This is a genomic window from Photobacterium frigidiphilum (assembly GCF_003025615.1).
In the GTDB taxonomy this organism is placed as follows: domain Bacteria; phylum Pseudomonadota; class Gammaproteobacteria; order Enterobacterales; family Vibrionaceae; genus Photobacterium; species Photobacterium frigidiphilum.
This window is the reverse complement of record NZ_PYMJ01000001.1, coordinates 1-115,343: the sequence shown is the minus strand read 5'-3', so window position 1 is coordinate 115,343 and position 115,343 is coordinate 1. Positions and strand designations below refer to the sequence as shown.

The 115,343-nt window shown below is 41.3% G+C and carries 100 protein-coding genes (1 of these 100 running past the window's edge); 60 read left to right on the top strand and 40 right to left on the bottom strand.

The window, feature by feature from the left end; translation table 11 throughout:
• From C9J12_RS00510 to serS, 4 genes are all read left to right on the top strand, one after another.
• Positions 1-1,316 carry the end of a DNA translocase FtsK 4TM domain-containing protein gene (locus C9J12_RS00510; RefSeq protein WP_107240930.1) on the top strand. Its footprint begins 2,086 nt before the window's first position, so the window shows 1,316 of its 3,402 coding nt (coding positions 2,087-3,402); its start codon lies off the left edge, out of view; the stop codon is at positions 1,314-1,316.
• A gap of 65 nt (positions 1,317-1,381) precedes the next feature.
• A complete protein-coding gene (gene lolA, locus C9J12_RS00505; protein WP_107240929.1) occupies positions 1,382-1,999 on the top strand; it encodes an outer membrane lipoprotein chaperone LolA in 618 nt (205 codons plus the stop codon).
• A 175-nt stretch (positions 2,000-2,174) separates the two neighbouring features.
• Positions 2,175-3,461 (top strand): replication-associated recombination protein A, encoded by a 1,287-nt coding sequence (locus C9J12_RS00500; protein WP_322348853.1) that lies wholly within the window; start codon positions 2,175-2,177, stop codon positions 3,459-3,461.
• A 125-nt stretch (positions 3,462-3,586) separates the two neighbouring features.
• Positions 3,587-4,879 carry a serine--tRNA ligase gene (gene serS / locus C9J12_RS00495; protein ID WP_107240927.1) on the top strand — a complete coding sequence of 431 codons (1,293 nt, stop codon included), beginning with the start codon at positions 3,587-3,589 and terminating at the stop codon, positions 4,877-4,879.
• An 83-nt stretch (positions 4,880-4,962) separates the two neighbouring features.
• Here the strand turns inward: serS and C9J12_RS00490 are convergent, their stop codons facing one another.
• From C9J12_RS00490 to metG, 3 genes are all read right to left on the bottom strand, one after another.
• Positions 4,963-5,832, bottom strand: coding sequence for a hypothetical protein (locus tag C9J12_RS00490; protein ID WP_107240926.1), 870 nt, complete (start codon positions 5,830-5,832; stop codon positions 4,963-4,965).
• Positions 5,833-6,093: 261 nt separating this feature from the next.
• Positions 6,094-7,407 (bottom strand): dicarboxylate/amino acid:cation symporter, encoded by a 1,314-nt coding sequence (locus C9J12_RS00485; RefSeq protein ID WP_107240925.1) that lies wholly within the window; start codon positions 7,405-7,407, stop codon positions 6,094-6,096.
• Between the two features lie 578 nt (positions 7,408-7,985).
• Positions 7,986-10,028 (bottom strand): methionine--tRNA ligase, encoded by a 2,043-nt coding sequence (gene metG / locus C9J12_RS00480; protein WP_107240924.1) that lies wholly within the window; start codon positions 10,026-10,028, stop codon positions 7,986-7,988.
• A 278-nt stretch (positions 10,029-10,306) separates the two neighbouring features.
• Between metG and apbC the strand changes: the two genes are divergently transcribed.
• From apbC to yhjD, 4 genes are all read left to right on the top strand, one after another.
• Complete coding sequence (apbC, locus tag C9J12_RS00475) at positions 10,307-11,383, top strand: iron-sulfur cluster carrier protein ApbC (RefSeq protein WP_107241206.1); 1,077 nt, start codon at positions 10,307-10,309, stop codon at positions 11,381-11,383.
• Between the two features lie 163 nt (positions 11,384-11,546).
• Positions 11,547-12,191, top strand: a complete 645-nt coding sequence (udk, locus tag C9J12_RS00470) for a uridine kinase (protein ID WP_107241205.1) — start codon at positions 11,547-11,549, stop codon at positions 12,189-12,191.
• Between the two features lie 306 nt (positions 12,192-12,497).
• Positions 12,498-14,651, top strand: a complete 2,154-nt coding sequence (locus tag C9J12_RS00465) for an AsmA family protein (RefSeq protein ID WP_107240923.1) — start codon at positions 12,498-12,500, stop codon at positions 14,649-14,651.
• A gap of 272 nt (positions 14,652-14,923) precedes the next feature.
• The gene (gene yhjD / locus C9J12_RS00460) at positions 14,924-15,844 is read left to right on the top strand and encodes an inner membrane protein YhjD (RefSeq protein ID WP_107241204.1); all 921 of its coding nucleotides are present in this window, start codon (positions 14,924-14,926) and stop codon (positions 15,842-15,844) included.
• A gap of 81 nt (positions 15,845-15,925) precedes the next feature.
• On the opposite strand, the gene C9J12_RS00455 is transcribed toward yhjD, so the two are convergent.
• Positions 15,926-16,384 carry a CBS domain-containing protein gene (locus tag C9J12_RS00455; RefSeq protein ID WP_107240922.1) on the bottom strand — a complete coding sequence of 153 codons (459 nt, stop codon included), beginning with the start codon at positions 16,382-16,384 and terminating at the stop codon, positions 15,926-15,928.
• A 204-nt stretch (positions 16,385-16,588) separates the two neighbouring features.
• A complete protein-coding gene (locus tag C9J12_RS00450; RefSeq protein WP_107240921.1) occupies positions 16,589-16,912 on the bottom strand; it encodes a hypothetical protein in 324 nt (107 codons plus the stop codon).
• Between the two features lie 279 nt (positions 16,913-17,191).
• Here C9J12_RS00450 and C9J12_RS00445 point away from each other — a divergent pair, with 279 nt between their 5' ends.
• Complete coding sequence (locus C9J12_RS00445) at positions 17,192-18,232, top strand: metal-dependent hydrolase (protein WP_107240920.1); 1,041 nt, start codon at positions 17,192-17,194, stop codon at positions 18,230-18,232.
• A gap of 363 nt (positions 18,233-18,595) precedes the next feature.
• Positions 18,596-19,921: an anaerobic C4-dicarboxylate transporter gene (locus tag C9J12_RS00440; protein ID WP_107240919.1), complete on the top strand. Its 1,326-nt coding sequence runs from the start codon at positions 18,596-18,598 to the stop codon at positions 19,919-19,921.
• A gap of 110 nt (positions 19,922-20,031) precedes the next feature.
• Here C9J12_RS00440 and C9J12_RS00435 read toward each other — a convergent pair whose 3' ends face one another.
• The 4 genes from C9J12_RS00435 to cobT form a co-directional block, all read right to left on the bottom strand.
• Positions 20,032-20,466 carry a phosphate-starvation-inducible protein PsiE gene (locus C9J12_RS00435; protein ID WP_107240918.1) on the bottom strand — a complete coding sequence of 145 codons (435 nt, stop codon included), beginning with the start codon at positions 20,464-20,466 and terminating at the stop codon, positions 20,032-20,034.
• A gap of 173 nt (positions 20,467-20,639) precedes the next feature.
• Entirely contained in the window at positions 20,640-21,245 is a 606-nt protein-coding gene (cobO, locus tag C9J12_RS00430; protein WP_107240917.1) for a cob(I)yrinic acid a,c-diamide adenosyltransferase, read from the bottom strand.
• A gap of 35 nt (positions 21,246-21,280) precedes the next feature.
• On the bottom strand, positions 21,281-22,117 hold the full coding sequence (locus C9J12_RS00425) for an adenosylcobinamide-GDP ribazoletransferase (RefSeq protein ID WP_107240916.1): 837 nt from the start codon (positions 22,115-22,117) through the stop codon (positions 21,281-21,283).
• Entirely contained in the window at positions 22,114-23,142 is a 1,029-nt protein-coding gene (gene cobT / locus C9J12_RS00420; RefSeq protein ID WP_107240915.1) for a nicotinate-nucleotide--dimethylbenzimidazole phosphoribosyltransferase, read from the bottom strand. The genes C9J12_RS00425 and cobT overlap by 4 nt, the downstream gene beginning before the upstream one ends.
• A 227-nt stretch (positions 23,143-23,369) precedes the next feature.
• Here cobT and C9J12_RS00410 point away from each other — a divergent pair, with 227 nt between their 5' ends.
• Positions 23,370-24,068 carry a DUF3313 domain-containing protein gene (locus tag C9J12_RS00410; protein ID WP_107240913.1) on the top strand — a complete coding sequence of 233 codons (699 nt, stop codon included), beginning with the start codon at positions 23,370-23,372 and terminating at the stop codon, positions 24,066-24,068.
• Positions 24,049-24,291, top strand: a complete 243-nt coding sequence (locus C9J12_RS30935) for a hypothetical protein (protein ID WP_193944628.1) — start codon at positions 24,049-24,051, stop codon at positions 24,289-24,291. Before C9J12_RS00410 ends, C9J12_RS30935 begins: the two co-directional genes overlap by 20 nt.
• A gap of 17 nt (positions 24,292-24,308) precedes the next feature.
• Here C9J12_RS30935 and C9J12_RS00400 read toward each other — a convergent pair whose 3' ends face one another.
• Together C9J12_RS00400 and rne are read right to left on the bottom strand one after the other, a co-directional pair.
• Entirely contained in the window at positions 24,309-25,868 is a 1,560-nt protein-coding gene (locus tag C9J12_RS00400; protein WP_107240912.1) for a SulP family inorganic anion transporter, read from the bottom strand.
• Positions 25,869-26,101: 233 nt separating this feature from the next.
• Entirely contained in the window at positions 26,102-29,410 is a 3,309-nt protein-coding gene (rne, locus tag C9J12_RS00395; RefSeq protein WP_107240911.1) for a ribonuclease E, read from the bottom strand.
• A gap of 439 nt (positions 29,411-29,849) precedes the next feature.
• Here rne and rluC point away from each other — a divergent pair, with 439 nt between their 5' ends.
• Together rluC and C9J12_RS00385 are read left to right on the top strand one after the other, a co-directional pair.
• Entirely contained in the window at positions 29,850-30,794 is a 945-nt protein-coding gene (gene rluC / locus C9J12_RS00390; RefSeq protein WP_107241203.1) for a 23S rRNA pseudouridine(955/2504/2580) synthase RluC, read from the top strand.
• Positions 30,795-30,861: 67 nt separating this feature from the next.
• Entirely contained in the window at positions 30,862-31,527 is a 666-nt protein-coding gene (locus tag C9J12_RS00385) for an HAD family hydrolase (RefSeq protein WP_107240910.1), read from the top strand.
• A gap of 133 nt (positions 31,528-31,660) precedes the next feature.
• On the opposite strand, the gene C9J12_RS00380 is transcribed toward C9J12_RS00385, so the two are convergent.
• The gene (locus C9J12_RS00380) at positions 31,661-32,242 is read right to left on the bottom strand and encodes a Maf family protein (RefSeq protein ID WP_107240909.1); all 582 of its coding nucleotides are present in this window, start codon (positions 32,240-32,242) and stop codon (positions 31,661-31,663) included.
• 364 nt (positions 32,243-32,606) lie between these two features.
• On the opposite strand from C9J12_RS00380, the gene yceD reads away from it, so the two are divergent.
• The 14 genes from yceD (at position 32,607) to ptsG (ending at position 45,100) form a co-directional block, all read left to right on the top strand.
• Positions 32,607-33,122, top strand: a complete 516-nt coding sequence (yceD, locus tag C9J12_RS00375) for a 23S rRNA accumulation protein YceD (RefSeq protein WP_107240908.1) — start codon at positions 32,607-32,609, stop codon at positions 33,120-33,122.
• 25 nt (positions 33,123-33,147) lie between these two features.
• Positions 33,148-33,318, top strand: coding sequence for a 50S ribosomal protein L32 (gene rpmF, locus C9J12_RS00370; RefSeq protein ID WP_006231206.1), 171 nt, complete (start codon positions 33,148-33,150; stop codon positions 33,316-33,318).
• A 9-nt stretch (positions 33,319-33,327) separates the two neighbouring features.
• Positions 33,328-34,353, top strand: a complete 1,026-nt coding sequence (gene plsX / locus C9J12_RS00365) for a phosphate acyltransferase PlsX (RefSeq protein ID WP_107240907.1) — start codon at positions 33,328-33,330, stop codon at positions 34,351-34,353.
• Positions 34,354-34,358: 5 nt separating this feature from the next.
• On the top strand, positions 34,359-35,315 hold the full coding sequence (locus C9J12_RS00360) for a beta-ketoacyl-ACP synthase III (RefSeq protein ID WP_107240906.1): 957 nt from the start codon (positions 34,359-34,361) through the stop codon (positions 35,313-35,315).
• 154 nt (positions 35,316-35,469) lie between these two features.
• Positions 35,470-36,393 carry an ACP S-malonyltransferase gene (gene fabD / locus C9J12_RS00355; RefSeq protein ID WP_107240905.1) on the top strand — a complete coding sequence of 308 codons (924 nt, stop codon included), beginning with the start codon at positions 35,470-35,472 and terminating at the stop codon, positions 36,391-36,393.
• Positions 36,394-36,416: 23 nt separating this feature from the next.
• On the top strand, positions 36,417-37,151 hold the full coding sequence (gene fabG / locus C9J12_RS00350) for a 3-oxoacyl-ACP reductase FabG (protein ID WP_107240904.1): 735 nt from the start codon (positions 36,417-36,419) through the stop codon (positions 37,149-37,151).
• A gap of 159 nt (positions 37,152-37,310) precedes the next feature.
• On the top strand, positions 37,311-37,547 hold the full coding sequence (acpP, locus tag C9J12_RS00345; RefSeq protein ID WP_011217937.1) for an acyl carrier protein: 237 nt from the start codon (positions 37,311-37,313) through the stop codon (positions 37,545-37,547).
• 83 nt (positions 37,548-37,630) lie between these two features.
• Positions 37,631-38,872 (top strand): beta-ketoacyl-ACP synthase II, encoded by a 1,242-nt coding sequence (fabF, locus tag C9J12_RS00340; RefSeq protein WP_107240903.1) that lies wholly within the window; start codon positions 37,631-37,633, stop codon positions 38,870-38,872.
• A gap of 142 nt (positions 38,873-39,014) precedes the next feature.
• A complete protein-coding gene (pabC, locus tag C9J12_RS00335; protein WP_107240902.1) occupies positions 39,015-39,824 on the top strand; it encodes an aminodeoxychorismate lyase in 810 nt (269 codons plus the stop codon).
• On the top strand, positions 39,818-40,831 hold the full coding sequence (mltG, locus tag C9J12_RS00330) for an endolytic transglycosylase MltG (RefSeq protein WP_107240901.1): 1,014 nt from the start codon (positions 39,818-39,820) through the stop codon (positions 40,829-40,831). Before pabC ends, mltG begins: the two co-directional genes overlap by 7 nt.
• Positions 40,831-41,460, top strand: a complete 630-nt coding sequence (tmk, locus tag C9J12_RS00325) for a dTMP kinase (protein WP_107240900.1) — start codon at positions 40,831-40,833, stop codon at positions 41,458-41,460. The genes mltG and tmk overlap by 1 nt, the downstream gene beginning before the upstream one ends.
• The gene (gene holB, locus C9J12_RS00320; protein ID WP_107240899.1) at positions 41,461-42,438 is read left to right on the top strand and encodes a DNA polymerase III subunit delta'; all 978 of its coding nucleotides are present in this window, start codon (positions 41,461-41,463) and stop codon (positions 42,436-42,438) included.
• Positions 42,428-43,204 carry a TatD family hydrolase gene (locus tag C9J12_RS00315; protein WP_107240898.1) on the top strand — a complete coding sequence of 259 codons (777 nt, stop codon included), beginning with the start codon at positions 42,428-42,430 and terminating at the stop codon, positions 43,202-43,204. The genes holB and C9J12_RS00315 overlap by 11 nt, the downstream gene beginning before the upstream one ends.
• 459 nt (positions 43,205-43,663) lie before the next feature.
• Positions 43,664-45,100: a PTS glucose transporter subunit IIBC gene (gene ptsG / locus C9J12_RS00310; protein WP_107240897.1), complete on the top strand. Its 1,437-nt coding sequence runs from the start codon at positions 43,664-43,666 to the stop codon at positions 45,098-45,100.
• A gap of 487 nt (positions 45,101-45,587) precedes the next feature.
• Here the strand turns inward: ptsG and C9J12_RS00305 are convergent, their stop codons facing one another.
• The 3 genes from C9J12_RS00305 to C9J12_RS00295 form a co-directional block, all read right to left on the bottom strand.
• Complete coding sequence (locus C9J12_RS00305) at positions 45,588-46,487, bottom strand: lysine exporter LysO family protein (RefSeq protein ID WP_107240896.1); 900 nt, start codon at positions 46,485-46,487, stop codon at positions 45,588-45,590.
• A gap of 150 nt (positions 46,488-46,637) precedes the next feature.
• Positions 46,638-47,561, bottom strand: a complete 924-nt coding sequence (locus C9J12_RS00300) for an HDOD domain-containing protein (RefSeq protein WP_107241202.1) — start codon at positions 47,559-47,561, stop codon at positions 46,638-46,640.
• A 140-nt stretch (positions 47,562-47,701) separates the two neighbouring features.
• Positions 47,702-48,286: an LON peptidase substrate-binding domain-containing protein gene (locus tag C9J12_RS00295; RefSeq protein WP_107240895.1), complete on the bottom strand. Its 585-nt coding sequence runs from the start codon at positions 48,284-48,286 to the stop codon at positions 47,702-47,704.
• A 291-nt stretch (positions 48,287-48,577) separates the two neighbouring features.
• Between C9J12_RS00295 and C9J12_RS00290 the strand changes: the two genes are divergently transcribed.
• Both C9J12_RS00290 and dsdC read left to right on the top strand, forming a co-directional pair.
• Complete coding sequence (locus C9J12_RS00290; RefSeq protein ID WP_107240894.1) at positions 48,578-49,165, top strand: TfoX/Sxy family DNA transformation protein; 588 nt, start codon at positions 48,578-48,580, stop codon at positions 49,163-49,165.
• Between the two features lie 96 nt (positions 49,166-49,261).
• On the top strand, positions 49,262-50,176 hold the full coding sequence (gene dsdC / locus C9J12_RS00285; RefSeq protein WP_107240893.1) for a DNA-binding transcriptional regulator DsdC: 915 nt from the start codon (positions 49,262-49,264) through the stop codon (positions 50,174-50,176).
• 132 nt (positions 50,177-50,308) lie between these two features.
• Here the strand turns inward: dsdC and C9J12_RS00280 are convergent, their stop codons facing one another.
• The 4 genes from C9J12_RS00280 to C9J12_RS00265 all read right to left on the bottom strand — a co-directional run bounded on the left by C9J12_RS00280 (position 50,309) and on the right by C9J12_RS00265 (position 54,780).
• A complete protein-coding gene (locus tag C9J12_RS00280) occupies positions 50,309-50,851 on the bottom strand; it encodes a hypothetical protein (protein ID WP_107240892.1) in 543 nt (180 codons plus the stop codon).
• A gap of 363 nt (positions 50,852-51,214) precedes the next feature.
• On the bottom strand, positions 51,215-52,210 hold the full coding sequence (locus C9J12_RS00275) for a 2-hydroxyacid dehydrogenase (RefSeq protein ID WP_107240891.1): 996 nt from the start codon (positions 52,208-52,210) through the stop codon (positions 51,215-51,217).
• A gap of 124 nt (positions 52,211-52,334) precedes the next feature.
• On the bottom strand, positions 52,335-52,835 hold the full coding sequence (locus C9J12_RS00270) for a response regulator (RefSeq protein ID WP_107240890.1): 501 nt from the start codon (positions 52,833-52,835) through the stop codon (positions 52,335-52,337).
• A gap of 10 nt (positions 52,836-52,845) precedes the next feature.
• Positions 52,846-54,780 (bottom strand): ATP-binding protein, encoded by a 1,935-nt coding sequence (locus C9J12_RS00265; protein ID WP_107240889.1) that lies wholly within the window; start codon positions 54,778-54,780, stop codon positions 52,846-52,848.
• Between the two features lie 186 nt (positions 54,781-54,966).
• Here C9J12_RS00265 and C9J12_RS00260 point away from each other — a divergent pair, with 186 nt between their 5' ends.
• From C9J12_RS00260 to udp, 8 genes are all read left to right on the top strand, one after another.
• Positions 54,967-56,277, top strand: a complete 1,311-nt coding sequence (locus C9J12_RS00260) for a DUF945 family protein (protein WP_107240888.1) — start codon at positions 54,967-54,969, stop codon at positions 56,275-56,277.
• 276 nt (positions 56,278-56,553) lie between these two features.
• Complete coding sequence (locus C9J12_RS00255; protein ID WP_107240887.1) at positions 56,554-56,970, top strand: CBS domain-containing protein; 417 nt, start codon at positions 56,554-56,556, stop codon at positions 56,968-56,970.
• Positions 56,971-57,170: 200 nt separating this feature from the next.
• Positions 57,171-58,577: an MATE family efflux transporter gene (locus C9J12_RS00250; protein ID WP_227876251.1), complete on the top strand. Its 1,407-nt coding sequence runs from the start codon at positions 57,171-57,173 to the stop codon at positions 58,575-58,577.
• A gap of 530 nt (positions 58,578-59,107) precedes the next feature.
• A complete protein-coding gene (locus tag C9J12_RS00245) occupies positions 59,108-60,523 on the top strand; it encodes an SLC13 family permease (RefSeq protein ID WP_107240885.1) in 1,416 nt (471 codons plus the stop codon).
• 23 nt (positions 60,524-60,546) lie between these two features.
• On the top strand, positions 60,547-61,872 hold the full coding sequence (locus C9J12_RS00240; RefSeq protein WP_107240884.1) for an ATP-binding protein: 1,326 nt from the start codon (positions 60,547-60,549) through the stop codon (positions 61,870-61,872).
• Positions 61,873-61,882: 10 nt separating this feature from the next.
• Positions 61,883-62,356: a response regulator gene (locus C9J12_RS00235; protein ID WP_041393988.1), complete on the top strand. Its 474-nt coding sequence runs from the start codon at positions 61,883-61,885 to the stop codon at positions 62,354-62,356.
• Between the two features lie 163 nt (positions 62,357-62,519).
• Complete coding sequence (locus tag C9J12_RS00230; protein ID WP_107240883.1) at positions 62,520-65,006, top strand: zinc/cadmium/mercury/lead-transporting ATPase; 2,487 nt, start codon at positions 62,520-62,522, stop codon at positions 65,004-65,006.
• Between the two features lie 393 nt (positions 65,007-65,399).
• The gene (gene udp / locus C9J12_RS00225; RefSeq protein WP_107240882.1) at positions 65,400-66,167 is read left to right on the top strand and encodes a uridine phosphorylase; all 768 of its coding nucleotides are present in this window, start codon (positions 65,400-65,402) and stop codon (positions 66,165-66,167) included.
• Between the two features lie 190 nt (positions 66,168-66,357).
• On the opposite strand, the gene C9J12_RS00220 is transcribed toward udp, so the two are convergent.
• On the bottom strand, positions 66,358-67,530 hold the full coding sequence (locus C9J12_RS00220; RefSeq protein WP_107240881.1) for a Card1-like endonuclease domain-containing protein: 1,173 nt from the start codon (positions 67,528-67,530) through the stop codon (positions 66,358-66,360).
• Positions 67,531-68,033: 503 nt separating this feature from the next.
• Between C9J12_RS00220 and treR the strand changes: the two genes are divergently transcribed.
• From treR to treC, 3 genes are all read left to right on the top strand, one after another.
• Positions 68,034-68,984 (top strand): trehalose operon repressor TreR, encoded by a 951-nt coding sequence (gene treR, locus C9J12_RS00210; RefSeq protein WP_107240880.1) that lies wholly within the window; start codon positions 68,034-68,036, stop codon positions 68,982-68,984.
• 235 nt (positions 68,985-69,219) lie between these two features.
• Positions 69,220-70,662 carry a PTS trehalose transporter subunit IIBC gene (treB, locus tag C9J12_RS00205; RefSeq protein ID WP_227876238.1) on the top strand — a complete coding sequence of 481 codons (1,443 nt, stop codon included), beginning with the start codon at positions 69,220-69,222 and terminating at the stop codon, positions 70,660-70,662.
• Positions 70,663-70,749: 87 nt separating this feature from the next.
• Positions 70,750-72,429: an alpha,alpha-phosphotrehalase gene (treC, locus tag C9J12_RS00200; RefSeq protein ID WP_170111698.1), complete on the top strand. Its 1,680-nt coding sequence runs from the start codon at positions 70,750-70,752 to the stop codon at positions 72,427-72,429.
• A gap of 130 nt (positions 72,430-72,559) precedes the next feature.
• Here treC and C9J12_RS00195 read toward each other — a convergent pair whose 3' ends face one another.
• The 3 genes from C9J12_RS00195 to yccS form a co-directional block, all read right to left on the bottom strand.
• Positions 72,560-73,207 carry a LysE family translocator gene (locus C9J12_RS00195; RefSeq protein ID WP_107240877.1) on the bottom strand — a complete coding sequence of 216 codons (648 nt, stop codon included), beginning with the start codon at positions 73,205-73,207 and terminating at the stop codon, positions 72,560-72,562.
• A gap of 345 nt (positions 73,208-73,552) precedes the next feature.
• A complete protein-coding gene (locus C9J12_RS00190) occupies positions 73,553-74,017 on the bottom strand; it encodes a DUF302 domain-containing protein (RefSeq protein ID WP_193944627.1) in 465 nt (154 codons plus the stop codon).
• Positions 74,018-74,269: 252 nt separating this feature from the next.
• Positions 74,270-76,450 (bottom strand): YccS family putative transporter, encoded by a 2,181-nt coding sequence (yccS, locus tag C9J12_RS00185; RefSeq protein WP_107240876.1) that lies wholly within the window; start codon positions 76,448-76,450, stop codon positions 74,270-74,272.
• 340 nt (positions 76,451-76,790) lie between these two features.
• Here yccS and helD point away from each other — a divergent pair, with 340 nt between their 5' ends.
• A complete protein-coding gene (helD, locus tag C9J12_RS00180) occupies positions 76,791-78,875 on the top strand; it encodes a DNA helicase IV (RefSeq protein WP_107240875.1) in 2,085 nt (694 codons plus the stop codon).
• Positions 78,876-78,955: 80 nt separating this feature from the next.
• On the opposite strand, the gene C9J12_RS00175 is transcribed toward helD, so the two are convergent.
• The 3 genes from C9J12_RS00175 to torT all read right to left on the bottom strand — a co-directional run bounded on the left by C9J12_RS00175 (position 78,956) and on the right by torT (position 81,857).
• Positions 78,956-79,936, bottom strand: a complete 981-nt coding sequence (locus C9J12_RS00175; RefSeq protein WP_107240874.1) for a zinc-binding dehydrogenase — start codon at positions 79,934-79,936, stop codon at positions 78,956-78,958.
• 237 nt (positions 79,937-80,173) lie between these two features.
• Positions 80,174-80,632, bottom strand: a complete 459-nt coding sequence (locus C9J12_RS00170) for a methylglyoxal synthase (protein WP_107240873.1) — start codon at positions 80,630-80,632, stop codon at positions 80,174-80,176.
• A 142-nt stretch (positions 80,633-80,774) separates the two neighbouring features.
• On the bottom strand, positions 80,775-81,857 hold the full coding sequence (gene torT / locus C9J12_RS00165; RefSeq protein ID WP_170111691.1) for a TMAO reductase system periplasmic protein TorT: 1,083 nt from the start codon (positions 81,855-81,857) through the stop codon (positions 80,775-80,777).
• A gap of 93 nt (positions 81,858-81,950) precedes the next feature.
• Between torT and torS the strand changes: the two genes are divergently transcribed.
• Both torS and C9J12_RS00155 read left to right on the top strand, forming a co-directional pair.
• A complete protein-coding gene (gene torS, locus C9J12_RS00160; protein ID WP_107240872.1) occupies positions 81,951-84,905 on the top strand; it encodes a TMAO reductase system sensor histidine kinase/response regulator TorS in 2,955 nt (984 codons plus the stop codon).
• Positions 84,906-85,424: 519 nt separating this feature from the next.
• The gene (locus tag C9J12_RS00155) at positions 85,425-86,897 is read left to right on the top strand and encodes a C69 family dipeptidase (protein ID WP_107240871.1); all 1,473 of its coding nucleotides are present in this window, start codon (positions 85,425-85,427) and stop codon (positions 86,895-86,897) included.
• A 69-nt stretch (positions 86,898-86,966) separates the two neighbouring features.
• Here the strand turns inward: C9J12_RS00155 and fusA are convergent, their stop codons facing one another.
• Both fusA and C9J12_RS00145 read right to left on the bottom strand, forming a co-directional pair.
• Entirely contained in the window at positions 86,967-89,054 is a 2,088-nt protein-coding gene (gene fusA, locus C9J12_RS00150) for an elongation factor G (RefSeq protein WP_107240870.1), read from the bottom strand.
• A gap of 471 nt (positions 89,055-89,525) precedes the next feature.
• Positions 89,526-90,383 (bottom strand): PA4780 family RIO1-like protein kinase, encoded by an 858-nt coding sequence (locus tag C9J12_RS00145; protein ID WP_107241199.1) that lies wholly within the window; start codon positions 90,381-90,383, stop codon positions 89,526-89,528.
• 126 nt (positions 90,384-90,509) lie between these two features.
• On the opposite strand from C9J12_RS00145, the gene C9J12_RS00140 reads away from it, so the two are divergent.
• Both C9J12_RS00140 and C9J12_RS00135 read left to right on the top strand, forming a co-directional pair.
• Positions 90,510-90,959: an RNA-binding S4 domain-containing protein gene (locus C9J12_RS00140; protein ID WP_107240869.1), complete on the top strand. Its 450-nt coding sequence runs from the start codon at positions 90,510-90,512 to the stop codon at positions 90,957-90,959.
• A 42-nt stretch (positions 90,960-91,001) separates the two neighbouring features.
• Positions 91,002-91,910 carry a M15 family metallopeptidase gene (locus C9J12_RS00135; RefSeq protein ID WP_107240868.1) on the top strand — a complete coding sequence of 303 codons (909 nt, stop codon included), beginning with the start codon at positions 91,002-91,004 and terminating at the stop codon, positions 91,908-91,910.
• Between the two features lie 41 nt (positions 91,911-91,951).
• On the opposite strand, the gene C9J12_RS00130 is transcribed toward C9J12_RS00135, so the two are convergent.
• Both C9J12_RS00130 and C9J12_RS00125 read right to left on the bottom strand, forming a co-directional pair.
• Positions 91,952-92,179 carry a hypothetical protein gene (locus tag C9J12_RS00130; RefSeq protein WP_107240867.1) on the bottom strand — a complete coding sequence of 76 codons (228 nt, stop codon included), beginning with the start codon at positions 92,177-92,179 and terminating at the stop codon, positions 91,952-91,954.
• A gap of 149 nt (positions 92,180-92,328) precedes the next feature.
• On the bottom strand, positions 92,329-92,733 hold the full coding sequence (locus tag C9J12_RS00125; RefSeq protein WP_107240866.1) for a helix-turn-helix domain-containing protein: 405 nt from the start codon (positions 92,731-92,733) through the stop codon (positions 92,329-92,331).
• Between the two features lie 94 nt (positions 92,734-92,827).
• Here C9J12_RS00125 and C9J12_RS00120 point away from each other — a divergent pair, with 94 nt between their 5' ends.
• Complete coding sequence (locus C9J12_RS00120; protein ID WP_107240865.1) at positions 92,828-93,736, top strand: aldo/keto reductase; 909 nt, start codon at positions 92,828-92,830, stop codon at positions 93,734-93,736.
• Positions 93,737-93,855: 119 nt separating this feature from the next.
• Here the strand turns inward: C9J12_RS00120 and C9J12_RS00115 are convergent, their stop codons facing one another.
• Together C9J12_RS00115 and C9J12_RS00110 are read right to left on the bottom strand one after the other, a co-directional pair.
• Positions 93,856-95,169, bottom strand: coding sequence for a rhodanese-like domain-containing protein (locus C9J12_RS00115; RefSeq protein ID WP_107240864.1), 1,314 nt, complete (start codon positions 95,167-95,169; stop codon positions 93,856-93,858).
• An 84-nt stretch (positions 95,170-95,253) separates the two neighbouring features.
• On the bottom strand, positions 95,254-96,165 hold the full coding sequence (locus tag C9J12_RS00110) for a LysR family transcriptional regulator (protein ID WP_227876237.1): 912 nt from the start codon (positions 96,163-96,165) through the stop codon (positions 95,254-95,256).
• 144 nt (positions 96,166-96,309) lie between these two features.
• On the opposite strand from C9J12_RS00110, the gene C9J12_RS00105 reads away from it, so the two are divergent.
• Entirely contained in the window at positions 96,310-96,696 is a 387-nt protein-coding gene (locus tag C9J12_RS00105) for a nuclear transport factor 2 family protein (RefSeq protein ID WP_107240862.1), read from the top strand.
• 148 nt (positions 96,697-96,844) lie between these two features.
• Here the strand turns inward: C9J12_RS00105 and C9J12_RS00100 are convergent, their stop codons facing one another.
• Complete coding sequence (locus C9J12_RS00100) at positions 96,845-97,069, bottom strand: hypothetical protein (RefSeq protein ID WP_107240861.1); 225 nt, start codon at positions 97,067-97,069, stop codon at positions 96,845-96,847.
• Positions 97,070-97,417: 348 nt separating this feature from the next.
• Here C9J12_RS00100 and C9J12_RS00095 point away from each other — a divergent pair, with 348 nt between their 5' ends.
• Positions 97,418-98,890: an META domain-containing protein gene (locus tag C9J12_RS00095; protein WP_107240860.1), complete on the top strand. Its 1,473-nt coding sequence runs from the start codon at positions 97,418-97,420 to the stop codon at positions 98,888-98,890.
• 105 nt (positions 98,891-98,995) lie between these two features.
• Here the strand turns inward: C9J12_RS00095 and C9J12_RS30570 are convergent, their stop codons facing one another.
• Both C9J12_RS30570 and mobB read right to left on the bottom strand, forming a co-directional pair.
• The gene (locus C9J12_RS30570; protein WP_170111690.1) at positions 98,996-99,160 is read right to left on the bottom strand and encodes a hypothetical protein; all 165 of its coding nucleotides are present in this window, start codon (positions 99,158-99,160) and stop codon (positions 98,996-98,998) included.
• A 171-nt stretch (positions 99,161-99,331) separates the two neighbouring features.
• Positions 99,332-100,363: a molybdopterin-guanine dinucleotide biosynthesis protein B gene (mobB, locus tag C9J12_RS31560; protein ID WP_107240859.1), complete on the bottom strand. Its 1,032-nt coding sequence runs from the start codon at positions 100,361-100,363 to the stop codon at positions 99,332-99,334.
• Positions 100,364-100,671: 308 nt separating this feature from the next.
• Between mobB and C9J12_RS00085 the strand changes: the two genes are divergently transcribed.
• The 5 genes from C9J12_RS00085 (at position 100,672) to C9J12_RS00065 (ending at position 105,881) form a co-directional block, all read left to right on the top strand.
• Positions 100,672-101,157, top strand: a complete 486-nt coding sequence (locus tag C9J12_RS00085; protein WP_107240858.1) for a hypothetical protein — start codon at positions 100,672-100,674, stop codon at positions 101,155-101,157.
• 166 nt (positions 101,158-101,323) lie between these two features.
• Positions 101,324-102,397, top strand: coding sequence for an endonuclease/exonuclease/phosphatase family protein (locus C9J12_RS00080; protein ID WP_193944632.1), 1,074 nt, complete (start codon positions 101,324-101,326; stop codon positions 102,395-102,397).
• A 104-nt stretch (positions 102,398-102,501) separates the two neighbouring features.
• Positions 102,502-103,629 (top strand): bifunctional 2-methylcitrate synthase/citrate synthase, encoded by a 1,128-nt coding sequence (prpC, locus tag C9J12_RS00075; protein ID WP_107240856.1) that lies wholly within the window; start codon positions 102,502-102,504, stop codon positions 103,627-103,629.
• A 39-nt stretch (positions 103,630-103,668) separates the two neighbouring features.
• Positions 103,669-104,295 carry an alpha-ketoglutarate-dependent dioxygenase AlkB family protein gene (locus C9J12_RS00070; RefSeq protein WP_107240855.1) on the top strand — a complete coding sequence of 209 codons (627 nt, stop codon included), beginning with the start codon at positions 103,669-103,671 and terminating at the stop codon, positions 104,293-104,295.
• Between the two features lie 446 nt (positions 104,296-104,741).
• The gene (locus C9J12_RS00065; RefSeq protein WP_107240854.1) at positions 104,742-105,881 is read left to right on the top strand and encodes a DUF3541 domain-containing protein; all 1,140 of its coding nucleotides are present in this window, start codon (positions 104,742-104,744) and stop codon (positions 105,879-105,881) included.
• 138 nt (positions 105,882-106,019) lie between these two features.
• Here C9J12_RS00065 and C9J12_RS00060 read toward each other — a convergent pair whose 3' ends face one another.
• The 3 genes from C9J12_RS00060 to amrB form a co-directional block, all read right to left on the bottom strand.
• Positions 106,020-106,487: a hypothetical protein gene (locus C9J12_RS00060; RefSeq protein WP_107240853.1), complete on the bottom strand. Its 468-nt coding sequence runs from the start codon at positions 106,485-106,487 to the stop codon at positions 106,020-106,022.
• A gap of 171 nt (positions 106,488-106,658) precedes the next feature.
• Positions 106,659-107,267 (bottom strand): AmmeMemoRadiSam system protein A, encoded by a 609-nt coding sequence (gene amrA / locus C9J12_RS00055; protein ID WP_107240852.1) that lies wholly within the window; start codon positions 107,265-107,267, stop codon positions 106,659-106,661.
• A complete protein-coding gene (gene amrB, locus C9J12_RS00050; RefSeq protein ID WP_107240851.1) occupies positions 107,236-108,024 on the bottom strand; it encodes an AmmeMemoRadiSam system protein B in 789 nt (262 codons plus the stop codon). Before amrB ends, amrA begins: the two co-directional genes overlap by 32 nt.
• Positions 108,025-108,110: 86 nt before the next feature.
• On the opposite strand from amrB, the gene amrS reads away from it, so the two are divergent.
• Both amrS and C9J12_RS00040 read left to right on the top strand, forming a co-directional pair.
• Complete coding sequence (gene amrS / locus C9J12_RS00045) at positions 108,111-109,190, top strand: AmmeMemoRadiSam system radical SAM enzyme (RefSeq protein WP_107240850.1); 1,080 nt, start codon at positions 108,111-108,113, stop codon at positions 109,188-109,190.
• A 106-nt stretch (positions 109,191-109,296) separates the two neighbouring features.
• Positions 109,297-109,605 carry a glutaredoxin domain-containing protein gene (locus C9J12_RS00040; RefSeq protein WP_107240849.1) on the top strand — a complete coding sequence of 103 codons (309 nt, stop codon included), beginning with the start codon at positions 109,297-109,299 and terminating at the stop codon, positions 109,603-109,605.
• Positions 109,606-109,909: 304 nt separating this feature from the next.
• Here the strand turns inward: C9J12_RS00040 and C9J12_RS00030 are convergent, their stop codons facing one another.
• Positions 109,910-111,832, bottom strand: coding sequence for a methyl-accepting chemotaxis protein (locus C9J12_RS00030; protein ID WP_107240848.1), 1,923 nt, complete (start codon positions 111,830-111,832; stop codon positions 109,910-109,912).
• A 392-nt stretch (positions 111,833-112,224) separates the two neighbouring features.
• A complete protein-coding gene (locus C9J12_RS00025; protein ID WP_227876236.1) occupies positions 112,225-112,521 on the bottom strand; it encodes a hypothetical protein in 297 nt (98 codons plus the stop codon).
• Here C9J12_RS00025 and C9J12_RS31555 point away from each other — a divergent pair.
• The 4 genes from C9J12_RS31555 (at position 112,509) to C9J12_RS00010 (ending at position 115,129) form a co-directional block, all read left to right on the top strand.
• The gene (locus tag C9J12_RS31555) at positions 112,509-112,733 is read left to right on the top strand and encodes a glycosyltransferase family protein (protein WP_407675665.1); all 225 of its coding nucleotides are present in this window, start codon (positions 112,509-112,511) and stop codon (positions 112,731-112,733) included. The two genes, C9J12_RS00025 and C9J12_RS31555, sit on opposite strands and share 13 nt — an antisense overlap.
• Before the next feature lie 465 nt (positions 112,734-113,198).
• On the top strand, positions 113,199-113,870 hold the full coding sequence (locus C9J12_RS00020) for an MOSC domain-containing protein (protein WP_107240847.1): 672 nt from the start codon (positions 113,199-113,201) through the stop codon (positions 113,868-113,870).
• A gap of 161 nt (positions 113,871-114,031) precedes the next feature.
• Positions 114,032-114,712 (top strand): TPR domain-containing protein, encoded by a 681-nt coding sequence (locus C9J12_RS00015; protein WP_107240846.1) that lies wholly within the window; start codon positions 114,032-114,034, stop codon positions 114,710-114,712.
• Positions 114,713-114,922: 210 nt separating this feature from the next.
• Positions 114,923-115,129, top strand: a complete 207-nt coding sequence (locus C9J12_RS00010) for a hypothetical protein (RefSeq protein ID WP_107240845.1) — start codon at positions 114,923-114,925, stop codon at positions 115,127-115,129.
• Positions 115,130-115,343 lie beyond the last annotated feature (214 nt).

Here is a 115,343-nt window from a genome sequence, read left to right as displayed (position 1 = left end):
TTGCTCCTGGCGTAAAAGTAAGCCGTATTTCAGGCTTAGCCAAAGATTTGGCGCGTGCTTTATCTGCAATCGCAGTGCGTGTGGTTGAGGTGATTCCTGGTAAACCTTATGTTGGTTTGGAATTACCCAATCGAAATCGTGAAACAGTTTATATGTCTGAAGTAGTTGCTAGCGAACGCTTTCAAAATATGAACAGTGCACTGCCTGTTGTTTTAGGTAACGATATTGCTGGCGAAGCGGTTGTTGCAGATTTAAGTAAGATGCCACACTTATTAGTGGCTGGTACGACAGGTTCTGGTAAGTCTGTTGGTGTTAACGTAATGATTCTGAGCTTGCTGTACAAATGTACGCCAGAAGAGTGTCGTTTTATTATGATTGACCCGAAAATGTTGGAACTTTCAATTTACGAAGGCATTCCGCACCTATTAACCGAAGTTGTCACCGACATGAAAGATGCAGGTAATGCGTTACGTTGGTGTGTAGGTGAAATGGAACGACGTTATAAGTTGATGGCAGCTGTTGGAGTGCGAAACTTATCGGGTTATAACGCTAAATTGAAAGAAGCCGCTGATGCTGGTTTCCCAATTTATGATCCATTGTGGAAACCTGGCGATAGCATGGCAGAGCATGCGCCACTGTTAGAAAAGATGCCAAGTATTGTTGTTATTGTCGATGAGTTTGCTGATTTGATGATGGTTGTTGGTAAAAAGGTTGAAGAACTGATTGCACGTTTGGCTCAAAAAGCCCGTGCCGCAGGTATTCACCTTATCCTGGCCACTCAGCGTCCATCTGTTGATGTTATTACAGGTTTAATTAAAGCTAACATTCCTACACGTATGGCATTTACAGTATCAACCAAAACTGACTCCCGTACGATTCTGGATCAGGGGGGTGCTGAATCGCTATTGGGCATGGGTGATATGTTGTATTTACCATCAGGTCAAAGTCATACTATTCGTGTGCACGGTGCATTTGCATCAGATGATGATGTACATAACGTTGTGAACGATTGGAAAGCGAGAGGGAAACCTCAGTACATCGAAAGTATTTTAAGTGCAGATCAAGGTTCTGAAGGATTACTGCCAGGAGAAGCAGCATCTGGTGATGAAGATTTAGATCAGCTATTTGATGATGTTGCAGCATTTGTGACCGAGACTCGTCGCGGTTCGGTATCCGGTGTTCAGCGTAAATTTAAAATTGGCTATAACCGAGCTGCTCGAATTGTCGAGCAACTTCAAGCACACGGTATTGTAAGTGCTCCTGGTCATAATGGTAATCGTGAGGTATTAGCACCGCCTCCGCCACCAAGAGACTAACTATTAATGATGTTATGTTGAGGGTATCAATCTCAACATAATGAAGATGCGAATAGGGTGTAAAAATGATTAAAAAAGCAATGATAGGCCTGTTTTTGGTTGCACCATTGGTATTGTCTTCTGCTGCATGGGCAAACCCACAGCAAGAGTTAAGCTCTCGTTTGAGTTTAGTGAATGCATTCAGTGCCAATTTTGACCAGAAAGTTGTTAGCCCTGAAGGTGATGTGCTGGTAGAAGGAAAAGGGGACGTAACAATTAAACGTCCTAATTTATTCCGCTGGAACACAGTCACACCTGATGAAAATTTACTGGTTTCTGATGGTAAAACGTTGTGGTACTACAGCCCCTTTATCGAACAAGTTACCGCAATGTGGTTGAAAGATGCCACGGAGCAAACACCGTTTGTATTGTTAACCCGTAATAGCGCGAGTGATTGGGCGAATTATAACGTGGCTCAAACGTCAGATACCTTTACGTTAACACCGAAAGATACGACATCGACGATGGGTAAGTTTGTTGTTACCGTTGCAAAATCGGGCGAAGTACGTAGTTTTTCTGTTGTAGAGCAAGATGGTCAGCGTAGCAATTTCAAATTCCGTCAGTTCAGCAAGCAAGTGCCAAAAGCGAATTTATTTACTTTTACGCCTCCGAAAGGTGTAGAGCTTGATGATCAACGAAATTGATAAAAACGTCGAAAAATAAGAACGCTGAACGTTAGTATTTTCTTTATCTCGGCATAGAAAACACTATTTAAACTAGGTGGCATTTAATGCCACCTTTTCTGTCTTTAAGGGAGTGGTTATTTTGAGTAACTTCAGTCTTGATTTTTCATCTGATTTCCGCCCGCTAGCGGCAAGAATGCGACCTCGTACTGTTGAAGAGTACATTGGTCAGCAACATATCCTCGGTGAAGGTAAACCATTACGACGTGCCTTAGAAGCGGGTCACCTGCATTCGATGATTCTTTGGGGGCCACCGGGTACAGGTAAAACAACATTAGCCGAAGTGGCAGCTAATTATGCGAATGCAGAAGTTGAGCGTGTATCTGCAGTCACTTCAGGCGTTAAAGATATTCGTATTGCTATCGATAAAGCCCGTGAAAATAAAATGGCAGGGCGTCGTACGATTTTATTTGTAGATGAGGTGCATCGCTTTAATAAAAGCCAGCAAGATGCTTTTCTGCCACATATTGAAGATGGCACGGTTACTTTTATTGGTGCCACGACAGAGAATCCGTCGTTTGAGCTTAATAACGCACTGTTGTCGCGTGCCCGTGTTTATAAGCTGAAGTCATTAGAAACAGCTGAAGTGTTAGCGGTTGTTGAGCAAGCACTCAGGGATAGTTCACGTGGTATATCTGATTCAAATCTTGAATTTGTTGATGATGTAAAAGAACGTCTTTCCGAACTGGTATGTGGTGATGCCCGTATGTCACTCAATTATCTTGAACAGTTAATTGATATGGCAGAAGAAAATAAAGAAGGCATTAAGCAAATCACGTTAGAGCTTCTTGCTGAAGTGGCAGGCGAGAAAATAGGGCGCTTTGATAATAAAGGCGATCTTTGGTACGACATGATTTCAGCAGTGCATAAATCAATTCGAGGCTCTAACCCAGATGGTGCTTTGTACTGGTTTGCACGTATGCTGCAAGCAGGCTGTGATCCGCTCTATATTGTGCGACGACTATTAGCGATTGCCTCTGAAGATATCGGTAATGCCGATCCTCGTGCAATGCAGGTTGCGGTATCAGCATGGGATTGCTTTACGCGTATCGGGGCATACGAAGGGGAGCGTGCCATTGCTCAGGCGATTGTATATCTTGCCTGTGCCCCTAAAAGTAATGCGGTTTATGTGGCGTTTGCAAAAGCAAAACAAGATGCTGCTCATCACCCTGACTATGAAGTACCGCCTCATTTGCGTAATGCCCCAACCAAATTAATGAAAGAATTGGGTTATGGTGCTGAATATCGTTATGCACATGATGAGCCAGGTGCATATGCTGCGGGTGAGAACTATTTCCCTCCAGAATTGAAAGATACACGTTACTATGAACCATCAAATCGTGGCTTAGAAACCAAAATTGCCGAAAAATTGGATTATCTTGCTTCATTAGATGCTAAAAGCACATTAAAGCGCTACCAATAATAAGGCTTTTTGGGTATCGTTAAGCAATTGGCGTCAGAGTTCCTGACGTACCGAAATTTAAGATTATTTTGGCAATAACTGCTTAAATAACGAGCACTTCAGAATATTAAGAGCACAGGATTAGCATGCTAGATTCTAAATTACTTCGAACTGAGCTGGATGAAACAGCTGCAAAACTCGCGCGTCGTGGTTTTACCCTTGACGTTGAAAATTTACGTCTTCTTGAAGAAAAACGTAAGTCCCTTCAGATGATGACTGAAGATCTTCAAGCACAGCGTAACGCGCGATCGAAGTCGATTGGTCAAGCGAAAGCACAAGGCAACCACGAAGAAGCTGAAAAAATTCTAGCTGAAGTCGCAAACCTAGGTAGTGATCTAGACGATGCGAAAAAAGCGTTGGCAGAACTTCTTGATGAGCTTCAAAGCATCACTATGATGGTACCAAACCTTCCGGATGATTCTGTACCTGCTGGTAACGATGAAGACGAGAACGTTGAAATTTCACGTTGGGGTGAGCCAAAAGCTTACGATTTTGAAGTGAAAGATCACGTTGATCTTGGTGAAATGGCTGGTGGTCTTGATTTCGCGAGTGCCGTGAAGATTTCAGGTTCACGTTTTATCGTGATGAAAGGTCAATTCGCGCGTCTACACCGTGCAATCGCTCAGTTCATGCTAGATCTTCATACAGAAGAACATGGCTACACTGAAATGTACGTACCTTACCTAGTTAACTCTGACAGCTTATTTGGTACTGGTCAGCTTCCTAAGTTTGGTGAAGATTTGTTCCATACTAAGCCTGCGACTGAAGAAGGCGTTGGTATGTCACTTATACCAACGGCAGAAGTACCTGTAACGAACATGGTTCGCGATACGATTACAGATGAAGCCGATCTTCCATTGAAGATGACGGCTCACACACCGTGTTTCCGTTCTGAAGCGGGTTCGTACGGTCGTGATACTCGCGGTCTTATTCGTATGCACCAATTCGACAAAGTTGAATTAGTTCAGATCACCAAGCCTGAAGATTCAATGGCAGCACTAGAAGAACTAACGGGTCATGCCGAGAAGGTACTTCAGCTACTAGAACTCCCTTACCGTAAAGTGATTCTTTGTACGGGTGATATGGGCTTTGGCGCCGCGAAAACATACGACTTAGAAGTATGGGTTCCAGCTCAAAACACCTACCGTGAAATCTCTTCATGTTCAAACATGCAAGACTTCCAAGCACGCCGTATGCAAGCACGCTTCCGTCGTAAAGGTGAGAAGAAGCCAGAGCTTGTTCACACACTTAACGGTTCAGGCCTTGCGGTTGGTCGTACAATGGTTGCTATCATGGAAAATGGTCAGCAAGCAGATGGTCGCATTGAAATCCCTGTAGTACTTCGTAAGTACATGCAAGGTGCAACGCATATCGGTTAATCTTTTTAGAGGTTAGCGAGAAAGAAGAAACCCAGCTAAGGCTGGGTTTTTTTATATGTGCAATATAATTAATGGACTTGGTATTAGTTCGAAATAGAATACAAGTTGGATGTTTTCTGAAAAGCCACTACATTGCTGCTAGTGTGCTGAAGTTCAGGAAAACGAACAGAAATATCAGTCGCGATATCAGTCAAGATTATGTCGAATAAATTGAAAATCGTATCAGAAATTTTAAGTGATAATTGGTATAGATCATCTTTTCTATCTTCCAAATTTCTTGCTTGTAAATTGATGCTCTCAAACTCCAACATTAGAGCATCAATCATGAAAGTGGGCGGTGGCTTATTTGCTAGTAAGGCAACCTGTCCTAAGCGACGCTGAATAACACTTATGTGTACTCTTAACTCACGCTCACCTGAGTTTTTTCCTAAGGTGTAACTATCAATGGCGTAGCGAAATCGACTTAAACTATCAATTGCATTTAAAGTAATAGGCCAAGCGGTTTGATAGGTTTTAAATAGCGTTTCTTTATCTGCCGAGAGCAAGCTTTGTGTGATCACATCATCAATTAAGTACAAAACATGTCGAATCGCTTTTCCATGAGCGGCTTGATTACGGCGAACAGAATAGCTTGACCATTCACCCAGTAATTTATTGATTTGTTTTGCAAGAACACGGTACATGGGTTTATGAGCCTGGTCGGCTTGAGAGGACAAAATCTTCATCAATGATTTGATCGCAATGACTTCATTTGATTGTGTTGCTTCAAGTGGATGAGATTGAGATAAAAAGTGATGTGATTCACGGCGATGAAATCGTAATAAAAAAATAAGCTGTCGAAGGCCGATGACTTGATCAAACCGAGTTTGTAAAAAACGCTTATTTTCTCTTGCCTGCCAAATGAAGACGCAACTAGCACCAAAGATTATTACGAGTAGCAATAGTATCAACATAACTCCTCCAATATTGGTATAAAATTTCATACGCAATATGGTTTAGCAATATCTATGCCTATTAGTGTTTTTACTTAATAGTTAATTAAACAATGGCTTATATTTAAAAGAGAGGGGAGGATTATAACCATGTGCGCTGTTTTAGTGAGTGTTGCACTATATTGATACAGCTCTGATAGTAGAAAACAAACAAAAAAGACTTCGCTATAGAGAATAGCGAAGCCTTAGATCTAGTTGATTACAGCGGTATTAAACGTGTAATTAGCTATTTTGTTTTAGGGTATGGAAGTGAACTTCTTCGTCTTTCTCACCCGCTTTCGGGTTATTGAACGTATTAATATCCATTTCATTTTCAGACTTAGCAACGATACAAGTAACAACACTATCACCCGTGATGTTTACCGCAGTACGAATCATATCAAGTAAGCGGTCAACACCCATGATAAGCGCGATACCTTCGACCGGTAGGCCCACTTGGTTAAGTACCATCGCAAGCATAATTAGACCTACACCAGGAACACCAGCGGTACCGATAGAAGCCAATGTTGCTGTCATGATAACGGCTAAGTAGTCACTCATCGTGAGGTCAATGTTGAATGCTTGTGCGATAAATACAGTCGCGACACCCTGCATGATCGCAGTACCATCCATATTGATGGTTGCGCCAAGAGGCACAGTGAATGATGCAATCTTGTTATTGACACCAAGACGCTTTGTTGCTGTTTCCATTGTGACAGGAATGGTGGCATTTGAAGATGCGGTAGAGAATGCAAACATTACTGCATCCTCCATTTTCTTCAAGAAAACAATTGGGCTTAAACCAGAGAAGGCTTTTAGCATTACACTGTAAGTAACAAAACCGTGTAGTAATAATGTTGCAGCAAGCACTAAGAAGTAGCCTAGAAGGTTGTAAATGGCATCTAAGCCTAGACCTGTAAATAGTTTAGCCATTAAGAAGAACACACCATATGGTGCAATGTTCATCAATAATGCAACCAACTTCATTATTACTGCGTTTAAGTCAACGAATAGAGCTGCAATACGTTCGCCTGGCTTTCCAGCTGCGCTGATAGCAACACCAAATAAAATCGCAAATACGATAATTTGCAGTGTATTCCCTTCTGCCATTGAGCTTATTGGATTTGTTGGGAACATACCAACAATGACATCACCTAATGATGGCGCTTCTTTGGATGCAAAAGTTGTTGCAGCAGAAAGGTCAGCACCTGCACCTGGTTGGAAGATTGTACCCATTGTTAGTGCAAGAGTAATCGCTAGTGCCGTAGTAACGAGATAAAACAGGACGGTTTTACCACCAAGACGGCCTAGAGTACTGATATCTTTTAGTGAGCTAGTACCACACACTAAAGATACAAATACTAATGGAACCACAAGCATTTTTAAGCTCGCGATAAAGATTTTTCCACCTACGTCAAATAAACCGTTCACAATGTATTCGTGAACGAAAGCCGTATCGGCAAACAGAGAGCGAATGATAAATCCTGTTAATATGCCTAAAAGCATGCCGAGGATAACGCGGCCAGTTAGAGACATCTTTTTCTTATCTGTATTCATGAATAGAACACTCCTTATAATTATTCACTCTGTAAATCACTCATCAGAGTGCGGAGCAGGTTAGCAGTAGTTTGGGTGTTAAAGCGAAGTAAAATGTTATTCAAAGTGCAAAGGTCTGTTTGAGATCACACTTTTTATTCTATTTACAGATAAATAAGCAGGGTATTTAACTGCCTATTAACATCGTGGTTAAATCATAGTCGATTTTGCTAAGGTCTCGGCATTATTAGTGTCGATTCGGTAGGGTAATATCTAATTGAAGCTGTTTTTTTGCATGTAACTCGAAAGTGCTGTTAACAAATATAAATGCTTTTTTTTGGTCTGTTCGGGGGTAAAATTTAACACTTTACAACTAGTTGGTTAAATGAACTGGATTTGACCTATATTAGCAGTGTTAAATGTTGCATTTTGGTGCTGTGAGGAATGATAGTCTGGTTGAATGTTTTGTGCATAAATAGCGTTTTATCTCAGTATTGATCGGCAACTATACTAGCAAGGATGAGCCAGAGGCCTGTTTATGTTGGCATTACTTATAAAAAAAGGAGCCAATAGGCTCCTTAGTATTAAGACGTATAGCGTTACATAACACGCATACCAGGCTGAGCACCTTCGTGTGGTTCTAAGATCCAAAGATCTTTGCCACCAGGTCCTGCTGCTAGGATCATACCTTCAGACATACCAAATTTCATTTTACGAGGTTTAAGGTTAGCAACCATTACAGTGTGCTTACCGACAAGCTCTTCTGGTGTGTATGCTGATTTGATACCTGAGAATACTTGACGCATTTCACCACCGATGTCCAATTGGAACTTCAGTAGTTTATTCGCCTTTGGTACTGCTTCACACGATACAATTTTCGCGATTCGCATATCAATTTTAGCAAAGTCATCGAATTCAATTTCAGCTTCGATTGGCTCATCGATAAGAGGGCCTGTTGGCTTTGCTGATTCAATCAGTGCTTGCGCTGCTGCCGCATCTTCTTTAGAGGCTTCAACCATCGCTTCAACATGCTTAGGATCAATACGAGTAAATAGTGCTTTAAACTTAGTCACTTTGTGGTTAGTTAATGGCTGTGCCACACCTTCCCATGTAAGTGTTTCGTTTAAGAATGCTTCAGTACGTTCAGTAAGCAATGGCATTACTGGCTTTAAGTAAGTGATCAGAACGCGGAATAAGTTGATACCCACAGAACAGATATCTTGTAATTCTTGATCTTTACCTTCTTGCTTAGCAACAACCCAAGGTGCTTTTTCATCAATGTACTGGTTTGCTTTATCAGCAAGTGCTGTAATTTCACGGATAGCACGGCTAAATTCGCGTGTTTCGTAAAGTTCAGCAATACGGTCTGCAGCATTGGCAAACTCAGCATAAAGCTCAGGTTCTGCGAATGTTTCAGACAACTTGCCTTCAAAGCGCTTAGCAATGAAACCAGCGTTACGTGAAGCAAGGTTAACAATCTTGTTTACAACATCGCTGTTTACACGTTGTGTAAAGTCTTCAAGGTTAAGATCTAAATCATCAATACGGCTATTTAGCTTTGCAGCGTAGTAGTAACGTAGACACTCAGGATCTAGGTGTTCAAGGTAAGTACCTGCTTTAATAAAGGTACCTTTCGACTTCGACATTTTCGCGCCATTTACTGTTACGTAACCATGTACAAATACATTGTTTGGTTTACGGAAACCTGCGCCTTCAAGCATTGCAGGCCAGAATAGGCTGTGGAAGTACACAATGTCTTTACCAATAAAATGATAAAGCTCAGTTGTGCTGTCTTTCTTCCAGAATTCGTCAAAATCAAGATCGTCGCGCTTATCACATAAGTTCTTGAATGAACCCATGTAGCCGATTGGTGCATCTAGCCATACGTAGAAGTATTTGCCAGTTTCACCTGGGATTTCAAAACCGAAGTAAGGTGCATCACGTGAGATATCCCACTGATGAAGACCAGACTCAAACCACTCTTGCATTTTATTTGAGGTTTCAGTTTGTAGTGCCCCAGATTTTGTCCACGCTTTAAGCATGTCTTCGAACTGTGGTAAGTCAAAGAAGAAGTGCTCAGAATCTTTCATGATTGGCGTTGCGCCAGAGACTGCTGATTTCGGATTGATAAGATCTGTTGGGCTATATGTTTCGCCACAATTATCGCAGTTATCACCGTACTGGTCTTCCGCTTTACATTTAGGGCATGTGCCTTTAACGAAACGATCAGGTAAGAACATTTCTTTCTCAGGATCAAATAGCTGAGAAATAGTACGGTTGGTAATATACCCTTTGTCTTTTAGCTGAGTATAAACAAATGATGCTAGCTCTCGGTTTTCGTCACTGTGAGTGCTGTGATAGTTATCAAAGCTAATATCGAAGCCAGCAAAGTCAGTTTGGTGCTCTTTGCTTACTTCTGCAATCATTTGCTCAGGTTCCATACCCATCTGCTGGGCCTTAAGCATGATTGGAGTACCGTGTGCGTCGTCTGCACAGATAAAGTGTACTTCGTTACCACGAAGGCGCTGATAGCGCACCCAAATATCCGCTTGTACATGCTCAAGCATGTGACCAAGGTGGATAGAACCGTTAGCGTACGGTAGGGCGCAGGTCACCAGAATTTTTCTTGGGTTCGCAGCCATAATTACTTATTTCGCTCATGATGGGTAAAAATAGAATAAGCATCAAATATTACCTGATCAGCAGCATATTGCCTAGCGTCACTGGGTGATTTATCCAAGTTAAACGCTGTCTAAATAGCAGCAGTCTAGGTACATTGGTGGTAGGATTAAGAAAAAGAAGATGAATCCATCCTTTTCCCTAACTACCTCAATACTTTGCATATACTTAGGTTGTTAGTAGGGTGTGATAATAAGTCTAATATGAACGTGGAGCCTTAAACCTTATGGGGAATGATTCGATGATTCGCTTTGAAAATGTTGCAGATATCTGTCTTTGGTTAAATCACTTTGAACACCCTTTACTCATTTCAGAATGGGCAGAGACTGAAAATATTGTGTCGGTATCTGCTCAAGGTACAGTGACGATAACTCTCCCTTTCGCTGCTGCAGCCATTACTGAATTACTTGAACATTGGATTATTACTCAACAAGAGTTGCACCATATTGCTGCCAATATGGCGTTTATTGTTCAGTGCCGTGTTGCAACATTGGCATGTGGTAAAAAGCAACCGCTAAAGGGCGTTAAAAATATTATCGTTGTAAGCTCGGTAAAAGGCGGAGTAGGTAAATCGACAACGGCTGTTAACTTAGCGTTAGGCTTGCAAAAGCAAGGCGCAAAAGTGGGTTTATTAGACGCCGATATTTATGGCCCTTCTGTACCTATGATGTTAGGCACAGTAGATGAAAAGCCACAATCAACAGGTGGCAAAATGATGTTACCTGTTGAATCATGCGGTCTGTATACGAATTCAGTCGGCTATTTAGTACCAGCAGAGAGCGCGACAATTTGGCGTGGACCGATGGCATCAAAAGCGCTACAGCAAATAGTGACTGAAACGTGGTGGCCAGATCTCGATTACCTTGTTATTGATATGCCACCGGGTACGGGTGATATTCAATTGACACTTGCTCAACAAATTCCTGTGACAGGTGCGATTGTTATTACAACACCACAAGACTTAGCACTAGCGGATGCCATTAAAGGTATAAGCATGTTTGATAAAGTGGATGTGCCTATCGTGGGTTTGGTTGAAAACATGAGTTATCACATTTGTAGCAATTGTGGTCATCATGAGACTATTTTTGGTACTGGCGGTGCAGAGCGCATGGCTAAAGAATATTCCGTTCCTTTATTAGCACAATTACCACTGCATATTACTATTCGTGAAGATATCGACCGTGGTAAGCCAACCGTAGCAGCATCGCCTGATTCAGAGCAAGCCGCAGCATACATTGATCTTGCTGGGCAAATTGCGAGTCGATTATTTTGGCAAGGCGAAGTAGTGGCAGAGCAGATTACTATTCGTACAATGTAAGCGTATGCGAATAAGTAAAGGCACTAAATATGAGAGAAATGTGACAGCTTTCTAACAAAGCGTGCTGGAAGTCACGTTTTCTCTGGCTTCTGGCGCCGCAAGTGCCTATAATAATGCGGTTAATTTTCCGCCTCGTTTCGTTGTCTTACAGGTGCTTTCTGATATGTCTGAAAACTCACACCAATGCGTCATTATTGGTATCGCAGGTGCTTCTGCGTCCGGTAAAAGCTTGATTGCCAGTACTGTTTATAAAGAATTAAAAGAAAAAGTAGGCGATCACCAGATCGGTGTTATCACGGAAGATTGTTACTACAGTAATCAAAGTCACCTGACCATGGATGAGCGGGTTAAAACGAATTATGATCACCCTAATGCACTTGACCACAATTTACTTTGTGACCATCTGCAACAGTTGATCGAAGGCAAAGCTGTTGAAGTGCCTCAATACAGCTATAGTGAACACACACGTTTAAAAGAAACTACACCAATGACACCTAAAAAAGTGATCATTCTTGAAGGTATTCTTTTATTAACGGATCCACGTTTACGTGAACTCATGCACGCAAGTGTGTTCATGGATACGCCATTAGATATTTGTTTACTTCGCCGTTTGCAGCGTGATGTTGCTGAACGTGGTCGTACAATGGAATCTGTGCTTGTGCAGTATCAAAAGACGGTACGCCCTATGTTCATGCAGTTTATTGAACCGTCTAAACAATATGCCGATATCATTGTACCGCGAGGGGGTAAAAACCGAATCGCGATTGATGTATTGAAGGCACATATTGCCAAGTTGCTAAAATCATAATGTGATTACTAAGGCTGACATTGTCAGCCTTTTTTATATCCATTTATTGTCGATTTGGTAATTCTTTATGAAGGCAGTCTTAACGACTGCCTTTTTTTCTGCTTTAATCTAGGTAATAGAATATCTTTGTTATTGATATATAACTAAGTAACTTGGGTATAGCGCTATTTAGTCTTAACATACTTTTCTTATGGTTATTGTTTTTTAGTCAAGAAACTAATTGTAACCATCGCTGTCATAAATGGACTCTGACTAAAAATTTGAACGTAATAAAAGTCAGGAATAACGGATAATTCAGAGGATACAATGAAAAAGCTTCTTTACGTATTATTAGCCATTGTACTAGTTATAGTGGTTGGCATAGGTGCCTTGCTTGCATTGGTCGATCCCAACCAATTTAAACCTTTATTAAGTGAACAAGTTAAAAAAGCCACTGGGCGAGACTTAGTCATTAATGGCGATATTAGCTGGCGATTTTTCCCTAGCATTGGTTTTAGCTTAGGTGAAACGGAGTTTAAGAACCCCCAAGGTTTTGCTGAAGCTGATTTAGTGAAATTGGGTAGTGCAGAACTTTCTGTATCGGTGATGCCTCTTTTCTCTCAGCATCTTGAAATTGGTAATATCAGTTTAAATGATGCGCGTGTATTTATTCAAACACGTAAAGATGGTGTCAGTAATCTAGATGGTCTAGGTGAACAAGCTGCTGTTGAAGGTACAGTTACTGAAGATGCGAATGGTACGAGTAGCGAACCTGCTATTGATCAGCCGTCAGTAGAAGGTGAGCCGACGCAACCGTGGACAATCAGCTTAGCTGGCGTTGAAGTTGTGAATGCGAGTGCAGAAGTACGAGATGATAAAGCCGGTACAGCCACAACAATTGATAGCTTGAATTTCAAACTTGATACATTCTCACCTGGTGAATGGACTCAAGCTAACTTTGATATAACAGGCAAGAATGCCGAACTTAGTTTTACCGCTAAGGGCGATAGCCAATTGTTGATTGCGGCTGATTATAAAAGCGGTGAACTTAAAGCATTAAATCTAACCGCGTCTGCAAAAGACAGTGTTAATGATATTCAATCCCTCGTGCTGGGTGTTGATCACTTTAAAGTCGGCGATTGGGCTAACATAACATTTGCAGCGAAAGGTCAAATACCTGATCTTGCATTTGATGCAAATGGCGCAACGCGCTTTAAAATAAGCACTGATTACAATATGGCTGAACTTGATAAGCTGACACTATCTTCAGATCTTAAAGGAAGTACGTTACCGCGTCCTGAAATGAAAGTCGGGTTAAATGCTGATGCGACTTATGATGTTGCAAAAGGTTTAGCGACGTTAAGTCGTTTTGACACATCGATCGATGAGCTAGCTTTAAACGGTAAAGGCTCGTTTAAGAGTGCAACTATTCCTGTTATTCGTTTCGATGTTAATAGTGATAATATCGATCTGGATGCATTCTTAGGTACTGCATCATCAGCTAAAAATAAAGATACTACCAAAGAAGAAACTGGTTCTGCGCCTTCTGCTGGTGGTGGGGCATCAACAGCCAGCAAAAGTGAAGAACCAGATTTATCGGCTTTAAAAACATTGGATATCGCTGGTACCGTTGCTATCAAAAAATTGAAAGCTGCGAATGCGAGAGTGTCTGCTGTGCTAGTTGATATGAAGGTGCAAAAAGGCGTGCTGAACCTTAAGCGCTTCAATGCTAAGTTATACGGCGGTACTGTTAGTGCTAATGCTACCGTCGATGCAAATGGTAAGTTGCCGAAATACCAGGTAACAAAGCATATTAAAGGGGTTGATGTACATGCTTTACTTAAAGATGTTGCCCAAAATGAAACACTGGCTGGTACGGGTAATATCGATATAAAACTGTCGGGTACTGGGTTGGCTGAAAAGCGTATTCGTGAAAATGTTGCTGGTAGCATTGCGATAAACTTTGCTGATGGTGCAATTTACGGCGTGAATATTCCCGAGATGATTCGTGAAGCAAAAGCGACATTGAAAGGTAAAAAAGCAGAATATGTGAAAGAAGAAAAGAAGACGGATTTCTCAGCTTTAAAAGCTACCTTCAAAATTGGTAAAAGTGTTGCTTCCACAACCAATATTCATCTTGCATCACCGTTATTACGTATTGATGGCAAGGGCAGCACTAACCTAGTGAGTGAGCGTCTTGATTTCATCATTAGTACGTCAGTGGTTGCGAGTAGTAAAGGTCAGGGTGGTAAAGAGATAGATGATATTGCTGATTTGACTGTGCCTGTTAATGTAAAAGGCGACTGGACTAAACCTACGTTTGCACTGGATTTGAAAGAATTGTTTAAACAAAACAATGAACTTGAAGAAAAAGCAAAGAAAGAAATTGATCGCGGTTTAGAAAAGTTGCTGGGTGATAAAGGCAAAGACGACAATATCAAAAATGCCGCTGATAAGTTATTAAAAGGCTTATTTAACTAAGCAATGATGCACTTTGAGTAAAAAGGCTTGCCACTTTTGGCAAGCCTTTTCTATTTTAGGACTAGACAGACTTTACAATGCGTAGCAATCAAATAATAAATGTTAAGTACATAATAAATTTATGATTAAGAATGATTCACTGGTCTGTAGTTCTATTATGATTACAATGTAAAACTGAATAAGTTTTAGACATTTAATTGTCAATTTCAATGCGTTGATTAAGTAGTAAAGAGAGTATGGAACAAGATAACAAAGCAGTGAAAAACACCATCATGAATCGATTTTTTTCGATGTGTAGATTTACAGTAGGGAAGGTAAAAGCGTTTCCTCCTATCGATCACCTGTTACGTGCTGCTGATCGGTTCAATGATCGATTAGGCAGTCAATTTGGTGCTGCGATTACTTATTTTTCTTTTTTATCTCTTATCCCTATTTTAATGGTGTTATTTGCTGCCGCTGGTTTTGTTTTAGCCTCAAATTCCGATCTATTAACGGGGTTGATCGATAAGATAGTAACGGGTGTAACTGATCCAAGCCTTGCTAAAACCCTTGAAAACACCGTGAATACCGCGATTAATCAACGTACAACCGTTGGCTTAAGTGGTTTAGCGATTGCTTTGTATTCCGGTATTAGTTGGATGGGTAATTTGCGTGAAGCCATTCGAGCGCAAACCCGTGATGTGTGGGAGCGAAAACCAGAAGATAAAGATCACCTGTTTTTACAATATGGGAAAGACTTTGTCGCGCTTACGGGCTTAGTTGCTGCGCTTATCTTTACTGTCGCGTTAACATCAGTTGCGGGCTCGGCGCAGAAAACGATTGTAGAGGCGTTGGGTTTAGGAGGCATTACGTGGTTACGTCCAGCACTCACATTGATAGCACTCACTATCTCAATTACAGCAAACTATTTGATGTTTTTATGGATTTTTTGGATGTTACCCAAGAAGAAGTTAGAAACGCGGGCTTTATTACAAGGTACTTTATTGGCAGCCATTGGTTTTGAGGTTATCAAATTTGCGATGACGATGATATTACCAAGCCTAGCGAAATCACCATCAGGTGCTGCCTTTGGCTCTATTATCGGTCTAATGGCATTCTTTTATTTCTATGCTCGCTTAACCCTATTTTGTGCAGCGTGGATCGCCACAGCGACCCCTAAGGCTGTTATCAATGTCGACGATGTAAAACCGTAGAAGTATCCTAGTTCTAGTACAAGAAAGGTGTGTCGGACAGCTAGCCACACCTTTCTTGTTTCTACTTTCTACTCGACATCATCAAGCCAGCGCTTTTTTGTTCTTATTTTTATGCGTCTTCTGTGACTCTAACGTATCTTGGAAAGCACTTAATAAATCAACGGCAGATAGCATCCCGACTAATTGTCCCGTTTTATCTAACACCGGGGCTGCGCTAATGCTGTGATTAAGAATCGTACCGACGGCTTTGGTTAATGTGTCATATGTTCTTACATGAATGATATCTTTAACCATAACATCAGTCACGTGTAGGTCATCTGTTAGGTCATATTCATGACCGATATCCGGCGACTCATCAACCCATCCGGGGCGCCGTAATTCGCGGTCACTAATAAAACCAATTAATTCACCATCAATATTGGTAACTGGTAAGTGACGAATTGCATTATCTCGCATTAAAAAAAATGCTTCACGTAGTCCTGTATCAGGTTGGATAGTGACAACTTTTCTCGTCATATATTCAGATACTTTTGTTGGCATTAGCGTTTCCTTTTAGGTTGTGGGTATCCTTATCTAAGCTAGCGAAATCAACAGTATTAAATTGCGATCGATGACACATATTGTTCATAAAGTAATCGGATTGTTCACTCTCACTTTTTAAGTCTTTGATTAAAAAGTGAAGGTGTGAAAAGAGGGGGCGTTTTTTGTGTAACAAAATTAGTGGCCGTAAATGAGAAAGTAGCCTTAAAGACTATTATTTGATTTAAACGGCATTAAGCCTTTAATTTTAGGTACATAACTTAATTTAATATCAAGTTTAGGTTCAATGATTACTGGGCGTAGAAAATGGTAAGTGACAAATGCAATAGCGGTAGCAAAGAAAGCATTTACACCGAGTAATATTAGGAGTGAAGTGACAACAAAAAGGTAAATAGCACCATATGAAATAATTTGTATTTCACTATGGGTTAAACTTGCATCGCAATGCGAGCATCTGAAATTTTTTTCAATATCTTTCAGTGCTGGTACATCAAGGTGTTTATTACAGCATGGACACTGTTTAGCCATAGGTTGATATCCTCTTATAATTCAAATTCCTTTGTATCAAACGACAACAATTAAATAGTAATTAAGTGGCGATAAAATAAGAATAGTCGTTGTCTTTAAATTTGTAAGTGGTTTTTGGTTGAAATGTTAAATTAGTGTTGATTTTATTTTGTTTTCCAATCAAAAGTATGACTTTCTATTTACTTTTCAGTCGTTATTATAGGAGTCTTCAGTTCGTGTATTTATAAGGCATCTATTTGCAATGTGATTGCAATGTGCTTAGAAAAAAGGAGAAGGTGGTTGGATTCAGTTACACAAGCTGCGTTAGGTGCTGCGGTTGCTGCAGTTGTTGCCGGGAAGAAAAGTTCCCCAAAAATATTACTGACAGGTGCTGCATTAGGTACGATTCCTGATCTCGATGTGTTGATTGGCTATGGTGATCCTGTTTCAGATATGGTGAAACACCGTGGTTTTAGTCATTCATTATTTATCCTGTTACCGTTTTCTTGGCTGTTAGCACAAGCTTGGCAGCAGTGGCGTCCTTCTCGTTTCTCTTTTACTCAGCTTTGGCTGCTTATTGCAGCTTGTCTTATCACGCACCCGCTACTCGATGCGTTTACCTCTTATGGCACTCAACTGCTTTGGCCGTTTGATATTAGTTTTGCGGTATCAAGTATCTTCATTATCGATCCACTTTATACCATACCCTTGCTCGTGGTGATTTTTGCTAGCCTTTTTTGGCGAGAGAAAATGGCAAAGCTATGTGGAATAGGGCTCGCTATCTCGACAGTGTATTTAGCGTGGTCAGTGATTGCTTTGCAACTTGTCGAGTCGAGAGTTGAAGGGGATTTAGCGGGTACACCACTTGAAAGTAAACCTGTATTTATTGCCCCAACCCCTGTGAATACTGTGCTGTGGCGTGTCGTTGTATTAGATGGTGATACGTATTGGGAAGGGTTAACGTCGTTATTAGATAAAGATAAGACGATTGATTTTATTGCCAAGCCCCGTGGTGAGTGGTTGTTGAATGAAAAGTCTGAACGTTTGCTTATGCTTGAAAAGTTCAGCGATCAATTTGTTCGTTATCAACAAATTGATGACAAATTAATCGTGACGGATTTACGTTTAGGAATGGCTGAATACCTACCGTTTAGTTTTGCGTTTGCTCAGGAAAGTAATAATGATGAATGGAAAATGTTATCGCCTGAAAAAATGGAAGAGAAGCGGGTCAGACCCAAACATTTACCCGCATTATGGTTGCGCTTATTAGGGAATCAAAATATTAATGCAAATTTATGTCATATTAAAGAATGCCCTGATGACCTGAATCGCTTGTTATAACGGTTTTTCTTCATACAAAATTAAAAGTTAATACGGTGATAAAGCTGTGTTAGCTTTTTTATTTCATAATCAATTTGTTTCCTATTGATGTTAATGTTTTTTATGTGCCACATAAATCACGCCGCGCTAAATGTTGCATATGATCGAATATTTGGTGAATTGTTACAAAAAGTATTGTAGCGTTTCTATTTTTATAGAACGTTGTTTCTAAGAGTAGGATCACACATTACTTTTCCAATAAATGATTTTTTTAATTAATTGATTTCTATCAATAGTGAAGTGTTATACAGCTGCCAAGATACTCCTAAAGTATTAAAGGTCTTATGTTGAGATCGCATTTTTCGATATATGGAGATAACGAGTATGCTGTATTTGGAATTTTTATTCCTCCTTCTCGTCTTATATGCCGGTAGCCGTTTTGGTGGCATTGGTTTAGGCGTCGTTTCGGGTTTAGGTTTGTTGGTTGAAGTGTTCATCTTTAGAATGCCACCTACCTCGCCACCGATCACGGTAATGTTAATTATTCTTGCTGTAGTTACTTGTGCTTCTATTCTAGAAGCGGCCGGTGGCTTAAAGTATATGTTACAAATTGCCGAACGCATTTTACGTAGTAACCCTAAGCGTGTGACCATCCTCGGTCCGCTTGTCACTTATACCATGACTTTTATGCTGGGTACTGGTCATGCGGTTTACTCTATTATGCCGATTATTGGTGATGTGGCACTGAAGAATGGCATTCGACCAGAGCGTCCAATGGCGGCATCATCTGTTGCATCGCAGCTCGCAATTACTGCAAGTCCAATTTCTGCTGCGGTTGTGTACTATTTAGCCGTGCTATCTGGCCTTGATGAAAGTATCCACCTGCTAACGATTTTAATGGTAACTGTGCCTTCAACGTTATTGGGTACCATTTTATTATCCCTATATAGTTTACGTCGTGGTAAAGAGTTAAATGATGACCCTGAATATCAGCGTCGTCTACAAGATCCATTATGGCGTGATAAAATTCTTCATACGACGTCAACATCTCTTGATGAAAAGCTGCCATCGTCTTCAAAACATGCGGTACTGCTATTTATTTTGGCATTAGCTACAATTGTGGTTGTGGCGATGGTGCCCGAGATCCGCACGATAGGTGAGGGAACTAAACCGATTTCGATGTCATTGATTATTCAGATGATGATGCTGGGCTTTGGTGGCTTAATCCTGCTTGTTACGCGTACCAACGTACAGAAAGTACCTGAAGGTGTGGTATTTAAATCGGGCATGGTGGCGGCAATTGCCATCTTCGGTATCGCGTGGATGAGTGATACTTACTTCCAGTATGCAATGCCATCGTTTAAATCGGGTATTACCGAGATGGTACAAGGTTATCCTTGGACTTTTGCACTAGCACTATTCATTGTTTCTGTTGTGGTGAATAGCCAAGCAGCAACTGCGCGTATGATGTTGCCTGTTGGTGTTGCTATGGGGCTTAACCCTGCGCTATTGATTGGCTTAATGCCTGCAACTTACGGTTATTTCTTTATTCCTAATTATCCGTCAGACATCGCAACGTGTAACTTTGATGTCACGGGTACAACAAAGATAGGTAAGTACTATTTTAACCACAGCTTTATGATGCCAGGTCTTATTGGTGTGATATCGGCGTGTATGATCGGCTATACCATCGCACAAATTGTTGTGTAGGTTGTTATAATTTAGAACTCTGATTTTATAGAATAGAAAAAGGGAGCAATTGCTCCCTTTTTGTTTACGAATAGATGTCTATTTAGGAATGCATTGTACCTGATAAACCTTTAGTCATCAGACTGTTTCTTTAATGGGTCTGTTACTGCTTCATAAGGCCAATAATGATGACCAATACGGATCATTAACGTTGCAGCTGCAAGAATAAAGGCGGCGAGTGCTAGCCATACCACTAAAACCCCATCTAACTCTTTCATGCCTAGCGTGATATAGCGCGCAATCGCCATTATCGCAATGTAGATAGGGTAGCGTACCGGAATTTTACCGTGGGCGACAAATTGCTGCACCATGGCCAATACTTCCAGATAAATAAACATTAATAAAATGTCGGTAAGCTGGATATCTTTTTGGATAATGACGTGAACAAACTCATTAACCATGGCAAACAAGGTGGCTAAGGTTATGGCAACCAGCAGGATCGCTTCAAGAATGTGAAATACTTTGAGAAAAGGTTTACTAAAGCTCTTTGGTAACTGGGAAGGCATAAATTCTCCGGAAACAATGTGCTAACCGCTTTTTACGGCTTTTAGGAATAATAAGTCGAGATTATAGAAATAGGAAATAGATAGAGAAAGAAAATAATCACTTTTGATGATAAATAAAAAAGGCAACACATTGGTGTTACCTCTTTAATCTGGAAATTAACGTTGCTGCTTAATTACCAGTCAACACCTTTACGTGCTTTAACACCGCTTTCAAAGGCATGCTTTACGCTTTTTACTTCTGATACCGTATCTGCCATTTCAATTAATGTACGATGCGCTGCTCGACCTGTAATGATAACCGACTGCATATTTGGACGGTTGTTAATTGCCTCTACAACCTCTTCTAACTCCACATAGCCGTAAGTCACCATATAGGTCATCTCGTCGAGTAGAACAACGTCATAGCTATCATCAGCGAGCATTGCTTTACATTCTGCCCACGTTTTTTGAGCGGCAGCTTTATCTGTTTCTTTATTCTGTGTTTCCCAAGTAAACCCGGTTGCCATTACAGAAAAGTGTACGCCGTGTTGTTCAAGTAGGTTGCGCTCGCCACAGTCCCAAGTGCCTTTAATGAATTGCCCAACACCACATTTAAAACCATGACCCACAGCACGGGCAATCATACCAAAACCTGAGGTTGATTTGCCTTTACCGTTACCCGTAATAATGAGGAAAAGCCCTTTTTCTTCTTGAGCGGCTTCAACACGAGCATCGATATCGGCTTTTACTTTCTCTTGGCGTGATTTATAGCGTTTGTCCTTGTTGGTTTGATCAACCATGGGTTTTCCTCTTTATTTTTATTGATGTGTTTATTTTATGAAAGCCAAGCTAGCAAGGTTAGGTAGCCCATAAGTTCCGCTATTTGTTGTGCAGCCCCCAAGCAATCGCCAGTATAGCCACCCAATTGTTGTTGGAACCATTTACCACAGAGCCAACGAACAACAAGTAAAACTAACGTTAAGGTGATAGCCATCTCTAAAGGCAAGAGTAGTAATATAATCAATCCTGTGGCAATTAAAACCCACAAATCGTGTTGGCTTTGCTGATTAGCTAATGGTTTTACTTTGCTATCTTGATCCGCTCTTACATATGGATAAGAAAATATCAGGCTTGCTGCACAGATTCGACTTAACGTATGCATCACTATCAATAGCCCTGCTGGTAGCAATATATCAATTTTTGCCAACCCAATTAACACTGCCCATCTGCACCCGAGCATCATAACCAAAGCAGACGCACCATATGTACCAAGGCGTGAATCTTTCATTATGTTTAGCTTTTGTTCGACAGACCAACCACCGCCAAATCCATCAAAAACATCCGCTAAGCCATCTTCATGAAATGCTCCTGTTAATAATAATCCGCAAATAATCGCGGCAGCAACAGCAAGCTCGATGGGGAATATTTGCACGAAAACCCAATATGTTAGCGCTGTTAATAAGCCGATAATAATACCCACAGCGCCAAAATAACGGTTTGCTTGGTTGAGCCTTTCTGGTGAGTAAGGCGTACTTTCAGGAATAGGAATACGGGTAAAAAAAGCCAGAGCCACCAGAAAAATTTGCCATTGGCGCTTGAAACCGATGGTTTTTAGGCTGTTAGTTGTGTCTGTATGTTGAGTGCTAGCTTGGCTATCTGGTTGGAGCTTCACACTGTTACTCCAGCATCTTCAAAACTGGCCATTTCGTTATAGAAACAACAGGCAGAGCGTAGTAGTGGTAGAGCTAAAGCGGCACCAGTCCCTTCACCTAAGCGTAAACCTAAACTAAGCAGTGGTGTTGCATTTAAATGCTGGAGCATACGCTGGTGGCCTGATTCGTCAGAGCAATGGCAATAAATAAAGTAATGATTTGCTTCGGGGTACATTGAAACGGCAAGCATGGCGGCAGCTGTGGAAATGAAGCCATCAACCAATACTGTCATCTTATTTTCAGCGGCCTTTAGCATTCCACCAACGATTTGAGCAATTTCAAACCCACCGACGTTGGCTAGAATTGATAAAGGATCAGATAATTGCTCTGCATGCAAATCCAACGCTTGGGTTATAAGGTCGACTTTACGTTGTAGCTGCTGATCATCGATACCTGTCCCGCGCCCTACACATTCATCTGCTGGTATATTCAATAATGCCGCCATGATGGCAGCAGCACTGCTGGTATTACCAATGCCCATCTCACCAAAGCCGACAAGGTTACAAGATTGCTGATTTAGCACTTCTACAACGTTTGCACCGTATTCTAAGGCTTGTAAAACTGTGTTGTCTGTCATCGCTGCGTATTGGCTGAAATCTTCTGTACCATGCCCAAGACGTTGCTTTATTAAGTTAGGGTGATCTTCTGGTTCGACTTTAATACCAGCATCTATCACTTTTAATGCCATGTCGTTTGTTCGGCAAAAACAATTAATCGCAGCGCCACCAGCGAGAAAATTTGCCACCATTTGTGCCGTGACTTCACTAGGCGCAATACTAAGGCCATGTTGAGCAATGCCGTGGTCGCCGGCAAAAACAAGTAGGTGTGGGTGCCTTATTTCAATTTTTTCAGTTTGTTGGATTAAAGCCAGTTGTAATGCGACAGCTTCTAATTGACCTAATGCCCCTAACGGTTTTGTCTTGTTATCTATTTTGTGTTGAATATGGTCGGATGGCTGAGTATCAGGCTGAGTGATGGTAAACATACGTGCAGATTTCCTTGTTCTGGCAAGATAACGTTTATGACGGCATACCGTTTAACGCAACGAAGCGAGTTGAAATTTTGCGGCAGCAAAGCTGGCAAAGCAATGGCGAAATAGTAAATATGGGAATTATATTTTTAAACGCACCGCGTGGTTGCAAAATAGTGCTTGAAAGCATTAACCGTATAGTGTTCTAATTATGTGGTATTTAACCAATTGTATAGTGACGTATGAATATTAAACTATTGTCTATTATAAGCTTTTCACTCGTTCTTCTTGGTTGTTCAAGTCGTCTACCGACAGAAGATGAACGACAAACTCAATTTATTAAGAATAATGATAAATTGGTTGAAGTTGAATACATAGAAGATGCGACAGGCCTACAGTGGGTATCTCCGACAGTGGAGGCTTCTGAATATAATAAAATACTGATTAATGACGTTGGTATTCACCAAAATGCGAAAGCGGTACGCCAAATCCCAGAACGCGTGCTAGATAAAGTATCTGAACGATTAACAACGATCGTTAAGCAAGAACTCACACGTGGAGTCGAGGTTGTTAATAAAGCAGGTGCAGATACAGCGACGCTGAATATCATGATCAGCCGTGCTAGTACTGATTTTGAAGATCTTCAAATTACAGAAGTACTTCCTTATGGTGCATTAATTGGAAGCGCTAAAGCATTACTTGGCACCCGCGATCGAAATGTTCGTATTCTTGTAGAATCTCAGCTTATTGATAGTCAGACTGAAGAAGTATTGGCTGAGCGAGTTGGTGTCATTTTAGCCAAAGGCATTTTAGAAAATGATGATGTTGATCTTGAATACGAACAGATTAAAGAAACCGTAGAGCTATTTACTCAAGATATTGTGCACTTTATTCGTGTAACCGCGTATCAAGCAACCCTCAATGAAAAAGAACAAAGTTAGTACAAACACTATTGATGATTACGACAGTAATCTTAAAGCGGGCTTTTATTTGAAAGTTCGCTCTCGTGCTGCTGGTGAAGCAAGAGGGTATAGCTTTTCAGGTATTAAATCACGGCAAGTAAAATCGCATTATATTTACGTTATGCTTCGAGCAATAGATATGAAAACGCCCACGACATGCTTTCACTATTACAAAGTGAAGCCGTCGTGGGCGTTTTTCTAGCGTCGTTGTCGTTGGGCTTAGCCGCCTAACGTATCCGTTGCTACTTTGTATGTTGGATCTTCTAGCATATTCACTTCAACTAGAGTTCCAGCTTTTTTAAGTAAGCTACGACATTCAGGGCTTAAATGACGAATATGCAAGGTTTTACCTTGGCTTGCGTAACGTTCTGCAACTGTATCAATTGCCTCGATTGCAGAGTGATCGGCAACGCGTGACTTAGCAAAATCGATAATAACGTCATTTGGATCTGTTTTTGCGTTAAATAGGTCTTGGAAGTGAGAAACAGAACCAAAGAAAATTGGTCCATTTACTTCGTAGATCTTTGTTCCTTTTTCATCGGTATGTGATGATGCGTAAACATGCTTAGCGTGATCCCATGCAAATACAAGCGCAGAATAGATAACACCCACAATAACAGCGATAGCAAGGTCGGCAGCAACCGTTACACAAGTAACAAGAATGATGGCAAAGAAGTCATGCTTTGGCACTTTACGCGCCATTTTGAAGCTTGCCCATTCAAAGGTGCCAACAACAACCATGAACATGACACCGACAAGTGCAGCAAGAGGAATGATTTCAATTAGCGCAGAGCCAAATAAAATAAAGCAAAGTAAACCAACAGCGGCAGTAATACCCGATAAGCGACCACGACCACCAGAATTAATGTTGATCATCGATTGACCGATCATCGCACAACCACCCATTGCGCCGAACACTGAACATGTTACGTTTGCAATGCCCTGACTCACACACTCACGGTTACCTTTACCACGAGTACCTGTCATTTCATCAATTACAGTTAGTGTCAGTAGTGATTCAATCAGACCAATTGCAGCTAAGATTAGCGAGTACGGCAAGATAATACGTAAGGTTTCCATATTGAAACCCACATCAGGCAAAGCAAAAGTGGGTAAGCTACCTGCTAATGTTGCATTACTGTCGCCGCTCATTGTGCGAACGAAGTCGATAACGGTACGAGAATCTAAACCAAATGCATGAACTAATACAGTAACAGTGATGATAGCAACAAGAGATGATGGGACTGCAGTCGTTAGTTTAGGTAAGAAATGGATAATTGCCATTGTAAGAAGAACAAGCCCCAGCATGATATACAGCTGAGAACCTTGCATCCACTCAAGTGCACCCGTTGCTCCTTGTACTTTAAATTGACCAAGTTGGGCTAAGAATATAACGATCGCTAAACCGTTTACAAAGCCAATCATTACAGGGTGGGGCACCATGCGAATAAATTTGCCTAGCTTAAATATTCCCGCAAGAATTTGGAATAGACCGGCAAGCATAACGGCAGCAAATAGGTATTGAACACCATGCTCAGCAACAAGGCTTACCATTACAACAGCCATCGCGCCAGTAGCTCCAGAAATCATTCCTGGACGACCGCCTAAAATAGCAGTAATGAAGCCAACAATGAAAGCGGCGTATAAACCAACCATAGGGTCGACACCAGCCACGAAGGCAAAAGCAACCGCTTCTGGAATAAGGGCTAACGCAACGGTTAAACCTGAAAGTACGTCATTCTTGACTGATTGATGTGAAACTTGGGGGAATTCAAACATTTTATAAATTGGCTTCAGTTTGGTGGTTAAAAGGGGCGTGAATGGACACGGATGCTACAGTTGTATGTGACATACTTCAACTTTGTAGCTAACGATAGAAGGCCATTCAGTTAAAAGAGCAAGTAAATGTGATCGAATTGGTATTTAATATAGCAATAGATACATTTTATTACATTTTCGTTTGGGCCAAAAAAAAGCCATGCATAAAGCATGGCTTTTATATGGGTTATGGCTTAGTCGTATGATGGTTTAGTCATAGGAGCCATTGCCTTGCTTGTTGCCGTTTGGCTACCAGCTTGACGAGATTGCACTTTTGCATCGCGTAAAGGGGCGATAGCAACAGTAATCTCTTCTATTTCAGGTTCAGCGACTGCTGGTGCCTTTGTCATCGGAGACACTGTATGGCGACCGCGAGGTGATGTTGCTGTAGTAGCGACATCATTGCCTTGTACGGCTGCTGCAACTACTGGCGTTGGCATTTCAACGTTAGCAACTGGCTTCTCAACTACAGCCTTTTCAGTTGTAGCTTTAACAGTCGTCTCTTCTGCAATCACTTTAACTTCAGCGACTGGCTTTTCAACTTTTTCAACTTCAACTTTTTCAACAACAGGTGCCGCGACAACTGGCTCAATAATAATTGGCTCATCAATAGTTACTGATTGAGTTTCTACTGATGTTGTTGATGCTTCAACTGTTGAGCGCATTGGCGTTACTTTGCCCATAGCAAGCTCTGGCATTGCTACACCGCTTAACATTTCAGTTTCAACTGCTGGCTCAGCAGGTACAACACGTTCAGCAATAGCTTCAGGTTGTGTCGGTACTTCTACTGGTGTTTCAGTAATTGTCTCAACAGATGGCTTGCTTGCGCGAGCCCAAACTTTACCCATTGCCATTTCAGGAGATGCGACACCTGTTACTGGGCGTATTGCTTTTGGCTTCTCGACAATAGAAATAACATTTTCCATGTCGTTTATCGCATCAGTCGTTTCTACTGCTGCATAGCCTTTAGTATCTGTCGTTGGGTGCGAAACATGATCAGATTTCTCCTCACGTGTATCACGAATACGACGGCGACGTTGACCACTAGCACGAAGATGACGAGGTGAACGACGGTTACGGCGTTGACCTGCTTCTTGTTCAGTATTCTGCTCACTGTCTTGCTCAGAAGTATCAGTATCAGTCGCTAATGCTTCTTTTGCTACAGCAGTTCCCATTTCTTGTAGAGGAGAAGATTGTTTTTGCTCTTCTACTAATGGTGCAGCTTCAACGGCTTCAATTGCTTGAGCTTCTACAGGTGTATTCTCTACATCGTCAGTGATACGTATCTTTTGACTTAGCTGACGACGCTGGCGGCGTAGTTTAACTGTCGCCACTTTTTCCTGTGCAATATTTGGTTTATTCTCAACTACATCAACACTTGGCTTATTCTCAACGACATCAACAACTGGTTTTTCAACTTTAGGCTGTTGTTCATCTTGACGGCGCGGTGCTTTTGGAGCTTGAACATCATCTTTACGAGGTTGACGTTTGTCTTCGCTACGCGGAGAACGTTGCTTAGCTGGCTTGTCACTCTGACGTTCCTGCTGAGGCTTCTCGTTGCGGCGAGGACGCTGCTGACGTTGCTGACGTTGTTCACCGCTAGTCTCGCTATTATCACGATCACTATCTTGGCGATTGTTGCGACGAGAGCTATCTTTGTTGCGGCGAGTATCATTGCGACGGTTGCCTTGACGATCACCACGACGGTTGTCATTACGGTTGTCTTGTTTCTCTTCAACTTTCTTTTCTGGCACTTGTTCTGTTGAAGCAGAAAACAGATTTGTCAGTGCAGAGAACAAACGGTTGAATAAACCTGGTTTAGCTTCTGCCGCGGCAACCGCTTTCGCCGGTGCTGCTGGCTTAGGTTTTACAGCAACAACAGGTGCTGGTGTTTTAGGTGAAGCAAAGCCTTGTAATACAGGTTCTTCATGTTTTTTAATGACACGTTCTTGTTGTGGTGCTTCTGCCGCTTCAGCTTCTTTAATCGCTTCAATGACTTTAGGCATTTGGTAAGAAAGTGTATCTTTTTGATCGCCTTCACGGATACGTAACACTTCAAAGTGCGGTGTTTCCATCTCTGCATTTGGAACAATTACAACACGTACTGTGTGGAATTTTTCAATGTGCTGAACTGAACGGCGTTTTTCATTCAATAAGTAAGAAGCGACAGCCACCGGTACAATAGCCAGTACTTGTGCACTGTTGTCTTTTAATGCTTCTTCTTCAATTAAACGAAGAATCGATAGGGATAGTGATTCGTTATCACGAACAACACCTGTACCCGTACAGCGTGGGCAAACGTGGTGGCTTGCTTCTGCTAATGAAGGGCTTAGACGCTGACGCGACATCTCTAGTAAACCAAAGCGAGAGATACGACCAATTTGTACACGAGCACGATCCATACGAACCGCTTCACGAAGACGATTTTCAACTTCACGCTGGTGACGAACTGGTGTCATATCAATGAAGTCAATAACAACCAATCCACCTAGATCACGTAGGCGTAGTTGGCGGGCAACTTCATCAGCCGCTTCAAGGTTAGTTTGGAATGCTGTTTCCTCAATATCACCACCTTTCGTTGCACGAGCAGAGTTGATATCAATAGAGGTTAGTGCTTCCGTTGGGTCGATAACAATTGAGCCCCCTGACGGTAAACGAACTTCACGCTGGAACGCAGATTCAATTTGGCTTTCAATTTGGTAGTGACTGAATAGTGGTACTTCGCCTTCATAACGCTTAACACGAGATAAAAAATCAGGACGAATAAGTTTAATATGTTCACGTGCACGGTCGAAAATCTTCGGGCTATCGATAAGGATTTCACCGATGTCGCGGCGTAAATAATCACGAATTGCGCGAGCAATAACGTTACTTTCCTGATGAATAAGGAAAGGTGCAGAGTTTGAATCAGCGGCTTCTTTAACAGCACTCCAGTGATTCAGTAGAACATTTAAATCCCATTCAAGTTCTTCAGCAGATTTACCAACACCAGCAGTACGAACAATTAAGCCCATACCTTTTGGTAGTTCTAATGTGCTTAGTGCTGCCTTAAGTTGTGTACGCTCTTCACCTTCGATACGGCGAGAAATACCACCAGCGCGAGGGTTATTAGGCATAAGAACAAGGTAGCTACCCGCTAACGAAATGAAAGTAGTAAGGGCTGCGCCTTTGTTACCACGTTCTTCTTTGTCAACTTGAACAATAACTTCCTGACCTTCTTTAAGCACTTCCTTAATATTAGGACGGCCTTGGTAGGTGTAATTAGCAGGAAAGTAATCGCGAGCAACCTCTTTAAGAGGAAGAAAGCCATGGCGCTCAGAACCGTAATCAACGAACGCAGCTTCCAGGCTTGGTTCGATACGGGTGATGCGACCTTTATAAATATTTGCTTTTTTAGATTCGTGACCAGGGCTTTCGATGTCTAAATCGAAAAGCTTCTGCCCGTCAACTAATGCGACGCGCAACTCTTCCTTCTGAGTTGCGTTAATCAACATTCTTTTCATTATATTGTACTCATTATTGTCGTTGTTTTAGTGAGTCAATTACAGATAGTTTACTGATGGTGCCTGACTCCAAGTCTATGTACGAGTGCAGCCTCACGGCTGGAAATTCAGGAGTGCTATTTGGCAACACTTATCATCCAACTATATCGAGATGTTTTAGATCTAAAATATACAGCTGGTATCACCGCTTCAACGCGGTTGTATCTACCACATCAGTAAAAAAAAAATAATTTGAACACACTAATAATCACTCCTGGGACTATAACGTCTTACGCCAGATGCTGCGCATATTGCCAAGAGTGCATAAAAAATAGCCATTAAGGTGAACCTTTGTTCACCTTGCCAATAAAGTAGGCAATTTCACCTACTCTAGTAAGCAATGATAGCAGGGTGACTTTTTTGCGGCAATCTGCTTTGCATGCGTGTTAGAATCAAATTTATGAAAGAAGATAAACCAAAAGTGCAATTCATCGACATTACTGATGATTTTGCTGGCCAGCGGATCGATAACTTTCTCCGTGCTCGGCTTAAAAACGTTCCAAAAAGTATGATTTACCGCATTCTGCGCAAAGGTGAGGTACGAGTAAACAAAAAACGTATAAAACCTGAATATAAGTTGCAAGATGGTGATCTTATCCGTGTACCGCCGATTTTTATGCCTGAACAGGAAAATCAGGCGCCAATCAGCACAAAACTGTCAAAAGTGGCTGAATTGGAATCGTGCGTAATTTACGAAGACGATCATTTACTGGTTTTGAATAAACCATCGGGTACTGCTGTTCATGGTGGCAGTGGATTGAAATTTGGCGCAATTGAAGCATTACGTGCACTACGTCCTGATGCTCGATATTTGGAATTGGTTCACCGTATAGACCGAGATACATCGGGCATATTGTTGGTGGCGAAAAAACGCTCAGCTTTACGTAAGTTGCAAGAACAGTTCCGTGAAAAGACTGTGAAAAAGTATTATTTTGCGCTTGTTATGGGTGAATGGAAGGCAAGCTGTAAAAAAGTCACTGCACCTTTATTGAAAAATGAAGTGAACAGCATTGTACGTGTTAACCAAAATGGTAAAGCCTCTGATACGCGGTTCAAAGTATTAGAACGTTTTGAACACGCAACGTTAGTGCAGGCAAGCCCAGTAACAGGGCGTACACACCAAATTCGTGTGCATTGCCAATATGAAGGACACCCGATTGCATGGGATGATCGCTACGGTGATCCTCGATTTGATGCTTACACGAAAAAAACGGGCTTGAATCGATTATTCCTTCATGCGGCTAATATTAAATTTACTCACCCAAGTACTGATGAGCCAGTTGATATTAGTGCACCGTTAGATGCGCTGTTAACCCGTTCGCTTGATAATTTACGTAAGCTATAACCGTATTCACACTGAAGGCTTGTTGCTCTTATTACTTGAATTTAGCCGTACTCGATAAAGGAAAAGTATGAAAAAGTACAAGGTCGTTATTTTTGATTGGGATGGAACGTTAATGAACACCATCTCTCAAATTGTAACTTGTATGCATCAATCTGCTGAGATGACGGATGGATTAACAAGCCTTTCAGTTAATGCGTATAAACAAACAATCGGCTTAAGTTTGGAAGCAACAGTAAACAGCTTGTATCCAAATGCGACTGATGTGCAACACACGTTATGGCAACAGCACTATAGTGAACTCTATGTGGCTGCGGATAACCGACAAGATAGCCAGCTTTATTCAGGGGTTGTTGAAACATTAAAATTGTTACAACAGCAGAGATTAGCTCTTGCGGTAGCAACAGGTAAACGTAGAAGGGGATTGAATCGTGCGTTTCAGCACACACAGATTCAAGACTATTTTGCTGTATCTCGATGCGCCGATGAAACTGCATCGAAACCAGACCCTCTTATGATTCATGAAGTGCTGGCTGAATTAGGGTTACACCCAGATGAAGCATTAATGGTTGGTGATAGTGTTCATGATATGCGGCTTGCAAATAATGCAGGAGTGGATGTTGTTGGCATTACTTGGGGAGTCGATGATAGAGAAACATTGAATCAATATAATCCATTATGTGTCATTGATTTGATTGAAGAGCTGTTAATGGTTCCTGGTCTTGCGAATAAATAGATTGTTGTTTAATCGTGATAAAGGACGAGCTGGGTATGATAGAAGCAATGCGAGTGTCTTATTGATGATTTCGGATTACTTCTATGAACCGTTGAACCTGAAGGCTGATTCTCTTTTATAAGGTACGTTTGATCTATAAAATATGAATGCCTTGTTTTTCTAGCATTTCACGTAGAGCAATTAAGGGTAGGCCAATGAGAGTATTAGGATCGCGTCCTTCTAATTTATTGAATAAAGCGATGCCTAGTCCCTCACACATAAAGCTACCAGCACAATAAAGTGGCATTTCACGTTCAATGTAGTGTTCAATTTCTTGTTCTGTTAGCTGGCGAAAGTGAACGTGGAAAGGTTCGCATATAACATCGCTGTGTCCTGTTTTTGCATTGTAGAGGCATAAGCCTGTATAAAACGTTACAATTTGTCCACTTGCAGCTTTAAGTTGTAGGCAGGCGTTTTCGATTGTGTGGGGCTTACCAATAATTTTACCATTGATCACGCAGACTTGATCTGAGCCAATGATTAAGTGCTCAGGGTAATTGTTTCCACATGCCTTGGCTTTTTGTTCTGCTAATCTTTGAACAAGAGCTTCGGCAGATTCACCAGAGAAGCTACTCTCATCAGTATTGGGATTTGCTGTCTCAAAAGGATATTGAAACTTGTCTAATAATGCCTTTCTGAAAGGAGAGGTTGATGCAAGTAATAAAGGTTGTGTCATGGTTCGTACTTATGAATGAATGCTAGGCACAGTCTAACTCTCTCAGATATTGGAATCGAGTTTTTCGCTGACTATAGATAAAATGCTATTGCATAATTTTCAGCTAAAGCACCATTAAATAAGTCGTTAAGAGCAATCTTAGCTGCTGGTGAGAACGTTTTTTATACTATTTTTGTGTGTTATTTATTCGCTCTCGATAAGGAGAGCAAGTGATTGACTCATGAGCAAATAACCATCAAACCGATGGGAAAGTGGTGATTGTAGCAAGAGGGGTTGAACCTTCTTTGGCGAAATGGCTAAAAGCTGTTATTTCACACACATTTCCTTTGACTCAAACTAATTAGAAGGCTAATATTCGCGCCCTATGCAAAAGGTAAAATTACCGCTGAAGGTCGATCCAGTTCGCGCCGCTCAGAAACAACTTGATTATGATGGTATCATCAAAGCCGAGTTACTGACGCGTCTAGCTGAATCCACTCAGAGCGTAAAAAGTGATGCAAACGTCACCTTGTCATTTGACTTTGACCGACGTCACCTCGCAGTCATGCACGGTAGTGCTGATGTAGAAGTAACGTTAACCTGTCAGCGATGCCAGGAAGAATTCAATCACACTTCTAGTGTGGAGTTCTGTTATAGTCCGCTTCTCAAAACTGATGAAGATGATGAGTTTCCGGAAGCTTATGAGCCGGCTGAAGTCGATGAAAATGGTGAGATTAATCTAGTTGAAATCATCGAAGATGAATTGATATTAGAACTACCTCAGATTGCTATGCATGATGATGCTGACTGTAAAGTGAGTTCATCTGATAAGGTCTTTGGTAAACTCCCTATTGCTGATGAGCGTCCGAATCCGTTTGCAGTATTGAAACAATCTAAGTAAGTGTTATTTAACAGGAGTAGGGTTAATGGCCGTACAAAAGAGCAAAAAATCACGTGCAGCACGTGGCATGCGTCGTTCACACGATGCACTAACAACTGCAGCTGTGTCTGTAGATTCTGCAAGTGGTGAAACTCACCTACGTCACCACGTGACAGCTGACGGTTTCTACCGTGGCCGCAAGGTTATCAACAAATAAGGTTGAGCCTTGACTGGTCTAACCGTTGCACTTGATGCGATGGGTGGGGATTTCGGTCCTCAAGTAATAGTGCCTGCCGCTGTGCAGGCACTGTTACAATACCCTGAGCTCAAAATCAAACTTTATGGTGATCATAGTGCTATCACCGCGCAACTATCTCTTCAAAATCAACACTCTCATTCTCGTATTAGTATCATTCATAGCGATCTTGTGATTGCCGACGAAACTCGTCCATCTCATGCTTTGCGTCGAAGCCAAGGTACATCTATGCGTATGGCATTAGATGCTGTTTCCGATGGTGAAGCGGATGCTTGTGTTAGTGCTGGTAATACGGGGGCATTAATGGCCCTGTCTCGCTATACTCTCAAACAGCTTCCTGGTGTTGATCGTCCTGCATTAGTCTCAGCTATACCTACCCATGGTTTAAATAAAACGTGGCTATTGGATTTAGGGGCGAATGTATCCTGTGATGCAGATACGTTATTTCAATTTGCAGTGATGGGCTCTGTACTGGCTGAGCAATCTTTACCGTCAAAACCTCGCGTTGCTTTACTGAATATCGGTGAAGAAGAAATTAAAGGTAATGACTTAGTGAAACGTTGTGCCGAAATGCTAAGCAATTCGCCTGATATTCACTATATAGGCTACATTGAAGGTGATCAGTTATATGCAGGTAAAGCGGATGTGATTGTTTGCGATGGCTTTGTTGGAAATGTTAGCTTAAAAACCAGTGAAGGCGTAGCAAATCTCTTCATTAATAGTTTTAAACAGGCGATTTCTACTAATCCAATGAAACGTTTATTAGCTAAATGGTTGTTTCGCGACCTATTCGTTAGCCTTAAGAAATTGAACCCCGACCAGTACAATGGTGCAAGTCTGTTAGGATTACGGGGTATTGTGGTTAAAAGCCATGGAAGAGCTGATACTGCCGCTTTCGCAAATGCGATAGGTGAAGCGGTACACGAGGTCAAACGGAAAATACCGACTAAAATCAGTGACCGTTTGGAAGAAGTCTTACTCGAGAGGCATTATTAGTCTTCATGTATAGTAAAATTTTAGGTACAGGCAGCTATCTGCCATCTCAAATTCGCTCTAATGCAGATTTAGAGAAAATGATAGATACCAGCGATGAATGGATCGTAGCCCGAACTGGTATTCGCGAGCGTCGTATTGCTGCGCCAGATGAAACTGTGGCAGTGATGGGGTATCAAGCTTCTTTAAACGCTATTGAAATGGCGGGTATTGATAAAGAAGATATTGACCTGATTATCGTCGCGACAACCAGTGCTAGTCACTCATTCCCTTCAGCTGCTTGTCAGGTTCAAGGGATGCTCGATATTAAAGGGTGTCCTGCATTTGATATTGCGGCGGCATGTTCTGGTTTTGTTTATGCCTTAAGTATTGCTGATCAGCACATTAAAACAGGTATGGCAAAAAATATTTTGGTGATTGGTGCAGATGCCCTTTCGCACAAATGTGATCCAGAAGATCGTTCGACGATCATCTTATTTGGTGATGCTGCGGGGGCTGTTGTTATTGGTGCAAGTGAAGAGCCTGGTATTATTTCCACGCATTTGCATGCAGACGGTCATTTTGGTGGTTTACTAAGCCTAGCAATACCTGATCACGGTCAAACATTCACTGATGATAAGTGGTTGTATATGGCTGGTAATGAAGTGTTCAAGGTTGCGGTTACACAATTATCTAATCTTGTGAAAAATACGCTTGCTGAAAATAATATGGATAAATCTGAGCTTGATTGGTTAGTTCCTCATCAGGCAAATCTGCGTATTATTTCAGCTACAGCGAAAAAGCTTTCTATGTCGATGGATCAAGTTGTGGTAACACTCGATCGTCACGGCAATACGTCAGCCGCAACGGTACCGACTGCTCTCGATGAGGCCGTTCGTGATGGACGTATCCAGCGAGGGCAAACCTTGCTGCTGGAAGCTTTTGGTGGTGGTTTTACTTGGGGTTCTGCCCTCGTCAAATTCTAATTTTGTTGCTAATTGTTTTACTATTTTTGACGATAACGATTAAAAAACTGCTTAAAGTCAAAATAATAACAACCTGATAAATAACAGGATTGTTTAAAGCGATTAGCTAGGTTAAAACTGAAAAATTCAGTTTAAAAAATTAAAGGACTCTCGAATGTCTAAATTCGCGATTGTTTTTCCTGGGCAAGGTTCTCAGGCTGTTGGTATGTTGGCTGAGCTTGCTGAAAAATTTGATATTGTTAAGCATACTTTTGTGGAAGCGTCAGAAGTACTAGGTTATGACCTATGGGCATTGGTACAAAACGGGCCTGCTGAAGATTTAAATCAAACCGATCGCACACAGCCTGCTTTATTAACAGCATCTGTTGCTATTTGGCGTGTATGGCAAGAACAAGGTGGTGAGCAACCTGCAGTACTTGCAGGTCACAGCCTAGGTGAATATTCAGCATTAGTCTGTGCTGGTGTGATTGATTTTAAAGAAGCCATTAAATTAGTTGAACTTCGTGGTCAATTAATGCAAGAAGCTGTACCTGCTGGTGTGGGTGCAATGTCAGCAATTATCGGTCTGGATAATGATTCAATTGCGAAAGCATGTGAAGAAGCAGCACAAGACCAAATCGTTTCTCCGGTTAACTTTAACTCACCGGGTCAGGTTGTGATTGCGGGCAATAAAGAAGCGGTTGAGCGTGCAAATGTACTGTGTAAAGAAGCTGGCGCGAAGCGTGCACTTCCACTGCCAGTATCAGTGCCTTCACACTGTGCATTGATGAAGCCAGCAGCAGATAAGCTAGCTGTGGCATTAGAGGCAATTGAATTTAATGCGCCTTCTATTCCTGTTATCAACAATGCTGATGTGCAGACAGAGAGCGATCCTGTTGCAATTAAACTGGCGCTTGTTAAGCAGCTATACGGCCCTGTTCGTTGGACTGAGTCTGTAGAACGCATGGTAAATGAAGGCATTGAACAACTGCTTGAAATGGGGCCAGGTAAAGTACTAACTGGTCTAACAAAGCGTATTAATCGTGCATTGGCTAGTGCAGTAGTGAATGATTCTGCAAGTTTAGATGCAGCAAAATAAGTATTATTTAAAGAGGAAATACAATGAGCCTGGAAGGTAAAGTTGCTCTAGTAACGGGTGCAAGCCGTGGTATTGGTCGTGCAATCGCTGAAATTTTGGTTGAGCGTGGCGCAACTGTTATTGGCACTGCAACGTCTGAAAGCGGCGCAGAAGCAATTAGCGCATATTTAGGTGATAAAGGTAAAGGTTTAGCCCTGAACGTGACTTCACCTGATTCCATTGCTGATACACTAAAGCAGATTAAAGATCAGTTCGGCGATATTGATATTTTGGTAAACAATGCGGGTATTACTCGTGATAACTTGCTAATGCGTATGAAAGATGACGAATGGCAAGATATCATGGATACTAACCTAACATCTGTTTTCCGTCTTTCTAAAGCAGTTCTACGCGCCATGATGAAAAAGCGTAATGGTCGTATTATTAGCATTGGTTCTGTTGTCGGAACGATGGGTAACGCAGGTCAGACTAACTACGCAGCTGCGAAAGCTGGTTTGATTGGTTTCACTAAATCTATGGCACGTGAAGTGGCATCTCGTGGTATTACCGTGAATGCGGTAGCACCAGGTTTTATTGAAACTGATATGACAAAAGCCCTGAATGATGAGCAACGTGCTGCTACACTTGCAAATGTTCCTGCTGGTCGTTTAGGTGATCCGCGTGAAATTGCAGCAGCAGTTGCTTTCTTAGCTTCAGAAGATGCTGCTTATGTAACCGGTGAAACGTTGCATGTTAACGGCGGCATGTACATGATTTAATCAAAAAAGTTGCAATACTTGATGACGCAAGTCAAACTCGGCATGTTTTCATGAAAAATCGTGGTTTGACCAGCAATGAGGGTCTTGCAACTTTTGTAGTAATGAATAAACTACAGCAAATCGCATTAGCGAATTCTTGTTTTAAGGAAATATATTAGTATGAGCAACATCGAAGATCGCGTAAGAAAAATCATCATTGAGCAACTAGGTGTGGACGAAGCAGAAGTTAAGAACGAAGCTTCTTTCGTTGACGATCTAGGTGCTGATTCACTAGATACAGTTGAACTAGTAATGGCTCTTGAAGAAGAATTCGATACAGAAATTCCTGACGAAGCAGCTGAAAAAATTACTACAGTTCAAGCAGCAATCGACTACGTAAACAGCGCTTCTGAGTAATAAAGAACACCTCCAGGCGGTCACCATGACCGCCTGATTTTTTTAAAGTCTGTTTTTATCCTCATTTCCCGGAGAAATTAATCGTGTCAAAACGTCGTGTAGTTGTTACTGGCATGGGTATGCTAACTCCTGTTGGCAATTCGGTTGAATCTTCTTGGAAGGCTTTACTATCTGGTACTAGTGGTATTAGTACTATTGAGCATTTTGATGCTAGCTTATTTGCTACTCAGTTTGCCGGTATGATTAAAGACTTCAATCCTGAAGAATACATGACCAAAAAAGATGCCCGTAAAATGGATTTATTTATCCAATACGGCATTGCAGCTGGCGTGCAAGCATTTAAAGATTCAGGTATTGAAGTAACAGAAGAAAACGCACACCGTATTGGTGTTGCTATCGGTTCTGGTATTGGTGGTCTTGGGCTTATCGAAGCTGGTCATCAAGCCCTTATGGAGAAAGGACCGCGCAAAATTAGCCCGTTCTTTGTTCCATCAACAATTGTAAATATGATTGCTGGTCACATGTCTATCATGCATGGCCTACGCGGTCCTAACATCGCTATTTCTACGGCTTGTACTACTGGCCTTCATAATATTGGCCATGCAGCACGTATGATTGCATATGGTGATGCTGACGCAATGCTAGCTGGCGGTGCTGAAAAAGCATCTACTGAGCTAGGCATGGGCGGCTTTGCGGCTGCTAAAGCGTTATCAACTCGCAATGATGATCCACAAGCGGCTTCTCGCCCTTGGGACAAAGACCGTGACGGTTTTGTTCTAGGTGATGGCGCAGGTGTGATTGTTGTCGAAGAATACGAACACGCTAAAGCGCGTGGCGCAACAATCTACGCTGAACTTGTTGGTTTTGGTATGAGTGGTGATGCTTATCACATGACTTCACCAACTCCTGATGGTTCGGGTGGCGCTTTGGCAATGGAAGCAACACTGCGTGATGCGGGTATCAATGCTGAAAAAATTGGCTATATTAACGCTCACGGTACATCAACACCTGCAGGTGACGTAGCAGAAACGCGTGGTATTAAGCGCGCTATGGGTTCGGCAGTTGAAGATGTATTAGTATCATCAACAAAATCGATGACTGGCCACCTGTTAGGTGCGGCGGGTTCTGTTGAAGCTATTATTTCTATTATGTCTCTTGTTGATCAGGCTGTACCGCCTACGATTAACTTAGACAACCCTGATGAAGGCTGTGACCTTGATTATGTGGCTGGTGAAGCTCGCCAAGTTAAGAACCTTGAGTACTCTCTATGTAACTCATTTGGTTTTGGCGGTACAAACGGCTCGCTACTATTCAAGAAGATGTAAGACTTTCTTCTTTAGATATCTAAAGTGAGTGGTCAGGAATAATTAGTGATAACCTGATATTATGAACGGCCCGATGTTTACATCGGGTCGTTTTTTTATACGTATTTATTTATATTTAATTTTGCTGTGAAGAATTGTCAATATGGTACTGGTAAATGGAACGGAACAATCCAGCATTTCGATAAGAGATCGATCCGCTCAATATGGCGATGGTAGTTTTACTACCGTGCTGATTAAGCAAGGTAAACCGCTATTGTGGCGATTGCATCTTCAGCGATTACAAAAAAATGTACGAACATTCCGGATCTCTGCACCTAATTGGAATGAAGTTACTCAGCAGGTGTATCAACAAGCTAAACAATATTCAGACAAAGGTGTGGTCAAAGTCGTTATCAGCCGTGGCGAAGGTGGGCGAGGGTATAGTCCAACGGGGTGTGCTGATACACAGGTCATCATTTCTGATTTTGATTGGCCAAAGCATTATGTTGAATGGCAGCAAGATGGCATTGAATTGGGTGTTTGCCAGCAACGGCTTGGGCTTGTGCCAATGCTTGCTGGGTTTAAGCATCTAAACCGACTTGAACAAGTGCTATTAAAGCAAGAAGTCGATGATAGCGGTTGGTTAGACGCTGTTGTTCTTGATGTTAATGGGCATGTAATGGAAGCAACAGCATCTAATATTTTCTGGCGGTGTGAAAATACCGTATATACACCTGAATTGGATATGTCAGGTGTACATGGTGTGATGCGATCACATGTACTGGAATTGCTAGATAGCACTGAGTATTGTGTTGAGTTTGTCAAAACATCGTTAGAGTCATTGCTTTGTGCTGATGAAATCTTTATTACTAATGCGCTTATGGCATTGGTGCCAATTAAAAAAATTAATGAAAATGAATTCTCTGAGCAAACATTGCTCAATGCTTTAAACAAGAGGTTGTATACGTGCTAAAGAAGTTGTTCATTGTTGTACTTATACTGGGTGTGTTTGCAGCAGGTGTTGCAGGCTGGTCGTATCAACAGGTTAACCAGTCTCTTGAAAAGCCTGTGATTAATCAAGAAGATGTACTTTTAACGGTAACACCTGGAACCAGTTTTCGAGGGTTGCTGAATCAATTAGCGATTGCAGACGTTGTAACTCCATCAAAATGGACACGTTGGATTGGCCGTTTAGATCCTCAACTAACACGTATTAAAGCGGGGACATATTTGATCGTTCCGGATCAAAAACTGCGAGACGTGCTTGCATTAGTCACATCAGGAAAAGAGCATCAGTTTTCTATTACTCTCGTTGAAGGTGACCGATTTGTTGATTGGCTAGAGCAATTAAGAACATCACCAGCTGTTGTGCATGCAAGTGAAGGTATGTCAGAAGATGATATTGCTCAAGCCATTGGCGCGACACATATTAGTAAGCTCGAAGGCTACTTATTACCTGAAACCTATAATTATACGGCGGGTACGTCTGATCTTGAGCTGTTAAAGCGCGCGTACAATAAGATGACGGCTTTACTTGATACTGCATGGCAAGCTCGTGATAACGATGTGCCATTAAAGTCGGCTTATGAAGCCTTAATTATGGCCTCGATTATTGAAAAAGAAACGGCGGTTGATGATGAACGAACCTTAGTTTCTTCGGTATTCATGAATCGTTTAAATAAAGGCATGCGTCTTCAAACAGACCCTACAGTAATTTACGGTATGGGTGATAAATATGAAGGCAATATTCGTAAGCGCGATTTACGCACGCCAACGCCTTATAACACATATACCATTTTTGGTTTACCCCCAACGCCAATAGCAATGCCGAGTAAGGCTTCTGTTTTAGCGGCGGTAAACCCAGAAACGAGTTCGTTTTACTATTTTGTGGCTGACGGTAAAGGTGGCCATAAATTTTCTAAATCACTGGTAGAGCATAATCGTGCTGTACGCGCATATTTAAAGACGTTAAGAAACTGATGACTGCTAAATTTATTGTAATTGAAGGCCTTGAAGGCGCAGGTAAAAGCACCGCTATTCAGCAAGTGATCGATACCCTTGCTGCACATGGTATTGAAAACCCAGAATCAACGCGTGAGCCTGGCGGAACACCATTAGCTGAGCAAATGCGTGCCTTGATAAAAGAAGGGCACCCAGATGAGCCATTAACCGATATGGCTGAGCTACTTTTGTTATATGCCGCTCGTATTCAGTTGGTTGATAATATTATTAAGCCTGCTTTAGCTGAAGGTCGATGGGTCGTTGGCGACCGTCATGACATGTCATCACAAGCTTACCAAGGTGGTGGTCGTGGTTTTGATAGAGCATTGATGGAAAACTTGCGTGATACCGTGTTAGGTGATTTTTGTCCTGACTTAACGATTTATATGGATATTGACCCAATACTCGGATTAGAACGTGCGCGTGGTCGTGGCGAGCTAGATCGTATCGAAAAAATGAATGTGGATTTCTTCCATAGAGCGCGTGCTCGTTTTCTTGAGCTATCAGAAAATAACCCTAAAGTGATCATTATTGATGCTAGCCAGTCGTTAGAAAGTGTAACGGGCGATCTGAAGCAAGCCTTAAATCAATGGTTGGAGAAGCAATAGATGCTCTATCCCTGGCATGAAGCGCTATGGCACAGCTGGCAGCAGCTGTTAATACAGGGACGCCTGCACCATGCAATTTTATTACTTGCCCCAAAAGGCACTGGGCGGGAGGCTTTAGGGCAACAATTAGCACAAACTGTGCTTTGTAATAACTGTGACTCTGAACCCTGCGGTGTTTGCCACAGTTGCAAATTGTTTGCTGCAGGTACGCATCCTGACTTTCACCTTATTCAGCCCGAGCAAGAAGGGAAACAGATTGGTGTTGATGCTGTCAGGCAATGTAATCGCTGGGCAATGGAAACCTCTCAGCTGGCAGGGCAACGCGTTATCATGATTGACTGTGCCGATTCAATGGGTGAAGCGGGTGCTAACGCTATCTTGAAAACATTGGAAGAGCCGCCATCAGGATGTCAGTTTATTTTAACGGCACAATCGCTGGATAGTTTATTACCGACTATTGTAAGCCGTTGTAATAAATGGCGTATGGAAACCCCTGACGAGCAGTTTGTGAAGCTGTGGGTGGAAAAGCAATTAATGCAAACGATCAAGATTGAATCTATTCGTTTGAATGCGTGTGCACCGTTAGCAACACAGCAGTTTATTGAGCAAGGAATGGACATTCGTCACCATCATTTGATGGAAGCATTTACTGCTTTTTTACAGCCACCGCATATTGGCATTTACGATGTTGTATCACTGTGTAGCAGTGAAGGTATCATCAGTATGAAGTGGTTAAGCTACTTTCTTGTTGACTGTATTAAACTTCAACAAGGTGTTACTGGTTATTTTACGCATTGTGAATCTATCGACAAGATTCAATCAGTAGCACAAGCGGTACCCTCTACTATTCTGATACAGCAGGTTCGAAAAATTAACGAACTACATCGAAAGTTAGAGAAGCACAGTGGTTTGAATATTGAATTACTCATTGTAGAGTGGTTAACAGGATTTATTGGAGAAAATAACCGTGTTAGTTGATTCACATTGTCACCTGGACAAATTAGATTACGAGCAACTTCATACAGGCATTGATGATGTGTTAGCTAAAGCTAAAGATCGTGGTGTTGAGTACTTTTTATCTGTGGGCGTTACACTTAAAAGTTTTCCAGCAATGATGGAAATGATTGAACCCCATAGCAATGTTTTTGCATCGTGTGGTGTTCATCCCCTTGATATTGAAGAAGGGTTTAATTTCGATCAATTGAAAGCGTTTGCTCAGCATGATCGCGTTATTGCAATCGGTGAAACGGGGTTAGATTACCATTATCAGCCGGAATTGGCAGGGCAGCAGCAAGACATCTTTCGTGAGCATGTTCGTTTAGCGGTTGAATTAAATAAGCCACTCATTATTCATACCCGTATGGCACGTGAAGATACAATGCGAATTCTACGTGAAGAAGGCGCAGAGAAATGTGGTGGTGTTCTGCATTGTTTCACTGAAAGCCTTGAAATGGCACAAGAAGCGATTGAGCTTGGCTTTTATATCTCGATATCGGGTATTGTAACGTTCAATAAAGCAAGTGAACTTAAAAATGTAGTCAGTAGTTTGCCATTAGAACGTTTATTAGTTGAAACGGACTCACCTTACCTTGCTCCAATCCCTTATCGCGGTAAGCAGAATCAGCCGGCGTATGTTCGTGAAGTTGCACAATATATCGCGTTACTAAAAGGAGTATCTGTCGAAGAAGTTGAAAAAGTCACGACGAATAACTTCTTCAACCTTTTTTCGCGCGCCGAAAGATAGATTTTATAAAAATGGAGCTTTTAGCTCCATTTTTTAATGGTTTTAGTTCATTGTTTTGAAAATTAAATTGCTAATTTGATTTTTGGTCTATAAGTCGTCACTTTCTGCGATTTATAGCCCGAAAGTATCTTCGTTACATAAAATAACATGAATTACAAAGCTGAAATTTTATTACATCTTTTATTTGTCTTTTTTTTTGTTATATTTTTCATTTTATTCAATGTGTTAGTTGTATTTTTGTTTGTTTTTTTTGTGATCGCCCATTGTGATCGGGACTTGATTTTGAAATTAAATTTCATACGGCATTAGCATTCTTGATTGCCATCAAGTTATATTTAGCACCGCATTTTATACTAAGTGCCGAAAGAAAAAGAAAGTGGTGCTAGCATTATGGCTACGGGGGTATGTCGCTTGCACCCATTTGAACTCTAATTAAAACATTCCACTCAGGAGCACAATATGTTTAAGAACCTTTTTGCTAGCCTGCAAAAAGTCGGTAAGGCGCTAATGCTGCCTGTATCGGTTTTGCCGGTAGCAGGTATTCTATTAGGAGTTGGCGCAGCAAACTTTAGCTGGCTACCCGACGTTGTTTCACAAATTATGGAACAAGCGGGTGGTTCTGTATTTGGTCAAATGCCACTACTATTCGCAGTAGGTGTTGCACTTGGTTTTACAAACAACGATGGTGTTGCTGGTCTAGCGGCTATTGTTGGTTACGGTATCATGGCTGCTACTCTGAAGGTTATGGCTAACCTGATGGGTCTTGAAAACATCGAAACAGGCGTACTTGGCGGTATTCTTGTTGGTGGTGTTGCGGCGTGGGCATTTAATCGCTTCTTCCGTATTCAACTTCCTGAGTACCTAGGCTTCTTTGCTGGTAAGCGTTTTGTTCCGATCATGACAGGCTTCTGTTCTATCGGTCTTGCAATTCTTCTTTCTATTATTTGGCCTCCAATTGGCGGCGCAATTGGCGCATTCTCTGATTGGGCTGCACACCAGAATCCAACATTAGCATTCGGCATTTACGGTGTTGTTGAGCGTTCTCTAATCCCATTTGGTTTACACCATGTTTGGAACGTACCATTCTTCTTCGAAGCGGGTAGCTGTGTAAACGCTGCGGGTGAAGCGCGTACAGGTGTTCTAACTTGTTACTTAGAAGCAAATGAAGCAACTCGTCTTGCTGGTAACGGTTTCGGTCAGCTAGCTGGCGGTTACATGTTCAAGATGTTTGGTCTTCCTGCTGCAGCAATCGCAATCTGGCATTCAGCGAAGCCTGAAAACCGTGCGAAAGTTGGTGGTATCATGGTTTCAGCTGCGCTGACTTCATTCCTAACAGGTATTACTGAACCAATCGAATTCTCATTCATGTTTGTTGCTCCTGTACTTTACGTAATCCACGCTTTCCTTGCGGGTTCTGCGTTCGTAATGACAAACATGCTGGGTATGGTACACGGAACTTCTTTCTCTCACGGTTTCATTGACTTCGTTGTTCTTTCTGCGAACTCTCAAAAGTTATGGTTATTCCCTGTTATGGGGCTAATTTACGCTGCAATTTACTACGTAGTATTCCGCGTAGTTATTGCTAAGCTAGACTTGAAAACGCCTGGTCGTGAAGACGAAGAAGAAGAAAGTGATGCAGTTGTTGTTGGTGCTGGTTCAGAGATGGCTAAAGAATTAGTTCTCGCATTTGGTGGCAAAGACAACATCACTAACCTTGATGCATGTATTACACGTTTACGTGTATCTGTAGCAAGCATTGAGAATGTTGATCAAGATCGTCTTAAGAAGCTTGGCGCTGCAGGTGTTGTTATTGCAGGTAGTGGTGTTCAAGCTATCTTCGGTACTAAATCTGACAACCTAAAATCTGATATGGATGAGTGGATTCGTAATAACTAATACGACTCACTAAATCTATAAATAAAAGGGAAGCTTCGGCTTCCCTTTTTTGATCCTGCTAAATAGTGCTGGTTTTGTACGCATAGCCATAACGGTTGAGTTTTAATCTGGTAGAAAATACTCTAAAACCTGCGTTATATATTTGTCATTAGAACCACCAGTTAATTCATGCCTATCATTCTTAATGATCGTATTCTTAACTGAATTGGTATGGATATGGCGGAAGGATGAATGATACTCTACCTGCTAGTCTAAGTTAAGTTTTTAGCCCAGAGGTTAGCAATAAGCGCTTTTCTGGGGGGATCTTGAGAAGGACTGTAGCAAGATTGGAATACTATTACGGTGATCACTTGTGATGGACAGTGAAATAAAAAAGGCCATCGAGGTGGCCTTTCTAGTTATGTGTATGAGGAAAGATTATAGAATGTATAGTAATTTTATCGTCAAAATAACACATGAAGACATGTGTTATATCGCCTGTATGGCTCTACAGCGAGATAAAGAACAGCATAAGGACTGGAACGAGCAAGCTAAGAATAAAGCCGCTTACAATTGCTATTGGGACACATTTTATACCACCACAGTTTTGTATTACGGGTAGCGTGAAATCCATTGCCGTTGCACCTGCGTAACCAATCGCTGTACTAGGGTAACGTTGAATGATTAAGGGAATTAAACTTAGCGCAATGAGCTCTCGCATTAATTCATTTAAAAAAGCAGCACCGCCATAGATTGGCCCAAGCCCATCGCCTATTAATATACCTGCGAGCGAATACCAGCCAAAGCCAGAAGCCATGGCTAAGCCATGTGTAATGGGAATATCCAATATTAAGGCAGCAATAATGCCGCCAGGCAGTGAGGTTCCTATAATGACAAGGGCAATAATTATCCCTTTTTTATTCAACAGAATCTGACGTAGTGTCATGCCACTATTTCTTAATTGAATACCAATTAAAAAGAGCAATAAAAGTAGAATAGTCTCACTGGCTTGATCAACCCAAGAAAGATCAAAGCCAAGTGTAATCCCGACAATTAAACCACCAGCCACAACAAGTACCAGTTTAACCGACTCCATGATCATTTTACCCAGTGGAAGCTGACGATGGTCATGTGCTGTGTTTGTGGGCCATAATTTATCGAGCAATGGTAATGCGGCAAGATTACAGACGCTGATGGAGATGAAGAAAGTGGCAGTATAGAGAAGAATTTGGCTTAAATTCTGCCCAAGGTTATCAAGCCCGGCAAGGCTTAAGCCCATCAATGCCAGAATAACCAATACAAGTCTGCTAGTTTGGGTATTTATAAATTCAAGTACGGATGTTTTATGTACTGGTATTAAATAACCGATTATTAGCGGCAGGAAGATGAAAAGCATCCCAGAGAACATGAGCATCCTTACTTTATGATAAACAGAGATTATTCAATCGTTTTTTAGAACTTAGAAGCTTATCAATTGCTATGTAGGATGGTCAATCGAAAACAATACGGCGCTTACCGTATTGTTTTAAGAATCAATATTTTTATGTCGGCTATCTAATTATAAGCCGCATGATTTCATGACACTTTGAAGTTCGGAATCAAAATCCCTGTCTGAAAGATTAGTCAACTCATACATGACTTCTGCACCAGTCAGATCCATCTCTACATAGTGGTCTTCAATGGCATCATCATTATTTTTGAATAGCAAAAGATGGTTCGCCATACGAGCAATGTCTAAATAGCTGGTGTTTTGTTCATTACAATAAGGCATTTTTTTATTTGACGAAACTTCGATATAGTCTTTATCAAAGCCCCAATGTTTTAACACAATAGGACTCGCTTCAGTACAACAATGTTGGAATATACATATTGCGATATCAAGATCCAAATAATTACCGTTGTTTAAGTAATTTTGGTATTCATTAATTAAACCAAATAAACCAATGTCTGCTAATAAGCCGACTAACAATGCTTTTTCTGGCTCAAGTCTAAACGGTTTTGTGGATGTTTTGATAAAACCTTGACATATTAAAGCCATGGTTCCAGCCAGCTGACGTGAACGCATTGCACTATTTGATAATGTGATATTACATTCGTGTTCAAAACAATGTGTATTGTTTTTTAATTCATCAATGGCTTGTGCCGTTGCGATATCTCGTACTCGCATGATTCCTAAGCGAGATACCGCTGTTTGCAGATCATGACAAATAATATTGCGTCGGTTAAACATTATCGTATTTGATGTACGAATAATAGAAGCAGCTAAGCTCGGGTCATCGAGCAAAAGATCGGCAACATCACGAACTGTCGTCTCTTCATCGTTACAGAGTGTATGAAGCTTCGCTAAAACCTCCGGAATAGGGGGAAGTGAAAGAGTGTTATGCTTTACTGTCTCTTTTACCAGCGTGCAGAATTCAGACTCTAAACCTTTAATTATTTTTTCATTTTCAGCTTTTAGCCAAAAAAAAGATAAATGTGACATTATTACAAATAAGTAAATATTGATTCTAGGTATTTTATCTTGAGTAAGAACGCTTATACAATCAATATTCGTAAAAAATCGGGTATGAATATAAGTTTTATTTTCCACTTATCATTTAATTTGTTGTTTTATTAATTGCATTATTCATAATATTCGTAGTCGAGTAATTTTTTTAAAAAACGAATCGTTAATTTTGTTGTGTCTTGCGTTATTAATAATTGTTTATATTTTACCTCTATAGGTAGTACCTCTATCCATCGCTGGCATATCCAACTGATGTCATTGTATTTAGGCTCGTTATATAATGCGCCAATCTCTGGCATAGACGAGTAAAAAAGTTTCAGTTTCTCTCTTAGGCTAACGTTACCATCATCTACAGGCACGTATATCCACTCAAGATAAGGCTTAAATTCACCAATTAATAAACCGTCGGGGTCAATTTCAATACTGAGTAATCGGATCTTCTGTATACCTTCAACCGTAATAACAAGTAGGCCACCTTCTAGCGCGTTAAAGTCAATTATTTTTACGTGAGTAGCAATCGCGGGAATTTTTTTGACCTCTTCAGACTCTTTATTTTCATTGATCATGCACATAGCAAATCCTTCACCGGAAGTGAGAGAGTCCTTTACCATACGCGTGTAACGCTTTTCGGCGACGATAATTTCCAGCCGTCCGCCCGGCAAAATGTGGCTTGATGAAGGTAAAAGTGCAATGTTTGTCATTTTATTTCCCTAATTTAATACTATAAAGATAGACCTCGCTGATAAAGTGGCGATAAAAGATAGGCGAAAGTTATAAATATTTTGTGAGGTAATACGCAAAAATTATGGTCAACTTTTGTCCCTTTTCCCTTATTTCGCGTTAAATAATATGCCTTAAATCTCAAAAGTGACTGTTACTTGTTTCATATGTGGAATTTATAAATTGGATATGAGAAAGTCAATTTGTTGACGTCGTGATGTGTGGCGTTACTGGATAATCGAAACCATTAGCGCTTAACCGGAGGACATGCTGTGTCAGCTTTCAAGGAAGATTATTTAACGTATTTAGGCAACTTTGGGTGTTATGAAAAACGGTCAATGTTTGGCGGGACTGGGATTTTCATTCATGGGGCTATGTATGCAATTCTAACGGATACCACGATATTTATTCGTGGTGGTGGTGAGTTAGATGATAAATTACTCCAATTAGGTTGCCTGAAGTTTAAACATATTAAAAAAAGCACCACGGCAACTGTAAACTACTATGATATAACGAAATTGTTTTTACGTGACAAAAATAAATGCCACTCACTTATCAATGAATCTATCTCTTTTTCACAAAAAGAGAAGGCGTTTAAATGCTCAGAAGAGAGTCGACGTCTACGTGATTTACCCAATATGCGCTTAACGCTTGAAAGAATGGTTAAAAAAGCCGGTATTCCAGATGTGAACAGCTTTCTTTTATTGGGTGCTGCTGAAGTCTTCCGTAAAGTGCGTAAAACGCACGGGGCTGATATCGATCTTAAGTTGCTTTGGATGTTTGCTGGCGCAATCAACGGTTGCCATTGGTCATTATTGAATGATGACCATAAAGAGAAACTTTTGAACGCCATTGAATAATAAACAGATACGTTACGTATTTCCCTAGCCACTGATTATCGGTGGCTATTTTATTTGTTATTATACTGCCTCTTTCTTGTGCCATTTTGAGGCATTATGCAACTACCTAAATTAACGGGCTCTGTACTTTCTGGGCTTCATTGCTTTCTGATTGCAGCAGATCAAATGAGTTTCACTCGAGCAGCAGAAGTTTTGTGTCTAACGCAAAGTGCTGTTAGCCATAAAATTAAGAACCTTGAAGATAGTCTTGGGGTGAAGCTATTTATTCGACAGCCAAGGAAAGTGATACTGACAGATGAAGGTAAACGCCTAAAAGCTGTGGTTGCTCAAAATTTTGGTGACATAGCACATGAAATTCGTGACTTGAAAACGTTGGAGTTAAGCGGTGATTTCAATGTGTCAGCACCTCCTACATTTGCACAGACGTGGTTAATGCCACGTATTAAAAGCTTTATCGATAAATACCCTGCATTACGTTTTCATCTTCGTACCCGTAATGATTTGATCGATTTTCAAACGGAAACATTTGATTGCGCAATTTATTTTGGTCATGGTAAATATGCGGGCCTACATTCAGAAAAGTTAATGGATGAAAGCATGCTTCCGGTATGTACGCACGAATATGCGCTTAGGTACAATTTGTATGATCGCCCTGATAACTTAGTCATGTGTATGTTGCTTCATGATGCGGCGCCTTGGGCAAGGGCGGGGCGTAATGATGAATGGCAATATTGGGCACAACGACAAGGGATAACTTTACCTGAAGTTGGCTGTACTTTTGATCGCTCAGATTTAGCGTTACAAGCCGCTGAAAGGGGAATTGGTGTCGCAATGGGCAGAATGTCATTTATCGCAGAGCAACTAGCAAATGAACGGTTAGTGATACCTTTTGATATGCCCGTGAAATCACCATTAAGTTATTACGTAGTTTGCCGACAAGATATGAAGTCTTCGCCACGGGTGAAAGCCTTCCAAGATTGGCTGGCAGATGAGATTGCTAACGTTGAATAAATGCAGCGTATTTAAAGTGTGTTAACACTTCCATGCAACTTATAACAGATAATAAAAAAGTCCTAATATAGGACTTTTTTTATTCATCATTTTACTCGTCAATATAAGCGAGTAATGCGATAAGCACAGACGTTAGAACTTAAAGCGTGTTGTCAGCAAAACAGTGTCACCGTAAGTGTCGTTAAAACGGCCTTCAGCACCAATAGAAAACAGTTCAGTGGCATGGAAGCGACCGTAGATTGCTCCGATGACATTATCATCATCATCGATACTTGTATGTCCGATTAGACCACCGACTTCAAGTTGTGGACCAAGCCATTGACGAACACCAATGTTTACTTCCATTCCTACTTTACCGCCTGAACCATCGTGCTTTTCGCTTTTTTCATTACGAAGTTTCAGTTCACCAGTTACGTCTGCCCAGTTATTAATTGGGGCATGGAAGCCAACACCAGCCGCTAGGTTCCAATCGCTATCAAATTCAGTATCAACGCTAGCAATAATGTGAGCGTTTGGGTGAATTGATTTACTGAAACCAGCACCATAAGTCAGCGGGCTAATACCAATACGAGCTTCAGCGTAATCGTAGCTAAAGTTACTCATTGTTGATGTATTTGCATGAGCAACTGAAACAGATGCTAACAAGATGCCAGTGGCACAAAGAATTTTACGCATGAAAGAGGTCCATGGAGGCATAAATATAATGGACATTATTTTAATGGACAAAGATTATCAATAATAGATTATTAATGCATTTATTTGAAAAAATGATAGGTATGAGGTTAAAAATGCAGCGAAAGTCACAAATAAATGTGATTTCTGACATGATTTGTTTTTATGTGCAAGAACTTTGATATAAATATTTACGATTAGAATGAATAAGATATTTTTATTTAATAGTGAAAGGCTGTGATTTAAATGGTTTGGGTATCAATTCGCTTATAAAACGTAAAACAGGAAGTAATATCACTTCCCGTCTTGATGTATCTAAGTTAGCTTAATATGTTCGCTAAAATCACTTGGGTGAACGGTATTAATCTATTTGTTAATAAGCTCATTGCCTGACAGGATATTACGACCAAATAATAAAATATTGTTGAGTGTCGTATCAGCAATATTGCCCAGTGCTTCTTCTGTTAGAAATGCTTGGTGTCCAGTGAATAAGACGTTGTGGCATGAAGATAAACGTCTAAATACATCATCTTTAATCACATCATTTGATTTATCTTGAAAGAATAAATCCTGTTCATTTTCATAAACATCAATACCCAGTGAACCAATTCGACTGGCCTTTAATGCTTCAATGGCATCGATAGAATTAAGTAGACCACCACGACTTGTGTTGATAATCATCACGCCATCATGCATTTGATCAAAGGCATCGGCATTGAGCATATGATAATTTTCTTGGGTCATCGGGCAGTGCAAAGTAATGACATTGGCTTGGCGGTAGATATCTTCTAATGTGGTGTAAGTGACCCCTAACTCGATAGCGATAGGGTTTTCATACGGGTCGTAAGCGAGAATGTTCATGCCAAACCCTTTAAGTATTCGAATCGTCGCAATACCTATTTTACCGGTTCCAATCACCCCCACCGTTTTGCCATGGAAATTGAAGCCCGTTAAACCTTCTAACGAGAAATTAGCGTCACGAGTACGCTGGTATGCACGGTGAATACGACGGTTTAAACTCAACATAAGCCCAAGGGTATGCTCAGCAATGGCTTCAGGGGAATAGGCTGGAACACGAACAATTTGAATATTCAATTGTTCAGCAGCATCAAGATCAACCTTATCAAAACCAGCGCAGCGCATCGCAATGAGTTGAATACCGTGGTTGGCGAGTTCTTGAAGTACAGGTTGGCTTAAATCATCGTTTACAAAAGCACAAACAGCATCGAATCCATGCGCCATGATTGCCGTTTGTTGGGTTAAACGGAAATCAAAATATGTTAACTCATGCTGATAATTGGTATTTATCAATTCAAAGGATTTTTGGTCATATTTTTTAGTGCTAAAGACTGCAACTTTCATAAGGCTACCTTTTGGATAACTGTTATTCAGTCGGATTAGTAAGCGAATACTTGACTAACCCGACAGGTTATTCTTTGTGATCAAGATAACACTTTATAACGATTTCTAAAAGTTTGTATGACAATTAAATGTCAGATAAAGATAAACGATTGTCGCTTAGCGCCTGCATGATGCGTTCAGTATTAAGCACTCTGATCCATGGCATTAAGTCTTTTTCGTTCTCAATGATATAGGTGGTTAATTGATCAATAACTATTTCTTTTAATTTGTCGCCATTCCAAGGCTTTGATACATAAAAATCGAGGCTAGCATTATTGACGGCTTGTATTGTTTCTTCTAATCCAGCTTGGCCTGTTAATAAGACTTTACGGGTTTTTCTTGTTTCAGGTCGTTGCTTTAATTCAATTAAAAAATCGATGCCTTTTTCGCCCGGCATTATGTGATCGCATAAAATCAACGCCAGCGGTATATGATCGGTAATGGCATCGGCAAGTACTTCTTTAGCTTCATCGACAGATTCTGCCGCTTCAATCATGAAGTGCTCTTCAAGTATGGCGAGATCATGAAATACGCTGTCTAATACTTCTCGCTCATCATCGACGCATAGGATGAGGTATTTGTTCATATGCTCTCCGTTAGCTGCTGTGGTTAATCGGCAGCGTTACAATCATTCGAGTGTATTTATCGAGTTCAGATTCAACCCGAATATCTCCATCATGTTGGTTGATTATTTGTTGGCAAACCGACAAGCCAATACCTAGCCCGAAGTTTCCTTCTCGCTTAGTGGTGTAATTCAATTCAAAGATTTTTTTCTGTTGTTCTAGTGGAATACCTTTGCCATTGTCTTCGATAACAATCTCCATCGACTGCTTATTACTACCGGGTGAATATTGGGTTTTGATACGAATTTCACCCGGTTCAGTAACAGTATCTAAAGCATTCGCAATTAGGTTTGTCCATACTTGCTGTAGGGCAATGGGCTGGCAGGTAAAAAGAGGGAATGGGGTATATTCTTTCGTAACTTGATGACGCTTTAAACGGTTCTCAAAAATAACCAAGGTATCTTCTAGCCCTTCATGAATATCGACGGTGTGTGTACTTTCATCATCTTGTCTGGCATAACTTTTTAGACTTTTGACTAAATCAGCAATACGTTGTGCACAAACATTAATCGAGCGCAGAAAGTTGCCCATTTGGTAGTAGTGTTCCCACTCGCTCATCACTTCTTTTAATTGATTTTTTTGCGGCAATAACCAATTAGAAAGGTGTTCATTATCATCAATGCCCATCTGAACCACTTTGCGTGCAAGTTGACGATCACCCAGTTGGCTTTCTAATTGTCTAGCTCGTTGGCGAGTTTCTGATGTGGATAATGGCCTCGATTGCATCGCTTGTTGCAGAATATGATTACCGCGCCTTTGGTTTTCTAGACCTAACTCAGATTCAGTCAGTTTACCGATAGTTTCTTGAAGTGTTTCACTGCCTCTTAAAATTGCTGATACCGGATTATTCAGTTCATGTGCAACACCTGCGACCAATTGACCGAGAATAGCCATTTTTTCTTGATCAACAAGTTGTAGGTGAGCGTTATCGAGTGATTTTAACGTTTGCTGTAATCGTAGTTCGGTTTTAATGCTGCCTTGTAAGCGACGATTAAAATTACGTAATAGAAGGTTGGTAAAAAGGGGGAGTAATTCATTACGTGAATTCATGACCTTGGTAAATAACTGACGATCAAGCTTGATTACGTCAGTCTTTCCTAGGGTGACACCGGTCGAGAATGAGGTTTCTCCGGTTACAAATGACATACCTCCCACTAAATGTCCGGCACCGATGCGAACAACCTCATGTCTACATCCTTCATCATCTTCTTTATATAAAGCCACTTCTCCTTGGGTAATTAACCAGAGGAAGTTATTCGATGTGCCTTCTTTGGTTAATAAGTGTCCTTCGCTATATGTGCGGCACGCTCGGCTTTCATCATTACCATTAAAAAAGTCATGTAAAGCATCGGCTACTTGTTTTGCAAGCGTATCGTCGTCAAGGCTGTTGGTATTTTGAATAAAACCGGAGCGAAAATTAGACATCTGACGGTCGATATGGGCTTTAAGAATACGACGATGATCTAAGGTATGGCTGTATTGCAGCCAATCTTCTTGGGGGTTTTTAAGAATGTATGTCGTTAATTCTTTAATTAATACACGATTAAGCTCTTCTTTATTCCAAGGCTTAGTGAGGCAGTAATTGAGCCGTCCTTCATTAACAGCCTGCATAATGGCATCAAGCTGGGGTTTATCATTGAGCAGGATGGTTCGTGCTTTTTGGGTTACAGGGTGCTGGTCTAGCCCAATAATAAAATCAACGCCATTGTCACTGCCAAGCTCATTATCACAAATAACCATTGCAGCGCGTTGACCATTTTGTGCGATAAATTCAAGTGTGTCATGCGCTTCTTCTATGCTTTCAGCACTAATAATATCGAACAGGTTAGCAAAGGGGACAAGCTCTTTGCTTAACTGTTCAATGATCCTTGGATCATCATCGAGGCACAAAATGACAAAACTATTCACCCTTATATCCTTATAAACTTCATTGGCTTTAAAAGTGTAGAATAATTCGCCATATTGGACTGAGAGGCATCTAGCAAACCTGTAAACTATTCTCTCTTTACTGTTTGATTCATAGGGATATCGATACCTCATTACTGCTGTTTGTAATAAACTAACTGTGTTTATAAAACTATTTTAGGAAGTGATATGTTGAAGAAAGCGGCTGCTGGTGCGGGTGCAGTGTTAATTGTGCTGTGTTGGCCTTTTGCAACTGGTCAGGTTGGAGAGCGAATTTATCTGGATACAGTCGGAAAATATGATAGCCCTTATGTAAGTATCACCAGCGAAAGCTACGATCGTGGGTACTTATCTTCTGATGTCGTTTCTCGTGTTGAAATTAAAGATGCCTTTAAGCCTTTCTTTGAAGAAGAAGGCTTGCCAACTGTTTGGCATATTGACAGCAAAATGACGCATGGCGTATTTGGTATTTCATCTGAAAGTCAGTTAGTACTTGATGATGATTTAAAACCGATTGCTGCTGAAATATGGGGAAAAGATGTTTCACCTATTACTTTTACTGCGTCAACAGCACTTACACGTAAAACGGATTTCACGATTACGGTTAACCCTATGTCATATGTTGAAGAATTAGGGGCAAAAGCGGATACCAGTGCGTTAGTGCTAAAAGGAGTGGTGGATGCGAAAGGGTATGGCGAATTTGAATATGCCTTACCAGAAGCGAAACTGACTACGACTGCAAATGAAGCCATGGTACTTACTGGTTTATCTGGTAGTGCAAAAGGGATACTTGATGGTCAATTCTGGATTGGTAATCAGGATTTTGCATTAAAAAGCGTTAGCTTTATTGATCAGATAAATGAGATGCAAGTGTCTCTTGAAGACATGAGCGTTGGTATGAGCAACGTATTAACGCAAGCTGATGCAAAAGCATCTGATACTAACGACCAGATAATGACCAATACGAATACAGCGACGATTGGTAAAATTGTCTCTTTAAATGGTGATGAATTTACCAATCTGAATTTCAAGTTAGCGTTTTCGGACTTAAATTATTCAGCGCTAAGCCGTTTGGGTGATATGGCCGATGACTTGAATGAAAATATGACACAAGCTCAGGCGCAAGAAGCGGCATTAGCACTTGATTTACTGGTTGCTAAAGGCTTAAAGATTCAGCTTGAAGATTTGAGTGTTACAGCACCACAGGGTGATGTGAGCAGTAATATTACTTTAGACATTGCGCCTGGTCTTGCTCGTGCTTCTGAAAACATGGCTAAAATATCTGAAAAACTATCAGGTCAAATTAGTTTGATTTTGCCTCAAGCAATTGTAGATGAAGATCCGATTCTTCTGGAAAGAGCACAAATGATGGAGCAGGGTGGCGTGGTTGTACTTGAAGATGGTAACTATAAGCTTCAAATGCAAATCAAAGGCGATCAAATTGTTTTAGCGTCGGGTGATCAATTACCGATTACGATGCTGCTGATGTTATTCATGTAAGCACTTTGATGATGCCAAGTCTCGCTACTGAATAATGGCATAGTACATGCAAGATCCTTTCTGCTTTCTAATCATTAGTGAGCAGAAGGGCTTTTTTATAAGTGGAAAACAGATATTTCGTTGAGTGATAGTTTTTAGCTATCAATAAAATTAGTAATTTCGATTTAGTAATTTCAAGGAAATAGACGACACTTAGTTTATCGGAGCAGGTATCCGGCAATAATAAAAAAGCTCGTAACTTGTTTCTCTTGTTATAACAATAGGTTTGGGGGATGTATGGAATCATTAAAAGTAAAAGATTATATGAATAGTCGACCAGTCACATTTGATAAGCATATGTCGCTATCGGTCGCTCTTGATAAGCTGCTTACGGCTAAGCAGATTGGCGGACCAGTAATCGACGAGCAGAAACGTGTGGTTGGCTTTTTGTCTGAACAAGATATGATTCATAAGCTATTGAAAGTGGGCTATCACTGCCAAGACACACACAATGTCGATGATTGCATGCGACCAGATGTACTGACTGTTTCACCTGAAGATTCAATTATCGAACTCGCAGAAGTAATGTCTGGTCAAAAACCAAAAATCTATCCTGTCGTTAACAATGGATTATTGGTTGGAGTGATTACTCGCCGTGATGTATTAACGGCAATTAGTACCCAGATTGGTGAATGCTTTAAGCACCCAGTTTGATTTTGAGTCTATGATTATTTAAATACGTTAAAAGGGGCGCTTTATGCGCCTTTTTTAGGATCGAACGATAAAGTGCCGTTTATTATAAAAAGAATGGAGTGCATGTGGCACAAACGTCAGAAGCGAAAGATCCCTTAAATAAAACACATAACACGCACGCGAAGTTTGTGACTGGCTCACCCATGCGCCACATTGTCGTTATGTCGGGTACAGGGGCTATTGGCTTAATGGCCCTGTTCTTGGTTGATCTACTCGACATGCTATTTATTAGTATGTTGGGTGAGGTTGAGCTTGCGGCTGCAATTGGTTTTGCGGGTACATTAGTTTTCTTTTCGATATCTGCCTCTATTGGTACCTCTATTGCGGCTGGTGCACTTGTTTCAAGGGCTTTAGGGGCGCAAAAACGAGATGAAGCCAGAGTACTAACCGTTAATGTGATGATATTTGCCTTTATCATCAGCGCAATTTTAGTAACGGTCATGCTTTGGCAACTGCCTGTATTATTAAGCATGATTGGTGCGAAAGGGCGAGTCGCTGAAGTGGCTACCCAGTACTTGGTCATTTTACTACCTAGCGCCCCTTTAATTGCTATTTCTATGTCTGCGGGGGCAGCACTTCGTGGAGTTGGAGATGCTCGACGCTCTATGGTCGCCACATTAATTGGTGGCGGTGTAAACGCAATATTGGACCCAATACTTATTTTTGGGCTATCAATGGGGGTGCAAGGGGCGGCAATTGCATCAGTTTTTGCGCGTTTAGCGGTAATGGTTTTTTCTCTTTATGCCGTTATTTACAAGCACAATCTCGTGGCAAAACCAGAATTTAGTGTCTTTAAATTATACATTCCAACCATATATAAAATTGCTCTCCCTGCCATATTAACTAATACCGCAACACCAATAGGTAATGCCATTGTTACCAGTAATATTGCTCAATTTGGCGAGAATTATGTCGCGGGTTACGCTGTGATAGGTCGAATCATGCCAGTATGTTTCGCGTTGGTTTTCTCTTTATCTGGTGCAGTAGGCCCTATTATTGGGCAAAATTTTGGTGCAGGTCATTGGGATCGTATTAACCGCACGTTACGCGATGCGATGTTATTTACCTCTCTCTATTGTGTCTTGGTATCAATCGTATTGTGGCTAGGGCAAGATTTGCTCATAGGTATGTTTAGCCTAAAAGGCGATTCCGCCGAAATTGTGATGATCTTTTGCTCTTTTGTGGCAATTACCTTTATTTTTAATGGTGCATTGTTTGTGGCAAATGCTGCTTTCAATAACTTGAATCGTCCTACATGGTCAACGGCATTGAATATGGGTAAAGCAACCATCGGCACGATTCCATTTGTAATTCTTGGCGGTCAAATTGCTGGTGCTGGTGGGGTATTAATGGGGCAGGCGGTAGGCTCTATAGTCTTCGGGATCTTGGGTTATTTTTTGGTGATTCGCCAAGTGAAAAAAATGGGACACGATCACGAACGTAAACAGCAAGAATTGGAAGTGCTAGAGCCAAGTGTACCAATGACGCCATTTTGTTCTTCTCGTACCTATATGGCATCAGAAGATGTCTTGGAAGAAACATTCAGCAAGGAAACTAAACCGCAATAATGGTTACTGATATGCACTTCTAACGAACATCACTGCACCAACGTAATGAATAAAATCTACCCGAGCGCCTTTAACACAATTTGTTGAAGGCGTTTTTTGTTGAAGATACTTTTATTTATATAACACGCCCAATAAAGGTGATGTAAATCACGCTTTAGTTGTATTTGTGATTTAGATCTCCATTTTTGTTGGTTTACTCTTTTAATCCCTTGTATATGAACAATCGTAACTATAACTATTTAATTAAAACTTACTTACATTTCACAAAATAATTGATCTATAACGAAGAAAAGTAGTCCTTTTACACCCAAAATGAGTACTACTAAAGTCTTAGAGTAGTTGTTGATTATAGTTAGGTTATCAAATCAGCAGTGAAACACAGCTTTTCAGAGCCATTCCACCAACAAGAACGACTGTTTATATGCGCAATGCCAATGTTGTATTGCTTAAGAATAATAAACAGCGACAAAGGAATAGACCGAAGTTGTGAACAACAGATTCATTTTTTGTTTTAAGGGAATAACATCATTATGCGTCAGTACATCCGGTACATAGTACCAATCTTAATTCCACTCATAATTTTATTACTGCCAGCGTCAGCATTTCCTGTTGAAGGGCTTACTATTGTTCAACAGCGTGTAATAGCCATTTTCTTACTGGCTGCATTATGTTGGGTACTTGAACCTATCCCTATTTATGCGACGTCAGTGGTTATTATTGTTCTTGAGTTGTTATTGCTTTCTGATAAAGGGTTATACCTGTTCCGTCAGGATGAAGGGCAAGCACATTTTGGTGAGTTATTAGTGTCTAGCGACATTATGGCAACGTTTGCTAGCCCTATTATTATGCTGTTTTTAGGGGGCTTTTTCCTTGCAATGGCTGCAACCAAATACCGCCTCGATGTTAACCTTGCGCGTGTACTGTTAAAGCCGTTTGGTACTCAGCCCAAGTATGTCATGTTCGGGCTGATGTTGATCACCGCTATTTTTTCGATGTTCATGTCGAATACCGCCACCACGGCGATGATGTTATCTATTCTTGCGCCAGTCATTGCGTTATTTGGCGTGAAAGATCCGGGTAAAATAGCCTTTGCACTTTGTGTACCTGTCGCGGCGAATATTGGTGGTATTGGTACGCCGATTGGCACCCCACCGAATGCGATCGCATTGAAGTATATATCAGAAGATAACATGATCTCGTTCGGGGAGTGGATGTTCTTTGGCGTGCCTTTTGTCGCTATCTTACTCGTATTTGCATGGTTTCTTATCAACTACCTTTACCCTGCGAAGCAAGAGAAAATTGAACTGACCATTAAGGGTAAGTTTCTTAAAACACCGAAAGCAATCACGGTATACATTACCTTTGGTTTAACCATTTTATTGTGGTTAATGGGTTCATCACACGGTATGAATTCTTACACTGTTGCGCTTATTCCTGTCGCGATATTTTCATTAACAGGCATCATCAATAAAGAAGATCTGAAGAAGATCTCTTGGGATGTGCTTTGGTTAGTATCTGGTGGTATCGCGCTCGGTTTAGCACTCGATCAAACGGGGTTAGCTCGCCTTATGGTGAATAGCATCCCATTTGATAACTACTCGCCATATGTTGTGTTAGCAGGGGCGGCGATATTGTGTTTATTGATGGCCAATTTCATGTCTCACACGGCAACGGCTAACTTATTAATGCCAATAATGGCGGCGTTAGGCACATCCATGACCTCGCTCACTCCGCTGGGAGGGGAAATCACACTTATCCTTGTTGTTACTTTTGCGGCTTCTCTTGGTATGTCTTTACCCATCAGTACGCCACCAAATGCGCTAGCGCATGCGACAGGTCATGTTCAAAGTAATCAGATGGCACGTGTAGGTGTCATTATTGGTATTGTTGGTGTGCTAATGAGTTTCGTAATGATTTGGTTATTACACCTTATCGATCATATTTAATAAGTGCTTAAAGGGGTGTATTGATGCATCAACCGAAGGCTTTACAGCGTATTGTCGATGTTTATTTTAGTCACAGCGCACGAACGGTTTCTGTTCGCGCAGGTACGCAGGTCTTAAAGCAGGATGGCTTCAACGACAAATTGTACTGGGTTAAAAGGGGAGAGCTATCTGGGTCTCTTCAAAATGAAACCAGTGGTCTTACGGCAAAAGTCTTTCGTGTTGAACAAGGCATGTTCTTTGGTGTGCATAGTTATTTTGCGCAAACATTAGTGGCATCAACCACAGTAATTGCAGAAAAAGACAGTGAAATTGCGTGGATTGATTTAAACACTCAACCCATTGAGCCTGAAATCTACGGCTCATTGGTTGAGCAGTTTATGCCGGTAATGGTCCATGAATTAGCTCAGCGCCAAATGTTGACTGGGTTAGAGGCCATAGAAAAAGAACAAGCATTACAGAAACTGTATGCCGCTGAACAAATGACTACTCTAGGTCAACTTGCCGCAGGTATTGCTCATGAATTGAATAATGCCGTAGGGGTATTAAGCAGTAAAACAGAAGGTGTTCAGAATTCTATCTGTCGTTTTCTTGAAGAAAATAAACCAGAAGTCTCGCCTTTTTTAGACTCGGGTATTTGTGATGGACAATCTGCAACATCTGCTGAAGTTCGCAAGCGAGCGAAGATCCTGCAAGAGATGTATCGATTAGACCGTGACCAAGCTCGACAATTAGCCCGAGCGGTACCAAAGGGTGATGTGCCTGACTTATGGCTTACCAATTTGGATGAAGCCTTACAGTATTGGGATATAGGGCGCGATCTTCATGACATGCGTTTAGCCGGTAAACATGCAGCAAGTATTGTGCGTTCAGTTAAGCAGCTAGGGGGTAGTGATCAAGCGCGTCAGCCAGATGTCGATGTGAATGACACCATCCATAAGTCGTTGGCTTTACTGCAAAGTAATTTACGTCGTGTCAATGTCGTATTGCGACCAGCAGTACTGCCAACCATTAACGCGAGTGTGACAGAGTTAGTACAGGTGTGGGTTAACATCATTAAAAATGCCTGTGATGCAATGGAGTATACGGATAATCCGCATATAGAGATTATTACCCGTTGCTCGAAGAATCGACTATTAATCACTATCAGCAATAACGGACCAGTTATAGAAGAAGTGACTCGTAGAAAAATTTTCCAACCAAACTTCACCACCAAAAAAGGAGGTTTGTCGTTTGGCTTAGGGCTGGGGTTATCTATTGTGCAACGTATCGTACAGAGCTACGGCGGTACGATTGCACTTAAAAGTGATCCAGAAAAAACAAAATTTCGAATTAAGCTGCCTATTGCGTAGAGGGACGGTTATGGAAAAGTTAAATATCATCTGTGTAGATGACCAGAGGGAAGTGCTTAGCGCTGTACTTAAAGATTTAGCACCGTTAAATGATTACTTTCATGTTGAAGATTGTGAGTCGGCTGATGAAGCATTAGAGCTAATGGACGAACTAGATGCAGAAGGTGAGTTTATCGCTTTAGTGATCTCAGACCATGTTATGCCAGGGAAAACCGGTGTCGAGTTATTAACCGAAATATCACAAGACTCACGTTTCCTTCGTACCAAAAAAGTATTACTGACAGGGCAAGCAACCCATCAAGATACGATTGCGGCAATAAACCGTGCCCGTATCGAAAGTTATTTTGAAAAACCGTGGAAAGCAGAAGTTTTACTGACATCTGCACGAAGTCTAATCACAGAGTATATATTTGATATGGGGTTAGACTACCAACCTTGGACTGACATACTGGATAACGGTGTTATCTTTAGGCGCTTACGCTAGTTATACTTTTTCATCATATTCAAATATTTATGAACAACAGAAAGCCAAAATAAATTATTTTGGCTTTTTTATTGACCTTGGATTCAACTCCAAGGTTTATAGTTATTGCAGGTGGAAAAGCCCACCAAGCTAGAATAAAAATAGTGATTAAGGAGAGTGACCTATGTGTGCTCAATGCAATAATAAAAAAACTCATATCCATAGCATTACACCTACAGCGGTGCAGAGTAACTCTGTTCAAGTAGAAGCGTGCACATCAACCGATTGTTGTAGTGCGACAAATACCGCGACTGTTGTATCAACTGAAACAGAAAGTAATGGCGATGGTGATTCAAATGCTGAAGGTCCTGCCTCCAGTTCTCCTCATCTTTATGACGTTTCGCCCACTCATCAGCATTCGCATTCAAAGGATGAACAGCATGATCATCAACGTGCCCCTGTAAGTGAAAGCAGCTGTTCAACATCTTGCTGTAGTACATCTAACGTTTCGTTAGAACAGCAGAAAGAAGAAGAAAAAAAGCTTGAAGAACAGCTAACGCAATCAAATTTAGGCCATAGCCAAAGCTGGAAAGTACTGGGTATGGATTGTCCAAGCTGTGCGAGCAAACTTGAAAAGTCACTCATGACCCTTGATGGTGTCGAACGTGCCAAAGTGATGTTTGCAACAGAAAAGCTGGTGGTAAATTGTCAGTCAGCCGATATGGTTGAAGCGATTGAAGCCAAAGCGAAAAAAACCGGGTTCCAATTAATCACTGGGCGTAAATCACAACAAAAACAAGAAAAGCCTCATTTTATAAAGCAAAATTTCGCAGTTATTGCCATTGCAAGCATGATGGCGGTGTCATTTCTGGTAAGCCAAGTGTCTGAACAGATGGGCTTAATAGCGTTCACTCTGACCAGCATTTTAGGCTTATTCCCAATAGCTAAAAAAGCCGTTGTATTAGCTAAATCAGGCACACCGTTTTCGATTGAAACCTTGATGAGCATTGCAGCCATCGGTGCATTGTACTTAGGTGAAACCGCCGAAGCAGCAATGGTGTTGTTATTATTTCTTATCGGGGAACAGTTGGAAGGATACGCCTCGGCTCGCGCACGTAGTGGTGTAAAAGCTTTGATGGATCTGGTGCCAGAAGAAGCAACGGTTATTCGTGCTGATGGTACAAGAGTGAAGATTGCTGCCGAAGATTTACAGAAAGGTGATGTGATTGAAGTGGCTCCGGGTTCGCGTTTGCCTGCGGATGCACAGTTACTTGATATTATTGCTAGCTTTGATGAAAGTGCTCTTACAGGTGAATCGGTTCCTGTTGAACATATACCTGGCGAGAAAGTCATGGCCGGCTCGCTAGTGGTTGACAAGGTTGCGCGCTTAACCATCATTTCAGAACAAGGTGAGAACGCAATTGATCGTATTCTACATCTGATTGAAGATGCAGAATCACGTAAAGCCCCACTTGAGCGCTTTTTAGACCGCTTTAGTCGTTGGTATACTCCGGCAATGATCGTGTTTGCTGCTTTGGTTATTGTGATTCCACCTTTGCTGTTTGCACAATCTTGGGATGAGTGGATCTACCGAGGCTTAACATTGCTATTGATCGCATGCCCGTGTGCATTAGTAATTTCAACGCCAGCTGCCATTACATCAGGGTTAGCGGCAGCCGCACGACGAGGTGCCTTAATTAAAGGCGGTGCAGCGTTAGAGCAATTAGGCCATATTGAGACTATTGCGTTTGATAAAACAGGAACATTAACGCAGGGTAAACCTGTAATGACAGACCTTGTAAGCTGGGATGGCAACGACGATAAACTGTTGGCGCAATCTGCTGCGGTTGAAATGGGTTCATTACATCCTCTGGCAATGGCCGTGGTAAAAGCAGCACAAGATCGTGGTTTAACGGTGATTGAAGCGGCAGAACGTGAAGCTCTACCTGGACGTGGCATACAAGGCATTATAAATGGTGAGACGGTATTGCTATGTGCTGCAGACCGATTAACAGAATCCGTTATATTGACTAACGAGCAAAACGCTCAAGTATTAGCGCTTGAGGCACAAGGTAAAACATTGGTTGTAGTGGTACGAGATGGCATTGCTGTTGGTATGATCGCATGGCGTGATAATTTACGTGATGATGCTGCTCAAGCGGTATCTGCTCTGAAGAAAATGGGAATAAAGGCAGTAATGTTAACGGGTGATAACCCACGTGCAGCTGCCGCCATTGCGGGCGAGATTGGTATTGAGTACCGCGCTGGCTTGTTGCCTGCTGATAAAGTGACGGAAGTACAACTTGCGAATGAAAAATCGCATGTTGCTATGGTCGGTGATGGTATTAATGATGCCCCAGCAATGAAAACGGCTTCGATTGGTATTGCCATGGGCGGCGGAACAGATGTGGCTTTAGAAACTGCAGATGCAGCGCTTACCCATAACCGCTTATCAGAATTGCCAGTGATGATTGAGCTATCTAAAGCGACCTTAAATAATATTCGTCAAAACATTGGGTTAGCATTAGGTCTGAAAGCGATTTTCTTAGTGACAACGTTATTTGGTTTAACTGGATTGTGGGTAGCTGTTTTAGCTGACAGTGGTGCGACTGCGTTAGTGACGTTGAATGCATTAAGATTGCTTCGCTTTGAACCAAAGAACAAAGTCTAAGTAAACTGAGTGAAAATTCAGTAATCGCTATGAAGTAACTAAGTAATATAATTAAGCCCTCTATCTTGAAAAAGGTAGAGGGTTTTTCTTATTTATTGTGTCGATAAAAATGTTTTACCTGTTTTTTGTGATGTTTTATTTTTGTGATATTAAGCACGCGCAATCGATTTAACGTGATCGCTGTCACTTTTTAGTGAGAGATGTAATTAGGTGTCTTTTGTTAGTTGTGACTTTGGTCACTCAAAAGTGCGGTTCTATAGGCTATCGTTGCTTTGTGTTTTGAGAGTGTTCAATTTGTTGTAACAGATTTGAATACTGCCTAAACATTACAATATTATTAATAAACCTCTGATTCCCCTATGCAGAGCCATAAACAATAACAAGGATATGATTATGTCTGATATTACAGTTTTCCATTTAGGTGTGACAAAAGCAGATCTTAATGGCGCAGAATTAGCAATTATTCCAGGTGATCCAGCGCGTGTAGAAAAAATCGCCAGCCTAATGGATAACCCTGAGTTTTTAGCAAGTTCACGTGAGTACACATTGTTCCGTGGTGTACTTGACGGTAAAACTGTAATTGTGTGTTCTACAGGTATTGGTGGCCCATCTACTTCGATTGCAGTAGAAGAGCTAGCACAACTTGGTATTCGTACATTCCTACGTGTTGGTACAACAGGTGCGATTCAGCCACATATCAATGTTGGCGATATGATTGTAACAACAGGTTCAGTACGTTTAGATGGCGCAAGTTTACACTTTGCACCAATGGAATTCCCTGCAGTCGCTGACTTCGATGTGGCAACTGCAATGAAGCAAGCTGTTGTAGAAGAAGGCGCAACAGTACACACGGGCGTAACGGCTTCAAGTGATACGTTCTACCCAGGTCAAGAGCGTTACGATACATTCAGTGGTCGTGTTGTTAAGCGTTTCCAAGGTTCAATGCAAGAATGGCAAGACATGGGCGTGTTGAACTTCGAAATGGAATCAGCAACGCTATTAACTATGTGTGCAAGTTCAGGTCTACGTGCAGGCTGTGTTGCGGGTGTTATTGTAAACCGCACTCAGAAAGAAATCCCTGATCACGCGTTATTAAAAGCAACTGAAACGCGTTCAATTAAAGTGGTTGTTGATGCTGCTCGTCGCATGCTAGCTGAGTAAGTGATTACTTGCGTGTTGTACGCGTAATCTAATCGTTAACGAGTACTACACGATTTTAAAAACCGATGCCAGCGCATCGGTTTTTTTATGCTTATCATTCCGTGAGAAAAGAAATAGCTGTTTGCGGGGTATAAAAAAGCCACTGTCAGTGGCTTTTTATTGATCATTGAAATGCTCGTGAAATAAAGGGTTAGGCAATATTGTGATCGTGCGGCTGGCCACCTGCACCTTTTAACCAGTTATGTAAGTGAGTTTGTAATTCACCTAACTGATCAGGGCCAATAATCGCTAAACCTAAATCTTGTGCACGAACTAAATCGTGATGACGTAATGGGCGGAAACTCACTAGCATTGCTCGTGCTTGTAAGCCGCCAAGTAGGTCACGTAATGATTCCAGTTTATAGAGCGTATCATCACCGTCGTCACGCATGCCTTTCGTTTTACATTCAATAATATGCAGCTTGTTATTAACCAGTGTTGCCACATCGAGTTCGTTACGTACTTCACGCTCCCCAATCTTACGGTAAACTTGCACGTTTAATGAATGGTCTTGAATGGTTGGTAACTCGTTTTGTATTGCACGAACCGTACTATGAACCAGATTTTCTAACCACTCACCATTAGCAAAACGACGGGCTTCTTCGTGTTTAAAAGTAAGAATGCCATTTTCGTAAGTCGCTAAACCAGTTTCATGCAAATCATTAATTAGCATGCCTAATTCTTTGTAGCCTTGTTGCTTTTCGCTTAAACCGACATCTAATTTTTGTTCTTTACGGCACGTAGTCGCGAGGTAATTCAATGTGGCCAGTCCAGGCCCTAATTCTAACGCCGAACCCGCCCAACGCTGCCCCAAATCCCATAGTTGGTCATTGAGCTCATCGGTTACTGTTGTTTCTGGTAGCTCACAACGCGCACCAAATATTGTTAAGTAATCGCTTAATTGAATGCGATCTTCAACCTGCTGCTGTTTGCGATCAGACGGGTATAACCAGCACATCTCATCGCTATAAGGTTCGATAACATAGATAGGCCAATGAAACGTACGGAATACTTCATAAGCAGACAGTAAACGGTGACGTAATCCACAGCTCGCGTTAAACCATACTTCTTGATGATTCTTTTTTAGATCATCAGCTAAAGAATTTAGGCGTTCGCGAAGGCAAGTAATATTAATTGAATCTGGTATTTCAAAAAATTCAGCATCAATATTACGTGGTGTCAGTATGGATGCGAGGCGTTCATATTGTGCTTTTTGGCTGGGAGTGCCAATAAAGATCATTCTATCGGCAGGAATGCCGTGATCAAGCAAAGGGGTGATCAACCTAACGGGATCTTGATCGATAATGCCAACGTGAGTATTCATAATAATCCTTGGTTTTGTACCCTGTGTGCATTACGAGAAAAATGGAGGAGAAAAATGCTAGCACAAAGTTATTTTTATTTTTTATTACTAAAAGATATGGGTATAGCGTTAAAGCTTTTCAAGCTATCGCAGATCTTAAGTCTAATTTATCGTACAAAATACAACTTATCTGATGTTGCTCCCTTTTTTGTTTGGATATTGTCAGTTTTTTCAAAGCTGAACAAAAAAGGTGGCATACATTGATAACGTTCACTTAAACGTTTTTAGTCATATTTAGCCCAACTACTTACTATCAAAGTCATTCTGTTATCTTATGGTACTTTTTATAAGACTATACCTTTTTGCAATAGTTGCGTTGCCACAGGCATGAGTGTTGATAAAAAAAGCATTTTTAATGAAAAAAGTGGATGAATGAAGCGTTTTTCTTTTTTAATAACAAAAAGGATTGAATTATTGATGCCGACGGCGACAATGAAACTGTTCTTATAAGCCAGAATGAAGTTATGACTAGAAAACTCACCATTTTAGATATTGCAAAGTTAGCTGGGGTTGGCAAATCCACCGTTTCACGTGTGTTAACCAATGATCCAAAAGTGAAGATTGAAACCCGAGAAAGAGTTGAACAAGTCATTCAAGAATCAGGTTTTGTGCCATCTAAATCAGCCCAAGCGATGCGAGGCGGCAGTGCGAAAGTGGTGGGGGTTATTATTTCACGGCTAGATTCTCCCTCAGAGAACAAAGCGGTGAGTGGTATTTTGGATGTGATTTATGCGGCAGGTTATGATGCCGTCATTATGGAAAGCCAATTTAGTGCTGAAAAAACCAACGAGCATTTGTCTGTACTGCAAAAGCGCAATGTAGATGGGGTGATTTTATTTGGCTTTAGCGGTTGTGACTTGTCGATTGTGGAAAGTTTGAATCACAAAGCCGTTGTTATTGCGGTGGACACCGGACAGATCTCATCTGTTGGTTACGATAATTATGGCATTATTGAGCTGGCAATGGCTAACCTTCAACAGCAGGGTAAGCAGCACATTAGTTTTATCGGTGTTGATCCTAGCGATAAAACGACAGGTTTAATGCGCCTCAATGCGTATATTGAATATTGTGAATCTGCCAATATTGAACCAAGTTATCAGACTGGCCAACTTAGTCATGAAAGCGCTTATGAACTGACAGATCATGTGCTTAAGCCTGAAACCGAAGCGATTGTGTGTGCAAGTGACACGTTAGCGATGGGAGTGGCGAAGCGTTTACAAGAATTAGACCGCAGTGATGTATTGGTTTCTGGTGTGGGCGCAACGGATTTATTGTCTTTTATATTTCCCAATACCTTCAGTATTGATCCTGGTTATTATGCTGCAGGTAAGGCGTCGGCCTCTTTACTTATCAAGCAACTCGCTGGTTGCCACGATGTCACACACCTCACGCAAAAAGCCATGATTGCTCAATAGATTTTGTATTGAGCTTCTTCCTAATGTCGCATTAAGCCATAATTATATAAACACTAAGAGTGAAAAATCGCTCTCTATTTGTGAACTCTTTCACGTTATGGGAATGTTCCCATTTAATGTTTGCGAGTGTTTTGTCATTATAATCGCCAGTTGGTGGGAATGTTCCCATTGATTAAAGTTAAAACTAAAGATAAAAATAAGCTAAGCGTACCCTCACAACATAATGGACATTGGCATGAGTAAAATAAATCGACAGCATATTGAACGTTTGGTTGAACTGATTGGCGGCGCAGGCAATATTGCCAGCGTTAGCCACTGTTTAACCAGATTGCGTTTTGTTCTTAACGATACAGAGCGAGCAAACGTTAAAGAGATCGAGAAAATTCCAGCAGTGAAAGGCTGTTTCACCAATGCGGGGCAGTTCCAAGTAGTTATTGGCACTGAAGTTGATGAAGCCTATAAGGTGTTATCCGACATTACGGGAAATGCGGGAGCATCAAAAGAAGAAGCCAAGGTTGCCGCTCGTCAGAACATGAGCCTGCTTGAAAGAAGTATTTCTCACCTTGCTGAAATTTTTGTGCCTCTATTACCGGCAATCATTACAGGTGGTCTGATTCTTGGTTTCCGTAACGTCATCGGCGATATTCGCATGTTCGATGGCAAAACTTTAGTCGAAATTAGTCAATTTTGGTCAACCGTTCATTCGTTCTTGTGGCTGATTGGCGAAGCTATTTTCTTCTTCCTACCCGTTGGTGTGTGTTGGGCTACGGTGAAAAAGCTTGGGGGTACGCCTATTCTGGGTATTGTGCTGGGTATCACTCTGGTTTCGCCTCAGTTAATGAATGCTTATCTGATAGGTAAAGAAGTACCAGAAGTATGGGATTTCGGCTGGTTTGTGATAGAGAAAGTGGGCTACCAAGCGCAGGTTATTCCGGCAATATTCGCCGGTATGGCATTGGCGTTTATAGAAACCAACCTTAAACGTATTATCCCTTCTTATTTATATCTAGTGATCGTGCCGTTTATTTCGTTGATTCTTGCCGTTATCTTAGCGCACGCATTTATTGGTCCATTCGGTCGTGCTATTGGCGATGCTGTAGGTTATGCCGCTAAAGTTGCAATGACAGGTGACTTTGCCGTTCTTGGTTCAATGGTTTTCGCCTTTTTCTACGCACCATTGGTTATCACGGGTATTCACCATACAACCAACGCTGTGGATTTACAGTTGATGCAAGATATGGGCGGAACACCGATTTGGCCGCTTATTGCATTATCAAACATTGCTCAAGCCTCTGCGGTTGTCGGTATTATTTGGATCAGCAAAAAACACAATGAACGTGAAATTTCAGTGCCTGCCGCTATTTCTGCTTTCTTAGGCGTGACTGAGCCTGCGATGTACGGCATCAATTTGAAATACAAATTTCCAATGTTAAGCGCAATGATAGGTGCCGCTATAGCCGCGGGTATTTGTGGCAGCGCGGGCGTGATGGCAAATGGCATCGGTGTGGGCGGATTACCGGGTATTTTATCCATTCAGCCACAATATTGGACGGTTTATCTTATTGCTATGCTGGTGGCTATGGCTGTACCACTGACCTTAACGTTAATACTTTATAAGCGCGCCCAAGCCAAGGGTGATATAGATCAAGATGATAAGTTACAGGAAGTAGCTAACTGATTGTATTAATACGACGTCCTTTCCTATAAAAATGTAAATTGTTGGGCAACAAAACGTTGCCCAACATTCTTCGAGTAAATAAGCATGATGACAGAGCATAATGAATGGTGGCGTACAGCGACCATTTATCAGATTTATCCTAAAAGTTTTTGTGACAGCGGATGTCAGGGCACGGGCGATATTAAAGGGATTATTTCAAAGCTCGGTTATCTCCAAAAGTTAGGTATTGATGCGATTTGGTTAACCCCGATTTATTGTTCACCGATGATCGACAATGGCTACGATATATCTGATTACTATAATGTGAATCCAGATTTTGGCACCATGAGCGATTTCGACCTGCTATTAGATGAAGCGCATCAAAAAGGTATCCGTATTGTTATGGATATTGTGGTTAATCATACCTCGACTGAACATGCATGGTTTAAATCGGCACTAGGCAATAAGCAAAGCCCATATCGTGATTATTATATTTGGAAAGATCCGGTTGATGGCGCAGAGCCAACGAATTGGGCATCTAAGTTTGGTGGCAATGCGTGGGCATTAGACGAAGCAACCAATCAGTATTACCTGCACCTTTTTGCTAAAGAACAAGCCGATTTGAATTGGGAAAACCCAAAAGTTCGGGATGAAGTGAAAGAGGTCATTAGCTTCTGGGCTGAAAAAGGGGTCGATGGTTTTCGTTTAGATGTGATTAATTTAATCTCTAAACAACAAGATTTCCCAAATGATCAAATCGGTGATGGGCGTTGTTTCTATACTGATGGCCCACGTGTACATGAGTATCTTAGAGATATCAGTGAAAGCGTTTTTCAAAAATACGGTTCAGTAACTGTGGGTGAAATGTCATCGACAACCTTGGATCACTGTCAGCAGTATTCAGCGAATGACGGTGAAGAGCTGTCTATGGTGTTTAATTTTCACCATCTAAAAGCTGATTATGAAAATGGTGAAAAGTGGACCAAAGCACCGTTTGATTTTCTGCAACTTAAGCAGATTTTTAACCATTGGCAACAAGGCTTAAACGGCAAAGGGTGGGGCGCTTTATTCTGGTGTAACCATGACCAACCTCGTGTAGTCAGCCGTTTAGGGGATGATCAGCAATACCGAGTTGAGTCAGCCAAAATGCTCGCGACGTCTATTCATATGATGCAGGGTACGCCGTATATTTATCAAGGTGAAGAAATTGGCATGACCAACCCAGCTTATACCTCGATAGAACAATACCGCGATGTAGAAAGTACCAATATGTACGACATCATGGTAAATCAACAAGGTGTAAGTGAAGCGGATATGCTCGCTATTTTGGCGCAAAAATCCCGCGATAACGCCCGTACCCCAATGCAATGGGATGCTACCGAGCAAGCTGGATTTACTCAAGGTAAGCCTTGGCTAGCTGTTGCAGAAAACTATCACGAGATAAACGCACAGCAAGCCGTTGAAGATCCCAATTCTGTTTTCTATTTCTACCGTAAGTTGATTGAATTACGAAAAGAGATTGCAGTGATCACAACGGGAGATTACAGCGATTTAATGCCAGATAACATGCAGCTGTTTTGTTATAGCAGAGAGTCAGAACAGCAACTACTTGTCTGTATTAACAATTATTATGGTACTGATATTGAGTGCGATCTACCGTCTGATATTGATGCTTCTCTGGGGCGTTATATCTTAGGTAACTATGAAGGTTATCAAGATCGAACAGTAAGCCAAACAGTACAATTAAAGCCGTATGAATGCTTGGTGCTGTTGATTGATAAAGTGTAATGGTTGATACAGTGTAAATAGACTTATCTAGATTGGTATAAAAAAGGCTTTAACTTGCTCTTATTAAAGAGTGCAGTTAAAGCCTTTTCTTTTGTGGCGATTCAGATCGTAAATACTGTTTTTAATACAGTTAGCTTATTACGGGTGTTGGCACCTGTGATGCTAAAAGCCATATTGCCAGTATGAAAAAGACCAAACCCATCACTTTATGTTGATTAGTACGGAACTTTTCATTTTTCAACAATGACTTACCAAGGCTTCCTACCATCGACACTAAGAATAAATTAAAGATTAAGCCCAGCACATTCAATAACAAGCCAAGAACTAGCATTTGCTCGCCAGATGTTGCTGTCGATTGAGTCGATACAAATTGTGGTAGAAATAATACGAAGAAGATCAATGCTTTGGGGTTAAGCAAGTTACTGATAACAGCTCGGCGATACAGTGTTTTTGCTAAACCTGTTTGTTGTTCTATTTCTGGCGCATCGACTGGGTTAGTACGCATGCAGTCCCAGCCCATTTTTAATAAATAAGCGCCGCCTAATAAACGCAATACTTGTAATGCGATTGGGTTCATGGCGATTAACGCTGATACACCCATTGCAGCCAGTAAAGTCAGTATTAAACCTGATGTTGCATTCCCTAGGCTTGCAAAGATCCCAACTTTTTTTCCGTAGCTTAAGCTAGAGCTGGCGATAAGTAACATGTCGGGCCCTGGGATCAGTAGTAGAGCAACAACAGCGGTTAAATACACTGGAAGAATAGATAAATCAATCATAGTTCGTGAGTCAGTTTCAGAGTGAAGGGCTGAATTTTACAGCTGTAGGGATATATTTAAAGCTATTGTTTAGATTAACTGGCGTTAATTGCTAGATATATTCTTATTTTTGGTTTTTGTTGCTGATGTTGTTCTGGGGTGTAAGCATTCTGATCTAATTGTTGTGTTCCTGTAAGAGATGGAAGTCATCACTGTTTGATCGTGAACCTTGTTCCGGTATTAAGACAATTTTCGAATATCGTACATACTTAACAGACCTCCCTATTGAAAAAGGCATGATACTCAAACTCGATCAGGTTGTTTTTTCATCACAACCACAGAATATGAGGGTGTTAGTTTAGAGCTTTAGGGCATAGTAGCTGTTTTTGAAAAGTTGGCTAAAGCTGTTTCTATTTTGGTAATGACTTCATTACAGCCTTTAATATTGTGCCTTTTAACTAAATAGTCAGGGCTATTATAGGTTAACCACACTTGTCCTTTTTCGTCTTGATTGATCAAGGCTTTTTGAGGTAAATCTATTGCAGCACTTTGGCTACACTGCATTAAAAGTGTTCCCACTTTAGGGTTGCCAAAAATAATGAGCTCGGTGGGGCGTAACACCTCACCAACATGTTTTGCCCCCACCGAATGATCAATTCTAACAAAAACCGTCATGCCTTTATCATTCAATATCTGTTCAAGCCTATCTGCAGTGACTTTTACAGTATGTGCACTCTTTACACTGATTAATCCATTGTTAGCAAAAGCCATGGGGATGGCGAGAGAGAATAGTGTAGCGCTCAATAGTGTTCGTTTTAATATTTTTTCCATTATGCTTTTCATCGTCAAACCATCCTGTTCAATGTGATTAATCTAAATAACTATCTAATCAATTTTCCAGCGTAAATGTCTGCCTATTTAGTGAACCAGAATGGTATTACTGTAGTAAATATTTCAGTAGAACGATAAATAAGCTGAGAAGTGAAATGAAAAAATAGTGGGGATGAATAGGAATGAAACAAATGAGCCCTCAGATAACATATAAGAATAGTATCAGAGGGCATATGACGATAGTGAATAGGGTTATGCTACTTCTACTGCTTTTTTATTAGTTCTTGCCGCTAATTTATTCGCTAATGAATGCAATTCAGGCAACATGCGGTGAATCAAGTGAAGCTGCTGTAACACCATACGGACTGATGTACTGTCTTCGTCTCGCCACTGAGCAAGGCGTTGTTCGATTTCAGTATCAATCACCAGCGTTGGGACCACTTGGTTGCTTGATAGCTGTTCAGCCAAACTATCAAGGTGAGCGTGAATCAGACGGTGTGATTGCGCGACTAACTGGTGTGTATGTTCATCTTCCAGTCGCGTGCGGTGTGCCCCGAGTGCTGAAATATAACTCAACATGGCATGATTAAGCGTTAAAAAGCGGAAACTCTCATCTGTACACATACGATAGCGCCCTGGTTCAGCGAGCATATTGCTTATCGCGGTACTGAGCTGAGCATCGGTATTATGCGCATCTCGACGTGCTATACGGTAGTTTAAGCTGTCTTTTTTACCAATACGGTACTGACCAATGATCTGAGCAAGGTAATCACAATTGGTTTTAATTGCCGATGCCATTACCGTATGTAAACGGTTTGCTTGCCAATCAGGCAAAATAAAGCTGACGGCAAGCACTGCTAATAAACACCCAAGTAGGGTATCGCCGAGTCGCGGTAAAATAACCGCAAACCCTTCCCCTAATTGATTAAAACAAAATAAGACTAATAGCGTGATAAAGGCGGTTGCTAAACCATACTGCACGGTTCTAAAGGCGAAGAACAATACACCGGCCAATACCATGAGTACCAACTGGCCTTCTTGACCAGGAAACAGGTATAACAATGGAATACCGGCCAACAATCCACCCAGAGTACCGATGACTCTCTGAACCAATTTTTGGCGTGTTGCACTATAGTTAGGCTGGCAAACAAAGAGTGTTGTAAGCAGAATCCAATATCCTCTTTCAAGATCTAACAATTGAATACAGCCGTAGCCAACAGTTAGTGCAATTGCCATGCGCAGCGCATGACGAAATAGCATAGAATCTGGCTTAAACTGGCTAATAACCCGTTTCCACATTTCTTTAGCACCACGAGCTTCGGTGTCTGCCAATTCAATATCTGGATCGGTAGGCGCGGCATCTGGGTTGCTTACATTAGACAGTTGACGTTCAACGGTAGCGAGGTTCTTGAACAGATAATCTAACTGAATGAGATACGAACGCCATTCTGGGTTATTCTGACTTTTTAAGTGGATTAACGATTCTTGCAGCTCATCTAATGCACGAATACTTTCAATACTGTGATGATAAGGCTTACCCATCGCGAGAGCATGTGAAACCGCACGGCATTCATTGGCTTGTGACGTCAATAAGCGTTGAAAACGAAATAGCACATCACTACGTTGGAAGGTTACGGCTAAATCTTGATAGCGATAATGCGAAGAACTAGCACGTTCATGAATATCTTGTGCGAGAAAATAGATTTTCAAGAAGCGATCACCCGTTGCATTAGGGTGTCCGCGACGCGCACGGTGCAGTAATGTTGCTTTGGCTGAATTGAGTGCAGCAACCACTTGAGCATTTTTTTGCGCAGCTTCAATACGTAAGGGCTGCGGAACAAGGTTAGAAACCGGATCAAACAGTTTACTTTTACTGTCTAAATAGTGTGAGAATTCACTAAAAACACGCGCTAAGCTTTGTTGCACGGGCTGGTTAGGCCAAAAGATATGCCAAAGTAATGATAAAGAGCCATACCATGCTGCGCCAGCTAATAGAATAACAGGCTGATACCATAGGTTAGGGCTCGTATCGGCTCCCAGCATGGTATAGACCGCCAGTAAGAGCGAGGCAAACGCGATACTGGCGTAACGAGCACCAATAGCCCCTAGCATTATAAAGCTGAAGGTAGAGACGAATAAGCCAATCGCGAAAAATAGAGGAGTATCAAATAGAATTTCGATAGAAAAAGATGCGATAAGAAAACACGTAAGTGTCATCGCCAGTCCTTTAATTCGCCCTGTTAGGTTATCATCAGTTTCTGCGAGCGCAGCGGCGATAATCCCTAGTACAAGTGGTGTGATTTCGGTAGTTAAGCCTAAGTGCCAACAAGGCAATGCAACACCGACTAGCGCAATTAGTACCCTTATACTGTAGTTAATACGGTCATTGGCCCAATAGCGGCGTAAATTCAATCTAAAGCGGTTTTTTTGCATGTATGATTAACAATCTTCTGATAAAAGGCGGCAAATGAACCGTTACAATCGTATGTGAGTAACGAAAAAAATGACAAGGTATATAAGATAACAAAGTTGAGATTAAACCACATAAAAAATAATGGCTAATCAAGCTGTAAGACGAAATTATAATCAAATCTGTATTGTGGTGCTATGGTGAAATACGGGTTATTGGTAATCTATCGTCCCGTAGCGTAAGGCATCTTGAAGTATTATGGGTATTATAGCCAAGCTACCTCAAAGTATTGAAATGAGTATCTTGATGTAACTTGGGTAATTAAGAAGCCTGAATGAAAATTAGGAAGATTTTGGTGAAAAAATGCGTTTAAGTGCCAGTGTATTAGCACAGTGGTTTGTGCAAGGTGACTATTTCAGTATTGAGCTGAATGAACATAGTTTAACTCTTGATAGCCAGACAGAAACAAGCACGATTTCGTTTGATGATTGGGATGGTGCGATTGAAGTACATCGTGGGGTAGTGTGGGGCTCATTAGAGCTTACCTCAGCTGATCAACAATATTGTTGGACGATTCATGGTTTACCTTGGCAACAATGTAAGCCTTTTGCTGCACGTCTTCTTGAATCGTATCGTGATTGGGCACATGGTCGAGTTGATCGGCTTGATAAAGCCTTACCAGATGTCCTTAATCGTATTAATAGCTTTGCGACACAGCAAGGTTATTTACGCGAATCAGAGCACGATGATTTGTGTAAATTCCTTGATGATTCATTGAAAACAACGGGTTTAACTCAAGAGCTTGCTGCGTCTTTTCGCCCTATGGCATTCGAGAGAATAGAACCTTGGCTAGAAGGTAATGGGGATTGGGTCGAAGAGAATAACCGTGAGTGGTTAACGTCGGAAGCTGAAAAGTGGTCATCATGGTTTGATAAATTTGAAACATCACCCCTTAATCCCTCGCAGCGTGAAGCCGTATTAATCAATCAAGATCATAATTTGGTTTTAGCGGGTGCGGGTACAGGCAAAACGAGTGTGTTGGTAGCACGTGCTGGTTACCTTGTTGCCAATCAAGCAGCACAGCCTGAAGAAATACTGATGTTGGCATTTGGTCGCAACGCGGCAGAAGAAATGCGTGAACGTTTGGCGTTGAAGGTTAACGATAGAATTAAAGTGGCGACATTTCATGCATTAGGCACGCAGATTATTCAATCAGTTGAAAATGAACGGCCGAATGTTTCCCCGTTAGCATTGGATGACAAAGCAAAAGCACAGTGGATTACTTCTACTTTAAAAGAGCAATGGGAAAGCGCGGCATCAGCTAAACGCTGGCAGAAACATTTAACGCAATGGCGTATTCCTGGTTTTAAAGCTGATAACTCAATGGAACAGCAAGCGAAGAATGAACAGCTAGCGAGTTGGGTTTGGCGTCATATTGAATTAATCGGACAAAGCGGTTTAAGCAAAAGCGACCTTGTAGCGATTATTGATAAGAGCAATAACCCTGCTGCTAAGCAACGTATGAAGAGTGAATTAGGATTATTGTGGCCCTGTTTTCGTGCTTATGAGCAGCATTTGAAATCGAATAAGCAAATCGATTTCAATACCATGATCCAAAAAGCGGTTGAATACGTTAATGATGGAAAATTTGTACCAGAATGGCGTTTTATTATGGTTGATGAATACCAAGATATTTCGCCACAGCGTTTGTCATTAATTGAAGCTTTATGTAATAGCGAAGAAGAAACAAAACCGCGTCCAACTTTATTTGCGGTAGGCGATGATTGGCAAGCTATTTACCGTTTTGCGGGTGCAGATGTTAATTTAACAACAGGTTTTGCTGACCGATTTGGCTCAAGCCACATTACAGAGTTAGACACCACTTATCGTTTTAATAGTATGATCGGTGAAGTGGCAAATCTCTTTATTCAACAGAATCCGCAACAGCTTAGGAAAGATCTGACAAGCCATAAAAAACAGAAACGCAAAGCAGTAACATTATTATGTCAGGATTTACTTGAACAAGAACTGATACAGCTTGCTTCTCAGAATGAAAAGCCTGTTACGGTATTGTTGTTAGGTCGAAACAATAAACAACGTCCCGAAAAACTAAAAGCTTGGCAAACCCAATGGCCACAATTAAACATGAATTTCATGACCTGCCACGGTAGTAAAGGGCGTGAAGCCGATTTTGTGTTTATTTTGGATGTGAACCGTGGTGTATTTCCCGCTCCAGAGCGTGAAACAGGTTTAGCTGCATGTTTACAATCTAAAAATGAAGGGTATGCAGATGCAGAAGAACGCAGATTGTTTTATGTTGCGCTAACACGCGCGAAAAAGCATGTTTGGGTTTGTGCTGATCCTGAAAAAACATCATCGTTTATTAATGAACTGATTGATGATAAATATGCAGTCATGAACAAGATTAAGCGCATGAAAGTAAAATAACGCTCAAGGTGTTTAATACTGAATGAGAAGCCTCAACCGAGATCTGGTTGGGGCTTTTTTATTATATTTCATGTCTATACCTAATCCATAACTATGACGATTTTACCACTGTGGCTCATCGCCTTTAATTTTTCTAAGCCTTCAACTAACCGCTCAAAAGGTAAAACCTCTGTCACCATTGCGTCGAGCTTTCCTTCCGCGACAAGATTACTCAAGCTATTGCCAATATCGGCAAGATGATAAATGTGTTCAGGTGTTCCGTGTGCGAATGTGCCGTGTAACGCGACTTCGTGCAAGCTAAGTGCTTTCGTTGTTGCTAGCAAAGGTACTTGATTAAATTGATCTGCCACCATCACAATATGTCCGTTATAACGGATTAATGCACTCATCATGCTGCCTGATTTTGCAGAAACACAGTCAATCACAGAATGAAGAAGATGATCTTCAGTAAGCTCTATAATCCGCATTGCGACATTATCTTTATGGGGGTCAATAACTGCATCGGCTCCATATTGCAATAAACGCTCATGGTGCTGCTGGTCGGCTATCGCATAGACATGAGCGCCTGCAAGCTTGGCTAATTGAACCGCAAACCCGCCGACACCACCACCTGCACCCGTAATAGCAATGTGCTGACCAGGTTTAGCCTGGAGTTTATCGTATACCGCCATCCATGCGCTGTATCCTGCGCAGGGTAGTGCAGCTGCTTGTTGAAAGTCTAACGAGTCTGAAATGCGGCTAACGGCATTTGCTTTACACGTTGCAAATTCAGCAAAACCACCGGCAGTGCGTGGATCGGCGAAAAAAAGAACTCTGTCCCCCGCTTTAAACTGTACAACATCTTTGCCCACTTCAGTGACGGTACCTGATACATCAAGACCGATCACTTGAGGGTAATTCCATGTTGCATATCCCCAGTTTGCAAGTTTGTAGTCCATTGGGTTTAGGCTAACGGCTGCTACTTGAATGCAAATTTCATCAGAGTTGGGTGTTGGCTTTTCTGTTTCCTCTAATTTTAGGTGTGTTAATCCTTCCGGTTTGGTGAGTCTCCATACATTCATACACCACTGCCTCTGCATTTTTTATAATAATTGTTACTACTATTCTGTTTTATAACCTTATATCTAATCGCACGATCTTGCTTAATCTGAATAAAAAAATGTCTGTAATAGGATATAAAAAGGATCGTAAGTAGCATTTTCAAGATGGGGTAGCGAGAACAAAGGGTTTTTAATAAATAAAAAAGCCTTCTGATAAACAAAAGGCTCAATGAATCAGTGACTAATTAATGAGAGACTTTAGCCGATACGTTCAGCAAGGTAAGCGTCATAATCTGGAATTTCGATAGAAATTTCTTCTGCTAATAATGGTGATGTAATCATAAACTTTGCGCTTGCTCGGTTAGTTGCAACAGGTACATTCCAGACGGCAGAAATACGCAATAGTGCTTTCACATCAGGATCATGAGGAACTGCATTTAGCGGATCCCAGAAGAAAATCATCATATCAATTTTACTTTCTGAGATTAAAGCGCCTAGTTGTTGATCTCCTCCCATAGGGCCACTGATCATGCAGTTGATTTTAAGACCTGTTTCTTTGGTAAGAAGGTGACCTGTAGTGCCTGTTGCATACAGAGTGTGGCCTTCAAGTTTGTCTTCAAACTCTTTCACCCAACGTAAAAGATCTTGTTTACAGTTGTCATGTGCAACTAAGGCAATATGCTTGCTCTTGTTCATTGTACGCGTTGTGACTTGCATGTATAACTCCAATTTATTCGTACAAAATACGAGAGGCTGCTTGGGTATAATTATAATGATATCTGCGCTCATTAATAACAAAGCTATCTATTGATGTACAACGACATAGGCCGAAAGTATAAGCTAGCGCAAAGACTTATTTTTAGTGGGCAACATCATGGTTTTCAACATTAAATACAGGTCTATATTCTGCTGGTGATAAAGAGTCTGTAATGACCTCTCTTGGAAGGTACTCTGGCGTTAATGGCTGAATTTTTGGTGCTAAATCGAATTCCATCGGCTTATTCTCAAGATAACGTACAGCCTGATCGACAGACATTTGTGCTTGCTGAGCCATTTTATCTGTAGGAGAAAATAGAATTTTTCCTCGGCGTAATCCACGATAGACACCATGACTTAGATAGGTCGATATAATTTTCACATCGTCTGTTTTGTGGTTGGTGCGAAGTTCACTGATCGCAACTTCTGCAGCAACAGCTCCACCGACAATATAATTAATATCGGGGTGTTCAGTAAAAAGCTGTTGTATAAGGTTACGCTGCAGTTCTTTACTGTTATCAGCCCACAGTGTGCTCACCACTTCTATATCACTATTTTGTAAGGCATCTAAAAATCCAGAGTTGACAGGCTTTGTACCACCACGCTGTTTAGGCCCTGGTAACCACGCTACTTTGACTGTTCCGCTACCTTTAGGGTGACGCTGTGCGAGAAAAACACCGGCTTGTTTTCCCATGTAATACCAATCAACGCCCACTTTGGCTTTAATGTGCATTTTAATATCTGGGTCTGACATATCGATATCATTGGTCATCGAAAAGACAGGTATATCGCCAGTAAATTGCGATAAAATTCCGTTATAAGCAGTTCTATCAACAGTCCCTAAGATAATGGCATCTGCTCCCCACTTTTTACAGTATTGTAATTGACCTTTTTGTTTATCAAGTTCAGGGTAGCCACCTGCCTCTAATACTTTTAACGTAATACCCAAAATTTTAGCTTGCTCAACCATGCCGTAGTTGATTGAAAGCCAATAGGAGTCTTTTAGATGTGGATAGACCGCACAAATTTTCCATGGCTTCGATACAGATAGAAGCGGCTTAAATGGAATGCTTTGTGGTTGCCTTTCATGTTTAAAGGGCGGTTTGTACGTGTTGATCTCACGTGCAAAAGCAGAGTTAAGGGTAAAAAAGAGTAATAAAAACGAAATAATAGATTTTTTGAGCATGATTATTAGCATCTGTACTGATATCGCAGGCAAAATAGTAATGTTTTATTTGGTAGGGTTAAACCCCATTTTTCATATATATGGTTCTAGTCTATGACATTTAACCGAAATGGTATTGGTGGCAAGTTACTTTTAGCATTCTCAGCCATGGCTGCGCTAATGATTTTAGCTGTCGTTATTGGTGTTGCTGGCTTTTCGTTGGTTGCAAAAACAGAAAAAACAGTCATTAATTCGGCAGTTCCCGCTTTGGTGGAAGCTCGCCATCTGTCTGATTTGAGCTCCAGAATTATTTTTACCGCTCAGGTTCTAGCAACGTCAAAAACAGAACATGAACGTCAACGACAAGGTCGTGCGTTAACCATTTATATTGAAGGGTTAAAAGGCAGCTTAACGGCACTAAAAAGCTACCCATTTGATGAAGACTTAATGTCTCAATTAGACAGCGATGTTAAGAGCATTATCGATAATCTCGCTTTAATGGGGTTATTGGTTGGGCGGCAGATCCGCCTACAAGCTCAATCCGATGAACTTACCAGTGAGATGCTAGTTGCAACACAACAGGTTGATTCGCTATCACAATCTCAAGTCTCGAATGCAAGCACTATTGCGGTTGCGAACGTTTCACGTATTTATGATTTAGTTGAATCTGGTGATAATCAGGCGGTATATAACGCGTTAGATAGCTTAGTTGAAGTCGATATGGATTTGTCTGAGCGCCTTTTTGAACTGAGGTTTTTGGCACTTCAAGTTATTAACATGCTTGATGATTCTAAACGGTTAGGTGATATAGGTAATTTAACACGCTTAAAAGAACGGTTTATTCATGCCGTTAACGTGATGAGCTACCGTGTTAAATCGGTAGAAGACCCAAGTCGTTCAGCGCAACTGACAGAATTAACGTCTAATTTAAATCGTGGCGGAGTATTATTTGGAGTCTTAGAGCAGTTACTGTACGCAAAAAAAGATGTTGAGCGTCTAGACCAACAGAATCTCGTTTTATTTCAGCAGTTAAATAGTACTGTCGACGGTATTATAACGGCGGCAAATGAGGGTACTCAACAAGCGGTTACAAAAGTCGATGAAACCCTTACCGTTGCTAGAACAACGCTTATTAGTATTTCTGTTATTGGTTTAGCTGCCTTGGTATTAATCATGTGGCGCTTTGTATATGCGAGCGTTATCTGTCGTTTTAATGACTATAGCCAAGCGTTATTGTCGTTAGCACGTGGTGATCTTGGTATTCAATTGGATATTAAAGGTGATGATGAATTAGCACACATGGGGCGTGCCATCATGGTAGCCCGTGATACCGCATCTGAACGGTATCGTTTAATACAAGTTGAACGAAAAATCCGCCATGAACTGCAGCTGCATAAAGAAAGCCTAGAACGATTAGTTGTACAGCGAACGTCTGAACTAGAAAAGACCAATAGCCGCTTAAACGAAGAAGTGGTGAATCATGATAAAGCGCGTAATGAGGCAGAAAAGGCTAACCGTGCAAAATCTGCCTTCCTAGCGACCATGAGCCATGAAATTCGCACGCCAATGAATGGTGTGCTCGGCACGGCTTCATTATTAGCTGACACTGGACTTAACGATCAGCAAGCCCGTTATTTGCGTGTGATTAACCGCAGCGGAGAAACCTTGTTAGATATCCTCAATGACATTTTGGATTACTCAAAAATTGAAGCTGGCCATTTGGATATTCGACTTGTTGATTTTTCACTGTCAGAGTTAGTGTTGGACGTACACAATATGTTGGAAAGTCGCGCGTTAGGTAAACATATTCAATTAGTGAACCACATTGATGACACCATGAACAATATTTGGCAGGGGGATGTGACGCGTATTCGTCAGGTACTGATTAATTTGGTGGGTAATGCGATTAAATTTACCGACCAAGGTCAAGTGACGATTGCGGTCAGCATGAACCCAGATATGCCTGATGAGTTACTGTTTGAAGTCACAGACAGTGGCATTGGTATCGATGAGGCGGAACAAGACACCCTGTTTAACGCCTTCAAGCAAGCAGAAGAAGGACGAAAAACGATTGGTGGTACAGGTTTAGGGTTAGCGATAAGCCGACATATTGTTGCCGCAATGGAAGGCGAAATTGGTGTCGATTCAACCATTAATGTAGGTAGCTGTTTCTGGTTTTCAATTCCATTAGAACGAGGCAAATTGTCGACAGGAACTGAAGGCACTATGATAACAATACCGCCAGCTCATATCTTATTGGTAGAAGACAACCCAGTAAACAGCATGGTTGCAGAGGGGTTTCTACGACGGCTAGGGCATAGTGTGATTACGGCAGAAGACGGTGAAAGTGCCGAGCGTGAATTTCATCAGCATGTATTTGATATGGCGTTACTTGATATCAATTTACCGGATACAGACGGCGTAACCTTACTGCATCGTTTACGTCGTATCGAAGAGGCTAACCGTGAATCGTGGGAAGAGCCTACGCCAATGATTGCATTTTCTGCTCATGTATTTAGAGAGGAAGTCGAGCAATACTTAGCCGCGGGTTTTGCTGGTTTCTTACCTAAACCCGTTACTGAAAAGCAGTTAATAGCAACAATCGGCAGTATTCTTAAAGGAGACAAGCGGGTGGTTGTAGAGAATATTCCATTCGACAATGTATCTGTTATTGAGATCGATAAGCAAGACAATAACAATGCCGAAAAGAGTGAGTCTGACTCAGTTTTTCCCGTATTAAAAGAATCTGTACTAGGTGATGATTTACAAGTATTAGGTGTAGAACAAGTTCAGAAACTGATTGCGTTGTTTGCAAGCTCTTCAAGTGAAACCTTAGATAAACTGCAGCAAGCCGTTGAAGCTTTAGACATGGCTGAGGTTTCTAATCATGCACATACTTTAAAGGGTGCAGCAGGAACGATGGGCTTAATACGATTACACCAAGAGTGCTTACTTTTTGAAAAAGCAGGTAAAGCAGGCTCGCTTGATGGTTTAGATATTAAAACGGTTTCACAGGCTTTTGAGGCATCAAAACAAGCACTAGAAAGCACGTTTATACACTCAAGTTAGCTTGGCTATACCGCATTCATTCTTACTTTTAAGTAAATCATAGTCTTATACCCAAGTTACCTCAAGATGCTCGTTTCAGCGAGAATTTGTTGTGCTCTAGGCAAGGCGCTTATTTATAGACCTAGTCGTTCTACGTTGAAAATAAGTAACACCGCATAGAGCACAACAAAACTCGCCCTTCGGGAGTGATTCAGCGTATCTACTTCTGTGTCAAATGTGTTTGAAAGGGAATGCCATTCCTACACACATTTTCCTTGAATTATACACGCTGAGATCACTCTGAATCCTGCATCTTGAGGTAGCTTGGGTATATAGGCATGATGTTTAGTTATATAAACATCATGCCTTATTTGTATTTAATCCTAGTCAATTTCTTCTAGCGTGATCATCTGTACAAAACGCATCTTTGTGGTGATATAAGCTATTAAATTGATAATTATAAGGTTTATATTTATCAAATTAGAAATATTGCAAAATTAGTGAATATTATTCCATTATAAAAAAACATAGAGAGATACGATGAAGAAGATGACTTTAACTTTGCTGTCTGCCGCTATTTTATCGGCAATCAGTCTAAGTGCTAATGCGTGTACTGGTCTTATTGTTGGTAAAAATGCCTCTTCAGATGGCAGTATTATGATTGCTAGAAATGAAGATTTTGGCATTAATAATTGGAATAAACACTTGGCGTACCGTCCAGCTCAGTTAAATAAAGAAGGGGACTGGGCATTAGGTAATGGGCTTGTTGTACCGATGCCTAAGCAGTTTTATGCGTATTCTGCTATTCCTGATTGGGATGCTAATACGGTAAACAGTGACGGTAAATATTACGAAGAACGTGGTATTAATGAATTTAATGTCGCCGTTTCAGCAACAACCAGTGCTGAAGTGAATGAGAAAGCTGCGGCTGCTGATCCTCTGATTGAAAATGGCATCATTGAAGCCGTTATTCCTACTTTGATACTCCCTCAAGTTAAAACCGCTAAACAGGGGGTTGAATTACTTGGTCAATATATCGAAAAATACGGTGCTGGCGAGGGAAATAGCCTGTATATCGCCGATGTAAATGAAGCGTGGTTAGTTGAAATCGGTTCTGGCCATCATTGGATTGCAGTAAAAGTACCTGATGATAGCTATGCCATGATAGCCAATGGATTGAGAGTGCATGGGGTTAATCTTAATGCTAATGATGTATTGCATTCTAAAGGACTATTGGATTTCGTTACGTCGAACGAACTGCTAGATAAGCCTGATGCTAAGTCATTTAACTTTGCCAAAGCATTTGGTGTTATTGGTGATGTCTATAATGTTGACCGCGAATGGTTAGGGCAACATATGCTATCGGCATCTAATAAGCAGGATACACGATTGCAGCAGTACCCTTTGTTTATGAAGCCTGATGATAAGCTGTCGGTAAAAGATGTTGCAGATGTACTCAGTGCAACATATGAAGGCACCAGTTTAGCCGATAAAGGTGAGCGTCCAATACGTGTAGAACGACAGTTAGAGTCTCATATTATCCAGCTGCGTAAAGACATGCCTAAAGAGCTGCAAGGTTTGATTTGGCAAAGTTACGGGGTATTGGCAGAATCAGTATTAGTGCCGTTATACAGCAGCTTACAAGATTACCCAACGCCTTATACTGTAGGAAACGATATCTATTCTGATGACTCTGCTTATTGGCAATTCCGCAGCTTAACTGCTTTAGCTACCGCGAATCCTGACAAGTACTTACCTATGTTAAATGAGGTATGGAATAAAGAAGAAACCAAGCTATATAAACAAGTTAGTAGCATGGACAAGACACTGAAAACACTTTATAAAACGGATAAACAAGCAGCGTTAGATATGGCGTCGGATTACTCTTACGGTCAGCTTCAACGTACATTAAGCATGGCGACTGAAACGCGCTATAAGATGATGACAGATTTGACTAAAAGTACCGAGAAAAAGTATTCAGAAGAAGAGTTTAAGAAAATAATGAGCTTGTAATAAATAATAAAAAGCCCCGATAGTTTTCACTATCGGGGCTCTTAACAGTTAGCGCTTATAAGGGAAGAATTACTTCTTCGCGTTAAGTGCTTTAATTTCTTCAATTACTGTCGCTGCAACGTTTGCAGGACATGGTGCATAGTGTGCGAACTCCATAGAGAACTGACCACGACCAGAAGTCATTGTACGTAGTTGACCGATGTAACCAAACATTTCTGAAAGAGGAACGTCTGCTTTAATACGAGAACCAGTTATACCAGCCATCTGATCTTTGATCATGCCACGACGACGGTTAAGGTCACCGATAACATCACCAACGTGATCTTCAGGAGTGAACACGTCTACAGCCATGATAGGCTCAAGAAGTTGAGCACCAGCTTTAGGCATAGACTGACGGAATGCGCCTTTCGCTGCGATTTCAAATGCTACTGCAGATGAATCGACTGCGTGGAAGCCACCGTCTAGAAGTTCAATTTCAACGTCAAGAACAGGGAAACCAGCTAGAACACCAGTATCCATCATGCCCTTGAAGCCTTTTTCGATTGCAGGCCAGAATTCTTTAGGAACGTTACCACCAACAACAGATGATGTGAACGTAAAGCCTGAACCTACTTCGCCTGGCTTCATGATGTAGTCGATCTTACCGAACTGACCAGAACCACCAGATTGTTTCTTGTGCGTGTAGCTATCTTCAACTGGCTTCGTGATAGTTTCACGGTAAGCAACTTGAGGAGCACCAACAATAAGGTCAACGCCGTAAGTACGCTTAAGGATATCAACTTTGATATCTAGGTGAAGTTCACCCATACCTTTAAGAATAGTTTCGCCAGTTTCTTCGTCAGTGTGAACTAGGAAAGATGGATCTTCTGCAACCATTTTACCGATCGCGATACCCATTTTCTCAGAACCGCCTTTGTCTTTAGGCGTTACAGCAATCGAGATTACTGGAGTAGGGAAGATCATCGCTTCAAGCGTAACTTCGTGCTTAGGATCACATAGAGTGTGACCAGTTTTAACGTTCTTCATACCCACAACGGCGATGATATCACCAGCTTGCGCGGTTGAAAGCTCGTTACGCTCATCTGCTTGCATTTCAACCATACGGCCGATACGTTCAGTCTTACCAGTAGCACTGTTAAGAACAGTATCGCCTTTATTCAGTTTACCTGAGTAAATACGGATGAAAGTAAGAGCACCGAAACGGTCGTCCATAATTTTGAACGCAAGCGCTTTTAGTGGCTCGTCAACAGATACAGTAGCTACTTCGCCAGTTGGCTCACCAGTTTCTGGATCAGTTAGCGGCTGTGGATCAACTTCCGTTGGAGACGGTAGGTAATCGATAACAGCATCAAGAATAAGTTGCATACCTTTGTTCTTGAATGCAGAACCACAGTACGTAGGGAAGAATGAACAGTCACGAGTACCACGACGGATACACATTTTAACTTGTTCAATCGTAGGCATTTCGCCTTCCATGTACGCTTCTAGAAGGTCATCGTCTTGCTCTAGAGCAGTTTCGATTAGTTCTTCACGGTAAGCTTCTACGTCGTCAACCATGTCCGCAGGAACATCAGTGATTTCGTAGTTTTCAGGAAGACCAGTGTCATCCCAAACGAATGCTTGACGGCTTAATACGTCTACAACACCAACAAAGTCGTCTTCACGGCCGATTGGTAGAGTCATAACTAGTGGCACAGCACCAAGAACTTTCTTGATCTGGTCAACAACGCGAAATAGATCTGCACCCATACGGTCTAGTTTGTTAACGAAGATGATACGTGCAACTTCTGAGTCGTTCGCGTAACGCCAGTTAGTTTCTGACTGAGGCTCAACACCACCAGAACCACAGAATACACCGATACCGCCATCAAGTACTTTAAGTGAACGGTATACTTCAACTGTAAAGTCAACGTGTCCAGGAGTATCGATAACGTTAAAACGGTGGTCTTTCCAGAAACAGCTTACTGCTGCAGACTGGATAGTTATCCCGCGCTCAGCTTCCTGTTCCATGAAGTCAGTTGTTGATTCGCCATCGTGAACTTCACCAGTTTTGTGGATCTGACCAGTAAGTTTCAGGATACGTTCAGTCGTCGTGGTTTTACCCGCATCAACGTGCGCGAAAATACCAATGTTTCTGTATTTCGATAAATCTGACATTGTCTTTCTCTATAGATAATGATGTTCTTAATTCGGCGGGAGTATACCACTTATTACCGCAAACAGAACATAGGTTCAGGGTTATTAAGTGACCATTTGTACCGCTTTTTTCATTAAACGATGAAATGTCGGCATCTAGCTAGCAATTATAGAGTGTAATTGCTTTGCTGTTTGCCCATTTGACGATGAAATCGACTCGTTAAGAATGACTAGCTTGTACAGATAACGTCACAAAAGAATATGTTTTCATGAAGTCACACAACTATTGTTGGCAACTCAACATCGTTTTCGATGATCTCCTAACCTAATAATTAAATAAACTAGGACGAGAATAGTGCGTGATTATGAAGGCTTTAGTGCCAAAGTTAAACCTACCATTTTGGTATTTAGTGTAACTTTTTTAAATTTTATGAGAATACGCCACAAGTTTTATCAACTTATGGCGCTTAATGTTTATTGAATAGTTAGAAATTAACTATTTTCTTCGACTTCTTGAATGCGTTCTTTGCGCATCTGCTCTTCAAGCATAACGGCATTGATTTCTTCTAATACAGCATCAACATCTGCAAGTTCGGTACTTTCTTCAAAATGGCCGGTTAATTCGACGTCAGCTTGTAGGTTACCTTCTTCATAAAGAGCCCAGATTTCTTTAGCAAACTGAGTATCAAGCAATTCAGGTGCGTATTGTCCGTAATAGGCCGTCATGTTATTAACATCACGTTCTAGCATCCACTTGGCATTGTTGTTAGCTGATGCATCAACGGCTTGAGGAAGATCGATGATTACCGGTCCGTATTGATCAACTAATACATTAAATTCAGATAGATCACCATGCACAATACCTGCACATAACATGCGCACGACACTTCGCATTACAGAAGCATGGTCGATAAGTGCCTGCTCTTTAGTAATAGAGACGTCATTTAAACGTGGGGCAACTAAGCCTTCGTCATCAGTAACAAGCTCCATTAACAGTACGCCATCAAAGCACCCGTAAGGCTGAGGTACGCGAACACCCGCATTAGCAAGAGTGTATAACGCGTCAACTTCGGCACTTTGCCATACTTGTTCTTGTTGGTCTCGACCGAATTTAGAGCCTTTTTCCATTGCGCGTGCGCGTCGGCTATTTTTTACTTTTCGGCCTTCACGGTATTGCGCAGCTTGTTTAAAGCTACGTTTATCTGCTTCTTTGTACACTTTCGCGCAGCGAATGTCGTCACCACAACGTACAACGTAGACAGAGGCTTCTTTGCCACTCATTAATTGGTGTAGAACGTCGTCTACTAACCCATCATCAACCAGAGGTTGGATTCGTTTTGGTATCTTCATAGCGCCGTTATACATGAGTTATGTGTCGGATGGAATACAGGGAAATAGATCTTTTTGCTTTGTTTACCCTAAGTATCGATTGTGCGGTACAATTTAAGACGTAAGTTATCAAATGAGCGACATACAATGTCTCAAGAAGAAATTGAAGTAGAAGCGATTGGTATTGAAGTATCCTCTCAACCAATTGAGCTTTATAAAGTATTAAAAATTGCCAACGCAGTCAGTGGTGGTGGTGAAGCAAAAATGGCCATCTCTGAAGGTTATGTTGCTGTTAACGGTGAATTGGAACAACGTAAGCGCCGTAAAATGTATGACGGTGACTTAGTTGAATTTAACGAAGAATATTATGTTGTGCTGTGTGACCAGCCAGTACAAGAGCCTTCTGATGAGCCAGTAAAAAAGAAGACGGAAAAGCCCGCAGCGAAGAAGCCTCAGCAAAAAAATGCTAATAAAGGCAACAAACCTAAAAAGAGTGCATCGAAAAAGGCAAATAAGAGTGGTCAGAATAAACCTGCAGAACCCAAAGCCGTCAATAGTGCAGATCAATCAACGGGTCGAAAGCTGATGAGTTTTTAATTGTACGGTTCATACTTTTTATAACAACGTAAAGGTATATAGATGAACGTAGGTGGTTTCATTGCGAGCATTCTTCTTTGCATATCATGGCAAGCATCGTCCGCAACGGTGTCACCTATTTCAGATGCGTTATGTAGGAATATGACGCAAGCAGGGGTAATGGACAACACTGCTCCTGTTCAATGCCAACGTTTGAGGCAAGTGATATTTAACTATGTCGATTTTGATGGCAAGCAGCATAACAATGGGCATCTTGTTGTGTTGGATGCCGTTGCACCTTATGTTGGTCATATTTTTGATTCTTTATTTTCTGCCAAATTTCCGATCAACAAAGCGGTTACCATTGAACACTATCAAGGTGATGATGATCGTTCGATGACAGATAATAATACCTCAGCTTTTAATTACCGATCGATCAGTGGGCAACGTTCATTGTCTTTACATGCGTATGGCTTAGCGATTGATATCAACCCAGTACAGAACCCATTTGTTGAATTTAGTACAACAAATATCGCTACATTTAAGCCGCAAGCAGGTATTAAGTATGCGAACCGGATGAAATATCGATTTGGTAAAACAGAAAGAAAGGGCATGGCTGAAGAGATTATCGAGTTATTTGCTAAAAATGGTTTTCAATATTGGGGCGGTTTTTGGGATACTCCTATTGATTATCAGCACTTTCAAGTTAGCCGAGATATGGCAAATCTGATGATTTCGATGGATAGCCAGCAAGCGACTATGTTCTTTAAGCGTTATGTTGATTGGTATCAATCATGTAGCCGCTTTTATCCTCAAGCGCATTCACAGCATAAATTTAATGATTATGTCGAATACCTGAAAGATAAATTAGGGGTATCATCATTGAGTCAGACATATATCCGTTCACCTTCGCGAATTATCCAAGCCATACAGGTCGATTCTGTACGATCTGCTATCTGCGTTAAGCGATAATGGTTATTTTAATTAACGGGTACTTAGTGCTTAGTTTTTATTTATACCGTTATATTAATTCGACTTCCTGTACTTGTTTGGTTTTTTGGCGGGGCATCGCCCACCTTTGAATACCCTGTAAAGTTTGGAATACTTGAAACACTTTTAGGTTGAGCGATGACTGGTGGTGTCGCGATCTCTTTGGTGAAATTATTCGCATTGAACGCATTTTGAGCTTGCCAGTATTGATGCTGAGCACCATATATATTTGCGAGAGCAATATTCGACATATAACCACCTTTATCTAAAGATAACGTAAGTAACCTTGCCTATATCCTAACAAGGTGTTGCTACATCGATCAATAGAACACTGTATAATTAATGTCATTTTTTTGTCAGTTTACTGTCAGTATGATGTCGGAGACATGAGTTCCAGTATTTATTTCCTTTCCATCTTGGCGATAGACAAGAATGTTGTCATTGCTTCAATATCAAGATAGCCATCTGTTTTTTTGTGTTTTCGTAAAAATTGATAGCCAGAAACCATCTTTACTAATTCGATGGTTTGCTCATTGGTGGGTGTTTGACCTGTAACTGTTGTGTATGCCGAAATTAAAGCGTGTTGATCAACCACCTCTGCATGGCGATACAAATAACCACATCCTGTCGCTAGCCATTCTAAAGAACAATTTGCACGTATCGCGATTTGATTTGCTTTGGTTAAACTCGGCTCACTGCCTTTTAAATATTTACGGATAAGCGCTTCACTGATATCTACGCGGCGTGCAAAGCCACTCACACTCTCTTCTCCGATTAAGGTTTTTAGGCGGTCGGCAAATGTCATAATTTCGTACTCTAGTTCGAGGTTTCATTGTTATAGCATTGCCGCTATTGAGAAATCAGCATAGGATGAGGGCAGTTTTTTATGGAGAATGATGATGGTTAACAAGGTTGAGTTAGTACCACAAGGTCCACAGTTTTCTGAGCTTGTTCAAGGTTATTGGCGCTTAGGTGATTGGGGCATGAGCGCTCAAGAGCGCCTTTCATTCCTAAAACAGCACATTGAATTGGGTATTACCACGGTTGATCACGCTGATATTTATGGTGGATACAGCTGCGAGCAGCTTTTCGGTGAAGCCATTGCATTGGAACCAAGCATTCGTGATCAAATTGAAATCGTGACTAAGTGCGATATTAATTTATGCACCGATGCTTTCCCTGATCGTAAAATCAATCATTATGATACGAGTAAAGAGCACATTCTAGGCTCTGTGAATAATTCATTGTCTCGTTTGAATATTGAAAATATTGATGTGCTTCTTATCCACCGCCCTGATGCGCTAATGGATGCTGATGAAGTCGCTGAAGCATTTGCTGAATTGAAACAGCAAGGCAAAGTGAACCACTTTGGTGTTTCTAATTTCTCAGCGGCACAATTTGATTTGTTGCAATCGCGCCTTGATGCACCATTGGTTACCAATCAAGTAGAGATCAATCCGCTCAATTTTGATGTTGTTCATGACGGTACACTCGATCATTTACAAATGAAACGCACTAAGCCTATGGCGTGGTCTTGCCTTGCTGGTGGCGATATTTTTTCTGGTCAATCTGAACAGCAAATTCGTGTGCGTGATGAATTAGAGCTGATTCGCCAAGAAGTGGGAGCTGCAAGTATTGATCAAGTGATTTATGCTTGGGTGAAACGCTTACCATCTAATCCAATAGCGATTATTGGTTCAGGCAAAATTGAACGTGTTCAAGCCGCTGTTGAATCATTGAATATTGAGTTAACACGCGAACAGTGGTTCCGTGTATGGGCGGCGTCTAAAGGACATGGTGTACCATAGCCGTTATTGCACATAAGCATAAGCCAATAAAAACGGTAGCAGAAAAGATAAGCCGAGAGGCTGTTCAATTCATCGCTACCGTTTTTGTATCATCTAAAACGTGCTGTCTATTAACTAAGTTAGAACGTCATCGTTTGAGGTGGTTTTATATCACCAGTGTTGGTTGGGTTCGATTTATCGCCACTCCATTCATACCAGCCGCCGTCAAAAACGCTAATATTTTCCCAACCCATTACGTAAGCGTAGAAAAACGTTGAAGAGGCACGCCAACCTGTACCGCAATAGAAAGAGACATCTTGCGCGGGTGTAATGTTCCATTTCTGCCAAATACGAGTGATATCTTTAGCACTTTTCATGGTTAGATCTGGGTTACGAAAATCTTCAAGATGGTTTGCATCACTACCTGCATGTCCCCACTTTGAACCTTCAATGCGTCCTTTTGGCTTGATGTATCGGTAACCACTAGTCACACCGATATATTCATCCCAAGTACGAATGCTCACTAAAGATTGTTCATTTTCTGGTTTGGTTAGCATTGCTTTTGCTTCAGGAATATCGATGATTAATTCAGGGTTAGCTGGAATAGCTTTACCAAAATCAACGTTAGTTTTGTTGGTATTGAGTAACGGTTCAGTAGTGAACCCTGCGTTCACCCACGACGTCCAACCGCCATTGAGTAGACGAACATCATCGACACCCGCATACATCATCATGCTCGCTGCACGTGCTGCTGCTGTGTTATCGCGTCCATAAAGAATCACTGTGGTGTCATAACGAATACCAAACTCACGAATAATCTCAGTCAGTTTTTCGTCACTAACACGGTTCCACCAAGGTTCAGATTCAATTCTATTGGTATTGAGGTACAGTGCCGTTGGGATATGTGACGCAAGATATTTACTTGGGGGACCCCAAGCAACCTCGACTAATTTATACCCTTTTTTAGGTGCGAATTCTGGCTGCTTACCTTCTACAACGTCTTTTACCCATTGAGGTGAAACAAGATATTGGAATTTAGGTAAAGCCTCTAGTTCCCCGGTGTAATTCTGAAGGGGTTCTTCGATGATACTGACATTTTTTAAGCCCTGCGTCTTAAGTGCAGAACTGAGTAGTTGGCTGCCCGTCTCATTACAATATAAATACGTCGGCTTGCTCGCATCGATCTGTTTTTCTGTGAGTAAAGCTTGTAACGATTCTGGCGAAAGATCATTGACCCAGTTGGCATCAATATTGATTGCACCTGGAATATGACCACCTTGAGGGGCACCGTCTTCTGGCCAACCGTTGTAATGATTGCTTGAACGACAATCAATTATTTGAAAATCAGAGGTCGGTTTAACTAAAAGGTCATTAAAACTAATCGTCGCTGCCTGTGCCGAAAAACTGGCAAAGACAATGGCAGGGAAAACCGCCTTGGGAATGAAAGACATCATAAAACCCTAAAAATAAAGAAGAAAATTATTATAAAGAAATTAATTACAGCATAAGAAGCGCTGGATCATGACATTCTAAATCAATCATAAATATTTTGTGTAAATAGATTCCTGTTGAAGGGCTTCTTCAATAGCATCTGAACATAGCTTAACCAAGAGTGGCGGTGTTTGATTAAACGCATGCATCGCATAAACCGTCACTTGCGGTAGCTGGTATCCAACCATTGCTGATTTTAATGTTCCTTTCTTTGCTCCTTCTCTGAAAATAAATTCAGGCACAATACCGACACCAGCCCCTGATTCAATCAAAGCTAATGCTGTATAAATCGAATCCGTGAAGCGTGTTGCTGTAAATGTGGTTGAAATTGACTCCGGTATTACAGTGTTTTGGCTAATACGTTCGAAATGATGAACAACTTTTTGTTTTTGCCAACTATTTGCTACGTATAAGCACTTTTCGAGCTCTATGTTTTTTCCTAATTTGAAATGTGGTGCGCAGCAGAGTACATCTCGAAACTGCCCGATACGACGTTGCTTTAGATTACTCGCAGGTGATTCGCCTACCCGTATAGCAAGGTCGATTCCGGTTTGAAGTAAATCTACCCGTTGGTCATTGGCAGACAGTGTTGGTTGTATTTCTGGGTATTGAGCGACGAGCTTGCCAACTGCTGGCGCGACTATCGTGCCCATTAATGCATGAGGTGCAGTTATATGAATATGCCCTTTGGGGCTCACTTGGCTTTCTCTGGCGTTCTCCCATGCCTGTGTTGCCAATTGATTCATCTGTTGGCATTTCTCAAAAAAATCTTGTCCGGCAGGTGTTAATGTTTGTCGTCGGGTTGTACGTTTTAATAATCCCACGCCTAACTCATCTTCAAGTACTTTGAGGTGCTGGCTAACAACAGACTTTGACAGGTTAAGTGATTCAGCCGCAGCGCTGATCGAGCCCGATTCAACAACTTTCGCAAACACTGACATATGCCGAAGATAATTCATTTTAATTGTCCGTACTTATTATTTACATTTATCTGAATCTATTGTTCGTAAAAACAGAACAGTGATTTCTTATTACTTGGTTTTTAAGTGTTAATTATTTCACTATATTTGTCATTAGGAATCTTACTAACGGTGGAAATAATAATGATAACGAACACACAGAGCATTCTTGTTTTAGACGCCTGCAAGCAAGGAATCGAGCGTTGGAAAGTCGCTTTTAATACCCAAAATGCTGCAGGGTGCGCGGCTGAATATGAAGCTGATTGTGTTATGCATGCTCGACCGTTTGGTGTATTTACGGGACGTGAAGAAATTCAGGCTTTTTGGCAGAAGATTATGAATGACGGTTTTTGCGATGTTGATTATCAAGACACGAAGTGGGAAGCCGAGGGTGAGAATGGTTTTATTCTAACGTCATCTTGGACAATGAATAAAGCGTTTGGTGTTGTGCATCGTGAACATTGGTTATTGCAAGCAGATGGTACTGCGAAGTTACATTCAGATGACTTCGAGGTACAAGGTGAGCGTTAATTTGCTCTCATAACCGATTATCTAAAAGCCTTCATGTTTTCACTCACTTTAGTGAATAAATGTGAAGGCTTTTTTGTTGCTTTTTTTTTTGACATTTTTTTCAGATATGTCTTTTTAGGCATTGTTTTCTAACATCGTTTTTCATCGTCTACGAGTCTTCAGAATTATCCCCGTCATGTTTCACTGCATACCGAATTGCTGCCCCACAAATCATAATTAACAAAAAAGGAATGGTAGCTACGGTGTATTCTGCCCATGCTTGATATGCAATGCTTTTTGCAAGAAGTAAATGCCCTAAAATTAATAATGCAGCACAAAGTAATGCCACCATCATCAATCTGCCTTCACTGCCAATGGACGATATTTTCATCATTTTTATCTCCTTGTTATATACCGAAGCTACCTAAAGACTAACGCTGAAGTCACTCTGAATTCTGCATATTGAGGTAGCTTGGGTATAACAGTTATTATTAAACTGCATTAATGACAAAACAAGGTAACACAACCAGTTAATTAGAAGGGTATAACAGTTAGGGGATGATTCTATACCCTGCATCTTGAGGTAGCTTGGGTATACATGTAGTGTGACGGGGCTCATAGTTGAATTATGAACCCCTTCGTTTTAACCCGCATGATGACGATAAATTGAACCAATAGTGCTCTATGCTGTATCAAATTAGTGGGGCCTTTTATGTAAGACAGATATTTTCAGGATAAGCTGATGCAATTAAAACTAACAATGTTGGCAACGGTCTTAAGCATTTTCAGCCCGTTCTTGTGGGCTACATCTCCTAGCTTTGATTGCGATAAAGCAAGAGGTCAGGTTGAAGAACATATTTGTAAAGATGCAGCCCTTGCGGCAATAGACGTGAAGATGAAAAAGGTTTATGAGCAAGCGCTCCAGAATATTCCCGATTCAGAACGTTCAACAATGAAAGCGATGCAAAGGGGCTGGATTAAAGGCCGTAATGAATGTTGGAAAGGACAAGACGAGCGAGCTTGTATTGAATATGCCTATAAGAGTCGAATAGTCGATTTGCAAGTTGCTGGTGGGCTGATCGAAGTGCCTTCGCCTGTTGGTTTTAATTGCCAACATATGGCAGATAAACCCGTTACCGTGGTCTTTTATAATCAAACTGACCCTGCCAGTGCAATGATTACCGTTGGTGATGACCAAGCGTTAGCTTTCTCGACTCGAACAGCGAGCGGCGCACGGTATGACGGTCAAAATGTCAGTTTATGGGAGCACCAAGGTGAGGCCTCTCTCGAATGGTTTGGTACAAAAATGCAATGCCAAGCAATAAAGCAAGCGGCAGTGAATGCCAGCGGTGATGCATTTTCATTTTCAGCATTAAAAAATACAGCCTATCAGGGTTTTGAAAGTGGCGCTTATCGTCGTGTTGTTTTAAATAATGGATTATGGGTAGGCGAACCCTATCAACCAGGGGGCGCAATTGCACCGCAGGTTATGCTCATTGATGGCATAAAAGCGACGGGTGATTTAAACGGTGACGGTGAAGATGAAGCCGTTGTGCTATTAAATTATGCTCCAGGTGGAACAGGGCAGTTTTTGAATTTAGCGGTTATGTCTAAGTCGGGAGCTCAAGTATCAGGTAAAGCTGACAATATAGCGACCATATTTGTTGGTGATCGGGTACGCGTTCGTAATCTTCAGATTAAAAATGGCAAGATTGTTTTAGGTGTTGTGCAAGTTGGCCCTAAAGATTCCATTTGTTGCCCAGGAGAAGTGGCTGAACGAGTATGGCAATTAAACGGCACGACGTTACAAGAAGTAGAATCGAATAAACAAACGTCACGGCTAAGTCCCGAAACGTTAGCTGGAAATTCTTGGGTACTTGAGAGTTGGCGCTACGGTGAATCTGCATATCAATCGAAACCTATTACGTTGTCTTTCCAAGATAATAAATTCGTTGGTCAATCTGGCTGCAACCGTTATTTTGCGACAGTGAAAGCGGGGGGAATGCCGGGTGATATTTCAGTATCGCCACCGGGTTCAACGCGTAAGGCTTGCCAAGATCCAAAGCTATCAAAAAACGAAAATCGCTTCTTAAAGCAGCTTGCAGACGTTCATCAGTTCTCATATTTTGCGGGTAAATTAGCGTTAAGTTATGGGCAGGGTAATCATTATGGCGTGATGATTTTCTCGCTTGATTCATCGTTAAAGTCTGAGTAAAGAAAATCAAAACGCAGCCAATATTCGGTTAACATAGTAATAGTTTTAATGAATATGGACTGCGTTTCATTGGCTGCTTTAACATCAAAGTTGAGTCGTAATACGCTATTCTTGAAGTTGAATACCACCCTTTGTTTGCGCATTTTTAAGTAAAGTAAGGCGCTGAATGTCTGATTCTGAGTGTGTATCGTTAGATAAAACAGGAACTGGGATGCTGTCTGTTGTATCTAAATGCTGAGTGAAAATATAATTTTTATTAAACGTTAACATGTGTAATGGCTCTATGCTGTGTGTGCTTATGCATAATATGTTGTCGTCTACTGGTTAATTAAGCATCATCCCTGTTGTTTTTTTTAGTAGATGAGGTAGCAGGCGTAGATTGAATCAAGGAAGGTGTAGTTATCACTTTTTTGATTAAACATGCTTGCGACCTTCAACAAATTACTTGCTGAGTTGGTCTTTTAATCGTTGAATAGCTTGTTTTGCAGAATTAAATGCAAAGTTATTCAGTTCAATGTCTTGTAGCCTGATCCATTCGACTTTTTCTACATCATCCCTAGCTTTTAGTGCTGGTTTTTCGTCTAAGGTAATAACGAAAAAAGTATCACAGGTTTTATATTCAATACTTTTGTAACGGTATGTATTTGGGTATGACGCGGTATATTTTGCATCATGCACGATAAAATCAAGTTCTTCTTGTAACTCTCTCGCCAAGGCTTGCTCAAGCGATTCATCAGGGTCAACAAACCCTCCAGGAAGGTCTAACATCCCTTTTCCTGGCTCTCTTGCTCTGGTCGCGACCAAGATTTCGTCTTTATAGCAGATACCTGCTAGAACAGCCGCCGCTGAATTGTGAAAATACGTGAAATTACATGTACTGCAACAAAACACTTTTGGTGGTTGAAAGGCTAAACTCGCTTCACCACAAGATGGACAATAATGTTGTTTTGTTTTAGAGCTATCTAGCCAAGTTAGAATAAAATCGGCAATGTCTTGTGGTTGGTTAAGATCGAGTATTGGTAGTTTGCATTGCTGTTTGGCTTGTACGATTTCATCGGTTGTGAATGCAATGATATGCTCATCATTCGAGTACAACAAAGGTTTCCCATAAGCAGGGCGATGAATTTCGATTTTTGGGAATGTCTCATCCCGAAAGCCTTCCACTAACACAAGATCCAATTGGTCGTGATCTAGCTGAGTCAAACATTCTGCTAATGCCGGTTCGCTACGTTCGGGGTCGGTATATTCGAAATACAACATGTGGCGTGATTTTGTGGCTAAAAGAGTTTGGTCGCAACCTGCATGACGAAGGCGATAACTATCTTTCCCTGGCTTATCGGGGTCGATGTTATGGTGACTGTGTTTGACTAAACCAATACGTAATCCTTGCTGTTTTAACAAAGGAATCAGCTTCTCAAGTAACGTTGTTTTACCTGAACCACTGTAGCCAGCAAAACCAATGATTGGGGTCATATTCGTCTCAATACATCATCGTAAAAATAGAGAGGCATTTTAGAGGAAATAAGACGTTACGTCATTGTCAGTTAACAGCATGTTTTTTGCCACATAAACGGCATAGTTATTTAATTATTGCATTGAAGCTGAGTAATTGATGAATTTTTACTCCTGAAATGCATATTCGGTCTAAAGTTATTTTGTAGCTAGGTTATTCAATTGTGTGACGGCTTGAGCGATAAAGTAACAACGAGCAAAATGAAAGACAAACAGGATGGTGTCTTTCACATCGAGTAATTAATAATAATGGCATCAGGGAGAGTGCAATGTGGGCGACGTTGGATTTTGAAGCTTCTGGATTATCAGATCAATCTTACCCAATTGAAGTAGGTTATTCTTTACCAGACGGTTATGGAGAAAGTTTACTCATCAACCCTTTAACAGCAAGCGATGTATGGCAGCATTGGGACGATTATGCTGAAAATGAAATACATCGAATTTCACGAAAAGAGCTTGAAATTAAAGGAAATCAAGTGGTTGAAGTGTGCCAACATTTAAATGCTGTTCTTGGTAAATTTGAACATGTTTTTTGCGACAGCCAATGGGATCTTTTTTGGTTAGGCCGGCTTTATCATGCGGCGCACATGCGACCCTCATTTATGTTGACAGAAATTGGGCACTGGCTAATGCAAGAAAATGGTATTGAGCGATCACGCTTTCAATTGGCATTGGAAGAGCAAGGCCCGATAAAGCATCGAGCAATGGAAGATGCTAAACAAATTCGACTCGCAATAACACGTTTAGTGGAATGAATGATAAACCTGTTCGTATAGTAAAACTGGTTAAATAATCACACTGTAGCTGCTGGTAAAGTGGTTACAGTCGTTTATTAAGTCGTTACAATCACACCATTATCCCTTTCTTCATGAGTGGCTCTTGCTAACCCAGACTCTACGTGTTGCCATGTTTAATGTCTCTATGTCTGAACCTGTATCAGGTCAAATTCTTAAACAAACCGCCAACGCCGAAAATAAACGCTTTTCTAAACTTGCCGCTATTATCCAGTCTGTTCGTCCTGATGTGTTGTTACTGTGCGAATTTGATCACCCGGGCGATGGCGGTGATGACGGTGCACTAGCCAATTTCCGACGCCATTATTTGGCTGTACCTCAGCATGAACACGTTGGAATTGAATATCCTTATCAATACTGCCCGCCAAGTAACACTGGGTTATTAAGTCCATTTGATTTAAATGACGATGGCGTAATTAGCCTGCCGGAAGATGGGTTGGGTTTTGGTGAACACCATGGTCACTTTAGCTTTGTGATTTTGTCTCGTTACCCCATTCAAGTCGATCAAATTCGCAGCTGGCAGCATCTATTATGGAGAGACATGCCTGAACATTGTATGCCTGAAGGTTTCTACAGTGAACAAGCACAAAGTGTATTGCGTTTGTCGTCAAAGAATCATGTTGTTGTACCTATAGAAGTGAATAATCAGGTTATTCACTTATTGTGTTGCCATCCAACCCCGCCTGTTTTTGATGGTGAAGAAAAGCGTAATGCGCGTCGTAATCATGATGAATTACGTTTAGTAACCGATATTATCAATAACGCTGATTATTTAGTGGATGACAACGGTAAAAATGGTGGGTTATCAAAAGGTGATTCGTTTGTTGTTCTGGGTGATTTGAATGCAGACTCAGCGGATGGCGACGGGATGAAGAGTGCTATCCAAGATTTGATTTACCATAGTAGGATTAATCGCTCAGTTAGCGCGGGTAAACTGACACCGAAGAGTCTCGGTGGTCGTTTTCATCGACCTTGGCAGCCTCGTTCTGGTCGTTCAAATGAGTGGACGCATTTAAGCGGTTTACGATTAGATTATGTATTACCGTCTGTGGATCTCAGCGTGAAGCAAACAGGGGTATTCTGGCCGGATAAAAAAGCCCCTTTGCGCCATTTAATTACCAATGAAAAAGGGAAAGAACGAGCACAAGATGGTTCTGATCACCGCTTAGTATGGGTCGATTTACAGTTGTGTTCTCAATAAAAAACAAAGTGCTAACCCTCAATATTTCAATGTGACCTATCTTTAATGAGAGCCATTAAGCTCTAGTCATGTAAGAGATGCGTTTTAACGACAAGGAGTGGGTTATGCCAGATAAAGTATTAAGCGGTGAAGGGCTTAGGGGACAAAGCGCAGGCTCAACCGCGATTTGTACCGTGGGTAAAACAGGAACAGGGCTTACTTATCGGGGGTATGATATTTCCGATTTGGCAGAGAGTGCTGATTTCGAAGAGATTGCTTATTTACTGTTAAAAGGAAAGCTACCCACTCAGGCACAATTGGATGCTTATAAAACGGTACTGATCTCTTATCGTGGTTTACCGCTGGCATTGAAGCTGGTGTTAGAACAAATACCAGCCGATGCTCACCCTATGGACGTGATGCGAACGGGGTGTTCTATGCTAGGAAATTTAGAACAAGAACATGAGTTTAGTGAAGAGTACGACAAAGCCGACCGTTTACTTGCATTGTTTCCAGCCATTATTTGTTATTGGTATCGCTATAGTCATCATGGGGTTCGTATTGAAACCTATTGCGATCAAGATAGCCTAGGCGGCTACTTTTTGAAAATGCTGACTGATAAGTCACCCTCTGAATTACATAAACGTGCCATGCACTGTTCGTTAATTCTTTATGCCGAGCATGAGTTTAACGCCTCAACATTTGCCGCGCGTGTTTGTGCCTCGACATTGTCTGATTTACATTCTTGTATTGCCACCGCCATTGGTACGTTACGAGGCCCCTTACACGGTGGCGCAAATGAAGCTGCTATGGCAATGATTGAACAATGGCAAACTGCCGATGAAGCCGAAGCGGGCATTTTGACCATGTTAGCAAACAAAGAGAAAATCATGGGGTTCGGGCACGCGGTATATAGTGAATCTGATCCACGTAATGTGTTAATTAAACGTTGGTCGAAATTGTTATCAGAAGAAGCTGATGATGCGGTGTTATATGCGATCTCAGAACGTGTAGAAACAGTGATGAAAAGGGAAAAAGGCTTGTTCTGTAATGCCGATTTCTTTCATGCTTCGGCGTACCATTTTTTGAATATACCCACAAAACTGTTTACGCCTATTTTTGTCATGAGTCGCTTAACCGGTTGGGCTGCGCATGTGTTCGAACAACGCGCTCATAATCGTATTATTCGCCCAAGTGCCGATTATATTGGACCCGAACATCAAGATTGGTTACCGATTGATAAACGGCATTAGTATGCAAATATGAACAAGAAAGCACCTGGTAGAGAGACAATGTTGAATCATGATCTATTTGCGGCACTAGAGGCTGATGATGTGAGTTCAAAAGGGGAGTGGATAACCATTCCTCAGGGTGTGTTGTATTGGTCACCTCAACACTTTTCGCCATCGCAAGCGGAACGTTATTTTCAGTGTTTACTCTCTGAGTTACATTGGCGACAAGAATCGATTCGTATTTTTGGTAAGCAAGTTCTGCAACCCCGCTTACAGGCTTGGTGTGGAGATGTACCTTATACCTATTCGGGTTTAACTATGAATCCCGATCCTTGGACGACGACATTACAATCGATTAAAGAAAGCTGCCAAGCGATCACGAATACATCGTTTAATTCGGTGCTCGCCAATCAGTACCGTGATGGGAGTGATTATATGGGGTTTCATCAAGACAATGAAAGAGAGCTAGGTATTCAGCCTGTCATTGCTTCGGTGAGTTTGGGTGAAGAGCGACGCTTTGTATTAAAGCACTTGCACACCAAGCAAAAAATTGAGTTCACAATGCATTCTGGCTCATTACTGATCATGGCGGGTGATACTCAGCAATATTGGGCTCATTCCGTACCTAAAACCGTCAAGCCGATGCTACCTCGAATTAATCTCACGTTTCGACACATTTACAGATAACCTATACCCAAGGGTAAAGCAGTTCGATGTCTCATTTTTTAACACCATTTTCCCTTTTGGCATCATTTTAACCGTACCCTGACGTTTGATTGGTAGCATTTTTGTGCGTGTAATATGTAATACCAAATCCATTAATTATCTGATCAGTTCAGCGAGAGTTAAAATACTTTTAGGCAAGGAGATAAATTGAGAATCTAGTGGCTCTAAATTGAAATTTATTAACGCAGTATAAAAGTATTTTAAACTCGCCCAAAGGGAACACCACTGAAAGCCAACTTCTGTGTCTAGCGATTTCAAAAGAGAACCACTCTTCTATCAAACACTATCCTTGAACTCGACTTCCAGTGGTATTCTGAATGGGCAGATAATTAATGGAATTGGTATAATTGCTGTTGAATAACAACAGATCGTTGTCTTATCGAATAGGCTAATGTTCAAGGAATTGTATGAAACCTTCAGTCTTAAAGTCGTTATCTAACATTAAGTTACGAATGACCCCGATCATATCGTCGATATTGTTAACAGGGTTGATTGCATCGACAACAGTGAATGCGACATCAAGTAGCGTTGAGCCGTCTGCGGTAACAAGTACTTTTCAGCAAGATGCCAATATGATTCGTGATACTTACGAATCGCAACTCTACACATTACCCGCGTTTAAATCTGGTCATTATGGGCTAAGAATGTATCGCCAAACACTCGACTCTAAATACAACGCAGCGGTATGGTCAGACATGGCGCGGGTTGCGAGTCGCTTAAATAAATTTGCTACTGAAGTGCATACACCTGAACAGATTGCAGTGTATTCAAAACAACGCATAGATGGCTATTTAGATGAAAAGGACGAACGTAGCAAATTACGTTATGCCGCAACCAAGAATATGCCTGAATACTTATACCTTGGCGTTGATCTATTAGGTTCGATGGCTCGCGCAAATGAATATGGCCTCAAACATCGTGAAGATGAGAAGCTGCGTAAGGTAATAGAGCGCTACGATTTTAAAAAGTATGCGACGAATGAAGCGATGATCAAAGCGTGGGCAGCCCAAATAGCCAATCAGGTATATTGGTTACGTCAGCTAGGCGAACAGGATGTGGTCGATGATTTTATTATGGCTTTTAAAAAAGCCTATCCAGACAATCAAGATAGCCAGCTTTCAGCTTATCAGTTTGGTAATAAAATCTATGGCTTAACCCATATTATTTTTGCAGCATCAGAATATTATCAGCACCCGATTAAAGAACAAGATTACCAATGGATCTTTGATTATTACCGACAAAATATCGATATCATCATCGAAAGAGCAAAAGAAGATGTGATTGCAGAAGTGGGCATTAATTTCTTGTTAGCTGGTTTGGATAACGATCCTGTTGTGCTAAAAACCCGACAAGTAATTCAAAATGCGATAAACCGCGAGCATGGTTTGGTGCCATCTGTTAGCGGTGGTGTGGGTCTTCTTGATGGGGAGCACCGTAATACTTTGGCGATTATGTTGTTAGATTGGAAAGGAGCGCATGTTGCGCCTACATATAAACAACAACCTGATGTTTTCTCGTCGATGCCCTATGGTTTAGAAGCGAAGTAAACGGACTCTGAATCATAGCCTTTATGCTGACAATATTGTATTTATACTGAAATAACATGTTCAAAATGGTGCTAACGTAACGAGAAAAAACAGTTAGCACCATTCCTATGGTCATATCCTATCGATAGCAGAATGCTATTATTTAACGCTTTTCTTACCCCAGATTTCCACTTTTGCTTTTTTAGTTACACCCACTGCATTCAGTGTCACATTGCCAACACTACTGTATTCCAAGTCGATTGACTTTAGTTTTAGGTCATCACCTGCCAGCGTCATTGCGCGTGTTGACATGCCGTTCGTCAGTGTGCCCAAAGTATCTAATTTTTGATATGAATCATCAGTCATATTGACGGTGATGTTTTTGATGTTTACTGTGCCTTGCGTACAAGTCAGTTTTATTTTGGAATACGCACGATGACCTATAAGTGGGGTAGGTGATACCGTGTCTGTTTCGGTTTTAAAGTTAACGGTTTTCTCTGAAATCTTAACCCACTCACCATCGCCATTCGTCACTGTTGGTTGGTTATTTGTATTGGTTGATGCGCAGCCTACCAATGTTGATAGTGCTAAAAAAAGGACGGCAAAAAAAGAAAGAAATTTCTTCATCGAAAAGGACTCGCTCAGTAAAAAAGGGAAGAATATTTGAGAGAGAATCATACTGGTGTGAATGAGGAAGTAACGTAAATTAGGATAATAAAAAAGTATAACAATGAAGTGTTCTGAAATAGCACAGAAGACTCGCCATAGTGTAATTAGCACTATGGCGATAGCCACTATTTAGAAGTATTTGCCTTTTATCGTGTTGTATTTACCTTTTAAACTACTGACCGTAAATGTTTTAACTGTAATGTTAGGTGACCAGTAAGCGGCGTTCCAGCCTGCTTTTAGTTTTAGTTGGCGAACAAACTGTTGAGGCTTTGGCAGTTGTTTCCAGACTTGTGGTAAGAACAATGCTTGTTCATTGGCATTGGATAAAATCACACCCACTTTATGAGATTTTAATAATTCAATTAACGCTTCCTCTGACTCGACATCGACTGTTTGAGGCTCTGATAAAACAGAGATTTCAATAGTTAAGTCATCAAGTTGATCTTCTGTTAGTGGCATAAAGCGTCGGTCTTCATACGCACTTGCTCTGGCTTTATTATGTACTTCAAGCACCAATGGCGAGTACGCAACCGTTGAACCAAGGCAACCTTGTAGCTGTCCGTTAACTTCTAATGTGACGAAGCAAGCGGAAGGAGCCAGCAATTTCTTATGGTATAAATCAAGTTGTGGGGTTTTAATAACGCCTGTTGATAAATGCCCACGAATCGCTTCACGAGCAATATCTAAAAGTTGAGTTAATTCCCCTTTATTGAATTTCTGATACGAGGTAACTGACATATCCAACGACTCTCTCCTTATCTCCAGCGGTATCACCAGAGTTTTTTAATTCCATTCGTGTTAATTGGTATCCCCGTTTTTTTGCTAGTAGTAGCAACGCATTAATTCCTGTTGAGCCACACGCTTGCTCTGCAGTTAATGATGGTTCAAAACGTTCGATGGTAGAGCAGGTGTTTTGATCAATACATTGTGCATCCGCATAGGGATGAAAATGGCTTAAATCGCTACTTATTACGAGCAGTGTATCTTCTTGCTGCCACAGTTCACCGATGATCTTTGCTACCTGAGTAGCGGAAATATCGCTAGTGAGCAGTGGTAACAAAGTAAACTGGTGTAAGCATGTTTGTAAAAAAGGCAGCTGTACTTCAAGGCAATGTTCTTGCGCATGAACTTGATCTGACACCTTAATATCATCTATTTTAATTAAATTATCAATAGATTGTATGTCGATTGATACGCTGCCTAATGGCGTCGAAAAATATCGCGAATTAGGCACTGCGCAGCCATGAAAAGCGTATCTATGGCTCGGTCCTACCAAGATGACCTTTTTAATGGTTTCAGCCTGAGGTTGAAGCTGGCAATACGCTTTTGCAGCCACTTCACCGGAATAGATATAGCCAGCATGTGGCACAATTAACGCGCGGATTAAATTGCGATGTGTCGCTGGTGGTGAAACCCAATCATCAAGTTGTTTTTGCAACAGTGGTGCAGATTTTTCATAAAATCGACCAGCCACTGCAGGGGAGCGAGTTGTCATCGGCCTATTTCCATAGAAATCACACAGGTATCCTGTACAGGACTATATTTAGTATAGGTAAGAATATTCCTTTGTGAGTCAGAAACATGCAATCACCTCCAGACTTTTTTAAAACACAGTATTGGCATCGTTTAGATGACGGTCGCGTTGTGTGTGATTTGTGTCCACGCCATTGTCGGTTGCGCGATGGAAAGCTTGGGGCATGTTTTGTTCGGCAAGCACACAATGGGGAAATTGTGTTAACGAGTTATGGGCGTTCAAGTGGGTTTTGTATCGATCCTATCGAGAAAAAACCGCTCAATCATTTTTACCCTGGCAGTTCAGTGCTGTCTTTCGGTACGGCAGGGTGTAATTTAGGCTGCAAATTTTGCCAAAATTGGAGTATCAGTAAATCGCGTAAGATTGATACTTTAGGGCAGCAAGCCATGCCAGAACAAATTGCCCAAGCAGCAAAATCACAGGATTGTGACAGCATCGCTTTTACTTATAACGACCCAGTGATTTTTTTGGAATATGCCGTCGATGTTGCTCAGGCTTGCCATGAAGAAGGAATCAATAGTGTTGCGGTGAGTGCGGGGTATATATGTGATGCGCCCAGAGTCGATTTTTTCCGTTATATGGATGCAGCCAATATTGATTTAAAAGCCTTTACTGAGCATTTCTATCACAAGATTTGTAGCGGTCACCTTGCGCCAGTGCTTGATACCTTGTTGTACCTTCGACATGAAACGGATGTGTGGTTTGAAATAACCACGTTATTGATCCCCGATGAAAACGACAGCATTGCTGAAATCGAAGCATTAAGTCGTTGGGTATTTGACAATTTAGGGCCCGATATTCCCATTCATTTTAGTGCCTTTCATCCCGATTTTAAAATGAACGATAAGCCCAGAACTGCGCCTTATATTGTGCAGCGAGCTAGAGAAATTGCGATTAAGAACGGATTACATTATGCCTATGTGGGTAATATTTATGATGAAGCAGGGGATAGTACCTATTGCCCTAATTGCAGCGAAAAAGTGATTTCACGCAACTGGTTTCAGATTGGACAATATGCTGTAGATAGCACTGGGAAATGTTCATATTGTGGTTATCAGTTGGCAGGACGGTTTGCTGCAAAGAAAAAAGCGTTCGGACGGCAGCGCATTCCAATTCGTATTAGCTGATTTTTTACTGAGTTTTTTTATTGAAATATTGTATTCGACCATTGTGTTTGACCCACGCTTTCCATTATCGTACAGCTACAAAGTTAATCAGCCCAAATGGAACACCATGTCTACAATGACCATTGAACAGTTATCAGAATACAAAAACCTTGTAATTACTCAGCCACATTGCCCATTTTGTGTAAAAGCAAAGGCGCTTTTAGATGATCGCGATACTGAGTACACAACATTAGTACTCGGTACTGATCTTGAAAAAACAGAGATGGTTGCTTTCATCGAGCAAGTTGCGAATACGACAGTTCGCACCGTGCCTCAAATTATGCTTGATGGTAAATATATTGGTGGTCATGATGATTTAGTCGCTTTTCTTGAGCGCCAAGTGAATACCGAAGAATTAGGTGATTTCGAACTATAAGTTTGAATGACTTCAAAGGCTCCTACGGGAGCCTTTTTAAATCATTTTTAATCAATTTATTACGTATTAATTCAATGGCTTATCGATAAAAATGTTGTTGGGTATTGCTGTTTTTTATCATAATGTGGACAATGGATTTAGTATTTTTGCTTCATTTAAGTAGTCAGGTGCTAAGTGCGCATATGTCATGGTTTGCAACACCCCCCATGTGAGTGAGATCCATGGGGCTGATGGTGGTTTTCAGGCGATTATGGCTTGTTGAAATACCGCGCCTTACACCCATTTCGTAATTTCAGCTTATGGGTTAAATCTTAAACTGCCCAATTAGATTCTTTAAACGGCCGGATAATGCATTTAGCTGATGACAGGCTTCTATCGTCTGGCTGGAAGCATCTGACGTTTGATAGCTTTGTTCGCTGATTTTCTCTATGTTCCGGCCGATATCAGAAACCACGGCATTTTGTTCTTCCGTCGCGGTCGCAACCTGGGTGTTAATATCATTGATGGTGGAAATGGTTTGCTGAATCGCGGCTAAAGAGCTACCTATCTTGCCTGCCAGTTCTAAGCTTAATTTACTGCTGCTTTGCCCTTCATCCATCACATCAACGGCTTCTTTGGTGCCTTGCTGCAGTTGTGTAATCATTTCCTGTATTTCAAGCGTTGATTGGTTTGTTCTGTGTGCCAGTGAACGAACCTCATCTGCGACAACAGCAAATCCCCGGCCATGATCGCCGGCTCGGGCTGCTTCAATCGCAGCGTTCAGCGCGAGCAGATTGATTTGATCTGAAATACCATTGATGACATCGATGATGGCTCCAATTTTGTCGGTTTGATGGGCGAGGTTGGCAATGACCGAAGAGGCTGAATTAACATTGCGAGATAACGCTGACATCGAGTCAATGTTGCTTTGGACAATATCGATGCCGTTCGACACTTCATTGTTGCCTTGCTGAGCCGAGTCCGCAGCGATTGAGGCGTTGCGTGCCATTTCCGAAATGGTGGTGCCCATTTCATTAATCGCCGTTGCGATTTGCGTTGTCTGCTCTTTTTGATCCTCTACAATATTTCCTGCACCTTCAGAGAGCTGTTTGGTGTTTTCAATTGAGGTGACCAACTCTGTACTGACTTGTGAAACTTCTTTTATCGAATCGTGTATTTTTTCGATAAAGCTATTGAAACCTATTGAAAGCTCAGTTATTTCATCATTACCTTTTATTTCTAATCTCTGGTTGAGATCGCCTTCACCTTCACCAATGTCACGCATTAAATGGGCGACATTGCGGATCGGAGTCACGATCTTTGCGGCTAAAAACGCAGCAAGAAGAGTGAATAATACCGCCAGGACGATATTAATAAGGATATTTTTTTCAGTGACGGAGTCAAAGGCGCGGTATAACTCGTTTTCGGAAATTTCAGCAACAATATACAGATCGATAATGGGCAAATAACTTGAGGCAATAAGGTGTGTACCTTGATCGGTATTCAGTTTATCAAGGCTGAACTCTTGCTGATTCAGCAATGTTGATGTCAGAGAAGCGGGTAACTGATTTTTCATGATTCCCGTCTCAGGCTGTATTCTGATTTCGCCCTGTTGTGAGACAAGATACACGCCACCTGTTTCGCCCAACTTGTATTGTCGCAGCATGTCGGATAATTGACTGAGGTCAATTGCCATACCAGAAAACGATAGCGGCTCGCCATTTTTAGTGGTCAGATTATTGATAAATAGGCGTTCCTGTCCTTCTTGGCCAGTATCAAAAGTCAGATTGACGGCTTCACCAGTACGAAGTTGGTTATATAACCATGAGTAGGCTGGATCATCGGCTGAAACTGCCCCTCTGAGCCCTTCGCCCGAGCGGTAGTCATGTAAGCCTTTCATTGAAACCAGGAAGGTACCGTTTACATTTTCCATCCTCGCCAGCGAATCTAATTGGCTTAAGACTTCGGCTCGTCTGCTATCGGGTTCGCCATTTATTATCCAGTTCTGAATAAAGACATTGCTGGCTAATTGATTGGCTGCTTGAACCGGAAGGTTAATATCACTTTCTATGGCTTCACGAATGACCGCAAGGGCCGTCGGTAACTGTTGCTCTTCAACTTGCTTGAGCATCAACTGTTTTACCTGATAATTGTTTATCAGTGTTGTTGCTGAAAGTGAGAAGAGTAGCGCAATACAGGTAGCGAATATGATTTTATTTTTTATTGATATGCGATTGAGCTTATTCATTGGTTACTTCTACTTCAGGTAGCAAATAAAGAGGGGGTATACCAACACCGTTAAATATCTTGTCATTCAGAGCTTCTCTGGGAGGCAAGTTCCAGGATAGTGATTGAAGGAAGGGTAGATCCCTTTTGAAATCGCTAGACACAGAAATTGCTTTCCAGAGAGGCTCCCTTCGGGCGAGTTTAAAATGGTCTTATACTGCGTTGAAAGCTTTTGATTTAGAACCCTAGAACTTCAATCTTTCGCCTAGTCTAAAGCCATTTTAATTCTCGCTGATTGGTAAGATATCTAATGGTGTTGGTATTTTATTTATCCGTTCATTAACAAAAGATCGCATGGATTAAATACTAATCGGTATCCATGGCGTGTCGAGTAAAGGACTGTAGCGAGTCACTTCACACTTGCCGTTTTATTACTAGCACCTTTCCATGCGTAGATGCCGCTAGGATCACCATATCCGAGTTAATTGGAATGCAAGGCTCATGCCCGGAAGGAGCCTTAATTGGCAAGCACTTAGCGCCATCGGCTTCAATAATAAAAACTGTGAAAGGGGATGTATTTTTGAGCTGCTCAACAAGGTTTGATGTGATCCCTGACACTTTGGTTTGCTCTTTGGTATTGCTAACCAGTACACAATGACCACGTTTCTTGAATTCTTGTGCCAGCCAGAAGGCGGTGGATGTTTGGTTCAATTCAGGTCGGTGTCAGTGAAGTACGAAGTGAGCACTTCTTTATTTGCCATGGTGACATGCCGTGTGTGTCTGCTGATATTTATCAGCAAGTCTGGTCAGAACGGGAGATCACACGGTATTTTCTGGTACAAAAGAGAAGCCTGGCCACCCGGTGTTGTTACCAAAATCAATCATACCTGCCATTCAACGCTCAGAAATTGATGGGAAAATGAAGCCTCTTATTATGGTTCACAAGGTCAAATTTCTTGGCTTAGATCTGTTGGATATTTACTTAGATGTCGACACGCCAGCGGCTTATCACGCAGTATGCGAGAGTACACAGATATATCACTCTTATCAATTTGATAGCTGCTGTATCAATTTGATAGCCGTTGTATCAACTCCGTTAATTAACTTACTATTCAGAACACTACGGTGAGTCGAGTACAACACCACATACTAAAAAGACCACGTAGCTTTAGTGCTGCAACAAAGCCACTTTAAATGGAATACCTGTCTTTGCTGGAACAAAAACACCGTAGATGAGAGAATTTGGAAAGTAAAGTGAAGGAAACAACGAGAGGGGGAGAAAATAGACCACCAAGGTAGTCTATTTTTATTACCTAACAGTACATGGTCGATATGTGGCGGTATGTTGTGTGATGTACCCATTAACCCAAAAGACAGGAAGACTAACCATGCAACGTAATCATCAATTATTTTTCGGCAAAGTGAAGCGACAATACGACTTTAATACCGCTATTGATAAAACGCCTATTGTAGACGGCGCTTTTCTTACTGTATTAGGTTTTGAAGGGGACGAGTGTGCTGATCCTAAGCACCACGGTGGTGTTGAAAGGGCGGTACATCATTACCCTGCTGAACATTATGCGTATTGGATGCAGCAGTACCCAGAGCGTGATTGGCAAGCACCGGGTATGGGCGAGAATATTAGCACCCTTGGAATGACCGAAGATACTGTGTGTATTGGTGATCGTTACCAATGGGGTGAAGCCATTGTTGAAGTAAGCCAACCACGTTCGCCATGTTATAAATTGAATAAAATATGGCAGATCGACAAGCTATCTACAGAAATGCAAAACATTAGCCGATGTGGCTGGTTATACCGTGTTATTCAACCTGGTTTCGTGCGCAATGATGATCAGCTGGTGTTAATTCAACAAACAGAGACGCCGTTTACCGTTAAACAGGTATGCGATATGTTTTTCGGTGAACCGCTGAACCTTGAATCTTTGGCTGTCTTAGATCAATGCGAGGCATTGTCGACCAGCTGGCGTGACAGGGTAACGTTACGTATCGAAACCGGCACGGTAGAGAACTGGAATTTCCGTTTATTGGGTCATGCGTAATCTAGGGCAGCTCTTGGATTTTATAATAGGTATGCTGGTGGTGTTTATAAGTGTTGATCCAGATTAATGGATAAGCTGTTAGAGCGGTAATTCGTTCACTGTTAGCATTGAAAACAGGTAAAATAAACGCATCAATTCATTGGATGATAAGTACTTTTTAAATGAGTGAATTCGGGACAGGATTAGGAATGTTTGCAGGTGTCGTTTTACTTATCGTCGTGAGTTTGATGTTGATTTGGTGGAAGCAGTCGCGATCGTCTGATAAACGCCTATGGATTCCTGTTGCTATCAGCCTTGTTTTGATTGGTGGTTCTGGCAGTTTATATGCCATGTTAGGTTCGCCGACATACCATGCCGAATTAGCTGTTGATAGTGCTAATGATGAATTTGCGGGTATGACCGCCAATGAAATTAACCAACGACGTATAGAAGAAATTCAAAATACCCTACGCGAAGATAAGCAAAACAGTGAAGCGTGGTATTTGTTGGGTAATGCGTATATGTACGTGAGTGAATTCGATAAAGCCGGAATCGCTTTTGGTTATTCAGCGCGATTAGCCGATAGTCCTCAAGCTAATGTTTTTTCAGCACAAGCTACTGCTGAGTATTACCAAAATGGTCAAAAACTAACTGAGAATATTCAGCAATTATTAGATTACGCATTGCAGCTAGATAATGACAACCTGCCTGCTTTAATGCTATTAGCATCAGATTATTTTTTAAATGCCCGCTACCAAAAAGCCATTGATACATGGCAGCAAGCCTTAGACAGTGAACGTTCAGATTTAGATCGCGTCGCACTTATTTCTGCGATTAATCGCGCTAAAATTTTAGTTCGTTAACCTGTTTATTTCCCAGTAAAACCTGCTTGTTGAAAGTAACGCTGTGTCCTTATCTCTGTTTTTGAGCCAACAGAGAGGCTTTATACCGTATACTAAAGCCAACATATATTAGCAATATTTGAAGAATCAACGGGCGTGCAATAGATGGCATTAAGTACCGGGATTTTTCAGGATGTTAATTATTCAGTAACTTAATAACATAGCGATTTTATGAAACTAGACTTCTCAGGTTTAAACAAGCAAACACAAAAATCTTTTGGTGACCAACGTGCAATCATTAAACGGGTAATGCAGGGTAAGCAGGTATTGTGCGAAGAATGTAAGCAACCGTTATTGTTGGTTACGCCAGAAGCCAGTGACAAGCCTGGTATTAGCTGCAAAAAAGGCTGTACCAATATTGAGTTAGACTTTGCATAACGCATAAAACCTATGTTTATATTGGCGTAATATACGCTGACCAAAACGAAAAAAGCCAGCATCGAATGCTGGCTTTTGTTTTACATGTGTCCCGTCCTGAAATGTGTTTACACATTTAGGACTTATTATGACTACATCAATCACCCCCTCCGTTAAACGTACTCAACGCGATTATACTTTGGGCTTTAAATTGCAGGTTGTAGCCGCCGTTGAA

Bases quoted from the DNA above. Each gene is read 5' to 3' on its own strand.
- C9J12_RS00435 (WP_107240918.1), bottom strand. From the start codon at position 20,466: ATGCCTTCCCAGTTACCAAAGAGCTTTAGTAAACCTTTTCTCAAAGTA.
- C9J12_RS30935 (WP_193944628.1), top strand. From the start codon at position 24,049: ATGAAAAAGAACAAAGTTAGTACAAACACTATTGATGATTACGACAGT.
- C9J12_RS00385 (WP_107240910.1), top strand. From the start codon at position 30,862: ATGAAAAAGTACAAGGTCGTTATTTTTGATTGGGATGGAACGTTAATG.
- C9J12_RS00230 (WP_107240883.1), top strand. From the start codon at position 62,520: ATGTGTGCTCAATGCAATAATAAAAAAACTCATATCCATAGCATTACA.
- C9J12_RS00170 (WP_107240873.1), bottom strand. From the start codon at position 80,632: ATGCAAGTCACAACGCGTACAATGAACAAGAGCAAGCATATTGCCTTA.
- dsdC (WP_107240893.1), top strand. From the start codon at position 49,262: ATGCAACTACCTAAATTAACGGGCTCTGTACTTTCTGGGCTTCATTGC.
- amrA (WP_107240852.1), bottom strand. From the start codon at position 107,267: ATGTCAGTTACCTCGTATCAGAAATTCAATAAAGGGGAATTAACTCAA.
- C9J12_RS00270 (WP_107240890.1), bottom strand. From the start codon at position 52,835: ATGAACAAATACCTCATCCTATGCGTCGATGATGAGCGAGAAGTATTA.
- fabG (WP_107240904.1), top strand. From the start codon at position 36,417: ATGAGCCTGGAAGGTAAAGTTGCTCTAGTAACGGGTGCAAGCCGTGGT.
- C9J12_RS00240 (WP_107240884.1), top strand. From the start codon at position 60,547: ATGCATCAACCGAAGGCTTTACAGCGTATTGTCGATGTTTATTTTAGT.
- C9J12_RS00195 (WP_107240877.1), bottom strand. From the start codon at position 73,207: ATGATTGATTTATCTATTCTTCCAGTGTATTTAACCGCTGTTGTTGCT.
- fabD (WP_107240905.1), top strand. From the start codon at position 35,470: ATGTCTAAATTCGCGATTGTTTTTCCTGGGCAAGGTTCTCAGGCTGTT.
- fusA (WP_107240870.1), bottom strand. From the start codon at position 89,054: ATGTCAGATTTATCGAAATACAGAAACATTGGTATTTTCGCGCACGTT.
- helD (WP_107240875.1), top strand. From the start codon at position 76,791: ATGCGTTTAAGTGCCAGTGTATTAGCACAGTGGTTTGTGCAAGGTGAC.
- lolA (WP_107240929.1), top strand. From the start codon at position 1,382: ATGATTAAAAAAGCAATGATAGGCCTGTTTTTGGTTGCACCATTGGTA.
- C9J12_RS31555 (WP_407675665.1), top strand. From the start codon at position 112,509: ATGTTTGGTTCAATTCAGGTCGGTGTCAGTGAAGTACGAAGTGAGCAC.
- torT (WP_170111691.1), bottom strand. From the start codon at position 81,857: ATGCTCAAAAAATCTATTATTTCGTTTTTATTACTCTTTTTTACCCTT.
- C9J12_RS00455 (WP_107240922.1), bottom strand. From the start codon at position 16,384: ATGCCAACAAAAGTATCTGAATATATGACGAGAAAAGTTGTCACTATC.
- treR (WP_107240880.1), top strand. From the start codon at position 68,034: ATGACTAGAAAACTCACCATTTTAGATATTGCAAAGTTAGCTGGGGTT.
- treB (WP_227876238.1), top strand. From the start codon at position 69,220: ATGAGTAAAATAAATCGACAGCATATTGAACGTTTGGTTGAACTGATT.
- C9J12_RS30570 (WP_170111690.1), bottom strand. From the start codon at position 99,160: ATGTTAACGTTTAATAAAAATTATATTTTCACTCAGCATTTAGATACA.
- C9J12_RS00015 (WP_107240846.1), top strand. From the start codon at position 114,032: ATGAGTGAATTCGGGACAGGATTAGGAATGTTTGCAGGTGTCGTTTTA.
- C9J12_RS00280 (WP_107240892.1), bottom strand. From the start codon at position 50,851: ATGCGTAAAATTCTTTGTGCCACTGGCATCTTGTTAGCATCTGTTTCA.
- C9J12_RS00065 (WP_107240854.1), top strand. From the start codon at position 104,742: ATGAAACCTTCAGTCTTAAAGTCGTTATCTAACATTAAGTTACGAATG.
- C9J12_RS00410 (WP_107240913.1), top strand. From the start codon at position 23,370: ATGAATATTAAACTATTGTCTATTATAAGCTTTTCACTCGTTCTTCTT.
- C9J12_RS00120 (WP_107240865.1), top strand. From the start codon at position 92,828: ATGGTTAACAAGGTTGAGTTAGTACCACAAGGTCCACAGTTTTCTGAG.
- torS (WP_107240872.1), top strand. From the start codon at position 81,951: ATGACATTTAACCGAAATGGTATTGGTGGCAAGTTACTTTTAGCATTC.
- C9J12_RS00020 (WP_107240847.1), top strand. From the start codon at position 113,199: ATGCAACGTAATCATCAATTATTTTTCGGCAAAGTGAAGCGACAATAC.
- C9J12_RS00080 (WP_193944632.1), top strand. From the start codon at position 101,324: ATGTCTGAACCTGTATCAGGTCAAATTCTTAAACAAACCGCCAACGCC.
- C9J12_RS00440 (WP_107240919.1), top strand. From the start codon at position 18,596: ATGCTGTATTTGGAATTTTTATTCCTCCTTCTCGTCTTATATGCCGGT.
- treC (WP_170111698.1), top strand. From the start codon at position 70,750: ATGACAGAGCATAATGAATGGTGGCGTACAGCGACCATTTATCAGATT.
- serS (WP_107240927.1), top strand. From the start codon at position 3,587: ATGCTAGATTCTAAATTACTTCGAACTGAGCTGGATGAAACAGCTGCA.
- rluC (WP_107241203.1), top strand. From the start codon at position 29,850: ATGAAAGAAGATAAACCAAAAGTGCAATTCATCGACATTACTGATGAT.
- C9J12_RS00175 (WP_107240874.1), bottom strand. From the start codon at position 79,936: ATGAATGTATGGAGACTCACCAAACCGGAAGGATTAACACACCTAAAA.
- C9J12_RS00250 (WP_227876251.1), top strand. From the start codon at position 57,171: ATGTCGGGTACAGGGGCTATTGGCTTAATGGCCCTGTTCTTGGTTGAT.
- C9J12_RS00110 (WP_227876237.1), bottom strand. From the start codon at position 96,165: ATGAATTATCTTCGGCATATGTCAGTGTTTGCGAAAGTTGTTGAATCG.
- C9J12_RS00130 (WP_107240867.1), bottom strand. From the start codon at position 92,179: ATGTCGAATATTGCTCTCGCAAATATATATGGTGCTCAGCATCAATAC.
- holB (WP_107240899.1), top strand. From the start codon at position 41,461: ATGCTCTATCCCTGGCATGAAGCGCTATGGCACAGCTGGCAGCAGCTG.
- C9J12_RS00060 (WP_107240853.1), bottom strand. From the start codon at position 106,487: ATGAAGAAATTTCTTTCTTTTTTTGCCGTCCTTTTTTTAGCACTATCA.
- rpmF (WP_006231206.1), top strand. From the start codon at position 33,148: ATGGCCGTACAAAAGAGCAAAAAATCACGTGCAGCACGTGGCATGCGT.
- C9J12_RS00085 (WP_107240858.1), top strand. From the start codon at position 100,672: ATGTGGGCGACGTTGGATTTTGAAGCTTCTGGATTATCAGATCAATCT.
- apbC (WP_107241206.1), top strand. From the start codon at position 10,307: ATGATTCGCTTTGAAAATGTTGCAGATATCTGTCTTTGGTTAAATCAC.
- C9J12_RS00125 (WP_107240866.1), bottom strand. From the start codon at position 92,733: ATGACATTTGCCGACCGCCTAAAAACCTTAATCGGAGAAGAGAGTGTG.
- C9J12_RS00155 (WP_107240871.1), top strand. From the start codon at position 85,425: ATGAAGAAGATGACTTTAACTTTGCTGTCTGCCGCTATTTTATCGGCA.
- C9J12_RS00360 (WP_107240906.1), top strand. From the start codon at position 34,359: ATGTATAGTAAAATTTTAGGTACAGGCAGCTATCTGCCATCTCAAATT.
- metG (WP_107240924.1), bottom strand. From the start codon at position 10,028: ATGGCTGCGAACCCAAGAAAAATTCTGGTGACCTGCGCCCTACCGTAC.
- C9J12_RS00255 (WP_107240887.1), top strand. From the start codon at position 56,554: ATGGAATCATTAAAAGTAAAAGATTATATGAATAGTCGACCAGTCACA.
- C9J12_RS00115 (WP_107240864.1), bottom strand. From the start codon at position 95,169: ATGATGTCTTTCATTCCCAAGGCGGTTTTCCCTGCCATTGTCTTTGCC.
- cobO (WP_107240917.1), bottom strand. From the start codon at position 21,245: ATGGTTGATCAAACCAACAAGGACAAACGCTATAAATCACGCCAAGAG.
- ptsG (WP_107240897.1), top strand. From the start codon at position 43,664: ATGTTTAAGAACCTTTTTGCTAGCCTGCAAAAAGTCGGTAAGGCGCTA.
- C9J12_RS00490 (WP_107240926.1), bottom strand. From the start codon at position 5,832: ATGTTGATACTATTGCTACTCGTAATAATCTTTGGTGCTAGTTGCGTC.
- rne (WP_107240911.1), bottom strand. From the start codon at position 29,410: ATGAAAAGAATGTTGATTAACGCAACTCAGAAGGAAGAGTTGCGCGTC.
- amrS (WP_107240850.1), top strand. From the start codon at position 108,111: ATGCAATCACCTCCAGACTTTTTTAAAACACAGTATTGGCATCGTTTA.
- mobB (WP_107240859.1), bottom strand. From the start codon at position 100,363: ATGACCCCAATCATTGGTTTTGCTGGCTACAGTGGTTCAGGTAAAACA.
- C9J12_RS00380 (WP_107240909.1), bottom strand. From the start codon at position 32,242: ATGACACAACCTTTATTACTTGCATCAACCTCTCCTTTCAGAAAGGCA.
- C9J12_RS00275 (WP_107240891.1), bottom strand. From the start codon at position 52,210: ATGAAAGTTGCAGTCTTTAGCACTAAAAAATATGACCAAAAATCCTTT.
- C9J12_RS00500 (WP_322348853.1), top strand. From the start codon at position 2,175: ATGCGACCTCGTACTGTTGAAGAGTACATTGGTCAGCAACATATCCTC.
- C9J12_RS00260 (WP_107240888.1), top strand. From the start codon at position 54,967: ATGTTGAAGAAAGCGGCTGCTGGTGCGGGTGCAGTGTTAATTGTGCTG.
- C9J12_RS00305 (WP_107240896.1), bottom strand. From the start codon at position 46,487: ATGTTCTCTGGGATGCTTTTCATCTTCCTGCCGCTAATAATCGGTTAT.
- udp (WP_107240882.1), top strand. From the start codon at position 65,400: ATGTCTGATATTACAGTTTTCCATTTAGGTGTGACAAAAGCAGATCTT.
- tmk (WP_107240900.1), top strand. From the start codon at position 40,831: ATGACTGCTAAATTTATTGTAATTGAAGGCCTTGAAGGCGCAGGTAAA.
- C9J12_RS00450 (WP_107240921.1), bottom strand. From the start codon at position 16,912: ATGGCTAAACAGTGTCCATGCTGTAATAAACACCTTGATGTACCAGCA.
- C9J12_RS00300 (WP_107241202.1), bottom strand. From the start codon at position 47,561: ATGTCACATTTATCTTTTTTTTGGCTAAAAGCTGAAAATGAAAAAATA.
- C9J12_RS00295 (WP_107240895.1), bottom strand. From the start codon at position 48,286: ATGACAAACATTGCACTTTTACCTTCATCAAGCCACATTTTGCCGGGC.
- prpC (WP_107240856.1), top strand. From the start codon at position 102,502: ATGCCAGATAAAGTATTAAGCGGTGAAGGGCTTAGGGGACAAAGCGCA.
- cobT (WP_107240915.1), bottom strand. From the start codon at position 23,142: ATGTTTACCATCACTCAGCCTGATACTCAGCCATCCGACCATATTCAA.
- C9J12_RS00010 (WP_107240845.1), top strand. From the start codon at position 114,923: ATGAAACTAGACTTCTCAGGTTTAAACAAGCAAACACAAAAATCTTTT.
- C9J12_RS00135 (WP_107240868.1), top strand. From the start codon at position 91,002: ATGAACGTAGGTGGTTTCATTGCGAGCATTCTTCTTTGCATATCATGG.
- C9J12_RS00190 (WP_193944627.1), bottom strand. From the start codon at position 74,017: ATGGAAAAAATATTAAAACGAACACTATTGAGCGCTACACTATTCTCT.
- udk (WP_107241205.1), top strand. From the start codon at position 11,547: ATGTCTGAAAACTCACACCAATGCGTCATTATTGGTATCGCAGGTGCT.
- pabC (WP_107240902.1), top strand. From the start codon at position 39,015: ATGGTACTGGTAAATGGAACGGAACAATCCAGCATTTCGATAAGAGAT.
- C9J12_RS00105 (WP_107240862.1), top strand. From the start codon at position 96,310: ATGATAACGAACACACAGAGCATTCTTGTTTTAGACGCCTGCAAGCAA.
- C9J12_RS00145 (WP_107241199.1), bottom strand. From the start codon at position 90,383: ATGAAGATACCAAAACGAATCCAACCTCTGGTTGATGATGGGTTAGTA.
- C9J12_RS00245 (WP_107240885.1), top strand. From the start codon at position 59,108: ATGCGTCAGTACATCCGGTACATAGTACCAATCTTAATTCCACTCATA.
- C9J12_RS00040 (WP_107240849.1), top strand. From the start codon at position 109,297: ATGTCTACAATGACCATTGAACAGTTATCAGAATACAAAAACCTTGTA.
- C9J12_RS00100 (WP_107240861.1), bottom strand. From the start codon at position 97,069: ATGATGAAAATATCGTCCATTGGCAGTGAAGGCAGATTGATGATGGTG.
- acpP (WP_011217937.1), top strand. From the start codon at position 37,311: ATGAGCAACATCGAAGATCGCGTAAGAAAAATCATCATTGAGCAACTA.
- yccS (WP_107240876.1), bottom strand. From the start codon at position 76,450: ATGCAAAAAAACCGCTTTAGATTGAATTTACGCCGCTATTGGGCCAAT.
- C9J12_RS00095 (WP_107240860.1), top strand. From the start codon at position 97,418: ATGCAATTAAAACTAACAATGTTGGCAACGGTCTTAAGCATTTTCAGC.
- C9J12_RS00465 (WP_107240923.1), top strand. From the start codon at position 12,498: ATGAAAAAGCTTCTTTACGTATTATTAGCCATTGTACTAGTTATAGTG.
- C9J12_RS00235 (WP_041393988.1), top strand. From the start codon at position 61,883: ATGGAAAAGTTAAATATCATCTGTGTAGATGACCAGAGGGAAGTGCTT.
- C9J12_RS00070 (WP_107240855.1), top strand. From the start codon at position 103,669: ATGTTGAATCATGATCTATTTGCGGCACTAGAGGCTGATGATGTGAGT.
- C9J12_RS00140 (WP_107240869.1), top strand. From the start codon at position 90,510: ATGTCTCAAGAAGAAATTGAAGTAGAAGCGATTGGTATTGAAGTATCC.
- C9J12_RS00030 (WP_107240848.1), bottom strand. From the start codon at position 111,832: ATGAATAAGCTCAATCGCATATCAATAAAAAATAAAATCATATTCGCT.
- C9J12_RS00400 (WP_107240912.1), bottom strand. From the start codon at position 25,868: ATGTTTGAATTCCCCCAAGTTTCACATCAATCAGTCAAGAATGACGTA.
- C9J12_RS00485 (WP_107240925.1), bottom strand. From the start codon at position 7,407: ATGAATACAGATAAGAAAAAGATGTCTCTAACTGGCCGCGTTATCCTC.
- C9J12_RS00220 (WP_107240881.1), bottom strand. From the start codon at position 67,530: ATGAATACTCACGTTGGCATTATCGATCAAGATCCCGTTAGGTTGATC.
- amrB (WP_107240851.1), bottom strand. From the start codon at position 108,024: ATGACAACTCGCTCCCCTGCAGTGGCTGGTCGATTTTATGAAAAATCT.
- yhjD (WP_107241204.1), top strand. From the start codon at position 14,924: ATGAATCGATTTTTTTCGATGTGTAGATTTACAGTAGGGAAGGTAAAA.
- yceD (WP_107240908.1), top strand. From the start codon at position 32,607: ATGCAAAAGGTAAAATTACCGCTGAAGGTCGATCCAGTTCGCGCCGCT.